Source organism: Rhodococcus sp. NJ-530 (genome assembly GCF_003860625.1).
Classification (GTDB): domain Bacteria; phylum Actinomycetota; class Actinomycetes; order Mycobacteriales; family Mycobacteriaceae; genus Rhodococcus_F; species Rhodococcus_F qingshengii.
In genome coordinates, this window is the sequence record NZ_CP034152.1 from 3,525,343 (window position 1) to 3,640,685 (window position 115,343).

Sequence of the window (115,343 nt, forward strand, 5' to 3'; positions counted from 1 at the left end):
GGACCAACCGAGCAAGTCGTACGGCCCGTCCGGCGAAACGGCCTCCATCTCTTCGACGTAGCGATGGGCTAACTGTTCGATCGACTGATAGTCACCGTCGTCGCTGAGAGCGGGGAGCTGAAGTCCGTACACCGGTCGGTCCTCGGGCAGATACCGCACCAAGCCGGCGTACCCCCAGGACAGGCCGATACCGGGGTGCACACAGAACAGCGGTCGCCCAGTCCCTTTCGTCCGCAGTGGAACAACCACGGCGAGAAGCTCTTCCATACCGGCGTCGGCTGTCGGCATGTCGAGGCGTCGAGCGATTCCAGCGGGTGTCGGGTCGAGGAACATCCACTGAAGCGGGATTCTCCGTTGGAAACGAGAGTGCAGTGCGCTGACGATTCGGGTGGCCACCAGGGAGGACCCGCCCAGGTCGAAGAAGCTGTCGGTAGTGCTCACCCGGCTGACACCCAGAACCTCGACGAACGAGTCGACCACGGCACGCTCGGTGTCGGTGACCGGCTCGCGGAACTCGGCTGCAGCCGAACCGAATTCGGGTTCCGGTAAGGCCTTTCGGTCGAGCTTGCCCACCGGTGTCATCGGAATCCGCTCGAGAAGCACCACTGCCGACGGAACCATGTGCGAGGGTAGTCGGTCGGCTGCGTACGCCCGTATCTCGTCAGTGCCGGTGGCGTCGGCAGCTGACGCACGCACGTACGACACCAGGACCGTTTCACCCGACGGTCCCGTGTGGCCGACAGTCGCGGCGAAGTCCACCGACGGATGGCGTGAGAGAACTGCATCGATTTCCCCGAGTTCGATCCGAAAACCACGGACCTTGACCTGGAAGTCGCTGCGCCCGATGTATTCGAGCGTGTGATGCACTCCATCGCCGGAGCCAACGATTTTGGCACTGTCACCGCCGGATTCACGCCAACGCACGACATCTCCGGTGCGGTACATCCGGCGCCCCGGCGACCCGTACGAGCACGCGACAAATCGTTCCGACGTGAGCGACGCCCGATTATGGTACCCACGTGCCATACCTGGACCGATGATGTACAACTCCCCCGGCACGCCCACCGGGACGGGCTGCAAACGCTCGTCCAGCACCAGGAAGCCGAAGCCCACTGCCGGCGAGCCGATATTCACTCCCGCACCGGGTTTCATCGAATCGCTGACGCTCGCCTGCACGGTGGTTTCAGTCGGGCCGTAGCCGTTGTGCAGCCTCCGACCCGGCGCCCATTGCGCGACGACCTCCGGCGGGCAGGCCTCGCCCACCAGATCGAGAACACGGAGCGCCTCGAAACCGTTGTCACCCAACGCCGCCAGCGCGGTCGGTGTAATGGTGGCATGAGTGACCTGCTCGCGCCGGAAAACATCGGCCAATTCGGCGCCACCGTACACAGCAGGCGGAACGATCACGACTTGCGCCGAGGCGCTGAATGCCATCGTCAACTCGAAGATGGAAGCGTCGAAACTCGGCGATGCCAACTGAGAGACATGAGAGTCGTGAGTGACCTCGAACCTCTCACGAGTTTCGGCCGTGAAGCTCGCCAAACCTCGATGAGTAATGTTCACTCCCTTGGGTTTCCCGGTAGATCCCGAGGTGTAGATCAGGTAGGCCGGATGATCGAGGTTCAGTTCACCGGTTCGATCGTCATCGGTGATCGGTTCCGGCGACAGCGCGGCTACCCGCCGGGCGAAGTGTGGGTCGTCGAGTTCCAGCCAGGGAACAACGTCGGGTAGGTGAGTTCGGCTGGTCTGAACAGTCAAACCGAGCGAGGCTCGGCAATCGGCGAGCATGTATTCGACGCGCTCGCGCGGATAGGCCGGATCGACAGGCACAAAAGCCGCTCCGGCTTTGGTCACCGACCAGATCGCCACCACCGATTCGATCGAGCGAGGCATTCCCAGTGCCACGAAGGTCTCCGGGCCCACACCGCGACCGCACAACTCCCGGGCAACACGATTCGACCACTCGTCCAGGTCGCGATAACTGAGCTGCCGGTTCTCGAGCGACAGGGCCACCGAGTCAGGATCGATCGCCACGGCGTCCGCCAACAACTCAGGCCACAATTTCGGAGGTACTTCGGGGAGCCCATGCGCCGGCGTCAACTCGCGACGTTCGAGATCGCCGAGTAGGTCGATGTCACCGATCGGTACCTGCGGATTCCGGGTCACGGCCTCGAGCACACGAACGAACATGTCGGCAAAACCGCCGACCGTACCGGGGTCGAAGAGATCAGTGGCAAAGTCGACGGCTCCGCTCATCCCTCCCGGTTCACCGCGATCGTCGTACTCCTCGGCCAGAAGGAATTCCAGGTCTACCTTCACTACCTCGAGTTCAGGGTCGATCCCGCGGACTTCCAGTCCCGGTAGCTTCAGAATCGGTCGTTTGTTGTTCTGGAATTCCAGCGACACCGAGGAAATCGGTGCATAAGCGCTCGACCGTTTCGGCCCGACCGCGTCCACTACCCGCTCGAAGGGCACGTCGGAATAAGCGAACGCGGCGAGGTCGACTTCGCGGCAATGCTCAACCAACTCGCGGAACGATCGAGCCGGATCCACCTGTGTGCGCAGTGCGAGCGTGCCGACGAACATGCCGACCAGATCATCGAGGGCACGATCTCCCCGTCCGGCGATCGGCGTGCCGATCACGATGTCGTCGGTGCTGCCCAAACGTGCCAGCAAGAGCGCGAGCGCTGCATGCACAGTCATGAATGCAGTGGACTCGTGCTGCCGCGACACGTTCAGAATACGGCGGTGAAGATCACTGCTGATCGAGAAGTGAATCCGCGAGCCGTGAAAACTCTGTTGCGTCGGCCGGTCTCGATCGAGCGGAAGTTCCAAGAGGTCGGGAGCACCTGACAATGCACGTCGCCAGTAAGCCAACTGCTCACTGATCACCGACCCGGGGTCGTCGACTGAGCCCAGAATCTCCCGTTGCCAGAGCGCGAAGTCGGCGTACTGGACTGGAAGCGGCGTCCACTGGGGATCCCCGCCGTACGCGTGGGCCTCGTATGCAATCATCACGTCTCGGGTCAACGGAGACATCGAGAAGCCGTCAGCCGAGATGTGGTGCACCACTACGGCAAGCACGTGTTCGCGCTCATCGATGGTGAACAACGCTGCCCGCAGGGGAATTCGTGCGGCGACGTCGAAACCGGCCGAGACCATCCGGGCAAGCTCGTCACGGAGATGATGTTCGTCGGTCACCGATGTCTCGGTCAGTTGCGGCAGCTCGGCGCTCTCGGTGGGCAGGATGTGCTGGACCGGTCCGTCACCGTGGACCGGGAACATCGTTCGCAGCGATTCGTGGCGGGCGATGACATCGGACATCGCTGATCTCAAGGCCGGTTTGTCGAGTTCACCGCTCAACCGCACCACGAGCGGAATGTTGTATGCAGGAGAACTGGTGTCGAGTTGATTGACGAACCACATCCGCTGCTGAGCAAACGACAAGGGGATGCTGTCGGGTCGGGGGCGCGGTCCCAGTCGCTCCGACCCTTCGGCAACCGACTGGCCGATCACCGTAGCCAACTCGGCCACCGTCGGCGTCTCGAACAGATCCCGCACGCCTACGGTAGCTCCGAGCACCGCCCGTAGCCTCGCCGCGACCGAAGTGGCGCTCAGAGAATTTCCACCGAGCTCGAAGAAACTGATGTAGGTACCGACTCGTTCGAGGCCGAGCACCTCGCCGAACACGTCCGACACTGCCTGTTCGACCGGGCCGACCGGGGGACGGAAATCCCCTGTGGTCGTCTCGATTTCGGGTCTTGGCAACGCCGAACGGTCGACTTTTCCGACAGCGGTCAACGGAATGTTCTCCAGCACCGTGAGAACGGCAGGCACCATGTGCGAAGGCAAGCGCCGGGCCACGGCGCGACTCAGGATCCTGGTGTCCAGTCGACCCGCCGTGGGCACGACGTACGACACGAGTCGGGTGTCTCCAGTGGGGGCGGAATCGGCAACCGTAACGGCAAAACCGACGTTGGGCTCCGACATGAGCACACTGTCGATCTCACCGAGTTCGACACGGAAGCCTCGAACCTTGACCTGGAAGTCGCTTCGCCCGACGTACTCGACACACATGTCCGCCGTCCATCGCACGATGTCGCCGGTGCGGTACATCCGCGTTCCTGGGTCAGCCGGGTTGGCAACAAAGCGTTCTGCCGTCAACCCCGCCCTTCGGTGATATCCCCGTGCCACGCCTGGTCCGGCCAGGTACAGCTCGCCGGGGACCCCGACGGGAACCGCTTGAAGTCGAGTGTCGAGCACCAGTTCGCTGACGCCCCTGACGGGTCCACCGATGGTGATTGGTTCTCCGGCGGTCATCGGCGGGCTGACGTTGGACATGATCGTTGCTTCGGTCGGTCCGTACGCGTTGTACAGGCGGCGGCCAGGTGCCCAGCGAGCGACGAGGTCGGGCGGGCACGCCTCGCCCCCGAATACGACTTCCGAAAGTTGTTCCAGCCCAGCCGGGTCCACCGATGCCAATGCCGCTGTGGTGACGAACGCGTGCGTGACGGCGTGCTCTGCCAGAAGTTGCGCCAGGTCCTCGCCCCCGTAGATCCCGGGTGGAGCGACAACCATCGTCGCCCCGGCTCCGAAAGCCTGCAGATATTCGAAGAGCGACCCGTCGAAACTCGGAGTGGAGAAGTGCAGCGTGCGTGATTGTGGAGTTGCGCCGTAGCGTTCGAGCTGGTCTCGGGCGAAGTTGTCGAGCCCTCGCTGCGTGACCACGACGCCCTTGGGTACGCCGGTCGACCCCGAGGTGTAGACCACGTAGGCAGCTGAATCCAACCCGATCGGACGGAGTCGGTCGTTGTCGGTCAACGGGCTCCCTGAGAATCCCTCGCACTTCTTAGTGAAATGCGGATCGTCGATAATCAGCCACTCCGCGATATCGGGCAATCGATCTCGGCCCGCGGTGGTGGTCAATCCGAAGCTGACCTTCGAATCGATCAGCATGTGATTGATCCGCTCGTCCGGATAGTCGGGATCGATCGGCACGAACGCAGCGCCTGTCTTGGCGACGGCAAGTATCGACACCACGGACGCGAGAGAACGTGGGACACCGACCGCTACATAGTCCTCGGTTCCCAGGCCGTGCGAGACGAGCATGCGAGCAATGCGATTGGAAAGGATGTCCAGCTCGCCGTAGGTCATGCTGCCGTCCGCCGATTCCACGGCCGGTGCGTTCGGATCACGCTGGGCTGCCTCGTCGAAGATCTCCGGGAAGACGCGCGACGACCCGCCGGCCGTGCCACGGACTGGCACCAATTCAGTATGTTCGGAGGCTGCGAGCACCGACACCACAGCCAAGGGACGATCCGGCTGGGTACACGCTTCGAGTACGCGCCGCAGTCGTCCGGCGATCTCTTCGATGTCGGCGGCACCGAAAACCTCGGGTATGTACTCGAATTTCAGGCGGAGCCTGGTGTCGACCGATGCTACGAGGCTGAGCGGGTAGTGGGCAGCGTCCTTGGCTTCGACATCGGTGATCCGGACCCCCGCAATATCGGTATCGGACGAAAGCCCCTGACGGTCAACGGGATACGATTCGAAGACAGTCAACGTGTCGAATCCGATCTCCGGCCCCGCGCCTACGTGGATCTCGGAAAGCCCGAGACAGTGGTGATCCGACAGCTCTGCTTGCTCGGCCTGGATCCGCGCGAGGAGTGTGCCGATACTTTCACTCGGGCGCAGCGTGATTCGGACCGGAATTGTGTTGATGAACAGCCCGACCATGGTTTCGATCCCGGTCAGCTCGGGAGGTCGACCCGACACCGTCGCTCCGAACACCACATCGTCTCTCCCGGTCAGTGCAGCAAGGACGATCCCCCACGATGCCTGAACAATCGTGTTGATCGTCAGCCCGAGTTCACGCGCCATTCCGCGAAGTGAGGTTGTGAATTCCTCGTCCAGATCGAACACCCACTCGGCCGCCATGGTGGAGAGTCGACGCGATCGAACCGCTGGAGCCAACAGCGTCGGTCCTTCGACTCCGCTCAGCGTCCTCGCCCACACAGCTCGGGAAGCTTGCTGATCGCGGCGGCTCATCCAGGTCAGATAGTCGCGATACGCGCGCGCGTGAGGCAAGGCCGCCACTTGACCGTCGGCGGCATAGAGCGTCGCCAATTCCCGGATCAGCAGGGGCATGGACCAGCCGTCCAGAAGGATGTGATGATTGGTGAGCACGAGCGTGAACTTCTCGGGGGCGAGAGCGATCAGGGTGAATCGGATCAACGGCGCCCGTGCCATGTCGAACGGGCGCGCTCGGTCCTCGGCCAGCGCTCGATCAATTTCCTGATCTGGTGCACCAGTGAGGTCGATTTCCTGCCACGGCGCTGCCACGTTGCTTCGGACCACCTGGACGGCACGGCCGTCGGCGCTGTGAAGGAAGGCGGTACGCAGGTTCTCATGCCGGCCGAGCAGCGCGTCGGCGGCGCGGCGCAGGCGCTCCGAATCGACTGCGCCGGCTAGATCGAGAGCCACTTGTACGAGGTATGCGTCGACCGATCGTTCGGCCAATTCGGCGTGGAACAACAACCCCGCTTGCAGTGGAGAGAGTGGCCAGACATCGCTCAGGTCGGGACACCGACTTTCGAGGTCGTCGATCGCCTCCTGTCTAAGATCGACCAGATCGAAGTCCGAGGGTGTGAATCCGCCGCCGCCCGCCGCGAACTCTCCGAGCCCGGCCAGTGCGTCGAGCCACCACTGCCCCAGTTGCCGAACGTCGTCCGCACCCAGAATGTCCGGTGGGAACGTCCAGCCGGCAACGAGCTGCGGACCGTTCTCGGTATCGCTGTCGACCGTCATCACGTTGACCTCGAGGACGCTGGCGAGTGGAAGATCGACGGCCGCAACCGTCCGCAGGTCCTCGTCACGGATCGGTACCCATCCCACTGTAGCGTCGGCCTCGGATCCACCGACGCGTCCGAGGTAGTTGAAACTGATCTGGGGCTCCGGAAGTTGCGAAAGTGTTGGTGCCGTTTCGCGGTTCAGATAGCGCAGCAACCCGAAGCCGATGCCGCGGTCCGGCACCGCCCGGAGTTGTTCCTTGACGGCCTTGGCAGCGACGCCCGCAGCCGGGCCGCCGGCGAAGGCGTCGCTCGGATCCACTCTGCTCAGATCGATCCGCACCGGGAAGATCGACGTGAACCATCCCACCGTGCGAGCGAGATCTGCCCCGGGAACCACCTGTTCCTCGCGTCCGTGCCCCTCGAGACTGATCAATGTCTCCGGATTGTCGATGCCGCGGTCCATGCGCCAGCGGACCATCGCAAGTGCCAAAGCCGTCAGCAATCCGTCCTCGACGCTCCCGTGAATCGCCTGCGGAACTGTCGTCGACACGGCCTCGGTCAATCCCGTGGGAACTCGTACTTCGATGTCAATGGTGGCCGAGGCGGTGTCCCTCTTCGTCAGGGCGCGCACACCCAGAGTCGGATCCGGGCCCTCGAGCACCTCTCGCCAATAGTCGATTTCAGCGACCCGATCCGGCTCGCGCGCGGCGTCGACGAGGCCATGTGCCCATCGACGCATCGAGGTTCCGACCGGAGCAAGTGACGGGTCGACGCCTGTCTGCACCTGCGCACAGGCAAGTGCAAGATCGGGGATCAGGATTCGCCAGGAAACGCCGTCCGTCACGAGGTGGTGCGCCACGATTAGCAACTGTTTCCGGCTCTGCCGGTCCTTTTGAATCTGTCCGTCGGTGTCGAGCAGGACTGCCTGCACCATCACACCTGCCTCCGGGTCGAGCCGCCCCAGAGCTGCGTCGAGTTCTGTCGAGACCGTCTCCGCGGCAGAACCCCGAGGCTCCCGTGGCGTACGACGGTCTCCGCCCGCACCGTACCTACAGGCGCAACGTCCATCCGCCGAGCGGATTCAGGATGATGCGTCGCCCGGATGCCCGCGCGGAGGATGTCGTGGTGGTCCAGCACAGCCTGCATGGCCAGTGTCAGCGTGACCTCGTCGAGCGTGGCAGGAACCGAGAGCAGAACAGATTGGGAGTACCGGCGAAAATCTCCACCACGGTCAAGCATCCATTCGACGATCGGCGTCAATTCGATCTCACCGACGCCGCCGCCAGGCAATTCGTCGACGACGACACGGTTGCCAGCCGTTCCGGCCGTCTCGGACAGCGCCGCAACAGTTTTGCGTTCGAACACCTCGCGCGGTGTGATCAGAACTCCGGCAGACCTGGCGCGCGTCACCAACTGGATGGACATGATCGAGTCACCGCCTAGAGTGAAGAACGAATCGTCGACCCCCACCTCCTCGAGTCCCAGAACTTCGGCGAACAGACTCGCAAGGATGTTTTCCGTCGCGGACGCGGGGCCACGACTTACGGTTGCCTGTCGCCCGAAGTCAGGTTCAGGCAATGCATTCCGGTCGAGCTTTCCGTTCACCGTCAGCGGCAAACCCTCGAGAACCGTCACGACAGCGGGGACCATGTGGGGCGCCAACCTCTGTGAGACATACTCGAGCAACGCCGCCGGAGAGATAGTGGCACCGGACTCCGGCACCACGTAGCCCACCAACCGGTCTCTGCGGGCTACCACCGCCGACTGAGACACGCCCACTCCGGAGAGCAGTGCAGCCTCCACCTCGCCGAGTTCGATTCGGTACCCCTTCACCTGCACCTGCAGATCGTTTCGTCCGAGGTACTCCAGCTGCCCGCTGTCGTTCCAGCGCCCCAGGTCACCGGATCGATACATACGCGCACCACTGACCGCGAGGTCGGGAATGAACCGCGCGGACGTCAGACCGAACCGGCCGAGGTATCCGCGTGAAACCTGATCACCGGAGACATACAGTTCACCCACCACACCGGGCGGCACCGGGTGCAACCGCTGATCCAACACATACACACGCAATCCGGGTAACGCCCGACCAATCACCGAGGCCGATCGTTGACGCACCAGCACACGATCGAGCGGTAAATGGCTGACGTGCACAGTGGTCTCCGTGATGCCGTACATGTTGACCAGATCTGGTGACGAAGTCCCGCGACGGGCGTACCAGCGCGTCAACTGTCCGAAGTCGAGCGCTTCTCCGCCGAAGATCACGTAGCGCAATGACAGGGCCGCACCCCCGGCAAGCCGGTCGGCTTCCGCCAATTGATAGAAGGCAGTGGGAGTTTGATTGAGCACCGTGACACGTTCGTGCCGTAGCAATTCGAGGAATGCCTCTGGTGAACGGGCCGTGAAGTAGTCGACCAGTACCAGTCGGCCACCGTGTGCGAGTGCGCCCCACATTTCCCAGACCGAGAAGTCGAATGCCTCCGAATGGAACATCGTCCACACATCGCCGCTGCCGAAGCCGAAGAGCGCTCTGGTGTTTGCCAGCAACGTCACTACGCTGCGGTGAGAAACCTGCACCCCCTTCGGGCGCCCGGTGGACCCGAGGTGTAGATCACGTAGGCCACCGATTCGGGTCGGAGCGGTAGCAGCCGATCTCGGTCGGTCACCGCAAGCGGAGAAAACCTGTGCAGCGCATCGAGAATCACCGGGTCGTCTACCGCAATCACTGGAATCTCGCTGTCTGCGATTGCGTCACTGTCTCGTATGTAGTCGCCGTCGGCCCGGGTGGTCAACACACACTTCGGCCGGGCGTCACGCAGCACGAAGTCCACCCGGTTTACCGGAGAAGTCGAGTCCACCGGTACGTATCCGCCACCCGCCTTCACCACCGCCAGCAATGCCACCATCAGGTCGATCGAGCGGGCCATCGCGACTGCCACCAAGGTTTCCGGCCCCACCCCCTGCGCCACCAACAGTCGAGCAAGGCGGTTTGCTCGCTCGTCGAGTTCGCGGTACGTAACCGACAATCCGCCGCAGCGCACCGCCACGGCAGCACCGGACGTCCGCGCCGTGCGATCGAAGAGATCCGACAACGAATCCTCGTCTGTTCCGGCGCCAGAGGGCGTGGGCGCAACCAGCAACCCGCTGAGTTCGCCGGCCAGAATCATGTCGATATCACCGACGACCACCGACTGGTTCTCAGTCACGGCGCCGATCACTCTTTCGAAGCGCGCCGCGATGCGCGCCACCGACATTCGATCGAAAATATCTGTTGCATAACGGAAACCGGCGCTGATACCAGCGGGCTCACCGTGCTCGTCGACGTGCTCCATCACACTCAGTTGCAGATCGAATTTCGCAACCGCGAGATCGACGTCGAGCGAGCGAACCGTCAGTTCCGGCAAGTCGAAGCGCAGTCCCGTATCGGTCTGGAATTCGAGGAGTACCTGAAACAGAGGTGAATGCTCGGTGGAACGGTCGGGCGAGAGGTAATCCACCAACCTCTCGAAGGGGATGTCTGCATGGTCCAGAGCACCGAGATCCGTTGACCGCACCGCGGCCAACACCTCGGCAAAGGTTGCTCCGGATGAGACAGGTGTGCGAAGGACGAGCGTGTTGACGAACATCCCGACCACATCGTCGAACACCGATGCACCGCGACCTGCGACCGGAGTCCCGATCACTACGTCGTCCGCTGTAGTGAGCCGTGCCAGCAATACCGCCAGAGCCGCATGCATCACCATGAACAGAGACGAACCGTTCTGGTGTGCGAGTTCGTTCAAAGCTCGATGGATCTCGGGCGAGAAGTCCATCGAAACCACCGCGCCCTCGGCAGACCGTTTCGAGGTTCGTGGTCTATCGAGAGGGAGCGGCAAGACGTCCGGAATACCCGACAGCTTCGCTGTCCAATAATCGAATTCGGCCGAGGGCGAAGTTTCCGGACCAACGTCTGCGTCGACGATCTCACGCTGCCAGAGGGTGTAGTCGGCGTACTGAATCGGCAGCGGCACCCAGTCCGGGCTCCGACCTTGCGTGCGCGCGGTATATGCACTCATCAGGTCGCGTGCCAGTGGTGCCATCGAGAAGCCGTCTGCGGCGATGTGGTGAACAACGATCACGAGTACATGCTGCTCCGGTCCGGTTCGGAGTAACCTCACGTGCAGCGGGAACTCTTCGGACACATCGAATCCGATGTCGAAGAACGCGTGCAAGTCCGTGAAAAGCCCCTCGCCGGGAATCGGCACGGGGTGGATTCGAGGAGCAGCGACCGCGGGTTCGGCGATCACCTGGTAGGGCCCGTCTGCGGACGCAGGAAAGATCGTTCGAAGGGATTCGTGCCGTTCCACCACATCACCCAGCGCGGCTTGGAGCGCACCCGAATCCAGGAACCCGTCCAGTTGTAGTGCGACGGGGATGTTGTAGAGCGGAGACGACGTGTCGAACTGGTTGACGAACCACATCCGCGATTGCGCGAACGACAGCGGAATACGTTCTGGCCGTGCCCTACTCGTGAGGGGCACACGAGTAGCTTCCTCGAGTCCAGGCTCGCCCGGCGCGGAGTCGATTGGATCTATCGAGGCCGCCAGGTCCGCGACCACGGGGGCGTCGAACAGTGCATTGACCCCCATATTGGTGTGCAATGCGGCGTTGATGCGGGCGATGACTCGAGTGGCGCTGAGGGAATCCCCGCCGAGTTCGAAGAAACTGTCGTCGGCACCCACCTGGTCGAGACCGAGAACGTCGGCAACAGCACGGGCGATTCCGATTTCGGCAGGAGTGGCGGGAGTCCGAAACGCAGCGCTCGCAAAATCAGTGTCCGGGAGGGCTTTACGGTCCAACTTCCCATGAACCGTCACCGGAAACTCCCCCAACACCACCACCACCGACGGCACCATGAACCCCGGAAGAGACCTCCGCACCCCCTCCAACACCACCACCTCATCGACCACCACCCCACCTCACCCACCACAAACCCCACCAAAAAATCCCACCCACACCCGACCGCAACACCACCACCGCACCAGCCACCCCCACCTGAGCAGCCAACACCGCCTCCACCTCACCCAACTCCACCCGCTGCCCCGCACCTTCACCTGAAAATCCGTGCGCCCCACAAACTCCAACACCCCACCACACCCCCACCGCACCACATCACCCGTCCGATACACCCGAGCACCCACCACCCCCGACACCGGATCCGCCACAAACCGACCCACCGTCAAATCCACACGACCCTCATACCCCCGAGCCACCTGCACCCCACCCACATACAACTCCCCCACCACACCCACCGGAACCGGCCGCAACCGCGAATCCAACACCAACACCCGCGTATTCCACACCGGCCGACCAATCGGAACACCCACCCCCACAACACCCTCCACCACATGAAACGTCACATCCACCGACGCCTCCGTCGGCCCGTACAAATTCACCAACTCCGCACCACACACCCCCGCAAACCGCCCCGCCAACACCGACGACAACCCCTCACCCGACACAAACACCCGACGCAAACCCGAACACCCCACCCCCAACTCCCCCACGCTCAACTCCCCCACGAACACCTCCAACATCGACGGCACAAAATGCACCACCGACACCCCCCACCGCTCGATCACACCCACCAAATACACCGGATCACGATGCCCACCCGGATCCGCCACCACCAACCGCGCACCCACCATCAACGGCCAAAACAACTCCCACACCGACACATCGAACGACACCGGCGTCTTCTGCAACACCACATCCCCCACCCCCAACGGAAACTCCCCCTGCATCCACAACAACCGATTCACCACCCCCGCATGCGACACCACCACCCCCTTCGGACGACCCGTCGACCCCGACGTGAACATCACATACACCGCATGCTCAGGCAACAACACCCCCAACCGATCCCCCACCCCACCGGACCACCCGAAAACCCCGAAACATCAACACAACCCACATCAACAAACCCCACCCCCACCGGCAAACACCCACCATCACCAACCCGCGACAACACCACCACCGGATCCACCACCCCCACCACAAACCCCACCCGCTCCACCGGCGCACCCACATCCACCGGAACAAACACCCCACCAGCCCGCACCACCGCAAACACCGCCACCAACAACTCCACCGACCGCGACAACGCCACACACACCCGCGACTCCGGACCCACCCCCAACGAAATCAAAAACCGCGCAAAACGATTCACCCGAACATCGAACTCACCCCACGACAACACCACCCCACCACACACCAACCCCCCACCACCCACACCAGCGAACCGCCCATCCAACACATCCACCAACGTCAAACCCCCCACCACAACCCCCACACCATCCCAACCACCCACCACCAACCCACGCTCACCGGCGACATACACGTCGACCTCACCGACCGGTGTATCCGCGTTCGCTGCGAAGGCGGCAAGAATCCGCGACATTCGCTGTGCAATGGTGTCGACCGCGGCGCGGTCGAATGCCGCCGGCTGGTACCGCAGGCTGACCTGCAGCGTCGGTTCCGCGACCGACAGCACGGTGAGCGGGTAATGCGTGGCGTCGCGGGCATTCACAGCGGTGACGCGCATACCGGCAATGTCGGTGTTCCCGCCCATCCCCGAGGTATCGATCGGATACGACTCGAAGACCGACAGTGTGTCGAACAAATTGCCTGTCCCTACGACAGATTGAATCGCGCCGAGTCCGACATAGTGATGATCGAGCAGAGCTGTCTGCTCGCTTTGCAGTCGAGCGAGCAGCTGCGTACACGTCTCGTCCGGATCCAGTTGCACTCGGACAGGCAACGTGTTGATCAGCAGCCCCATCATGTTTTCCACACCAGACAACTCGGGTGAGCGGCCCGAAACCGTGACGCCGAAGACTACGTCGTCACGGGAAAGCATCCGAGACAGTAGGACACCCCACGCCGCCTGGATCACCGTGTACATCGTGATCCCGCTCCGCTGGACCAGCGCACCGAGTCCGTCGCGCACCGAATCCGGTAGATCGACGGCAACCTCTTCGGGCACCAGCTGCTCCGCGATCGGCGTCGAAGGCGCCAACAACGTCGGCTCGTCGACGCCTTCCAAGGCGTCCTCCCACGCCGCGAGCGAGGTCTCCATATCGCGGTGCATCAACCATTCCAGATAGGTGCGGTACGACGGAGTCTCCGGAAGATCGGCCGGGCCCTCTCGACCGGGAGACCGTCGGCCGCGTATCTAATCAACAGTTCGCGAACCAGCAACGGTATCGACCAACCGTCGAGGACGATGTGATGGTTCGTCACCACCAACACGCACCTCGTCGGCGAGGTTCGCAGCAGCGTCAGCCGAAGCAGTGGCGGCGAAGCGAGGTCGAAGGGTGCACTGCGATCCTCGTCGAGGCGGCGCTCCAAATCTGCGTCGGTTGCCGATCCGCGATCACTCAGGTCGACCTCGGTCCAGGGAATCACTGCATCGTCGACAATCAACTGCACCGGTAGGCCGTTCACGTCGTAGAGAAACGCTGCACACAGATTCGGGTGGTTTGCGAGTAGTCCGGCAGCAGCGCCGCGCAAACGCTCGGAATCAACCGCTCCTTCGAGCTCGACGCACAACTGCGCTGTGTAGACGTCCGTCGACGTGGCCGCCAGTGAGGCATGGAACATCAGCCCGGCCTGAAGGGGCGACACCGACCAGACATCGCGCAATCCGGGGAAATCGTTCTCCCAGCGTTCGATCTGTTGTTGGTCCACCGAGACCAGGGGAATGTCCGACGGCGTCAGACCGCCCGCATCAGGTCGCGACGCGTGCGCGGTGAGTCCGTCGAGCGCACGACGCCACAGTTCCGCGAACTCCGCGACGTCAGACCTGTCGAGCACTCCGCGGGGAAAGGTGAAAGATGCTGTCAGGCAGGGCCCGTCGACATGGTCCTCAACCGCCGCGTTGATGTCGATCACGGACGCCACAGCCATGGACGGGTTCTGGGTTCCGCCGAGCCTTCGATTGCCCTCCACCGGCAGCCAGTCCTGTGTTCCGTCAGAGGAGCTGATCCGGCCCAGATAGTTGAAACTGATCTGAGGAGAACGGAATCGGCCGAGTGGGTCGCTCTCGCCCGACAGGTACCGCAACATCCCGAATCCGATTCCATGATCGGGGATCGCACGCACGTATTCCTTGACGGCTTTGAGAGCCCGTCCGGCGTCGGCGCCACCTGCCAGTGCGTCGTCGACGTCGATTCCGCCGAGGTCCACGCGCACCGGGTAGAGCGTGGTGAACCAACCAACGGTGCGAGCGAGGTCTGCACCAGGAACCGCTCCTTCCTCGCGGCCGTGTCCTTCGAGCGTGACCAGGGCGGCAGCGGTATCCATACCGCGGCGTCGTCGCCACCCGATCGAGGCCAACGCAACAGCGGTGACAAGTCCGTCGTTCACGCCGGCGTGGAATGCCGCAGGAACCGTGGTGAGAAGGTTCCTGGTCGCCGAAGGCGAGATGTCCACTGTAACGGTGTCGACCGTGTCGTCGACGTCGATCGTGGGATCGAGTGGGCGCGAACCGATCAACGGGTCATCGCCGTCCAGGATCGTTCTCCACATGTCCAGTTCGACGCTCCGGTCGCCCACGTGCTCGACAAGCCCATGCGCCCATCGCCGGAACGACGTTCCGATCTGTGGCAGTTCGGGCGTGACACCGGCCTGGAGTTGTGCTGTCACCGACGCCAGGTCGGCGACCAGAATGCGCCACGAGACGCCGTCGACAACCAGGTGATGAATCACCACAAGTAGTCGGCCCCGCCCGGTCGACACGTCAGGTTTGTCGGCCAGGTCGAACCAGATCACGCGCACCATGTCAGCCGTGGCGGGATCCAAGCTGTCGGCCACGGCCTCGAGTTCTCCCGACGCCAAGGCCATGAAACCTTCGTCGTCCACCGAATCGACAGCTACGCGGTGGATCAGTCCTTCGGCCGAGATCGAGCCGGGTGGTAAGACTTCCATGACCCGGTCACTCTCAACCAAGCGAGCTCGAAGCATTCCGTGGCGGTCCAGCAACACCTGGAGACCACGGACAAGGAGGTCCTGGGTGAGATCAGCGGGAGCTGTCAGCAAGAGCGCCTGGGAGAACCGTTTCACTCCGCCGCCACGCAGCCCGCCACTGCTGCGGTCGAGCATCCACTGCGCCACCGGGCTCAATGGAACAGTTCCGACAGCGGATCCCGGTAGCTCCGCGAGTACATCAGGCCTGTCCTGCTCAAGGTGCGCCGACTCGGCAAGCGCGGCGACGGATTTGTGGTCGAAAACATCTCGGGGTGAGATGATCACACCCGCATCGCGAGCGCGGGCCACCAATTGGATGGACATGATGCTGTCGCCACCGAGCTCGAAGAACGAATCATGCACTCCTACCGCGTCGAGACCGAGAACCTGCGCGAACAGAGCGGCAAGAAGATTCTCGGTTTCCGTTCGCGGTGGCCGGTCGGGTGTGGCGGCGGACGAGAAATCGGGTGTGGGAAGCGCTGCGCGGTCGAGTTTTCCGTGAACCGTCAGCGGAACGGCGTCGAGCACCACCACCGCCGCCGGCACCATGTACGACGGCAGGCGCTTGCCTGCATGGGCGAGGACGTCTCGCGGATCGACACTCGCTCCGCGATCGGGAACCACGTAGCCGATCAACCGATCCCTGCCGTCGCCGTTCCAGACGGCCGTCACCGCCTGGGCCACGCGCGGGTGCGTCTGCAGTGCCACCTCGACTTCCCCGAGTTCGATGCGGAACCCACGGACTTTGACTTGGGCATCGGTGCGCCCGAGATACTCCAGCCGTCGGTCGGGCGTCCACCGCACGCGATCGCCCGTGCGATAGATCCGCGTTCCCGGCGCACCGAAGGGATCTGCGACAAACTGCGTGGCGGTCAACGGGTATCGCCGGTGATAGCCGCGAGCGAGAGCCGGCCCGGCAAGATACAACTCCCCCGCGACACCTACCGGTACCGCTCGCAGACGCGAGTCCAGCACTACCTCGCTGAATCCGCGAGTAGGTGTGCCGATAGTGACCGGGTCGTTCGGAGCCAGTGCCGCACTGATGCTCGACACGACAGTTGCCTCGGTAGGACCGTAGGCGTTGAACATCTTTCTGCCCGGCGCCCAGCGGGCCACCAATTCCGGCGGACACGCTTCCCCACCTGTCACGACACAACCGACAGTGGTGAGACCGTCTGGGTCGACGGACGTTAAGGCCGCCGGAGTCACAAAACAATGGGTGACGCGCTCGCGCTCCAGTAACGCCGCCAGTTCCGACCCGCCGTAGACGGTCGGTGGCACGATCACCATCGTGGCTCCAGCACCAACGGCCATCACGAGCTCGAGAACCGACGCGTCGAAACTCGGCGAAGCGAAGTGCAGAGTTCTGGATCGGGTCGTGGCGGCGAAGGTCTCACGCTCCTGGAGCGCGAAGTCGCTCAACCCGCGATGTGTGACCGTCACGCCCTTGGGTGTTCCTGTCGACCCCGACGTGTAGATCAGATAGACCGGATTGTCGATGCGAATCGGTGCCTTCCGATCCGCGTCGGTGACTTTCGATGGCGAGTACGCCCGCAGCCGTTCCTCGAAACCGGCATCGTCGAGGACCAGCCACGGCACGAGGCCGGACAATGCCGCGGTGTGAGCTCGAGACGTTATCCCCCACCCTGCACCGGAGTCGCCCAGCATGTGCTCGATACGAGCAGCAGGATGTCCCGGGTCCACGGGAAGGAATGCCGCACCTGTCTTGGCAATGGACCACACCGCCAGAACGGACTCGATGGAGCGTGGGAGACACAACGCCACCACCGATTCGGGACCCACTCCGGATTCGATCAGCATGCGGGCCAAGCGGTTCGACCGCACGTCGAGTTCGAGATAGGTCACTTCACGTTCCTCGAACACCAGCGCGACGGCGCCGGGATCCTGGGCGGTCGCCATATCTGTTGCTGCAGTCAGCAAATCCGGAAGGGTCTGAACAGCGGCGGAAATCTCACCTCGCACGGGTACCAGTTCGGCTGACTCATAGGCGTCGAGGATCTCGATATCTCCGATCCGTGATTGCGGATACGTGATAACGCGCTCGAGAATCCGTTGCAGGCGGTCGGCGAAGCCCGCTACCGTTTCCTCGTCGAAAATATCTGTGGCATATCCGAATTCGGCGCGAAGACCGTCGTATCCGCCGGCTGCGCCGGCGTTCCGCGTCACCGTCAACTGAAGATCGAAGTTGATGGTGTCGATCTCGACGCCCACGTCGGTCACCTGCAGGTCGGGGAGTTCGAGTGCAGGCCGTTCGATGTCTTGGAACTCCAACATGACTTGAAACAGGGGCGAGTACGCCGTCGAACGTGAAGGATTCACGATCTCGACGACTCTTTCGAACGGCACGTCCGCGTGAATGAAGGCGCTCAGATCTACGTTTCGGACCTGGTCGAGGAAGTCTCCGAAAGTTGCGCCGCGGTCCACTGCAGTGCGCAAGACCAACGTGTTGACGAACATGCCCACCAGGTCGTCGAGTTCGCGCTCCCCACGCCCGGCGATGGGAGTTCCGACGGCTACGTCGTCCTCATCACTGAGCCTCGCCAGCAGCACTGCCAAGGCTGCGTGCACAACCATGAAGACCGTGGCGTTGTGTTTGCGCGACAGGGCAACCACACCGGCATGCACCTTCGGACCGAACTCGAACCTGATCCGTCCGCGTCGAAGCGAACGCACATCACCGCGCGGTCGATCGGTCGGAATGTCGAGAACCTCAGGTGCGCCCGCAAGATTCTCGGCCCAATAGCCGAGCTGTTTCGAGATCAGAGACCGAGAGTCCGATTCCGAGCCCAACCAACCACGTTGCCACAACGCGTAGTCGGCATACTGGATCCCGAGCGGCGCCCACTGCGGTGCCTTACCGTTCACACGGGAGGAGTATGCGCTCATGAGATCTCGGGCCAGCGGTACCGTCGAGAATCCGTCGGCGGCGATGTGGTGAATCACGATCACCAGGACATGCGAGTGGACCTGGTCATCTCGCCGCAACAAGGTGGCGCGCATCGGGACCTGCTGCGTGACGTCGAAACCATCCGAAGCGATCTGCCGGCTACGCTCGCGCAGCTCTTCCTCTCCCTGCACAAGTATCGGTGCAAGATCCGATACCACCTGTGAGGTGGACATGATCACTTGACGCGGGCCGTCGTCAGTGAGAGGAAAAACAGTGCGCAAGGACTCGTGCCGCTCGACGACGTCGACAAATGCAGTCTGAAGCGCACTCACGTTCACTGCACCTTCGAGCCTCAACGCGCACGCGACGTTGTAGGCGGCGGACTCGGGGGCGAACTGATTCGCAAACCACATTCGCTCCTGCGCCGGTGAAAGTGGGATATCCGTCGTCGTACCCCGCGGCGTCAACGCCGGCTTGGCCCCCTCTCCTCCGCGACACTGCGCCAATTCGGCCAGCGCTGCAACGGTAGAAGCATCGAAGACGTCACGAATGTTGATCCGTTCGCCGAGAACAGAATTCACTCGCGCAACCAGCCTGGCCGCACTGAGAGAGCTCCCACCCAGGGCAAAAAAGTCGTCGTTCACGCCCACCGTCGACGTTCCCAGCAGATCATCGAAGATTGCGGCAACCGTCTCCTCGACCGGCGTTCGTGGCGCAACATACTGCAGCGGTTGAGGTTCGAAGGTGACGTCCGGGAGGGCTTTACGGTCCAACTTCCCATGCACCGTCACCGGAAACTCCCCCAACACCACCACCACCGACGGCACCATGAACCCCGGAAGAGACCTCCGCACCCCCTCCAACACCACCACCTCATCGACCACCACCCCCACCTCACCCACCACAAACCCCACCAAAAAATCCCCACCCACACCCGACCGCAACACCACCACCGCACCAGCCACCCCCACCTGAGCAGCCAACACCGCCTCCACCTCACCCAACTCCACCCGCTGCCCCCGCACCTTCACCTGAAAATCCGTGCGCCCCACAAACTCCAACACCCCACCACACCCCCACCGCACCACATCACCCGTCCGATACACCCGAGCACCCACCACCCCCGACACCGGATCCGCCACAAACCGACCCACCGTCAAATCCACACGACCCTCATACCCCCGAGCCACCTGCACCCCACCCACATACAACTCCCCCACCACACCCACCGGAACCGGCCGCAACCGCGAATCCAACACCAACACCCGCGTATTCCACACCGGCCGACCAATCGGAACACCCACCCCCACAACACCCTCCACCACATGAAACGTCACATCCACCGACGCCTCCGTCGGCCCGTACAAATTCACCAACTCCGCACCACACACCCCCGCAAACCGCCCGCCAACACCGACGACAACCCCTCACCCGACACAAACACCCGACGCAAACCCGAACACCCCACCCCCAACTCCCCCACGCTCAACTCCCCCACGAACACCTCCAACATCGACGGCACAAAATGCACCACCGACACCCCCCACCGCTCGATCACACCCACCAAATACACCGGATCACGATGCCCACCCGGATCCGCCACCACCAACCGCGCACCCACCATCAACGGCCAAAACAACTCCCACACCGACACATCGAACGACACCGGCGTCTTCTGCAACACCACATCCCCCACCCCCAACGGAAACTCCCCCTGCATCCACAACAACCGATTCACCACCCCCGCATGCGACACCACCACCCCCTTCGGACGACCCGTCGACCCCGACGTGAACATCACATACACCGCATGCTCAGGCAACAACACCCCCAACCGATCCCCCACCCCCACCGGACCACCCGAAAACCCCGAAACATCAACACAACCCACATCAACAAACCCCACCCCCACCGGCAAACACCCACCATCACCAACCCGCGACAACACCACCACCGGATCCACCACCCCCACCACAAACCCCACCCGCTCCACCGGCGCACCCACATCCACCGGAACAAACACCCCACCAGCCCGCACCACCGCAAACACCGCCACCAACAACTCCACCGACCGCGACAACGCCACACACACCCGCGACTCCGGACCCACCCCCAACGAAATCAACAACCGCGCAAAACGATTCACCCGAACATCGAACTCACCCCACGACAACACCACCCCACCACACACCAACCCCCCACCACCCACACCAGCAAACCGCCCATCCAACACATCCACCAACGTCAACCCCCCCACCACAACCCCCACACCATCCCAACCACCCACCACCAACCCACGCTCGGGCGCGCCCAAAATTTCCGTATCCCCTACTGGCACTGTTGGATCCGACACGACCGACCGGAGGAGGCGGACGAAACGCTCGCCGAACTCGGCGACTGTGGTGCGCTCGAAGATATCGGAGGCATAGGTGAAGGCGGCATCGAAACCCATGGGGACGCCGTCTGGGTCTGTCCAGAAAACGGTGTAATTGATTGGTTTCTAACTACTTTCGTCCGGCAGACAGCCGTCCGTCGAACGTTATCTCGAAGGCATTCAGTGCTGCCTTCCATCGGTTGGACCAGCGCCTGCGGGCGGTGCCTTTGGGATCGAGGCTCATGATGGCCAGATACACGCATTTCAAGGCCGCGGCCTCGGTCGGAAAGTGTCCACGGGCCTTGACAGCCCTGCGGATTCGAGCGTTGACACTCTCGATGGCGTTGGTCGTGTAAATGACCTGCCGGATGGCGTTGTCGAATTGTAGGAACGGCACGAACTCAGCCCAGGCGTTAGTCCAGAGCCTGATGATCGCGGGATAGCGTTTCTCCCATTTGTCACTGAACTCTGCGAATCGGTCGAGCGCGGCCTGCTCCGACGGAGCCGTGTAGACGGGTTTGAGGTCCTTGGCGATCTCGGACCAGTCCTTGCGGGAGGCATAGGCGTAGGTGTTACGGAGAAGATGGACCACACAAGTCTGCACGATGGTCTGTGGCCACACTTGCTCGATCGAGTCGGGTAGATGCTTGAGACCATCGCACACGACGATCAGAACATCTTGCACACCACGGTTTTTCAGCTCGGACAACACCCGAAGCCAGTACTTCGCTCCCTCCCCGTCGCCGTGCTCACCGACCCACAGTCCGAGGATGTCGCGGGTGCCGTCGACAGTCACCCCCATCGCGACGTAGATCGGCCGGTTGGCGACGTTGCCCTCGCGGATCTTGACGTGGATGCAGTCGATGAACAACACCGGGTACACAGGATCCAACGGCCGGTTCTGCCACTCGGCCATGCCTTCCATCACCCGCTCGGTGATCGTCGAGATCGTCTGCTTGGACACATCAGCTCCGTACACCTCGGCCAGGTGTGCAGCGATCTCACCGGTCGTCAAACCCTTGGCCGACAATGAGATCACCATGTCCTCCACGCCTGAGAGCCGACGCTGCCGCTTGGCCACGATCTTCGGCTCGAAGGAGGAATCCCGGTCACGGGGCACCTCGAGTTCGACCGGGCCGGCCTCGGTCAACACGTTCTTGGCTCGTCTGCCGTTGCGGGAGTTGCCGCTGCCCCTCCCTGCCGGGTCGCTCTTGCCGTATCCGAGGTGGTCGTCCATCTCGCCTTCGAGCGCGGACTCCACGACTAGCTTGGTCAGCTTCGACAGCAATCCACCATCTCCGGTCAACTGCAGCCCTTCGGCTCGCGCCTGCTCGACCAGCTCTTTGAGCCGCGCATCGCTGATACCCGGCTGAGCCGAGTTCGTCTCTGTCTCACGTTCAATCACGTCAGTCATAGTGGCGTATCTCCTTTCAGAGTTACACCGTTGTTCTTACAGTCCCCGCCGTCTTTGCCACGCTGCTCGGAGAGCGACAGTTGCAAGTCGAATTTGGCGACACCGACGTCGACTGGAACAACATCGACACCCAGTCCGGGTAGTTCGAGGTGGGGATCTGCGGTGTTCTGGAATTCCAACAGAACCTGGAAGAGCGGTGAGTGAGATGACGAACGCTCCGGCGCAACTGCATCGACGACTCGCTCGAACGGCACCTCGGCTTGTCCGAACGCTGCCAGATCGACTTCGCGAGTTCGTGAAAGGATCTCCTCGAAAGTCGCGGCGGTGTCAACGGTGATTCGCAGGACGACTGTGTTGACGAACATCCCGACCAGATCGTCGAGGACTTGCTCGGCGCGCCCTCCTACCGGAGTCCCGATCGCTATGTCCGGCGAGGCGCTCAGCCGTGCCAACAGAACCGCCAGCACTGCGTGCATCACCATGAACGGTGTCGTGTTGTGATTCCGAGCGAGTTCGAGGAGTTCACTGTGCACGTCTGCGGGCACCGAGAATCGGACCGATTCACCGCGCATGGATCGTTCCGCCGGTCTCGGTCGATCCAGCGGAAGGTCGATCACGTCAGGTAGACCGGCCAGGGTGGACGTCCAGTAGTCCAACTGCTTCGCCTCGAGCGTGTCCGGATCGTCGTCACTGCCGAGCAGTTCGATCTGCCATTGGCTGTAGTCGGCGTACTGCACAGGCAAAGGCGACCAGTCCGGTGCCCGTTTCGCAGCCCGCGCCGCGTAGGCGCGGGTCAGGTCGCGGGCCAGCGGCTCGAGGGATGCTCCGTCCGCCGAAATATGGTGAACCACCAGCGCAAGGACATGATCGTCCGGCGTGACCCGAAAAAGGGAGCCGCGCAGGGGCACGTTCGCGCTCACGTCGAACCCCTCGCGAGCGAGATCGGCGATGCGCCTGTCCAAGGCTTCCTCGTCCACGGATACTTCCCACGCGATCTTCGACGTCACGCGTTCCGAAGGCACTACTATCTGATGTGGGCCGTCGACCGACGCCGGGTAGACGGTACGGAGCGATTCATGCCGATCGACAACATCTCCCACCGCGCGCTGCATCGCAGCGACATCCAAGGCACCTGACAGTCGGACGACCATCGGAATGTTGTAGGCCGGGGACGACGTGTCGAACTGATTGACGAACCACAGGCGTCGTTGTGCCACAGACACCGGAATCTTGTCCCTGTACGAATGTGCCTGCAGGATTGGACGCTTCGAACGCGTGCGATCAACGCGGGATGACGTCGCATCCCGCACGTGACGGGCCAATGATTCGATAGTCGGTGCTTCGAACAAAGTCCGCACCCCGAAATCGATTTCTTCAGCGGCATTTACGCGAGCGATCAGCTTCGTGGCAATCAGTGAGTTCCCGCCCAGATCGAAGAAGTCGTCACCCGCACCCACCGTCTCGACGCCTAGAACATCGGCAAAAATCTCGGCGAGCACTAGTTCCTCAGCGCCCTCGGGCGGTCGAAAGTCGTCCGACCGAGCATCGAGCCGAGGTGCCGGTAACGCAGCGCGATCGACCTTTCCCGCCGGAGTTACCGGCAACTCGTCGAGTAGAACAAATGCCGCAGGAAGCATGTACGACGGAACACGGCTCGCGACGTACCGCGTCAGCTCGGCCGTCGAGAGCGCACTTCCGCCGGCAGGCACGACGTACGTGGTGATCATCGCTGTCCCGGAGGGAGCCGCACGCGCCACGGTGACTGCGGTCTCGACCTGCGGACACGACCGCACGACGCTGTCGATTTCCCCGAGTTCGATACGAAATCCGCGAACTTTCACCTGGAAGTCACTACGACCGACGTACTCGAGTCCACGGCCACGGCGCCACCGCACCAAATCCCCCGTTCGATACATCCGCTGCCCGGGGAGGCCGAAGGGGTCTGCCACGAATCGTTCTGCGGTCAACGCATACTTCCGGTGATATCCACGTGCGAGCGCGTCTCCCGAGATGTACAGTTCGCCCACAACACCGTCGGGGACGGGGTGCAATCGCTGATCGAGCACGATCTCCTCGAAGCCGCGGAGCGGACCGCCCACTGTGATGTTCTCCGACGACACCATCGGCTCGCCGATGTTCGACATGACGGTGGTCTCGGTCGGCCCGTACGCATTGCACAGCCGTCGGCCGGGAGCCCACCGCTGCACGAGATCCGGCGGACAGGCCTCACCACCGACCACCACTTCGCCGAAGTCCGAAAGGCCCTCGGGCGAAACTGTTCCGAGCGCCGCAGTAGTGACAAAACCATGCGTGACACGCTGGGATTCGAGGAAGTGAGACAACTCGTCACCGCCGTAGATCGTGCTCGGCGCAATCACCATGGTCGCTCCGGCACCGAAAGCCAGCAGGTATTCGAAAATCGAGGCGTCGAAACTCGGGGTCGAGAAGTGCAATGTTCGCGCATCCTGGGTCGCACCGAACCGCGAACGCTGTTCGGCAGCAAGCGCTTCCAGTCCACGATGCGAGACCGTCACCCCCTTGGGGAGTCCGGTGGAACCCGAAGTGTAGATCACGTATGCAGGATTGTCGGGCCGGATCGGGTGCACCCGATCGACATCGGAGATGGAGCGCACGGACAACCGTGCAAGTCGGCCACGGAACTCAGCGTCGTCGATTGCTATCCAGGAAATCGAATCCGGCAAACGATGAAGTTCGGAAACGACCGTGAGCCCCAGTACGGCGCCGGAATCGGTCAGCATGAAGCGAACACGTTGACCCGGATAGGTCGGATCCACCGGCACGAATGCCGCGCCGGCTTTGGTCACCGCCAACATCGCGACAACCGATTCGATCGAACGCGTCAAACCCAGCGCCACACTGTTTTCCGGACCGATGCCGCGGTCGATCAAGACTCGGGCCAACTTCGACGAACGCTCGTCGAGTTCTCGATACGTCAACTCGGCATCGAGATACGACAGGGCCACGCCGTCGGGGTGTGTGCGCGCCGCACCGTCGAACAGTTCGGCCAGGGTGCGGTGCGAAGCGCGAGGGTCACTGCGTACAGGCTGCATCGCGGATCGCTCGTCGTCGGACAAGATGTCGATGTCGCCGACCATCATTGTCGGATCTGTGGTGACGGATTCCAGGACGCGCGCGAACCGCAAACCGAGGCCACGTACCGTCTCGGCGTCGAACAGGTCGGTGGCAAACGCGAGCGTCACCGTGATTCCTGACGGCGTACCCACCTCGTCGAAAGTCTCGACTGCAGACACTCCGAGATCGAAGCGGCCGAGGTCGGGAGGGTGCTCGTCAGCGCCGGCGACGGACTCGAACGTCACCTGTATCACCGGCGCATACGCAGGTACATCCTCCACCTCGAGCGACTCCGCCACCTGCTCGAGCCGTATCCCACTGTGCGGCAGCGCATTACTTCGGACCTCGGCGACACTGCCCAAGAGTGCCGTGAACGGCGTCTCCAGATCGATGCGACTCCGGATGGCGACGATGTTCGCGTCGGATCCCGCGGGCGTACCGATCACAACATCCGAAGCACCGGACAACCGGCTCACCAGGAGAGCAAAGCTTGCATGTAAGACCGCACGAGTGTCCGTCCCGAGATCACTCGCCATCGCCGTGATCCGCGCGTGGGTGTCGGCGGCGATCAGGACCTCAACCCGTCCGTTCTCCAGCGATTGCGTTGCAGGCCTGGGTCGATCGAAGGGAAGTTGCAACAGTTCGGGCGCGCCGGTGAGCTCGTGTCTCCAATATTCGAGGTGCCGCACTTCGCGTTGTCGTCGCTCGCCCTCCCGGGCCGTCGGGCTGTGAATGTCTGCGAGTTCGGCACCGGAATCAGACGCGATCAACTCTTCCAGCAAGCCGACAAAATTCCGGTGGTGCTCGCGTAAACCCGCCTCCTCGTATCGGATCGGGTTTGCCCGGAAGTCGACACGCAGCCTGTCGCCGCTCGGATACACGTTGACCAGAAGGTCGTCCACCGGCCCGGAGGTGACGATGTGATACTCCCCAACCACCTCGCCCAACTGCACCTCCTGGCGAAACAGCATGACGTTGACCATGGGCCCGGCATATGAGTCTTCGCCTTCCAGACCGCTCGTCACGCCTGCGTCCCGACGGATGTCGTCGAGGCTGCAGCGCTGGTGCCGCAATGCACCCATGAGCTCATGTTGGACCTGGGCGAACAGTTCACCGACGGTGTCGACCGCTGCGACACGGATGAGCAGTGGCGTGACGTTCACCATCATGCCGCCCGAGTCCCGCAGCACCGCCGTTGTCCGTCCGGACATCGGAACATGAATCTGGACAGTCTCTTTCGCCGTCATCCGCGCGAGGTACAACGCGAGCGCAGCGATGACCGGTGCAGCGTGGTTCTCGGATTCGTAGAGAAGGGCACAACTTCGGTCCGACATCAGTGTGCTTTCGAGTCGGCTCTCGGTTTGCGCGGGCCCAGAAGCCTCCGCCAGGCTGGATCCGGCGAGGGTGGTATTGCGCTCAGCCCAGTACTCCCGGTCGGCGGCGAATCGATCCGACATTCTGTACCGCTCGTCGATGTCGTACAGCGTCCGGAGTGTCGCGGCACGACTCGGCTGCGAGTCCTTTCTCGCCGCCGAGGCCGAGTACCGATGCGCAATGCGGTTCATCATGGTCATGGCACCGAAACCGTCGAGCGCAACATGATGGATGCGGCTGTACCACAGATAGTGCGCGTCGCCCACGCGCAGCACAGCGGTCGCGACGATTCCGTCGACTGCCAGGTCGAGCTGTGTCCGGCAATCTCGGCGCATCCACCCGAGGGCATCCTCGATCGGATCGGGGGACCCCCGGAGGTCGACCAAACCGACCGAGATTTCGGCCTTCTCATCCACGTACTGCATCGGTTGACCGTCGATCTCGATCACTTTGAGCAAAGGAGATTGAAACTCGTATGCCACCGCTCGCGTTTCGCGATCCAGCAGTTCGACGTCGAGTTCGCCGCGCAGCTCCACGTAGTGCGCTATCAGAATCGGGACTTCGGGATCGAATTGCTGAGCGAACCAGGTTGCCCGTTGGGCGGCCGAGAGCGGAAAGAGCGTCTCATCAGAAGGGTCGGTCCGACTTACCTCGAAGGGTTTCACAGCGCCCCGCCCCGCATGATCTCCGCGGCCGCCGAGTGCGTAGCCGCGTCCGAATCAACAGCGCGAAAGCAAGAGGCTGATCGCGCCTCTCAAGCAGTCGTACCCAGAATCGGCAAGCGCATGCACCGCCCCACCAGTCGATGTCACGTACGTATCGCTCCTGTTTCGCGTGCCCGATATGTACTAAAAGTGTGAATGTGTCTCGTCACCTCGGTAATGTCCCACTCCGAGAAGACACATCCCCGAGGGGAGCAGGCGCATGGACATCACCACCATTACCGACGTGATACGCCGACCACCGGATCGCCCAGGGGACGTGTGGCGTCCCGGCGACGCCTGGCTCGCGGGAGGAACGTGGCTGTTCTCAGCGGAACAACCCGACACCCGTCGACTCGTCGACCTCACCGCGCTCGGCTGGACATCACTGGAGGTCGGCGCGACTCATTTCGGCGTCGGGGCCACGTGCACCGTTGCCGAACTGTATGCGTTTGTCCCGCCGGACAATTGGCGTGCGAGCCCACTTATTCGCGTCAGCTGCGAGTACTTCCTCTCGTCCTTCAAGGTGTGGAATTCGGCAACCGTAGGCGGCAACATCTGTATGTCACTTCCGGCCGGACCGATGATCACCCTGGCAGTTGCACTCGAGGCTTCGTTCACACTATGGGCTACCGACGGAACAGTGAGGACCGTCGACGCGTGCGACTTCGTGACCGGTGACCACCAGAATGTCCTGGAGCCGGGCGAAGTCCTTCGGAGCATCGAGTTCCCGGTGCACTCACTCACCAAACGGCATGCCCACCGCCGCTTCAGTCTCACGCACCTCGGCCGTTCGACGATCTTCATGATCGCGACGCAGACTCCTGGCGCCGACGACTTTCACCTCACCATCACCGCCGGCACCACCCATCCGATCCGGCTGACGTTCGACACGATGCCGGACGAGCACTCTCTGCGACGAGCCGTCGACTCCATTTCGGCCGACAGTTGGTTCGACGATCCCAACGGAACCCCCGACCACCGCCTCCACCTCGCCCGCCACTACGCCGACGAGCTCCGAAACGAACTCACGGGGAGCCAGTCATGAGCTACACGGTGAACGACCGGCAGTTCCACGAGGAGCCGTTCCCGGGACAGTGCCTCCGGACGTTTCTTCGGCACCTCGGACACCACGGGGTGAAGAAGGGGTGCGACGGCGGGGACTGCGGGGCGTGCACAGTGTGGCTCGACGGAGCGCCGATACACAGCTGCATCACGCCCGCCTTTCGCGCCGACGGTCGCGCGGTAACCACGATCGAGGGACTCGGCACGCCCGAAGATCTCCATCCGATTCAGCAGCAGTTCCGGGATGCACCCGGCTTTCAGTGTGGGTTCTGCACCGCCGGGATGATCATGACCTCGGCGGCGCTCACCGACGCGCAGAAAGAAGACTTGCCGCGAGCGCTCAAGGGAAACCTGTGCCGCTGCACCGGTTACCGATCCATCGAAGACGCGGTCAACGGTGTCGGTGCTGTCGAAGTTGCCCTCCCGGGACAGGCCGTCGGAACCAGCGTCGGGGCGCCGGCGGCCACCGACGTGGTGACCGGCCGAGCCGAATACACTATGGACACCGCCATCGACGGCATGCTGCACCTGAAAGTGCTGCACTCGCCGCACGCACATGCACGCATCACTTCCATCGACACCACCGAGGCGCTCGCCGTCCCCGGTGTCCATCGCGTCTACACCTGGAAAGACGTGCCGCGCAAGCTCTTCACAACGGCAATTCATACCGACCACCTTGTTGATCCGGACGACACGTACATCCTCGACAACGTCGTGCGGTTCGTGGGTCAGCGTGTAGTGGCCGTCCTCGCCGACTCCGTCGTCGCTGCGGAAGAAGGCCGTCGGAAGGTGAAGGTCGATTACGAGATCCTGCCTTCGGTGTTCGATCCGGAAGAGGCCATGGCCGACGGCGCCCCAGCCCTGCACGGATCCGACGATCCCTTTGTTCGGGATCCCGAGCACAACATCCTGCTCGAACTTCACGGTCATGTGGGCGACGTCGAGGCCGGGTTCGCCGAGGCCGACGTCATCCACGAAGGCACCTACTTCTCGCCGCGGGTTCAGCATGCGCACCTCGAGACGCACGGTTCGATCTCCTGGATGGAAGACGGACGCCTCCACGTTCGCACAAGTTCGCAGTCCCCCTCCATCGCCAAGGTCAAACTCGCCCATCTCTTCGACCTCCGCCCGGATCAGCTACGCGTGTTCTGCAAACGCGTGGGCGGCGGGTTCGGAGGAAAACAGGAAGTGATCAGCGAGGATCTGGTGGCGCTCGCCACCCTCGACACCGGTCGTCCCGTCTGCCTCGAGTTCACCCGAGAAGAAGAGTTCACCACCGCGTCGCCGCGTCATCCGATGAAGCTCACGATCAAGCTCGGTGCCAAGTCGGACGGAACCCTCACAGCCTTTCAGTACCGAAACATCTCGAACACCGGTGCGTACGGAAACCACGGTGGAGAGACACTCTTTGCCGGCGGCGCGGCGGTCTCGCTCTACCGCTGCGCCAACAAGAAGTTCGATGCGTATTCCGTGTACACCAACAATGTTCCGAGCGGCGCTCTACGTGGGTACGGGATGACGCAACCGGCCTTTGCCGTGGAATCGGCCATGACCGAATTGGCCATCGCGCTGAACATGGATCCGCTCGAACTGCGTCGACGCAATATCGTACGACCAGGCGACTCGCTGATCGCACTCGAAGACGGCCCCGACGACGTGATCTTCACCGAAGACGGACTGGGGCAATGCATCGATCTGATCGACACCGCGTTGAAGCGCCAACCGGTTCCCTCACTCGGAGACGATTGGCTGATCGGCACCGGTACCGCCAGTTCACTACATGAGACCGCGCCACCCACCGAGCACATTTCCGAGGCTTGGCTCACCCTCGGCGAAGACTGTGTATACGAACTTGCTATCGGCACAGTCGAATTCGGTGAGGGTACTTCTACCGCCCACGTGCAGATCGCCGCGAATCAGCTGGGCACAACACCGTCACGTGTACGAATCATTCAGTCGGACACCGACCGAGCCGGTTTCGACACAGGCGCTTTCGCCAGCGCCGGCCTGTTTGTCGCTGGGAACGCGGTACTTCGCGCGTCGAATGCGCTCCGCGATCGCCTACTTGCCTTCGCCGCGCACCACACCGGCGTGTCGATTGACCAGTGCTCGATGGACGACGACAAGATCGTCTGCGGTAGTACTCGATTAACACTGCAAGAGATACTCGAGGCCGCACGCCCGCGCGGGATCCGATTCACCGAGGCGCGGAAGGCATACGGATCTCCGCGCAGCGTGGTGTCCAACACTCATGGCTTCCGGATTGCCGTCCATCGCATCACCGGCGAGATCCGCATTCTCTACAGCGTCCAAGCCACCGACGCTGGGGTGATCATCAATCCAGCGCAGGTGCGGGGACAGATCGAAGGTGGCGTCGCCCAGGGCATCGGCTTCGCACTCACCGAGAACTTCCACGTAGACGCAAACGGCGCGATGATGAACCCGAATCTACGTAACTATCGGATCCCGACATATGCAGATATCCCACGCACGGAGGTGATCCTCGTCGAGTCATCAGACTCCGTCGGCCCACTCCGCTCCAAGGGCATGGCGGAGTGCTGCATCAATCCGGTTGCCCCTGCATTGGCGAACGCACTGCAGGATGCAACCGGGTCACGATTCCGGTCACTACCGCTCACCCCGGAACGCATCTACTCAGGCCTGAACCGATGACCGCGAACACGTCGGCGGACAGCGCCGCGACGGTCATCATCGGCCAGCGAGTGCGTGCCGGACTGGAGAAAGAATTCGAGGTCTGGCAGAAAGATCTCAACCGAGCCGCCGCAGATTATGCAGGCTTCCTCGGGGCAGAAATCGCTGCTCCGACGCCCACCCAACCTGATTGGGTGATCGTGTACCGCTTCGACTCCATCGCTCATGTTCAAGCGTGGATCAACAGCGCGACGAGGCAGAACTACCTCGACAGCGGGCGTCAGTACTTCGACGGCCCGGCCACGCAGCAGGTAGTGAGCGGTGGGATCAGGCCTCCGGACCCACTGCTGACCGTCGTAGTGACGCACCGAGTCGGTGACGACAGCATCGACGAGTTCCTTGCCTGGCAGGATCGCCTTCGGGAGGTGGAGAGTGCTTTCGACGGATTCCGCGGCACCGAACTGTTTCGCCCCGTCGACGGTGTGCAGGATGAATGGACCCTGCTGTATCGCTTCGACAATGCTGCCCACCTCGATACGTGGCTGACTTCCCCTGAGCGACAACAACTCCTCGCCGAGGGCCGCAAGTTTCACGACTTCGAACTGCGAACCGTGGACAATTCGTTCGGCAGTTGGTTTGCCTTCGACGAGAACGGAAACGAGGCCCCTCCACCTTCGGAGACAAAAACCTCGATCGCGGTCTGGGTCGGTCTCTACCCGACTGTCGTCTTGCTTACTTTGGCGCTGTCACCGCTGAAGCTGCCACTCTGGCTCGGATTGTTGATCGGCAATCTGCTGTCGAGCTTCATCATGAGTTTCTTCACGATGCCGTACTACGTGAATCGACTCCTGCGCCGTTGGCTGCGTCCGCCTCCGGGGATTCCTGTCGCAAAAACCAACGCACAAGGGGTGGCAATCGTCGCCGCTGTGACCTTGTTCTGGGTTATCGTCTTCTACCTCGTGACTACTCAGTTCTGGTCGCTGCCCTGAACTCTCCGGAACACGAAAAGCCAGCGCATGTAACGGGGCATGATTCTTCCCCGGTGCATACGCTGGCATTTTCAGTTATGTCCGTTCACGCGGCCGTTGGTGGGCTGTTCCCGCCGATCGGCTGCTGGAACGGATCGATCGACATCGGTGGATAGAACACCGATTTGCGATCCGGACCGATCTCCACCCGCCATTCGGTGTGGTGCAGTGTCCGGTGGTGATGGCCGCACAACAAGATCAGGTTGTCGAGATCTGTTGGGCCACCAACATTCCAGTGAACAATATGATGAGCATCGCACCACCCCGATGGTGTCCCGCATCCCGGAAACGCGCACCCGCCATCACGAACCGCCAACGCCCGCCGCTGGGGCACCGTCGCTGTTCGCGCTTCCTTACCGCAGTCGAGCGGAACACCATTCTCGTCCAACAAAATCCGGGTGACCGTGCAGTCGCACGCCAGCATCCGGGCAGTATCGATACTGATCGGACCTACCCAATCCGTCCACGCGAAACCCAGTTCCTGAGTCGACGGCAGTAGATCCTTCAATGCTTTGAGGTCTGTCATGTCTTTTGCGCTGGCGGTGACCGTGATGTGCGGTTTCACCCCGCCCTCGATCGGACCCAGCCCCGCCCGCTCGTACCGCCGCAACAATTCGCAGAACCCATCCGCCCGCCGCAGCGCCGGAGTACGCGTGTCCTTGACGCCGTCCTTCTCCGGCGTCGGCGCAGACAGACTCGACAGCAACGTGATCAGACGTGCCCCGTTCACCGCATCCAGATCACCCTTCACGGTCACCCGCCCGTACAAACCTTTCGAGGCGTAGGACTCGTTACGCTCCGAATCCTCACCCACCGGAACGCCGTCCTCACGCTTGCCGTACTGCTTCTCGATCCGCCGGATCGCCGCCCGCACCGCATCACAATCGGCAATGTTCTGCGACGCCAACCCCAACAGAATCCCGCGAGCCTTGTCCACATCCGCCAGGGTCATGTTCTTCGGTGGATGCTGACAAAACGACGCCACCTGACGGGCTTTCAACGCATCCACGTCACCACGGTGAAACGCATCGCCCACAACAGGCTCGAGCATCAACAACCTCGCCAACCCGACCAACAGACTGCACTCACCGATCTCCAAATTCGTCGAACCATGCAACCACTGCGCGATCGCCCGAAAACCCTTCCCACCGAGAACCTCCCGGGAAAACATCTCCACGATCAACAACACCATCCGCGACTGCAACTCGTGCCGGACACGCACCAGATCCAGAACCTCACCCTTGAGGTCCTCGCCATCCAGCTGCCACGCTCCCCGACTGTCCATACCGAAAGTTTAATCGAACACACTTTCGATAACCAGAGACAAAACGGACAACTTCGAGAACAGGAAGGCTCGAGACACGGTGATATGAAACTACTTTCAGCAACTCTCAAAACCGGATCATCGGCCGCCGAGCGGCAGAACTCCCCCGCCGACGGGATAGGGCGGCAGCGTTCCCACAAGCGTCGGTGTCAATGTGGTCGCAGACGGATCGGCACGACCGAGAGTGAATTTCCGAACTTCGGCACCCGTTCCGTTGCTGCCGCTGACGAGGAGATCCGCGCCGGTAGTCGTGCTCGTCGTGGCCACTCCCACACCCGACTCTGGAGCGGTGAACGGGTCGAAAGCTGCAACCTCCCGAAATGCCACGTCCGTCGAATGGTGATCTGGACTCTCGAGGTACATCTCGGGTGCACCGTCGAGCCTGGATCCACTCGAGAAGACGCGGATTGATCCTTCTCCTCCGAGCATGCCTGCCACTATCGACTTTGCGCCGCCCTCGGCGCCGGCCACCCAACCCGTCGACAGAGACACCCCGTCGCGGTAGCCCTGATCGAATGCCAAGAACTGCGACGTCATTACAGGACCAGCCGTATGACCTGCGTGTTCATCGGAGCCGCCCTGCGCAGCCGCCGTCGGTTCGTACAGGTCGTAGCGGAACGTCTTGATCAACGGCTCCTCGCCCGCACCCGGTGCGGTCACGATGCTCGCTCGACCGGACTGACTGTCAACCATTCCGGTTGCGAACGTGACTCCGCTACTCGATCCCGGGTACGGCGAGAACGAACCGAATTCTGCGGGTGCGGACCTCTTGTCCGCCGGAAGATCGGTGGAGTAAATCTTGACCTGCGACTCCATCCCTGGGCCCGAGGCAACGATGATGTTGTCCGCCAGTGCGTTTCCGTCGATATCGACGCCGCCGATGTTCACTCCGCCACGAAAACCCACATCGAAGGGGGCAAATCTTGCCAACTCGTCGGTGAACGGCACGCCGCCGACTGCGTTGTACGCCACCACTTCCGGAGCCGAGCCTGCTCCTGTTCCAGTGACCAGATCAAGCACCATGTCTCCATTCACGTCCGCCATCGCAACACTCGGCGTGCCTTCGAACGACGGGAAGGGCGTCACAGCAGTGATCAGTTTGTCGCCGTTGGCATCGAATATCTGCACCTTGGCGGGCACGCCGGCCGAACCAGGTATCGCGACGGCATATGTCGATACCTCGGGAATCACGTTGACAGTCGCCATCAAACCGTTGTCCTCGTGATTGAGTCGGTGGCAGTGAATCACAAAGGTTCCGGTGTACTCGGTGAACTTCGTCCGCAACGTCACCGATGCTGGTTCCAGCGCATTCTCGTTCTCGTCCGTCACCGGCGCCGGCACGTTCACGTTGTCGATTCCCCAGGGCTGAACGCCCGTCGTGGTACCTGCGACGGGATCCACAACTTCCGTTACCTGGAAGTCGTTGACGTGAATATGCATCGGGTGTTCGTCGTTGTTGAGGTTCGTGATCTTCCATTCCTCAACGGAATTCAGTCGCGGTTGAATCAGCGGAATGTTGGGGAACGTGTTGTCGGCGAATTCGTAGGTGAAGGCCTTCGGATCGCTGTTGCTGGCCTTCTCGTTTCCGAACCCACCGGACACTGTGAGATTGCGGGTCACGTCGGGCGTCATCGCTGCGGTATCCACGAACGAGGTGTAGGTATCGAGCTTCTGTCCGAACTCGAAGGGAGTCGTCTTTCCTTCACCCTCGTCTGGCGTCGCACGGATCAACTGCTGAGTCGGGAACGTGAAGAATCCGTCCGCGTAACTGATCACCGACGGGTCGACGGTGACGGTTCCGAGTTCGGCGGGCGGATTGTCGGTACCGTTGTTGGTGTAGAGAATGCCTGGATTGCTCACCGGCTTCGCACCTTCGAGCGGAGGCATCTCCAGCACCAGATCGCCGGACTCCGGCATCGTCACTGCGATTGCGTATCGCGAGGCCGGCGGAATCACCAGCCTGGTTCCGTCCCCGTCCACGGGTGGCCTGACCTCGTCGAACGGGTTTCCGTCCTGCCCTACGATGGCGAACTTCGGATGGGCGCCGGTTGCGGTTTCCGTCAACGTGACCGGCATGTAGGCAAAGTCGCTGATGTTGGCAAGCACCCAGATCTCGGTCTGCCCCGGCTTCAGTTTCAGCGACGGCTGGAACTGACCGTTCACGGTGTACTGCACATCGCGTTGGTTGTCCGGCAGTGAAGGATCGGCCGGTACAGTCGTCGATTCACCCACGAAGCTCTGCAGATTGCCTGGAACGAATTGATTCTGTCCACGATGATTGGCCGGGGACAACGGTCCGGTGTACCAGTTGGTGAAATACTGCGCACCCTCGGTGGTGTCCGAGAAATTCACCGGAGCAAGGCTCGGACGGTACGTCCCGTCGGCTAGTTCCGTACCGGCGGATGGCGTCAACGTACTGACGAATTGGGGCCAGTTCGCGTCGTTGAGCTGTCGGCCCTTTCCTTTGCGGTCGAATACGAAGTTGTACTGCAGTGCCATATCGCGAATCGGAACGTCGTTTGCCGTCACGACAGGCAGATTGCCGTCCGGCCGGCCGATTTCCAGTAGCCCGGCCAGGCCCATGTAAGTCTGCTGCGCAGTGAGGGTGTGCCGGTGACTGTGATACCAGTACAGACCGTTCGGCATCGTCCCCGGAATCGCGTAGTCGTACACGTTTCCCTGGCCGGCTGGAATGTTGAGCAACACGTTGTCCGCATTGCCGTCCGGACTCACGTGCACTCCGTGCGTGTGCAGATTCAGCGGAGCCGACGTCAGCGCCGGCGGATAGATCGGCACGTCCCCGCCCGCCGGTGTGAATGCCGGATCGTAGAAGTCCTGGATCGTGAGATCCTGCAAATCGTTGTCGTAATGAATGATCAATCGCTCTCCGGGATTGACGCGGAGAGTCGGCGCCGGATAGACGTCACTCGCCGAGGTCGATCCGTCCGACGCCGTACCGCGGATGACCTCGTACCCGAAGAGCAGAAAATTCGACACGGGCGCCGAAGCGGTATCGAGCGGAATCACTCCCTGATGAGCGGACAAGCGCACCTCGAGAACACCATCTCGGCTACTCAGTTTCACCGGCTCCCGATAGTCGACGGCGGTTCCGCCAGAGCCGTAATTGCCGCCCACCTCGGGCGCCGATTCACCGGAGGTACACGCGGCCAACGCCATCGTCATGGACACCACTACTGCTGCGGCTAACGACTTTCCTCGCAGTGCGATCACTGGTTTCCCCGTTCCATGGTGGCGTGAGGTACGTCCGATCAGCGCTCACCAGCCTATCGAGAAAACATCGGCTGAACAGGATATTCACGACAAATCGCCCACCTAAGGCCTGCGTGAGTGCTGCACCTTGCAAGCAGTCTCAGCAAACCGATCAGAAATCGAGAAGCACAGCCACGGGACCCGCAATTACGTTGAAACACATGAACACACCACAGAAGTCCACTTCCGACCACAAATCGCCAATCCACACATCAGCAGGGAGCGCCCAGATGACCACCGCGAAATCCGTGATACTCGACGTTCCCGACCTCGCGGCAGCCGAAGCCTTCTACAACGCTCTCGGCGTCGGAGATCGAATCCAGCTACGCGAATCGAACGAACCGACAACAGGGTTTCGTGGGTACACCCTTTCGCTCGTCGTCTCCCAACCGAACATCGTCGACGCCTTCGTCGGCGCAGCACTCGCAGCCGGTGCCACCGCCTTGAAGCCTGTGAAGAAATCCCTCTGGGGATACGGCGGAGTCGTCCAGGCTCCAGACGGTTCGATCTGGAAGATCGCCACGTCGTCGAAGAAGAACGACGGGCCGGCCACCCGCACGATCGACAGCCTCGTGCTGCTGCTCGGCGCCGAAGACGTCAAGGCCAGCAAGCAGTTCTACCTCGACCGCGGACTCGAGGTGTCCAAGAGCTTCGGTCGCAAGTACGTCGAATTCACCAGTGCAGCAAACAATGTGACACTCGCACTGTATGGTCGCCGCGCTTTGGCAAAGGATGCCGGGGTTGCTCCGGAAGGCACCGGATCACACCATCTGACCGTTGCCGGCGCGTCTGAAACCTTCACAGACCCAGACGGTTTCGCCTGGGAAGCCGCCTGCGCTTGACATCAAGCACAGATCACCGGGAAGGCGGCCGGTATCAGACTTCGGAGTTGGCCGCGTCATGCGCCGGGTACGCATGCACCAAGGCAGTAGCGAGTTTGGGCACCGCGTGAGTGAGCGAATGCTCGGCGCTGTGTGCAATCGCATGAGCTTCGGCAAGTGTTGCCCGGGGATCGATGTCGAGTTCTGCATCGGCATGCAGTCGGTGTCCGATCCACCGCATCTTCAGATCACGAACACTGAGGACTCCAGGTTCGTGCATCAATGCATGCTCTGCGTCGTCCACCAACTCAGGTTCGACGCCGTCCATCAACCTCCGGAAGACGTCTCGCGCTGCAGTCCTGAGCACCGCCACGATGGCAACGGTGATGACAAGGCCGATGATCGGATCTGCCAACGGGAAACCCAGCGCAACTCCCCCCGCCCCCAGAAGGACTGCGAGCGAAGTGAATCCGTCGGTCCGAGCATGCAATCCATCGGCCACCAGGGCCGCTGAACCGATTTGCCCGCCGACCCTGATCCGATACAACGCCACCAATTCGTTTCCGATGAAACCGATCAAACCTGCCGCCGCTACCCAACCGAGGTGCTCGATCTCGACCGGGTTGATCAATCGCCTCACCGCCTCGACACCGGCGATCACTGCCGACAGTGCGATCATGGCGAGCACGAACAGTCCGGCCAAATCCTCCGCACGCCCGAAACCATAGGTATAGCGCCTGGTCGCAGCGCGCCGACCGAGCGCGAAGGCAATCCAGAGTGGGACTGCCGTGAGCGCGTCGGAGAAGTTGTGAATGGTGTCCGCCAGCAGCGCCACCGAACCCGAGATCGCCACGATCGCAACCTGAGCAACTGCGGTGACTCCGAGCGCGACAAGACTGATCTTGACCGCCCGGATGCCGATTGCGCTCGATTCCAATGCGTCGTCGACACTGTCGGCAGCGTCGTGACTGTGCGGCGAGAACACTTCGCGGACTGCCGATCGAAATCCCTTCGGCCCGTGGCCATGGGGGTGGCCGTGGCCGTGGGACGTCTTGGGTTCGTGCGTCACGACGCACCTTCTTCTTGATCGGTCCGATCGACGTTCGCCGAGCGCTCCGGGTGTATCTCCCGAAGCTCACCTTCACTACGGTGATGCCCCGGCAATCCGGGTCCGGCATGCTCCGCATTGAAGACCGCGTCCGTAACCAGTTGGCGCACATGGTCGTTCTCCAGGCGATAGAACACCGTCGTACCATCGCGGCGGGTTCGTACCAACCTTGCCATGCGCAATTTCGCCAGGTGCTGCGACACCGAGGGCGCCGGCTTGCCGACGCGTTCCGCCAGTTCGTTCACCGAGCACTCGCGGTCGACCAATGCCCACAAGACCTGCACACGGGTTGCGTCGGCCAGCATGCGGAACACCTCGACGACGAGGTCGACTTGATCATCGGGAAGCTTGCGGCGACAAACACCACTATCTGCGTTCATACGTAGATAGTAGATCATGCTGGACGCCGAAGATGACCTCTCGTCGATTCACCAGTTGTGCAAAGCTTGGCGGCAGAGCCCTTCGCCACTCGCAGACCGGGAGACAACGATGAGTACCGACGACTGGAACGCAGGAATCATTGCGGAATTTCGGGAGAACGAGGGCAAGGTAGGTGGCCCCTTCGAAGGTGCGCCCATGGTGTTGGTCCACCACACAGGACGCAAATCCGGACGCGATTTCGTGAGTCCCATGATGTATCTGGCAGACGAGCAGGATCCGAAGACCATCTACGTTTTTGCATCCAAGGCCGGTGCCCCGACCAATCCCGACTGGTACTACAACCTCGTTGCCACCGACCAGGCAGAGGTCGAGATCGGCACCGAAACATACCCGGTCTCCGTCAGCGAAGTAACCGGCGAGAAGCGTGACCGCATCTACGACGAGCAGGCCAGTCGATACCCGGGATTTGCCGAATACGCGGAGAAGACCGCTGGGATCCGCACAATCCCGGTGGTAGCCCTGACTCGCGCGTAAATCCTGGTAGCACCTCCCAGTCGTTTCCATTCGGAAACGGCTGGGATCGTTTGTACGGAATCAGGTCGCTGAAGAGGCTTTGACCTCACCCTTCGCATGCCGTCCGAGCAGCACGTATCCGACCCAGGATCCGACAACCACTGTCGCCGCGAGCGCCTGTACAAGGCCTTCGATACTCGCCGGATAGAACACGCCGGTGATGTAGTGCGAGATGAATCCGGTGGACGGCAACTCCGCGATCCCGGCCATCCGGCGGGCCCAGTTCTCGAGATTGGTCAGCGGGCAGTCATATCCGACCGCTATCGAACCGGCTCCCCAGACGACTGCAAGTAGGTGGAAACCGATGGTACGACGCCACTTCCACGCCACGAACCCACCCAGCACCACATAGAGGACAAACCCGAAGTGAACGAACACCGTTACTACTTCGATGAGCCGATACACCATCGTCGTCTCCGCTCGTGGCGCGGAAGTCCCGCAACAACCAGACTAATCCGATGTTAGTCCTCGTAGAGGTGATCTACCCGGTGTATGCAGCGGTCGTGCGAGCAGCGGCGGCTGCAGCCGCATCTGGGTCATCGCCCGATGCGATCGCAGCTTCGGCCCACAGTTCACTGCTTCCCGCGATGAATGCCTTGGCCTCGTCGCTCGCCGACCACTCGGGTGTCTCGAGTGGCGTCGCGATCCCCAGTTCCACGTGTCGAGCCAACCCGAGCAGTCCCATGTCCCACCCGACGCCGACGGCACCTGGACCGTACTCGGCCCACCGATCCGGCTCCACGTCCGCGGCATGTTCGAAATCGAACAGCGTTGCACCACTGCCCTTTTCGGCGAGATTTACAGTCACATAGCTCACATCGCCGCCATATTCCCAGGTGATGCGAAGAGTTCGAGGAGCTTCGCACGCCAAAATCTCGCCGCCGGCGTTGCCCTCGAGCTGATAGTGGCCGCCGATCATGGCTTCTCCCGCGACCGGCATGAACCATTGGCGAATGCGGTCGAACTCGGTGATCGCCGCCCAGACCGTGCCTATTGGTGCCGCGAGAGTCCGCGACATGCGCAGCATGCGCGTTTTCCCCTCGTCTCCGCCGAACGGGCCCAGTTCTCGCGCCACCAACTGCAACGAATCAACTGCTGTGTCGACCATGAGACTCCTCGGTTCGAGCGAAACTTTCAGCTCAGGCGCTGCTGTAGATGTACCGCTACCTCTTCTCCAGCGGCGCTCTTGCCGATCGCCTTGCACAGCGCCACGCGCAGCGGAAGCCAGTGAGGTCCGTCGCCGGAGGGCATCAGCGTCGCCTCGAAGGGATGCTCACCATCGAGGGTCCCGACCACCTTCACAGCGCGTCTGGTTCCCAGAAGTTCCGCCGAGCCGGGCACGGTCAAGAACGTTGCGAACGCACCGTCTTTCTCGATGGGAGCGGTGAACGAGTAATCGAGCGGTTGTGGAGTCTTGTCAGTGGCCATCTCGCGTCACTGCTCAGCAGCGAGCAGGACGTCGGTGTCGAAACACGTGTGAGTGCCGGTGTGGCACGCGGCGCCCTCCTGATCGACGATCAGCAAGACGGAATCGCCGTCACAGTCGAGGCGCACCTCGTGCACGTACTGGGTGTGCCCGGAGGTCTCTCCCTTGACCCAGTACTGCTGCCGCGAGCGCGAATAGTACGTCCCCTTACGGGTTTCCAGTGTTCGCGCGAGCGCTTCGTCGTCCATCCACGCGACCATCAGCACATCACCGGTCGACTTCTCCTGCGCAACCGCGCTGAACAGTCCGGCGTCGTTTCGCTTCAGCTTCGCCGCGATTGCGGGATCAAGGCTCATATGACGTTTATACCTTCCACCTGTGACTTCCGTGGAATTCCCCTGCTTGTTCGCCGTAGAATGGAAGTTCCTTCGCTGTCACCGTGGAAGAAGATCCGACATGAACCATCAACGTCATGACGGCCCACACCCGGAGTACACCTGCCATATCGTGAACCCGAGTACCGATCGCGTCCGAACCCGCCACGTCGTTCTCGGCATCGGCCCAGGTGCTACCAGCAAGAATGTACTCAGCTACGCACTGACGCTTGCCGCCAAGGAGGATTCAGCACTCCACGTCGTTCACTGCATCACGTCCGAGGACCTACCTGTCGAAACCGACTCACCAGAATTCGAAACGCGTCTGCACGACGAGATGGCGTCCCAACGTGAGCAGACAACCTCGACACTTGCCTCGCACACGGACACCTGGACCTACGACTGCACCTACGGCGACCCGGCCGGTGTCATCCTCGCGACCGCGGACAAGTACGACGCCTTCACCATCGTGATCGGCTCACCGCGAAAAGGCGCTGCCTCTGCGGTGAGCCGACTGATACACAGCTCGGTCTCTTCCCGACTGAACCGGCAGAACCGCTATCCCGTGATATCGGTTCCGACCGGAGTCAGCTCGGCAAGATAGCCGAACGCGGGACAAGCCCGCCTAGACGATCGAATAGTCCTCGAGCGGAAAGCGTTTCGCTTCGACGAACGCATTCCGTGTCGACGTGGGCCGCAGAATCGCAGCCTCGCCGTGCTGATTGAAGTAATAGCTTCGTGCAGTCTGGCAACTACCGCCGTAGAAGACAGAGTCCGCCAGGTTCTCGGTCATCCGGTCGAGAAACTCGGCGTTGGCAGTTTCGGTGACCTCGAATGTTTCGGCGCCGCGCCGTTTCACCTCGCCGAACAGTCGATCCATGTGCTGCATCTGGGATTCGATCGTCGTGAAGTAGGACAACCCGCTGTACGAGTACGGACTGGCGAGCGTGAGGAAATTGGGGAAATACGGAACCGCGACCCCTTCGTAGGCCTGGAAACGGTTGTCGCGCCACCACTTACCGAGGTTTCGTCCCTCGCGACCGATAACCTCGATGGCTGGAAAATTCACATCCCAGAGGTTGAATCCCGTTGCCAGCACCAAGGTGTCGATCTCGGTCTTGCGACCGTCGGCGGTGACGATTCCGTCGGCAGCGATGTGGTCGATCGGCGTCGTTTCGAGATGCACGTTGTCCTTGGTGAACGTACGGAAGTAGCTGTTGGAAAATGTGGGACGCTTGCACCCGAAGTCGTAGTCCGGTGTGAGTTGTTTGCGAAGGCTGGCGTCGCTGACCTGGGACCGCAGAAACGCACGTGATGCGGCCGCCGCACCCTTGTTCAACAGTTTGACCTGCTTGTAGTGCAGGACCGCGCTGACCATGATTATTTCTAGGATCGACGAACTGACAGCGCGCGCGATTCGCTGGGTGAGCGGAATACGCGAGAACAGCTTCTGCACTGCATTCGGAATGGGGACGTCGATCTTGGGAACCACCCAGATCGGCGTGCGCTGGTAGACGGTCAACTCTGCGGCCTGCCGCGCCACCTCGGGGATCAACTGCACAGCGGTGGCGCCGGTTCCGATGATTGCGGTCTTGGTGCCGGACAGATCGTAGGAATCGTCCCAGGCCGTGGTGTGGATGATCTTGCCGGCAAAGTCGTCGATACCGGAGATGTCGGGCCGATGCGGTTGCGAGAGGAAACCCGTCGCAGTCAGGAGGTACTTGGCAGTGATATCCGGCGCGGCTTCGACGGATACGACCCAGTGCGAGGAATCCTCGTCCCAGCGGGCTCCGTTGACCACGGCACCGAACGTCATGTGCTTCCGCAGATCGTACTTGTCCGCGACGTGATCGGCGTACTTCTTCAGTTCCGCGCCCGGTGCGAAAAGCCTGGACCAGTTCGGATTGGGCTCGAACGAATACGAGTAGGTGACCGACGCGATGTCGACAGCCAGACCGGGATAGCGGTTGACGTGCCAGGTTCCACCCAGATCGTCCTCGCGCTCGAGGATCGCCAGGTTGTTCAGGCCCAGCCGCTTGAGTTGAATGGCCGCACCCATTCCGCCGAAGCCCGCCCCCACTACTACTGCGTCGTACTGCACTGCCATCGGAGAATCCCTCTCGTGAACTGCACATCAGAAAAACTGCACATCAGAAACTGACACGTCATTCCGTTATTGAGAACGGTATCATTCCTGATGTGACGAAGGCCATGACCAGAGCGGAACGAAAAAAGGCGGAATTGCGCCGCGAGATCATCGACGCATCATTCGAGTGCTTCGCCCAGCGCGGCTATCACGCAACCGGAATTGCCGACATCGCAACAACTCTCGGAATCGGCCATGGACCTTCTACCGGTACTTCGAGAACAAGCGCGACATCATCGATCACGTCATCGACGACCTCGTCGCAAAGATCATCAGCGCACTGGCCACCGAGAATGCTCCCGACGCCGCCAGCACACTGGACGAGTACCGCGCCCAGGTGGGACGGATCGCCGAGGCGCTCCCCCGCATCTTCTTCGACGACCCCCGCATCCCGCGGGTTCTGCTGTTCGAGACGACGGGCGTCGACGCCGATCTGACGGGCCGGATGCTCGATCTACTCGACCAGTCGGCATCGTTGACCGCGGCGTACCTGCACCACGGAGTCGAATGCGGCTATCTACGCGCCGACCTCGATGTCGACAACACTGCCCACGCCGTCAACGGCATGATGCTGGCAAGTGCGATTCAAGGATTGCGAGCCGGTTCGTCCGTCGACTGCACGGCGTTGAACCAAGCCATCAGCCGCCTCATGTTCGACGGAATCCGCGCCGAGAACGCCTAGCGAACGACGATCCCCTCGGCACGCATCGCATCCTTGACCTCCGGGATGCTCAGATCGCCGAAGTGGAAGACACTTGCTGCGAGAACTGCGTCTGCGCCCGCTTCGACAGCCGGGGCGAAGTGCTCGACCAGGCCGGCACCGCCACTGGCGATCACCGGTACGTGGACCGCTGCACGGACAGCGCGGATCATCAGAAGGTCGAAGCCGGCCTTGGTGCCGTCGGCATCCATCGAGTTGAGCAGGATCTCCCCCACTCCCAACTCTGCACCACGCTCGGCCCACTCGACAGCGTCGATCCCGGTGCCGCGCTTGCCCCCGTGCGTGGTGACCTCCCACCCCGACGGTGTGTCCGGCTGCCCTTGGGGAACGGTGCGGGCATCGACCGAGAGGACGATGCACTGCGAGCCGAATCGCTCACTCAGTTCCTTCAGCAGTTCCGGGCGCGCAATCGCCGCGGTGTTGACGCTGACCTTGTCGGCACCGGCACGCAGCAGACGATCGACATCCGCGACCGTGCGCACTCCACCGCCAACGGTCAGAGGAATGAAAACCTGCTCGGCAGTGCGACTTACGACGTCGAGCATCGTGCCGCGATCCGACGTGGAGGCGGTCACGTCCAGGAAGGTCAGTTCGTCGGCGCCCTGAGCGTCGTACGCTGCCGCGAGTTCCACCGGATCTCCGGCGTCGCGAAGATTCTCGAAATTGACACCCTTGACCACTCGCCCGGCGTCGACGTCGAGGCACGGAATCACACGAACTGCGAGGGTCATGACTGTGGTCCTCCTGAGGACGAAGCGCGCGGATCACCGAGCGCGTTGAGGATATCGAGAATCTCACCGTGGATGCCCGGAGCGGCAGCGAGCACCGACTCCGATTCTACGGTCCACGGGCGGCCGGCCAGGTCGGTGACCACCCCGCCCGCACCGCGAACGAGCGCGACCCCGGCCGCGTTGTCCCACGCGTTGCGGCCGTAGACGATCGCACCGCCCAGGATGCCGGCCGCGGTGAAGGCCAGATCGACTCCGGTTGAACCGTGAATCCGGATCCGCGAGGACACCTTGCTGATCTCGGCGAGGAGGTCGAGACGGAAACTGCCGGGGATCCGCCCTCGACTGTTGACGTTGAGCGCACCCAAGCCGACGATCGACGACGCCAGATCGGTTGGCTCCAGCGGCGGTACGGCGATTCCATTGACCAACAACGGACCGCCGGCGCGAGTCGCGTACGTGTGACCGATCAATGGAAGCCAGGTCAATCCGAGCACCGGGACACCGTCGTCGAGAAGCGCCAACAACGTTCCGGCAGTGGGCAATCCGGCCGAGTAGTTGAAAGTACCGTCAACGGGGTCGAGAACCCAGACGAGCCCGGAACCGACGTCGGGACCGCCGAATTCCTCGCCGTGCACCTCGATGCCGGTCTGCTCGAACAACTCCGCGGTCAACCGCTTCTCGAGCGCAAGATCGACCTCGGTGGCAAAATCACCCCAGCCCTTGCGGACCGCACTCGGGGCGCCGACACCGGAGACGAACTGATCGTGGACGCCGTCGAGAAGCCGACCCGCAATCGCGAGAAGTTCGTCGAGGTCACGCGTCGGAGTCATCTGGAAAATCTATCCGGAAACTGCTGCCAGTGCTTCGGGGAGAGTGAAGCGACCGGCATACAATGCCTTGCCCACGATCGCGCCCTCGACACCCTGATCAACCAGGCTGGAAATGGCGAGTAGATCCTCGATGGTCGACACACCACCGGAGGCGACGACGTGCGCGTCGGTGACCGCGCACACCTGGCTGAGAAGTTCGAGATTGGGACCGGTGAGTGTGCCGTCCTTGGAGACGTCGGTGACGACGTAACGAGTGCAGCCGTCACGGTCCAGACGCGCGAGGGTCTCCCACAGATCGCCGCCGTCGGTGACCCAGCCGCGACCACGGGTGCGGTACTGACCGTCGACGAGACGAACATCGAGGCCGACAGCGATCTTGTCGCCGTACTTGGCCAATGCACGCGCACACCACTCGGGATCTTCGATAGCGGCAGTACCGAGATTCACGCGAGCACAGCCGGTGGCCAGTGCGGCTTCCAGGGAAGCGTCGTCGCGGATCCCACCGGACAGTTCCACCTTGACCGTCAGGTCGCCGATGACGCCGGCCAACAGTTCACTGTTGGACCCACGCCCGAAAGCAGCGTCGAGGTCGACAAGATGCACCCATTCGGCACCGTCGTTCTGCCACGCAAGAGCAGCGTCGCGGGGCGACCCGTAACCGGTCTCACTTCCCGCCTCTCCTTGCACGAGGCGAACAGCTTCACCGTTGACGACATCTACAGCAGGCAAAAGGACCAGGCTCACGTGCGGTAACCCTAGTAGGTCAGGACCTCGAACCGTCTTCCGGGTCACCGAACGCTTTTCGGGTCATCCGCTTGGATACGACGCCCATTGCCGCAATCGCAGCGACGACCCCCACGAGACCGATCACGAGGCCGACGCCCGGCGATGGTTTGAGAACAACGATGACGACGGTTGCGACCGCCAGCGCAGCCACAGCGGCGCCGAGCGAGAACAACGCCAGACGGGCGAGGGAGAAATCGTCACCGCGGTTCGGTCCGGATCCCCCGGTCACAAACTCTGCACCCAGTTGCTCAGCAACTCGGCGCCTGCGTCACCGGATTTCTCGGGGTGGAACTGCGTTGCCGACAACGCACCGTTCTCGACGGCAGCGAGGAACTTTCCGCCGTGATCGGCCCATGTCAGCTTCGGGGGTGCAATGTGCTCGGACGGCGCGAGCTCCCAACTCTGCACACCGTAGGAGTGGACGAAGTAGAAGCGGGTATCGGCGTCTATGCCCTTGAACAGGGTGCTGGACTCCGGCGCCTCCACGGTGTTCCAGCCCATGTGCGGCAGGACCTCTGCTTGGAGCCTCTCGACGGTGCCGGGCCATTCGCCACAGCCCTCCGCCTCGACACCGAATTCGACTCCCCGGTCGAACAAAATCTGCATGCCGACGCAGATGCCCAGCACCGGTCGGCCACCGGCCAGGCGTCTGCCGATGATTCGGTCACCCTGCACTGCACGCAGACCTTCCATGCAGGCCGCGAACGCGCCGACGCCGGGCACCACGAGACCGTCGGCCGCCAGTGCAACCTTCATGTCGTTGGTCACCTCCACCTGCGCCCCGGTGCGCGCCAGTGCGCGAGTAGCCGAATGCAGGTTGCCGGAGCCGTAATCGAGTACAGCAATCGTGGAAGCGCTCATGCCCCAACTCTATCGGGCAACCCTGCTGCCGATCACTTTGCCGCCTGCGGCCAGTGCCGGGAGCAGAGCGACAACGACCGCAGAGACCGCGAAGACCCACGCATAGCCGGCAGTCGTGGCCACGAATCCCAACGCCAGTGCACCGATTCCGGTGCCGGCGTCGTAGCCGATGTTCCAGATCGCGCTGGCGGATCCGAGTTGCCTCGGGCCGGCAGCCTGAAACGCCATGACCAAGGATTCGTTCTGCACCGCCCCGAACCCGAGCCCGAAAAGGACCGCCGCGCAGAACAAGACCGGCGTCGACCCGCCGTCGACGTTGATCGCGAACAGCACCAATCCGATGGTCGACGACGCCAATGCCGGCGCGAGTGTCCGACCACTGCCGAGACGATCGGCGATCAGTCCCGCCGAGTACCGGCCGACCAACATCGACCCACTGGCGGTCGCCAACACAACTCCAGCAACGGCCGCACGCTCCGAGATTGCGATCGGCAGTAGAGACGACAATCCGCCGAACGAGGCGGACACACACGCCAGAGCGAGCACCGGAACCAAGACGGCGAACACACTCAGTCGAACGGATTCCCCGGTCGGCTGGGCGAAGATCTTCGGCAACCCGGCAATGGCCACCAGCGCGAGCGCCGGGATCAGCGCACCGAGAACGAACACCGGTATTGCCGACCACCGTTCCATGATCGCAAGCCCCAGCGGAAGCCCCGCCATTTGTGACGCTGCGATCGCGATTCCCTGGGCACCGGTGGCACGGCCCAGAATTCGTTTGGGCGCCAACTCGGCCACGAGCGCGCTGCCGGCGACCGTCAGCATGCCGAAACCGATTCCTCGCACCGCGGAAACCGCCAGGACGGGGCCGGCGTCGGCCGAGATCAACAGCACCAACGACGGTGGACCGAGGAGCAGACACCCGACCGCCAGCACGCGCCGGTAGCCCTGCGTCCGCAACAACCGAGGCACGAGCAGTTGCGTCAAGACCGTGGCCGCCATGAAGACACCGGTCACCGATCCGGCAAGCGCATCCGATCCGCCGGACTGCGCAACCAGCAACGGCACCACCGGCAACAGCAACGACCAGCCACCGAAAGCTGCTGCCGCCATGATCAGGACACCGATCATGCCCGGAGTGCGAAGCAACCCCGGCGATGGAGCAGGATCTTGCGTCTCAGACACAGTCACTTTTCGCGTCTCAGACGCAGTCACTTTTCGCGTCACAGACGCAGTGCGCCCGCTACCGCCGCCAGAACCGCCAACGCCAGAAGGATTCCCGACGCAAGCTTGTTGACCTTGAACATCGAGTAGGCGCCGCCCACGGCAATACCCGCGCCGATGAACAGCAGATAGGTGAAGAGGACGCTCACAGTGTGCCCTTCGTCGACGGCACGCCACTCACGCGCGGATCCGGCTCGACCGCCTCACGCAGAGCGCGCGCAACGGCCTTGTACTCGGCTTCGGTGATGTGATGCTGATCGCGGCCGTACAGAACCCGAACGTGCAGTGCGATACGTGCATTCAATGCGATCGACTCGAACACGTGGCGGTTGATCACCGCGTGATACGGAACGCCCGGGTACCCGCCGATGACGGAATGCACCATGTAGTCGGGCTCCCCGGTCTGCACGCAGTAAGGGCGACCGGAGACGTCGACCGACGCGTGCGCCAGCGTTTCGTCCATCGGGATGAAAGCGTCGCCGAAACGACGGATGCCCTTCTTGTCGCCGAGAGCCTGGCCGAGCGCCTGGCCGAAAACGATCGCGGTGTCCTCGACGGTGTGGTGAGCGTCGATCTCGACGTCGCCCTTCGCCTTGACGTCGAGATCGAAGCTGGCGTGAGTACCCAACGCGTTGAGCATGTGGTCGAAGAACGGAACGCCGGTGGAGACGTCGACGATGCCGGTCCCGTCCAGATTCAGTTCGACGACGATGCTTGATTCCCGAGTTGTTCGTTCGATCCGCGCGATGCGATCGCTCATGCCGTCTCTCCTGAATTCGTGTCGACCAGCTGGGTGCCTGCGATTTCGTCACTGGCCTTGATGAACGCGTCGTTCTCGGCTTCGAGTCCCACGGTGGCCCGCAGGTATCCGGGGATGCCGATGTCGCGGATGAGAACCCCGCGGTCGAGGTATTCCTTCCACGCCTGTGCACTGTCGGTGAACTGTCCGAACAAGATGAAGTTCGCGTCACTGGGAATCACTCGGAAACCGGTGTCCGCCAGCGCCTTCGACACGCGATCGCGCTCGGCGGACAAGGCGTGCACACTGCCGAGGGTCTCGTCGGCGTGACGCAGGGCGGCACGTGCCGCCGCCTGCGTGACCACCGAGAGGTGATAAGGCAAGCGCACCAATAACAGTGCGTCGATGAACGCGGGAGCGGCGGCGAGGTAGCCGAGTCGGCCACCGGCAAACGCGAAAGCCTTGCTCATGGTGCGGGTCACAACCAGCTTGGCCGGGAACTCGTCGATCAGCGTCATCGCGCTCGGGGCAGCGGAGAACTCCGCGTACGCCTCGTCCACGATCACGATGCCCGGCGCCACATCGAGGATGCGTCGCAGTTCTGCAATGCCGACGCTGTGTCCGGTCGGGTTGTTGGGGCTGGTCACGAACACGACGTCGGGTCGACGTTCCGCGATCACGGTGACGGCAGCATCCACGTCGAGTGCGAAGTCGTCCCGACGGAAGACCTCGACCCACTCGGTATCGGTACCGTCGGCGATGATCGGGTGCATCGAGTACGAAGGCACAAAACCCATCGCGCTACGTCCCGGACCTGCGAACGCCTGAAGAAGTTGCTGCAGAATCTCGTTCGATCCGTTTGCCGCCCACAGATTGTCGACGGTGACCGGTACACCTGTCTGCTTCGCCAGGTACGCCGCCAGATCCGTCCGCAACGCCACAGCGTCACGGTCGGGGTAGCGGTGCAGTTCCTTCGCGGCTTCGCGCACGGATTCGGCCACATCGTCGATGAGCGCCTGGGTCGGCGGATGCGGGTTCTCGTTCGTGTTGAGCTGAACCGGAACCGTCAACTGCGGTGCGCCGTACGCCGACTTTCCACGCAGGTTCTCGCGAATCGGAAGGGCGTCGACCGAAATCGACTCTCCAGGAGCACTACTCATCGCAGAGCCTCGAATCGCAGACGCACAGCCTCGCCGTGAGCCGGCAGATCCTCCGCATTGGCGAGCGTGATGACGTGTCCGGCAACGTCTTTCAGTGCAGACTCGGAGTAGTCGATCACGTGGATTCCACGAAGGAACGTCTGCACACTCAGACCGGAGGAGTGGCGTGCACACCCGGCCGTCGGCAGAACGTGGTTGGAGCCGGCGCAGTAGTCGCCGAGACTGACCGGCGCCCACGGGCCGACGAACACGGCACCAGCGCTGGTGACCTGAGCTGCCACCCCGGTTGCATCCTCGGTCTGGATCTCGAGGTGCTCTGCCGCATACGCATTGACGACGCGCAGACCAGCGGAAACATCAGAAACGAGCACCGTGCCCGACTGGCTACCGGTCAGTGCCGTGGTGACGCGCTCGCGATGCTTGGTGATCTCGAGCTGCGCAGCCAGAGCCTTGTCGACCGCGTCGGCCAAGTCGACGCTGGTCGTGACAAGAACGCTGGCGGCCATCACGTCGTGCTCGGCCTGGCTGATGAGATCGGCGGCAACGTGGACCGGGTCAGCGGTGTGGTCGGCGAGGATCGCGATCTCGGTGGGACCGGCTTCCGCGTCGATGCCGACCAGTCCGCGGCACAGACGCTTGGCGGCAGTGACGTAGATGTTGCCGGGACCGGTGATGAGGTCGACCGGAACAAGCTCGGTTCCATCGGTGTCGGTTCCGCCGTAGGTAAGGAGGGCGACGCCCTGCCCGCCGCCGACGGCCCACACCTCGTCGACGCCGAGCATGGCTGCTGCGGCAAGGATGGTCGGGTGCGGCAATCCGCCGAAGTCGGCTTGGGGCGGCGAGGCGACAACAAGTGATCCGACGCCGGCCGTCTGAGCCGGCACGACGTTCATGACAACGCTGGACGGGTACACGGCATTGCCGCCGGGCACGTACAGCCCGACGCGCTCGACCGGAACCCAACGCTCGGTGACCGTGCCACCCGGAACGACCTCGGTGACGGTGTCCTTGCGACGCTGATCGGCGTGCACCTTGCGGGTGCGCTCGATCGCAACCTCGAGGGCTTCCTTGACTGCGGGGTCGAGTTCACGAAGTGCGCGCTCGAGCTCGGCCGCGGGTACACGAACCGAAGCCGGACGAACGCCGTCGAACTTCTCGCCGAATTCGAGGGCGGCTTCTGCCCCGCGATCACGGACGGCTTCGACCATCGGGCGAACCTGATGCAGTACCGCGTCCACATCCACTCCACCTCGGGGAAGCGCGGCGCGAAGTTCGGCCGTGGATGGGGTACGACCACGCAGGTCGGTGCGGGCAAGCATGAGAGTTCCTCTCGTACGCAAACGGGGTGCCTGTGCAAGCGGCAGCAAACCGGTCCGGCATCACAGGCCCTGAACAGCGCGCCTGAAACACAGAACTTATGTCAATTATCCAGGATAGGCGCACCCCGTTTTTCACCGGTCCACCTGCAACGCTCACTGCAGGTCCGGCGCCCGCCGCCGGGCGAGTTCGATCAGCTCGTCCCTTCGAGGTGTTGCCACCGAGATTTCACGGCCGTCATGCAGACGAAAGCGGACGCCGTCGCCGGGAGATGCGAGAATTACCCGCATACCTGGGCCGGTCATTCGATAACCGATTCCGGAGCCCATCCCGATATGTACTGCAGTGGCAGACACAACTTCGTCCCACCGAAATACCTGACGCAGCCCGGAGACAGCGCGATCGACACTCGTTCGACGTCTGTGGTGATGATCACGCGCACCTTCCACATGTACGCGGCCAACCCGAAGGACAGGACCGCGGACAACACGGCGCCGACGTAGCCCGCCGAGTCGCGATCCACGATTGCCGCGAACCCGCAGACAATTACCAGGACAATTCCGAGGACGACGCACAATGCGACCGCCGACCGCCGCAGTAGTGGGCTCAGGGGAATGGACTCGTGAAATTCGCGCACAGCACCCCCGCCTCGATCGCCGACAACCCCACCCCGAGGAATGACACCGGGAACACGACCATCCCATTACTCGCGCTTTTATAACAAACACGTCACGCACAGCTAGGGTCCAAAGTCGTGACAGACAGTGACGTGGCCACGACCGCACCTCCGGCCTTGCCGACCCCTCAGCGATCCAGCGGACCGAACCGAGCACGGATCGTTGCGATTGTCGCATCGATCCTCGGCATAGTTTTGTGCGGATCAGTGCCGTTCCTGCCGATCGAGCAGGACACCGCCGCCGTCAACTGGCCGCAGGCCGGGTCGACGACAAGCGTCGAGGCGCCATTGGTCTCGTACACACCGTTGCGCATGGAGGCATCGATTCCGTGCGCGTCGATCAGTGAGTTGGCTGCCACCGGCGGAACGCTCGTCTCGACTGCTCCCCCGGGTGCCGCCGATGCGCGCCGCTACGGATTTGTTGCCACTGTCTCCCCCGAATCCTCCGACGCTCCCGCTCGGGTCGACGTTGTCCTACGCGATCGAGTGTTGCTCTCGACACCCGTCGCTGATCTGCCGAGTGGATGCGCACTCAGGCTCGCCGCCGAGCCGACCCGAACCACCTTCAGTGCCACCGGTTCCGAACCGCGCGTCATCGAGGGCGACAGCCGGCCACAGGTAGTCGGCGTCTTCAGCGACCTCGATTCGGCGGCAGCCGGTTTGAACGTCTCGATCGAGGCGGACTCTCGCTTCACGTCGAGCCCGTCGGTGATCAAGACTCTCGCCATGATTCTCGGGGCACTCACGGCTCTCGTGTCCCTCTTCGCGCTGCACCGCCTCGACAACCGCGACGGCCGGGGCACACGCAAATTTCTGCCCGCCCGATGGTGGAAGTTCACCGTCCTCGACGGGGTCGTCGTCGGAACTCTGGTGCTGTGGCACTTCATCGGCGCTACCACCACCGACGACGGCTACCAGTTCACGATGGCAAGAGCCTCCGAGCAATCGGGCTACATGTCCAACTACTTCCGGTGGTTCGCGGTCCCCGAAACCCCGTTCGGAACGCCGTATTACAACATCCTCGGACTCCTGGCCCACGTCAGCACCGCAAGCCCCTGGGTCCGTCTGCCTGCTCTGTTGGCAGGCATCATCACCTGGCTCGTCATCAGCCGGGAGGTTGCGCCTCGGCTGGGCGCCTCCATTCGCGGAAATCGACTCGCCCTCTGGACCGGCGCGCTTGTCTTCCTCGCTTTCTGGCTTCCGTTCAACAACGGACTGCGCCCCGAACCGATCGTTGCCCTCGGCGTGCTGCTGACCTGGTGCTCGATCGAACGCGCCGTCGCGACGAGACGACTTCTGCCGGTCGCAGTCGCGATCCTGATCGCCGGATTCACCTTGACTGCCGGCCCTTCCGGCCTCATCTGCTTTGCCGCACTCATCGCCGGAATACGCCCGATCATGCGCATCATCATCGAACGTGCGCGCACCACCGGTTACGTCGCGGCTGTCGGGCCACTGCTAGCTGCCGGACTCTCGATTCTCATCCCCGCGTTCGGCGATCAAAGTCTGGCCGCCGTCATCGAGATGCAACGCGTGCACTCGATCTCACCGAATCAGCCCTGGTTCGACGAGTACCTCCGCTATCAGTACCTCTTCAACATCTCCGTCGACGGTTCCCTGACTCGCAGATTCGGTGTGTTCGTCATGGTTCTGTGCCTTGGCGTCTGCACCGCGATGATGCTGCGCAAGGGGGGCCGGATTCCCGGTTTGGCCGCCGGCCCGTCACGCCGCGTCGTGGGGCTGACGATCGGCGCACTGCCACTGCTGATGTTCTCGCCGACCAAGTGGACGCACCACTTCGGAATCTTTGCCGGACTCACCGCCGTTCTGGCGATGATGACGGCCGTCGCCGTGGGAACAAAACTCCTGCGCTCGCCGCGCAATCGGGCCCTCTTCGCGGCGGCCGTCCTGTTCCTCCTCGCGGTGGCATTCACCGGCAGCAACAGCTACTACTACGTGTCCAGCTACAGCGTTCCGTGGTGGGACAAGCCTGTGTCCATCAGCGGACTCGGCGCGAGCACCGTCCTCCTCGGGCTGACGGTGCTGATGCTCGGCGTCGCCGCGTGGTACTTCTTCCGTGAGCCGTACACCGCCGGGAAGGAACCGTCCGCGAAGCACGCTCGACTGCTTGCCATCTCGCCACTGACGATTGCCGCAGGTGCCATGGTCCTCTTCGAGGTGCTGTCCATGGCCAAGGGCGCGGTCACCCAGTACCCGGCCTATTCGGTGGGCCGTGCAAACGTCGACGCCGTTCTCGGCCAACACTGCGGACTCGCCAACGACGTTCTGCTCGAGACCGATCCGAACGCCTCGATGCTGACGCCCCTCTCGGGCAGCGTCGCCACAGGACTGTCCGCCGGTGGGGCTACGGGATTCGATCCGAACGGCGTCGCCTCCGACCTTCGAGCAGACAAGGAAGCCACGGCTACCGGCGGCGCGAACACCGTCGACACCTCCGAGGACACCGCCGGCAACTCGGCCGGAACCGGCGGTGGCGCCGGACAGACCGGAGTCAACGGCAGTTCGGTCGCGTTGCCGTTCGGTCTCGACCCGGCGACAACACCCGTCATGGGTAGTTACGGTCAGCCCTCCCCCGGCACTCTGACCAGTGACTGGTACCAACTCCCCGACGTGGGCGAGAACGCCACACGTGGCGACATCATCTCGATTGCCGCGGCTGGTCGTGTTCGGTCCGTCGACAAGGACGGAATCGTCACCTACGGCCAGAACGTCGAGGTCGAGTACGGCACAGCGCGTGGCGTCGACGATGCCGAAACAGACGCTGTCGAAACACTCGGAAAGATCGCGCCCCTCGACATCGGCCCGGCGCCGTCATGGCGGAACCTGCGTGTGCCGTTGGATCAGATTCCCGTCGAAGCCAACAGCATTCGACTGGTCGTCAGCGACTACGACAGCAAGCCCGACCAATGGGTGGCCGTCACCCCGCCGCGGGTTCCGAAGACCCAGAAGCTCAACGACGTCGTCGGTTCACAGGCGCCCGTCATGCTGGATTGGGCTGTCGGACTGGCATTCCCGTGCCAACGCCCCTTCGATCATCGGGTCGGTATCGCCGAGGTCCCCGAGTATCGGATCCTTCCCGACCATTCCGGCGCGCTCGTGACCAGTGCCTGGCAGGACCACTACGGTGGTGGACCGTTGGGGTGGATCGATCTGCTCCTGACCGCGCAGACCATTCCGTCGTATCTCGACAACGACTGGGCTCGCGACTGGGGTTCGATCGAGAAGTACACACCGATCGATCCGAGTGCAGTACCTGCCCAGGTCGACGAAACGACCGTTCAGCGCTCCGGGACGTGGAACCCGGGATCGATGACCATGGTTTTCTGAGCGGAATTTCTGAGCGGCTGGGTCACTGAGTGACACGGTCCAGCCGCGGGCGGATCGGACGAAACGCCTGCGACTGGACACTTGTATGACTTAGTCTCCCAGGCATGGGAGCCCTGTCACGGTCTATCGCGCCTGCGCTGATGGCACTGACGTGCCTGTTCGGGGTGCTGGCCCTTCCCGCTCACGCCTCGGCTGAGGTACCGGATGACTTCCTCTGGGGCGTTGCCACCTCCGGGTTCCAATCGGAAGGTTCGTCGCCGGACAGCAACTGGTCTCGATACTCCGATTCCGGACGAACCCACGACAAGATCGGTGACTCGGTCGACTTCCGTCATCGCTACGCCGAGGACATCGACCGGGCGGCCGATCTGGGATCGAAGGTTTTCCGATTCGGCGTCGAGTGGGCGCGAGTTCAGCCCGCCGCCGGGAGCTGGAACGAGACCGAATTCGCCTACTACGACGACGTGGTAGCTCACATCCGCGCGCAGGGCATGACTCCGATGATCACACTCGACCACTGGGTGTATCCGGGATGGGTTGTCGATCAAGGCGGCTGGACAAATCCGAAGACGGAAGCCGATTGGCTGGTCAACGCAGAGAAGGTAGTCGAGCGGTACTCCGGAATCGGGGCGCTCTGGATCACGATCAACGAGCCGACTGTGTACGTTCAGCGCGAATTGACCTACGGCGGAATCGCACTCACCCAGGCGCCGTCGATGTTCGACTCATTGGTCCGAGTCCACCGGGCGATCTACGACCGCATCCATGTTCTCGATCCCGGTGCCCGCGTAAGCAGTAATTTCTCCTTCATTCCCGGCGTGTCCGAGGCGATCGATTCGGTATTCACGGATCGAGTGCGCGACAAGCTCGACTTTCTCGGCATCGACTACTACTACGGTGTGGCCCTGAACAATCCGACTGCCGCGTACGCCGCACTCGACGAGTTCTACAACGTCACGCCGCAGCCCGAAGGCCTGTACGACGCATTGATGCGGTACTCGGGCAAGTACTCGGAACTCCCCCTCTACATCGTCGAGAACGGCATGCCCACCGACAACGGAGCGCCGCGCGCCGACGGATACACACGCGCGAATCACTTACGCGATCATATCTATTGGATGGAACGCGCCCGAGAAGACGGTGCCGACGTGATCGGCTACAACTACTGGTCCATCACCGACAACTACGAATGGGGTTCGTACCGACCTCGATTCGGCCTCTACACGGTCGATGTTCTCGGCGATCCCACTGCGGCGCGAATCCCGACCGACGGCGTCGACGCCTACCGCCGGATCATTCACGAGAACGGCGTCGGGGCCGACTACGTGCCCGTCATGGCCCCGGCTTTCTGCTCGCTCGTCGATCCTCCCCGCAGCTGTACGGCTACTCGATGACGGCCGTTTTCCGAAATTCCTCCACTCCTCGTCGTTAGGATGTCCCATGCGAACACTGCGAAATATCGCCGGAACTGCCGCTGCCACGGCTGCCCTGATCCTGGTTGCCGGAGGCGCTGCGACAGCAGCCCCCAACCCGGCCGATTCACCCCGCGAGGCGCAGGCGCGTGCCTACATCGACGCCCTCGTCTCCCATGACGTTTCCGATGTCCATTTCGCCCCGGATGCGACGCGCGTCGAAGCCGGACTCAAGACGGGTTTCTCCGGACCACAGATGTCCGCCGACCTCGAAAACGGTATTCAATACCGCGTTATCCAGGGCGTCCGAGACCTCGAGATGTCGGAAGCCGGGGACATCGTCTCGACCACCTACCTGCTGGACGCGGGAATCGGCGGCACTCGCCTCATGACCGTGGAGATTCGTGAAACCTTCGAAGTCCATGACGGTCTCATCCACGACGTCGTCGCCGACATCATCCCTGTGTCTGTGTCGTGACGCGCGCCCGATAGCTACTGGGCGGTGCACCCGAGACTCGGGTGCACATCGCCGCGAATGCAGCCGGCGTCGAGTATCCGAGTTCAGACGCAACGGCCGTCACACTGGCCCCGGCAGAAAGTTTCGGAAGCGCGTGAAGAATGCAGGCACGCTGCATCCACGACGACGCGCTCATCCCCGTTTCCGAGATCAGCAAGCGGTGCAGTGTTCGTTCACTGACGTGGAGTCGGTCAGCCCACCGCGTGGGCGAGTCATGGATCGACGGGGCTGCGAGATACTGCGCGCACAACGCCCGCAATCCCGGGTGCCGAGGCAGCGGGAGTTCCACAGGTAGGGGCGCAAGATCGCGAAGTTCGTGCAGGATCAGCTGAAATACCGCGGCGCTGCGTCCGTGTGCGGGGAAGTCGTCCTCCACATTCAGCTCGACATCCACGTCGACTGCAGCGACAAGTAACTCACGCAGGAGCGACGATACTGCGACGACTCGGCACCTGACCGGGAACCACGGCGCTGCGGACGGTTCGATGTAGAGGCTTCGCGTGCTGACGCCGTCCATTGTCACGGCATGAGCGACACCGGCTGGAATCATGACCGCATTGGACGGCAGAACCGTCCACTCACCGTCTTCGGTTTCGACGTTCATCGCACCGTTCACAGCGAAGAGAAACTGGGCTCGTCGATGTTCGTGGGCGGCCAGCACGTGACCGGGTGGGTAGTCGGTTCCGAGTGCGAGAACACCGCGGGGTGAGTGATCGACGTCGTTGATCGAGATGTTGCGCACCGGAGGAACCTACCGAGTCCGTGTCTGATTGACAATGGAACCTGGCGAACCTTCGAATGTGCGCCAGCGGAGAAATCGCTACCGTTCATCAAGTGTTTCACTACGCCCTCATCCTTCTCGCTTTCGGCGCCTTGACCGGAGTCACCACCGTTCTGTTCGGATTCGGTGGCGGGTTCGTCACTGTCCCAGTCGTTTACGCTGCATCGACGCTGAGGCCGGACGTCATCGATCCGATGCATGTCGCCGTAGCATCCTCGGCGGCCGTGATGGTGGTCAATTCACTCGGTGCCACAGTCGCATTCAGGAAGTCAGGACGGCTTCGGACGGAGTACATCAGACCTCTGATCGGCCCCGTCGCACTCGGAGCCGGGCTCGGAGCGGTTGCGGCGGGCCACGTAGACGACGGCGTCGTCCGGATTCTGTTTGTGCTCTACCTGCTGGTGACAATCCTGGACAGTCTTCTGCGACAAGGGTTTCTGACACCATCTGAACCTCGCGAACATCTTGACCGTCACGGCGTCCGCGCTGTCGGGATAGGCATCGGTGCCGTCGCAAGTTTCCTCGGAGTCGGCGGGAGCGTCATGACGGTTCCGATGATGCGACGCGGCGGAGTTCCGATGGCCGACGCCGCCGCGAGCGCCAACCCGTTGAGCTTGCCTGTCGCCGTCGTCGCGACTGCGGTGTATGCGGTCTCATCAGGGCACAGTTCAGCCTGGGATCTGTCGGCGGGCAGAGTCGGCGCTGTCGACCTTCTGGCCGTCTGTGCACTACTCGCCGGTTCCCTACCGGCGATCGCGCTGAGCCGACGAATCGTCGGTGCCATACCGGACCGAGTCCATGCCGCCGCCTACATCGCTCTACTCGGCGTCGTCACGGCAGTGATGGTGATTGCTTAGCGAACGGCGTATCGCAGATAGATGACGCCGCCGTCGAAGGTTTTCTCCTCGAGCAGCTGCAGATCAAGCCGGCTTTCCGGGAGAGCTCGCAATCCGCCACCGATATTGACCGGACACAGGAACAGTCTGACTTCATCGACCAAACCCGCCGCGAAAGCACTAACCGCAACCGTCGGTCCACCGATCGAGATATCTTGTACCGCTTCACTCTCGAGCAAACGGATGGAGTCTTCATCGAAGCTCGGGACAATCCTGGTACGTGCGGTCGACACCTCGTTCAGCGTCGTGGAGTACACGATCTTGTCGATTCCACGCCAGATCTGAGCGAACTCGGCGGTCGCCGCCTCGATACCGGCAAACTCGTCCGGAGCCGAAGGTCCTCCTGCCACCGAAGAACGCTCGAGATCCTCGGATGCCATTGTTTCCCAGGGAATCATCGTCTCGTACATCCGGCGCCCGAGCAGGTACGTGCCGACTCCCCTCTCTAGCTCGTTGACGAACGCATGGACCTGTGCGTCGGGAACCGCCCAGTCGAAGTTTCCTTGCTCATCAGCCACATACCCGTCGATCGAGCAGATCGCCGAGTAGATCAGGCTCACCATCGGTCCACGTGCAGCACGTTGTCGACCGGTTCACGGGCGGCGGGTTTGAACGTCTCGCCGGTGAAGTACGCCGTCGGGATGAGCGCAGCCTCATGGAAGCCGGCCGGAATGCCCAGCAGCTCCGCAACTTCCGCTTCACGCTGCAAATGCAATGTCGTCCACGCCGTACCGAGCCCACGTGCCCGCGCGGCCAGCGCGTAACTCCACACAGCCGGGAGTAGCGAACCCCACAGGCCGGCTTGGTTCCCCTCCGGCAGCGTCTTGCCCGCCTTGATACACGGAATGAGAAGGACCGGCACCTCACCCATGTGCTCACCGAGCCACGCGACGCTGGTGCCCACGCGTTGTTGAATCGGCGCGCGATCGGGATCATCGGCGAAGAGTTTTGCCGCCGAACCGTGAGAGGCAAGGTACTCGTCGGTGACTTCCTTGTAGATCTGCCCGACTGCTGCACGCAGTGCCGGATCGGTCACCACCATCCACTGCCAGCCCTGGCGATTCGAACCGGAGGGCGCTTGCAGGGCGATCTGGAGGCATTCCTTCACCAGGTCCAACGGCACGGGACGGGTCAGATCCAGACGCTTTCGAACGGTCCGCGTTGTGGTCAGCAATTCGTCGGGTGTCAGGTCGAGTACGGGATACGACGTCATCTCCCGATCATTGCACTGTCGCGAGCAGTGAGCAGGACTGTCCGTCTACACTTTTCTGATCCCGTGCGTGCTCGTTGTCGGGAGTATTTCCCGATCAAAGGACTTTCGACATGAGTTGGCACGTCTGGTTGGCGTTCTTCGGAGCAAGTTGGGTGATCAGCCTGTCGCCGGGGGCCGGCGCCATTGCGTCGATGTCGTCGGGACTTGCCTACGGCTTGCGACGCGGATACTGGAACATCTTCGGGCTGCAGTTGGGATTGTTGCTGCAGATCGGAATTGTCGCGGCGGGGGTCGGTGCAATTCTCGCCAGTTCGACCGTGGCCTTTTCCTTGATCAAGTGGTTCGGTGTCGCATACCTGGTCTACCTGGGGATCAGGCAGTGGCGATCGGCGCCCACCGAGGTGGAGACCGACGAGGCAGCCGCGAGCAGCTCCGGTCCGATGATGATGCTTCGCGGATTTCTCGTGAACGCGAGCAATCCGAAGGCCGTCGTTTTCATGCTCGCAGTGCTCCCGCAGTTCCTGGACCCGTCGGCGCCGCTGCTGCCGCAGTATCTGATCATCGCCGCCACGATGTGCGCAGTCGACGTGATCGTGATGACCGGATACACCGGCCTGGCCGCCCGGGTGCTCACCTTGATGCGCTCCCCAAACAGCAGCGAACCACCAATCGAGTGTTCGCCGGTCTGTTCTTCGGAGCCGCCGGCTTCCTCTCGAGCATCGGGCGTGCAGCGGCTTGATCGGTCACACGGCTCGAGAGATCACAGGCCCGCAATCAAGTTGACGACGGACGCCACGATCACCGAACCGAACAGGTACGACAGCAATGCGTGGCCGAGTGCCATCGCGCGCATGTCCGACGACTTCAAGTTGGTGTCGGAAATCGCGAAGCTCATCCCGACCGTGTACGCCACGTAGGCGAAATCGCTGTACCTCGGCGGTTCTTCCTGATTGAAATCGATTCCGCCGTCGGGGCCGGAGTAGTACAGCCGTGCATATCCGAGGGCGAAGAGCGTGTGGACCGCCAGCCACGAGATCACGACGCTGCCGACTGCAACCGATGCCGCCACTACTTGGTAGTGATGTCCGTCGGGTGCCGCCAGGAGCAGGAACGCGATACCGACCAGGCTCGCGACGGCGGCACCGAGAATCAGCAGGTGCGCGACGTTTCGGGCCGGCTCTTCGCGCGTTGCGTGGCTTGCGGTGAGCGTCGCGTCGAAGGGCCAGACCAGAATCCACGTCCACACCGTGAACACCATCGCCGCCACATCCCAGCCGATCAGAAACGCGAATCGGGGATAGCCGACCAACGCCGTGACGACACCGGCGGCCACACCGAGCAGCAGACCCGTCGACACTCTCAGGGCCGGCCCGGCACCCAGGGCGCTCCGTGGAACCGGGTTGATCGGAAGGTCGTGCGGTCGATCGTTCACGGGCTCAGTCAACCACTGTTAGAAGTGAGACGGTGGTTACGTGACACGGCGACTCAGGCGTTGCACGCACCGACTATCGGCTTGCCGTTGAATCTGTCCAGCACGTACTGCAATCCGACGCCGAAATCCGCTACGGCCGGCGCGAGGTGGTTGTTGCCGCTCCCCGGATTCACCGCAGGCAGGGTGTCGGTGAACAACGTCGCCTCGGCCCCGCGCGCGCACCAGTCCTGAACCAGGCGCCGGGTTTGCTCGTACGGGATGAAATCGTCGTTGAGCGCTCCGTTGACCAGAATCGGCGAGGCCGGGGTTCGCCACCCGATGCGTTGTTCCTCGATCACCTGTTGGATCTCCGGTACCGATTCCACCACGTCGGCGAGTGGTCGTCCGTCTGTGGTCCACGACGCCGTCGACTGCTTCCCGTACTTGGTTCGGGAATCGATGAGGCATTGCCCGGCGACGTCGGCGAGCACGGACCGGCCGTAGTCGTTGAGTCGAGATTCGATTGGCTCTCGGGCGGCAGGATAGCGGTCGAGGACGCCGTTGATCGTGTAACCGATCGCGGCCATCAGGCCGGTACCGTCGATATGACGCAGAACGCTTGCCAGGTCTGCCGGGGGCGCGCTCGCGTAACTCCCGACCAGATTCAACTCAGGCGCGTATTCGGGTGCCAGTTCGGTTGCAGCGGCAGTGGCGCCGCCGCCCTGCGAATGACCCCACAGCGCTATCGGATCGTCCTCTCCTGCCTGCGCGAGGGCTCGGGCAGCGCGTACACCGTCCAACATCGCATGGGCTTCCTCGGCGCGATTGACGTAGGTATGGACGCCGGGTGTTCCGAGTCCGATGTAGTCGGTGACGAATACACGAACGCCCTGGGCGAGGAAAGCGAAAGCAAAAGCTGACTCGTAGTTGACACCGACACTGTCCACACCGGCACCGTAGTTCGACGGATTCCCGGGTTCCGCCAGGCGGAGCTGACCGGCAGTGGGAAACATCCTCGACGGCGCGCACTGATCACCTTGGCCCTGCGTACCCGGACCGATCACCACCGTCGGGCGGGGGCCCGCTCCTGACCACGGGGCAGCCGGCTCCAGGTACGAGCCCGACACAGCAACCTTGGATCCGTGGGTGTCGGTACTCGAATACAGGATCCGGGTCCCCACACCAGGCACTCCGCCGACGGCACCGGCCAGAGCCAGCGGTTCCGTCCGAATCACCGAACCCGGATCACCGACGTCGCCCGGAATCGCATCGTAGAAATCGTTCACAGGTTCGGCGTTCGACATCGGTGTGAACAGCAGCGAGGTCGGCAACAGCGCCGATACCGCAACGGCCGAAACCTTCAGTGCCGCGAGGACAACCTTCCGGGTGCTCATGGAAATCCAACGTATAGGCCTCAGTCGACGCGCGGACCGGTTTCGATCTGCGGGACTTCAATCGATCGATACCAACTGTCACGCGAGCGGGCCATGCCGCTGGCCCCCCGATCCCCTGGTTTCACGGCCAGAACCTGATGAATCGTAAGCCTGTGCGGCTCCTCGAAACCCAGGGCACTGGCAGCGAGATACAGCAACCAGGTACGCACCCGGGGAGCACCGACCTGTAAGACCGATGCGTCCCAGTTCTCGCGGAGGTTCTGCACCCATGCGCGCAGTGTCAGTGCGTAATGCTCGCGCAACGCTTCGCTGTCACGCGTCTCGAAACCCGAAAGTTCCAGCGCATCAATGGTTTTACTCAACGGAAGGATCTCACCGTCCGGGAAGATGTACCTGTCGATGAAGCTGGGACCGTCATCGACGTTGTCCGACAACGACTTCACCGCGGCGATGGCATGATTGAGCAGACGACCCCGCGGCACGAGCAGGTCGTAGAGTTTTGCCGTGTACACCGGCAAATTGACCAGGCCCACGTGCTCGGACATGCCGATGCTCGAAATCGCGTCGTAAGGGCCGTCGTCGACGTCGCGGTAGTCCTGCACCCGAATCTCGATGCGATCGGTCAAACCCGCGTCGGCAACTCGCCCCTTGGCGTATTCGACCTGCTCGTTGCTCAGCGAGACTCCGACGACGTCGACGCCGTAGTTCTGGGCGGCGTGTAATGCCATCGATCCCCAACCGCAGCCGACGTCGAGCAGTCGCATTCCCGGCTTCAGATCGAGCTTGCGGCAAATCAAGTCCAGCTTCGCGTACTGAGCAGCTTCGAGGGATTCGACACCTTCCGGCCAGTATCCGCACGAATAAACCATGCTCGGCCCGAGGAACAGTTCGTAGAAGCGATTCCCGACGTCGTAGTGATGGGAGACAGTCGCCGAATCGCGTGATCTACTGTGCCGCTTGCCTCGCTTACTACGCATCTCGATCGCCGGGGGTGACGGTGGTGGACCCACCGCCCCCAAGCCGGCGAAAGTACCGGCGGCGCGAACAATCGAGCGCAGCGGCAACGTCGACAAACGATTCTCACCGAGCCGCGTGACCAGTTCCGGGACGTCGAGGAGCGCGAAGATGTCGCCGTCTACGTCCAGATCGCCGGAAACGTACGCCCTCGCCAGCCCTAATTCGTTGGGAGAGTAGAGGACCCGCCGTAGGGCACGCCGATTCCGGAAGTGAACCTGCGCAGCGGCGTCCGGTGGCCCTGCCTCCGAACCGTCCCAACATCGCACGCGAACCGGAAGCGGAACCCCGATCACTTCCTCGAACACCGTCAAAATCTTGGCCGCGGCACCAGTCACTGATCAACCCTCCGACAAAAGATGGTTAGCCGATGACAGAAAACTTACGCCCGATTCGCGAATCTTTCGCGCCATTTGTCCGAGTTTTGAGCAGTGTTCATCGCGGTTTCGGTATTCATCGCCGAGTTCAGGGTTCCACCATTCCGGCGAGGAATTCCACCAGCAGTCTCTTCGTGACCTCACGTGGCAGCGATTCCACTGCCGCGAGGACGGCCGCCATGTCCAAGGGAGAATCGGAAGAGCCCCGAGGATCCAGCCCCGCCGACGTCAACGCTGCCGCGACGGCGTCACTGGGCAACGCAAGAACATCGGCGACGGTGACATCGCCACGTTCGAATGCTCCGGCCAACTCTGCCAGGGCCGGCGGCGCCTCGGCTGCCGCCGAGCCGCGAACGTCGTCGGCACCGAGGACGAGTGCGCTGGTCAACTCGCCGAGCACAGATTCCGTCACCGGGGTGACGGTGAGGTGGGTTGTTCGAGGCAACGTCGTCCCGTCAGGTTGCGTCGACGCCGGCTGCCCTTGAAGGACGAAGCCGCGAGCACCGACAGCGCTCACCCAGCGATGCGGATCCACTCGCCGTTCGAGCGGCACGGAATCGTCGGTAGCGACCGCGAACAGTGGTCCCACCGGCGAGCCCACGACGCGAAGACCCTCGATTGCCTCGACCGTGCCGATCAGTGCACGAGTGGCCCGCTGCGCCCGGGACACCAATTCGGCGTACCCGGATTGCCCGAGGACTTGCGAAATCGCCCAAGCACCGGCAAGAGCAGCAACGGATTTGGAACCGAGAAGCGTGGGATTGACCACCGGGTACCCCGGCCAGTCCGTGAGTCCGAAATACTGCTTGCGATGCAGATCTCGCCCTCGGTGCAGCAGGACCGAAACGCCTTTGGGCGAGTATCCGTACTTGTGGAAGTCGACGGACATGCTGGTGACCCCGGGCACCCGGAAATCCCAGGGTGGCAGATCACCCCACCACGGCAACGCAAGCCCACCGATGCAGGCGTCGACATGCAGTGGAATCGAATGTGCACGAGCAACTTCCGCGACATCGGCGATCGGGTCGAGCGCCGCGAACGGGTAGCTGGGCGCGGAGACGACGATCAAGACCGTGTCTTTCCGAACTGCCGTCGCAATATCTTGTGCGCCGACGCGCCCCGACGTGGGATCTACTGGTACCAGGATCAGTTCCAGTCCGAGCAGGTGAGCTGCCTTGTGGAAAGCGGCATGCGCGGTGGTCGGAAGAACCAGCGAACCCTCACCCGGCGGGAGCCCACGGAAGTCGCGAGCTGCCTTGACGGCCAACACACAACTCTCCGTTCCGCCGCTGGTGACATTGCCGACGACTACGCCTCCGGCGTCTGTATCTGCGGCTGGGTCTGAAGCTCCATGGAGGAACTCGCGTGCGAACGCAACCAACTCACGCTCCATCACCGCGGTGGACGGGAACACCGTCGGGTCGAGACCGTTGACCGGCTGAACCAATCGAGCTGCGTCCGCTGCCAACTCGTCGAGCGCTGCGAGGCCGCTGTCGTACACGTACGACAGAACCCGGCCTCCGTGCGTCGGAGCGTCCTGCTCGCGAAGCGAACGCAACCGACTCAAGATGTCGGCCGCCCTCTTCTCGAGGTTTGCGCTCTCGACGATCTTGCCCTGAAGTTCCTCGGCCCGAGTGGAACTCATCGTTCACCTTTCGTTCTCGTGAGTGGATTCTTGTTCGGTGCGGTAATTCCGCAATACGACCAGGCTGATCGCAACCAGGATCGCCGGCACGACCGAGAAGCCGAGGGCAATTCCGGTCAGCGCCGATTCCGTTTGCACGACAGTCTCGCCCGCAGTTTTCGAGACGAAGCCGGTCACCGCGAGTACACCCAAGAACACCGCGGGTCCCAGGGCAAGGCCTGCGGTTTCCGCGGCGGTCCAGATACCACTGAGCGAACCACCGCGTTGGCGCCCACCGATTCGCGCGTCGTCCTCGATGACGTCCGGAAGCATCGCCAGCGGGAACACCTGCATGCCGGCGTAGCCGACGCCGGCAAGCGCGACGGCACCGTAGATCCACGAACCCGCGTCGACAGCCGCAAGCGTCAACAACGCCGTGGCGACGACGAACAGAACCGAAGACACCACGTAACCGCGAAGCTTTCCGTACCGATGCGAGAACCGGTACCACAGCGGCATGACGACGAGAGCTGGTCCGACGAGTGCAACGAACAGACCGGTGAGCGCACCTTCGTTGCCCATCACATAGGTCGCCAGATATTGCGCACCCGCCAACATCACGGCGGTGGCAAGAGCTTGGAGCACGAAGACGCTGACCAGCAATCGGAACGCGCGGGTACGTCGTATCGCGTCGAACCCGTCCCGGTACTGCGAGAGCAACGAGCCGACCGGCGCGTCCGCGTGAGTCACCGTGTGGCGCGCGGCTCCGCGAACTGCCCAGATCATTGCCCCGCACATCAGCGCCGACACCCCGATCGCCATGACCAGATAACCGCGTGCTCCGCCTCCGGCAGCATCGCGGAGCTCGGGTCCGCCGGCGCCGATGACCAGAATTGTCAGGGCCAACACCGCAATTCGAACCGATACCAACCGAGTGCGCTCGTGGTAATCGCCGGTCAACTCGGTCGGCAACGCGATATATGGAACCTGAAAGAGGCTGTAGGCACTCGCCGCGAGCAGGAAGAAGACGAGCACCCACATCGCCCCGACTCCTGGGCCGGCCGACACCGGGGCCGAGAACGTGAGAATGAAGAGCAACGGCAGTCCCAGAGCGCCTGCGAGCATGAGTGGCACTCGCGTACCGGTTCGATGAGAGCTTCGGTCGCTGATCGACCCGATCAGCGGATCGATCAGGACGTCGGCGATTTTCGGGACAATGACCACAAGCGACGCGAGCGCCGCGGCAACGCCGAGCGTGTCGGTCAGGTAGTACGCCAGTACCAGACCTGGCAGAACACCGAATCCACCCGTACCGACACTTCCCGCTGCGTATCCGGCCACCACACCACGCGAAAGCCTGTCGGGCGATCTACCTTCACGAAGACGTACCGGTTTGTCTGTAGTCACCGTCCACACACTAATGTCACGACTTCGTACCGCGAGGGCAAAAGAATCCCGATGACCAGAAGTCGCTCACTCGGACGGGCCTGGCATGCCAGACTGTGACCCGATTCGCACACGAAACGAAGGTCTGAAGACGATGGTTGACCCACTGCGAGAGATCTGGCCTCCGTACGGAGTCACGATCACGTGTGGGCCCATCACCTTGCTCCCTGTGCGCGACGATCATTTCCCCGAACTCACTGCGCTGGTCCGAGCCGGCATTCACCCTGCCGAACAGATGCCGTTTCTCGTCCCCTGGACGGTGGGCACTCCCGACGAAGTGTCGCGAAGATTCATCCAATACCACTGGTCGGTCCGCGGAGCGATGACCATGACCGACTGGAAATTCGAAACAGCCATTGTCGTCGACGGAGAAATCGTCGGCTGCCAGGCGTTCGCCGCGACGGACTTTCCTACCAGTCGTACCGGTGAAACCGGCTCGTGGATCGGACGCGGGTTCCAAGGCCGGGGTGTCGGCACTCTCGCCCGACAGGCAATCTGCGCATTCGCATTCGACTCTTTGGGTGCACGAAGCGTGGTGTCATCGGCATTCACGGACAACCCCGCCTCGATCACGGTGTCCACCAAAGTCGGGTACCGCGCAGACGGCACAGTAGAGGAGTTGGCTGCCGACGGTCGCATGACCGTGCGTCGTCTCTTCACCCTCAGCCGCGAAGATTTTGTCGCACCGCCGTATCCCGTCGAAGTGACCGGCGTGCGCGCGTTCAAGACGATGCTCGGCATCGACTGAGCGAGCTACCCGTGCACCGTGAGAACCGAGAGAGCAGCGACAACCGGAAGACCAGTGACAACCGAAAGACCAGCGACAACCGGTAGAACAGACACATGGAACCCTCCGACATGATGGCCGCAGTCACCTCGTCCATGCGCGACCGTACCGGGCGCACCCTCGAAGAATGGGTTGAGGCCGTACGGACGTCCGGGGTCGACCCGCTCGATCAGAACGAAGTGCGCAAGTGGCTGAAAGCAGAGCACGGTGTGCCGCAGAATTCGCAGTGGGCAATTGCATTCGAGACTGCCGAACAGTCCGGATGGGTGGAGCCGACCGTCGAGCAATACATCGACCAGCAGTACAGCGGCCCGAAGGCGGCACTGCGGCCGATCTTCGATGCAGCCCGACGTCTGATCGAAGAACTCGGAGCCGATGTTCGGGTCGAAGGCCGCGGAACCTACACACCCTTCGTTCGCGCTCGCCAATTCGCCGCCATCGCAGCGGCCACCAAGGCCCGAGTCGACCTCGGACTACGTTTTGTCGAGGCCCCCGAATCCGAACTTCTTGTGCCGGCCAAAGCTCCCGGGCAGTCGACCCACAAGATCGGGCTCAGCAGCACCGCAGACGTGAACGACGAAGTCGGATCGCTGACAGCGATCGCGTATCAACAGAACGGCCGGTAGGTCACCCACTCACCGCCACGCAAACGCACCTGCAGGCTGCACGAAAGTCCCTGTCCTCCTTGTCGGAGAACAGGGACTTTCTTCACCGCGGGGGAAGGTCGCTGCGACGTGTCAGCTCAGGCCGAAGAGCGCGCCGATGATGGTCCGAGCAGCCTCGAAGAGCGCGTCGACGGACGGAACACCGATTTCAGAGCTGATGGAAAAAAGGGAACCCAACATACGATCCTCCGGAGATAGTTTCTGAATGGCTTACTGCCACAAGGGAAATGCTACAGATTCTACTTGCGGAACTGAAGCAAGGGGACCACGGGAGTGACAATTCCGGACCAAAGTCCCGGCCCGTTAGATCTACTGCACCCCAGTATGATTGCGATCCTTCGAATCCGAATCGACACCTTCGAGATAGCCGACGAGAACTTGGGCGACCTCCGCCAACACCTCAGTGCTCGACATTTCCGAGTGGGAGCAGTCGACCAGGTACGCCCGCAACGGCCCCACCAGTTCGGACCACCTTTCGACCAGGTGACGATGTTCAGGCAGATCATGCTGCGCCACAAACAGTTCCACTGACCCGAAATAGTGCCGCGGCGTGTGGTCCCGAACGATTCGCGACAGTTTTTCCACCCGACCCACTACGGATTCGAGTACCGTATCGGAAAGGAAATCCATACCGGTCTGCCTTCGGATCTCTGCCGCAACGTCTGTGAAAGTCAGTGCTGCAGTTTCAGTTTCAACCTCGGATAGCCCGATCTGCGCGAACAGTTCGGAAGGTTTCGGAGCCGCTTGTACCGATGGCATCATCTCCGGTAACAGCGCGTCGAGCATGACAACCGAACCGACCAGATCGCCGGCCTCTTCGAGCTGGCTCGCCATCTCGAGCGCGATCGTTCCGCCGGCAGACCAACCCAGTAGATGGTATTCACCCGACGGCTGCACCGTCCGTACGGCATCGACGTACCCCGACGCCAACTCCGCCACCGTGCCTGGCAATTCACCTGCTCCCGTTGCCTGGATGCCGTACACCCGTCGACCCCGCAGCTGACCGACGAGTCCGGCGTAGCACCAGGCGATTCCGCTGACCGGATGCACACAGAACAACGGCGGCCGTTGGTCATCGGGGTCGCCGCCGAGCATGACGACCGTGTCCAGCGGATCCGAACGAAGCGAATCACCCTCGAAGACATCGGCATGAACGAGATCCATCCGAGAGGCAAGCTCCGCCACAGTTCGGTCGGTGAAAATCCATTGAACCGGGAATTCCCTGTTCAGGCTCTCACGCAAGCGCGTAGCCACTCGAACTGCACCCATCGATGTCCCGCCGAGCTCGAAGAAGTCGTCGTAGCGGCCGACCGATTTCGCGCCGGTCACGCCCTCGAATGCCTGTGCCACGTGACGTTCGGTATCCGAGATGGGTCGATCCGCACTCGACCCTGGCTGCGGTGAAGGAGCAGGAAGTGCCGCTGCGTCTATCTTCCCCGAAGCGAGCAACGGTACCTCGCCCACTATCGTCACCGACGAAGGCAGCAGGTGCTTCGGCAGCAGGCCGGAGACGAACCCGCGAAGCTCCGATTCCGTCGCCGAACCGTTTTCCGCCAACGTCACATACGAACGGAGTTCAGCGGATCCGTGCCCGTCGTCACAGACAACGGTTACCGAGAAGGCCACTGCTCCATGGCTTGACAGAGCCGCGTCGACCTCCGCCGGTTCCACGCGGACACCCCGCACCTTCACCTGCGCGTCGTTGCGACCCAGGTACTCGAGCGCTCGGTCGTGACGCCTACGACGCACGAGGTCACCCGTGCGATACATCCGGGTCCCCACCGCATGAGGATTGGCAACAAAGCGCTCGGACGTCAGAGCCGGGGAAGCGACGTACCCCCGTGCCACATTCTCACCGGCGAGGAACAGTTCTCCCGCAACGCCATCCGGAACCGGTCGGAGCCTCTGATCGAGAACAAATGCCGTCGAACCAGGGACTGGAGTGCCGACAGTGACGTCCGCGTCAGTGATCCGTGCGGAAATCGATGCCGCGATCGTTGATTCGGTCGGTCCGTATCCGTTGACGATGCGATGTCGGGGTGACCACGCCGACGCAAGGCGCGCAGAGAGCGGCTCCCCCATCGATTCGACGATCAACGGTTGCACTGCATCCGGATCGACTGTCGCCAGGACCGTCGGCGTCACGATCAGATGTGTTACGTCGGCGGCTATCAGCAGATTCGTGAGTTCTTCTCCCCCGTAGACGAAGTCGGGAGTCAGAATCAGCGTTCCACACCCTGCAGCCGCGAGAAGGATCTCGATCACCGACGCGTCGAAGGTCGACGACGCCAATTGCAGGACTCGGGGCCACGCTCGAGCTCGGCGATCTCGGCGTGTGCGGTGCAGACGTTCATGATTCCGCGGTGTGAAACCTCCACGCCCTTGGGTCTTCCCGTGGAACCCGACGTGTAGATGACGTAGGCGAGGTTGTCGGGGTGAGCCGGCGTTGCCGATACCTCGGCAGCGCCACCAGCAGTGCGGGATTCGTCCATCGCCACCCACTCGACGCACTCGGGCAAACTCTCGGATGCACCTCCCGCTGTCAAACCGACAACCGAACCGCATTCCTCGACCATCGTCTGCCGGCGCGCTGTCGGCAGCGCCGGATCGAGCGACAGCCACGCTGCGCCTGCACGCGCTACTGCCCACAACGCAACGATCCACAGATGCCCGCGCCCGAGCGCAACGGCCACCACGTCGTCGGGTCCGATTCCTCGGACCACCAACTCGCGTGTCCAGTGCGACGACTCCTCGTGCAGGTCGCGGTAAGTCCAGCGTCTGCCGTTCTCTTCCAGCGCGACGCCGTCGGGCGCCTGACGCAGAGCGCGTTCGAAAATGTCGGCAATCGTCAGAGGTTCGACGTGGCGAGGATTCGCAGCAGTCAGCGCCGAGCGTTCGAGTCCGGACAGCAGTTCGATCTCCCCGATCACAATCTCGGGTTCCGCGGTCACTGATTCGGCGATACGTCTCACCCGCTGCATGAACAGTTCCGCGGTCGACTCGCGGAACTTCTCCGTCGCATACAGCAATCGAATAGTCAGACTGTCACCGGTGTCGACCAGGTCCCACGTCAAGTCGTAACCGGTCGACGCCCCTGCGTTGTCGATGTCGAAGACGGTAATGCCGTCGATCTGCGGCAACTCCAGCGCTCGCCGGTACGCCAGCATGACCGTGAACAGCGGATGCTCGTTCATCCTGCGCGGCGGATCGACCTTCGCAACGACGTCGTCGAACGAGACGTCCGCGTTCGCCATTGCTTCCAGATCGGCACGGCGAACCTCGTCCAGAACAGCAGCGAAGCGATCGGTGGAGTTGATCCTCGTGCGCAATGCGACAGTACCCACCATCATTCCGGCGACGCTCAGCAGCGCCGGATCGTTCCGCAGACTCACAGCTGCTCCCACCACGACGTCGTCCGTGACGCACTCGCGAGCGAGCAGCACGGCAATCACGCTGTGGACGACCATGAATACCGTGACGCCATGCGAACGAGCCAACGCCGACAACGCGTCGTAGGTGGCGCCGTCGAGGACTTCCGTCACCATCTCCTCGGATCGTGAAGACACGGGACTCCGGGGGTTGTCGACGGGTAGAGCCAACACATCCTCGACGCCACAAAGTGCGTCTGACCAGTAGTCGAGTTGCCGGTGGGCCATGCTGAGAGAATCCTCGGGGTCACCCAAGCTCTCTCTCGCCCAGAAACTGTAGTCGCCGTAGCTGATCTCCCCCGACGAGCGATCCCAGGGAAGACCTGCCGACCTGGCCTCGAAGGCTGCCACGAAATCGGTCAGGATCGGGCCCATCGACGCTCCGTCGATCGCGATGTGGTGAACAACGATGACCAGGACCGTCAGTCCTGCAGAGTCGACTCCTGCCTTTTCGGCGAACACACGCACACGGAACGGAACATCTCGTTCGAGATCGAACGGCACAGTCGCGAATGCCGAAGCGCTCGCACGGATATCGCCGACGTGTACCGCAGTGAGATCGAATGCAACAGAGTCCATTTCAAGTTGTTGCGGACCGAATTCACCCGGAACACAGACAGTTCGCAATACGGCATGGTGATCGACGACGTCGCCGAGCGCGCTGCTCAAGACCGAACGATCGACGTCGTCTGCCAGGACCGCTGCAAACGTCAGGTTGTACGCAGTCGATTCCGGCTGAAGCTGATTGATCAGCCAGAGTCGTTGTTGCGAGGGCGCCAGCGGGGCCGGCTTGCCGGGATCACGTCGAGTCAGTTCGCGGCGTTTGCCATCGGACGCGCTCGCCGACAGCCACTGAGACATCGCTCGCGGCGACGGATTGTCGAAGACGGCGCGAACAGGCACATCTCGCGCGAAGATCGAGGCGAGTCGACCTGCCACCGCTGCCGCGGCCAACGAATCACCACCTGATTCGAACAGGTTGTGCAGAGCGCCGAAACTTCCGGACACGTGTTCCGACATGACAGCGGTGACGAGTTCCTCCGAAACCGTCACTGCTGCATCGGGCGCCTGGCTCTCGAACACATGGCGCCGCAACGCATCTGCGTCCAGTTTTCCGTTCGTCGTGAGCGGGATCGACTCCAATACGACCACGCGGCCGGGCATCAGATACGCAGGCAACATCGCGGCCAACTCGATTGTCAGCTGATCCGCCTCCACACCATCGCCGACCGCGCACGCAACCGCAATGTCGTCGACGAGGACAACCGCCGCAGCCTCGACGCCCGTGCACCGACGCAGAGCTGATTCGATTTCGGCGGGCTCGACGCGGATTCCTCGCACGCTCATCTGACGGTCGGAGCGTCCGACGAATCCGAGCCTGTCATCCGTGCGGCGATGAACCAGATCACCGGTCCGATAACGGCGGTGCCCACCGGGTGCTGCGATGAACGACGTGGCGGTGCCGGCAGGATCTCCGGCATAGCCCATCGCAAGCCCGGGCCCGCTGACGTACAACTCACCGATCCCGGCCCACGGCACCGGACGCAGTCGCGTATCGAGCACCTCTGCACCGATTCCGGCGAGCGGGACTCCGATGGTGACCCGATGATCCACTTCGGCGACAGTGGTGACCACCGTGCATTCCGTCGGTCCGTACGCATTGAGCATTCGCGCGCGGCGACTCCACGCACGCGCGGTGGAAGGTGAGAGCACATCGCCACCGACTGCCACCACCTCGAGCGAATCGAACCGCTCCGGAGCCATCGTGTCGAGTACGGCTGGAGTGGACAACATGTGAGTGACGCCGCGTTCTGCGACGAATTCTTCGAGTGCCCTTCCGCCGAAAGCCTCCCGAGGAGCGACCGCCAAGGTAGCCCCGGCGCCGATCGCCAACATCATCTCGAGGATTGCTGCATCGAACGTCGGTTTGTAACCGTGCAGCACAACCGAGTCCGAAGTCACGCCGTACTTGCGGACAGCATCGTCGGTCAGCAGGCCCAGTCCTCGGTGTGTGACTGCAACGCCTTTCGGTTCACCGGTCGACCCGGACGTGTGAACAACGTACGCGACTGAATCCGGATACTGCCGACCGGGAACAGGGCTGCGATCGGAGAGGACGGTGCGCAGCTGCTTCAGACGTGCCGGCGGCAGGTCGGGGTCGATCGGTACGAATGCCGCGCCCGTCTTCGAGATCGCCAACATTCGGACCAGGTACGCGATAGTCCGTACCGCCGGAATCTCGTACACGGCACCCGGTCCTGCTCCCCGGGCCACCAGTTCCCAGGCTTGGGCATCCGAGGCAGAGTCGAGTTCGGCATACGTCACCGTGCGGTGTCCGTCGTCGAGAGCAATGTTGTTCGGGAATCGCGCCGCGGTGGCGGCGAAGATCTCGGTCAGCGTGCGGGACGAATCGACCTCGGCAGCAGTCCAACTGGGCGCCGCGCCCACCACGAGATCCGAAACGAGTACTGGTACATCCTCGGCAATCGAGGTGAGCACTCTCGACAGCTGTCGGGTAACCGCGTCGGCGCTCGAAGGATCGAATGCGCTCGCGGCATAGATGAGCGCTCCGGTCAATGAACCGTCGTCAGCGGGTGCGAGCGAGACATGCATGGGGAACTTCGTTGTCGCGGTCTCGATTTCGCGAGCCTCGATCGTGAGGCCGGAAACCTCCACGGCAGGGATCGCGAAGTTCTGCAGACCCAGCGCAATCTGGGGAGTTCGTCCACCGAGCAGCTCACCAACCAACTCGGCAGGAACAGAGCTGTTTTCGAACGCTGCCACATCAGCATCGAAAGCTGCACCCAACAGAAGATCGATCGGCACGTCCCCGTCGATCCGAAGGCGAAGAGGCACCGTATCCACGAACATGCCGACCACGCCGTCGAGCTGAGGCGCCCGCCGTCCGTCGACAGCTGTCGCGATCACGACATCGGGATTTCCACTCAGCTTGGCAAGCACCACCGACAACGCCGCATGAACCACCGTGAACAGCGAGACCTTCAATCGGTCGGCTCGCGCCTGCAGTGCCGAGGTGATGACGGCTGGTATCACGAAGTTCACTCGCTGCGCTAAGGTATCCGGCCCGCCATCGGAGTGATCCACCGTCAGCGGAGACACAGATGTCACACCGTCCAGCGTTCGGCGCCAGAACTGCTCGACGACAGGGGAAACGTCACGTGCTGCCTCCCACGCGGCAAAATCCCCGTACTGGATCGGCAACGGAGACCATTGCGAATCCAGTCCAGCTCGTCGCTTGCCGTACGCGGTCAGCAGGTCGCCGACCACCGTTCGCATCGACACCCCGTCGACTGCGATGTGATGAAAGCTCACTGCCAGAACGTGCCTGACCGGTGACACCTGGAGCAGCATCCAGCGCACCGGCAGGTCTGCCGCTACATCGAAACCGCGCGAGCCGAACTCTCGCAGCAGCACCTCGACCTCGATGTCGGCGACCAACCGCGTTTCCATTGTCACGGAGGTCGGAGGATCCACGACCTGAACCGGTGGAGTGCCCGGATACCGGGTTCTGAGGACATCATGACGACCGACAAGATCCGTTGCTGCCTGACGCAGCGCGGCCGCGTCGAGTTCACCGTCGATCTCGATGCAGATCGGCAGGTTGTACGCGCCGCTCGCCGTGTTCCGCTGATTCAGTACCCACATCGCACGCTGGTTTCGTGACAGGGGTGCGGGCGTGGGGTCGCGGCGCGGTTCCAGTCGGACAAGATCGTTCACCGAGTCGTTCTGCTCGAGCGAATCGAGCCGGGCTGCCAACGCCGCAACTGTTGGATGCTCGAATACGGTCCTGAGCGGAACAACCAGCCCCAGAGTACTACTCAAGAGCGAGGTAACCTCCGCGGCCGACAGCGAGTTGCCCCCGAGCGAGAAGAAGTCTGCGTCGCGGTCGTCCTCATTCCCACCGAGGACGGAACCAAAAGCTCCGGCTACAAGACGTTCGGTGGCGGTGGCCGGCCCCTCTGCACGGGAAGCATCCAGTGTCGGCGACGGGAGACGGGCGAAGTCGACCTTGCCGTTCCGCATCGGAAGCTCGCCCTCGATGTCGACGATGACATGCGGAACCATGTACGTCGGAAGGACTTCTGCGACGGCAGCGCGAAGTTGACCAGTGTCAACTCTTTCGGCACCTGAACTTCTCACGTAGGCGACCAACAGAGGACTTCCACCTTCGGCCGACCGAACCCCGACGACACAGAAGTCGACGTTCGCGACAGACTGAATGACTGCCTCGATCTCACCCGGTTCGATCCGGACACCGTTGACCTTCACCTGCACGTCGGTTCGCCCGAGATAATGCAGGCGATACGTATTTCCCTCGGATTTGGGGCTTTCCGGCTTCCACATCACCAGATCGCCCGTCCGGTACATCCGGGCGCCTGAACCGGTTGCCACGAATCGTTCCGCAGTTCGGGCCGGTTGGCCGGCGTAACCGCGAGCGAGCATTCGACCTGAGAGATACAGTTCGCCGGCGACTCCCGGCGGCACCGGTTCGAGTCGATCATCGAGTACGACGGCGTCGACCCCGGCCAGTGGATACCCGATCGATCCGTCGTGAGTGTCAGCCGACAGTTGTTCGATCGACAGTGGTTCGGTAGCAAGCGAATACATCGTCGACTCGGCAGGTCCGTATCCGTTGATGACTCGGCGTCCGGCTTGCCAGCGCTTCGCCAACGCGCCGCCGAGTCGCTCGCCCCCGAACATCACCGTGGAAAGGTCCGGCAGCGAAGGATCGCCGATCGAGGCGACGACAGTAGGTGTGGCGCACAGATGAGTAATTCGCTCGCGCCTCAGTGCTGATGCGAGTCCCGAGCCGAACAGTTCTTCGTTCTTCGCCAGAACGAGCGTGGCCCCGGACGCACTCGCGATGAGCACCTCGAGCAACGTCATGTCGAATCCTGGCGCTCCGCGATGGAATACGCGAGAACCTGGCCCAGCCGAGAATCGACCGGGCAGGTCTTCGGCGATCACACCGAGCCCGCCGTTGGTCACGACCACAGCCTTGGGGGTTCCGGTCGTTCCTGACGTGAAAACTACGTAGGCCGCCAGGTTCTCGGAATATTCGCGCACCGAGTCGGTGACTTTCTCACCACCAGCATCTTCACCACCAGCGTTGCGGCCGCCGATTGCTCCGGTGCCCAGTGTTTCGAGGACATCGCGTACTCGCGCCTGCGGCTGTTCCGGGTCCGTCAATGCCGGAGCTGCACCGACCTTCGCGATTGCCCACAGTTGCACGATCGACGCAATCGACCGATCTGCAGTCCAAGCAGCGACCTGGTCGACTCCAACTCCCCGGGAGCGCAACTCGTCGGCTGCGACATCCGACTGGGCATCGAGTTCCCGGTACGTCAGTGTGTTGCCCTCACCCTCGACCGCCACAGCGTCCGGGGCGGATTCGACGCCGAAGCGCAGCATGGAGGCAAGTGTCGTACCGGAAAGTCGAGATCGATCAGGCCGGTCGACCGCGCCGTGTGCGGGGACGAGAAGAGCTCGTTCCGCACTGTCCAACAGGTCGATTTGCCCTACGGCGACATTCGGGTCGACAGACACTTGATTCAGGAAGCGCTCGAACCGGCCCGCAAAGCTCGATACCGTCAGATCATCGAATAGATCAGCGTTGTAGACGAATTCGAGACCGAGTTCGCCCCCGACCCCCTCGTCCGTGACGTTGACCTGCAGATCGAAATTTGCGTGCCTGACTTCAGGAGCAATCTGTGTGATGTCCAGCCCTGGTATCGACCACGCGGCGGTCTCAGCAGTTCGGAACGAGAGCGCCACCTGGAACAACGGATGTCGCGAACGCGATCGCGGTGGGTCGATCAGATCGACCAGCGATTCGAAGGGCATCTCTGCGTGCGCGAACGCCGCTACGTCACGCTGACGAACCTGCTCGACCAACCGGCCGAACGAGTTCGACGGATCGACTTCGGTTCGAAGAACAATCGTGCCGGCAAACATGCCGACCAGCTCGTCGAGTTCAGGTGTGACGCGTCCGGACACAACAGTGCCGACAGCTACGTCATTGCTACCGTTGTACCTCGCCAACAGCGCCGCGAGAGCGGCGTGTACAACCATGAACATGGTCGCGTTGTTCGATCGCGCGAGTGTCTGAAGGCCCGTTCGTACCGAACCTGAGATCTCCACCCGATAGCTCGACGCACGGGCGAACGTCGAACGTGGACGATCGAGGGGAAGCGTCACCTGCTCGGGAAGTCCTTCGAGAGCCTGCATCCAGTAGCTGCGTACCGTCTCGGGAATCCCCGATTCCCTTTGCCATGCACTGTAATCGGAGTATTCGAGCGCGAGCGGCGACCACTGCGGAGCGTGCTGCGCCGAGCGGGCGATGTACGCCGCAGTGAAGTCGCGGACCAACAATTCGAGTGATCGAGCGTCGGCGGCAATGTGATGGACGACGACAGCCAGGATGTGCTCGACAGGTGAAACCTGGAGAAGTGCCGCACGTACGGGCGGATCAACGGTGACATCGAAGCCCGAACCCACCAGTTCTGCTACACAATTCTCGGCGTCGCCGCCGTCGAGTGCCTCGAGCTGAAAGGCCGGAAGCGCATCCTCGGCGTCGAGCACCGTCTGAACCGGGCCGCCGCCGACAACCGGGTACACGGTCCGCAGAGTGCGATGGCGATTGATCACGTCACGAATTGCCAGTTCGGCCGCAACCACGTCCAGCTCGCCTGCCAAGCGCAGCACGATCGGGATGTTGTATCCGGCGGAGTCTGTATCCAACTGATTCAGAATCCACATTCGATGCTGGGAAGCTGACAGGTGCACTTTCGTGTTGTCCGAACGAGGCCCCAAGGACACGTCAGACGCGTGCTCCGCGCCGGTTCGCCCTACACCTATCCGCGCAGCAGCGATGTCTGCGAGCTGATCGACGGATGGGTGCTCGAACACATCGCGGACGTCGAGGTTGCAGCCCAGGGCGGAGTTCAGACGCGACGAAAGACGAGTGGCGATCAAGGAATTGGCGCCTTGATCGAAGAGGTTCCGGACCGGATCGACATGCGGAACTTCCATCAAATCGCTCAAAATAGCTGCGACTGTCTGCTCGAAGAAGTCTCGCGACTGCCGAGTCGGCTGCGTGAGAGACACCGGGGTCGGCAACGATGCTCGGTCGATTTTGCCGTTGATCGTGACCGGTAATGACGCGAGCGCCATCAAAGCCGACGGAACCATGTGCGCGGGCAGCAACGAACGAGCAGTCCGCAAGACGCCGTCGAGGTCGTGTCCGCTCCCCGGGGTGATGTAACCGACCAAAGTCGGCCCGCTGTCGAGTTCTCTCACCACTACCGCGGCCTGCTCCACCGACGTGTGAGCCAACAGCGCGGATTCGACCTCGCCCGGCTCGATGCGGTAACCGCGCAGTGCCATCTGACCGTCGGCGCGGCGAACATATTCGAGTCGGCCGGCTCGCCAACGGACCAGATCGCCGCTGCGGTACATCCGTGATCCATCGAATCCGGGTTCAGGCACGAATCGCGAAGACGTCATCGCGGGTCGACCCAAGTAGCCTTCGGCCACCTGCGGACCCGCAACATACAGTTCGCCGACAGATCCCGGAGGGACGGGCTTCAACGACGCGTCCAGTACGTAGCTGCGCAACCCTGGTAGTGGGGACCCGATCGGCGAGACAGTCTCGTCACCGGGGACAAGATCGAAACTGGTGACATGGACTGTGGTTTCGGTGATTCCGAACATGTTGACGCCCCGCACGTCCGGGTGCCGATCGAACCAAGCCTCCACGCGCCCGGCGTCGAGGCGATCACCGCCGAAAACAATCGTCCGGAGCGGAAGCAGCATTTCCTGCGTGACTTCCGCCAACGCATAGAAGGCGGCCGGGGTCTGATTGAGAACGGTCACTCGTTCCCGCACAATCAGATCCGCGAATCTTTCGGGTGAGCGCGCGACATCACCGTCCACGATCACGAGGGATCCGCCAGTGGTCAACGAACCCCACATCTCCCAGACCGAGAAGTCGAATGCGTACGAATGAAACATCGTCCACACATCTTCGGCGTTGAAGTCGAAGATCTCTCGGGTCGAGGCGAGCAGCGCCAACACGTTGTCCTGAGACACCACTACGCCTTTGGGAGCTCCAGTTGATCCTGAAGTGTAGATCACGTAGGCGGCGGACTCCGACTGTGCAACGGGCCAGTCGGCCGTAGCGTCAGTCGTCTCGTCCACGAAGATGACAAGTTGCTCGTACCCAACGAACCGCCCAGCAGATTCGTCCGTCGACAGAATCGCTTTCGGGCCTGCATCGGCAAGTACGTAGTGGATACGAGCGTCGGGATACTGCAAGTCGATCGGTACGTACGTCGCGCCCGCGCGAATGACAGCGATGATGGCTACGACGAGGTCGACCGATCGAGGCAGGGCGACCGCCACGCGATCACCGACTCGAATTCCTCGATCGATCAAGACAGCGGCAAGGCCCTCCGAACGAACTCGCACCTCTTCATAGGTGACGCGAGTATCGCCACTCGACACCGCGATTGCATTCGGATGCCGGGCTGCGACGGCCCCGAAGAGGTCAGGCAGCGACTGCGCGACAATCGAAGGCGCCGGCACCCGAGTCGACAATTCTTCGCGTTCCGCAACACTGAGAACATCGATGTCACGCAGCATGATTGACGAGTTCTCGGTAATCGAGCCACACACTCGACGAAGCCGCTCGACCCAGCTCTGCACGGTGCCTGCATCGAACAAATCGTCGGCATATCGGAAAGTGCCGCGAATACCGCTCGCGTCGCCGTCAATCGTACGATCCTCGCGCACCGTCACTTCGAGGTCGAAGCGAGGGTGCACGGGGGGTAGCGGAGTGCCGTGCACCGTCAGAGTTCCCATCGCGATCTCGGAGTCGGGCGCTACCGGATCGACAGCGAGAACAACTCGGAGGAAAGAATTCTTCTCGCCTACGGCCCCACCGACCGCACGGTCGACCACCCAGTCGAACGGGACGTCGGCATTGGACAGGGCCGCCACATCAACCTCGCGCACCCGAGTCAAGAACTCACCGAAAGTGTCTCCGCCGCGAAGGAGCGTTCGCAGCGCGACGGTCCCGACGAACATACCGACGACACCGTCGAACGAAGGATGCGTTCGTCCGGAGGTCGGGGTCCCGATGACCACATCGGACGCACCGGTGATCTTGCTCAGTGCGATCGCAAGGCAAGCGTGCAACACCATGAAGGTTGTGCAGTCGTGCGCGCGAGCGATCTCGTTCAGCGCCGCATGGATAGGTGAGGGCAACTCGAACGTCACGTCCCGAGCCGACGACGGTTGGTCCGGCCGGCGGGATCTGTCCACGGGAAGCGCCAGAGTCGGATCAACACCGGCGAGTGTGTCGGACCAGAATTCCAGCTGGCGTCCTGCCAAGCTCTGTGGATCCGCGGGATCACCGAGAATGGTTCTGTGCCAAGCGGAATAGTCGCGGTAGTCGAGAGCGGGCGAAGGCCAGATCGGCGACCGTCCGTCGGCGCGAGCGTCGTACGCCGCGATGAGGTCCGAGACGATCGTCGCGAACGAAAGGCCGTCCAGGGCGATGTGATGGGCAACCACGGTCATGCGGTGGTCGGCATCGCTGCCGGAGGCGAGGATCAAGCGAAGAGGCGTATCGGTCGCCAGGTCGAAACCCGCCGCAACCAAATCCGCTGACGCAGCCTCGTAATCCTCGGACGCAACCTCGATCAGAGTCACCGGAGTCGCGGTCGCAACCTGGATCGGCCACGCGTCGTGATTCTGGTCGAACGAGAAAACAGTACGCAAGACGAGATGGCGATCGGTCAGGTCACCTACCGCCACCCTCATCGCCTCGATATCCAGAGCACCACTGAACGCGACCTCGAACGCAATGTTGTACGCCGACGACTGGGGATCCAGACGGTTGAGTAACCACAGGCGTTGTTGCGCCGGTGCGATTTCCACGACGAGGTCGTCCGAAATGCGTTGGGGTTCCACCATCCACTCCGCCCGCCCCGCACGGATCACCCGGGCCAGGCGCGCCGGCGTCGGGGCACCGAACACGTCCCTGACACCAACCCGTCTTCCGAGGGCGGAACTCACTCGCGCGGCGACATACACGGCGTCGAGTGAACTACCGCCCCAGGCGAACAAGTCGGAGTGCGGTCCGAGAACTCCGACGCCGAGGACCTCGGCCATCACCGAGGCAATCAATTCCTCGTCGTACCCGATCGGGTGGTTGACCGCCGCGCGCTGCTCGGCCGGCGCGGACGACGCCGTTTCGGGGAGCGCTGAACGGTCAGTCTTTCCATGGCTCGTGACGGGCAATGCTGCCAAAATAGTCACCGAACTCGGCAACATGGAACGAGGAAGTCGGGAAGCCAGATGATCGAGCACCATCGTCTGGCTCAACGGATGAGCTGCACCTTCGGCCACGGTCACATACGCCGCAAGCGACCCTGATCGCTCGACCACCGCTGCTTGCGCAACGCCGGGAGTCGACAGGAGCACAGCCTCGATCTCGCCCAGTTCTACGCGTACTCCACGGATCTTCACTTGTTGGTCAGAGCGGCCCAAGAACTCGAGTTGACCGGCAGCGTTCCATCGCACCATGTCCCCGGTGCGGTACATACGCTCACCAGCGCCGGCAGCACCGAAGGGCGCAGCGACAAAACGCTCCGCGGTGAGCGTCGGAGAAAGGTACCCTCGCGCCAGTCCGTGTCCCATCACGTACAGCTCCCCCGCGGCGCCGACCGGAGTGGGCAGCAACGACGAATCCAACACCACAGCGGAAACGCCGTCGATCGGGCGCCCGATCGGAGTATCACCACCAGGCTCGAGCGGCTCGCTCATGAATGCCGCGACGGTCGCTTCACTGGGGCCGTACGAATTCACGATGTCGACATGACTCGACCACACATCCACGAGCGCCACCGGCGGTCGCTCGCCACCGACGTTCAACACTCGAAGATCCGGCAGTTTCCGAGGATCCATCGTCAGCGGAACCGATGGCGTCGAGTTCAGGTGCGTGACACCTTCGAGCCGCAAATAGTCTTCGAGGTCCACTCCGCCGATCAATCCGGGAGGAACGATCACTGCGGTCGCGCCGCAGCCGTGCGCAAGCAGAATCTCGAGGATCGCCACGTCGAACGATGTGTTTGCAAGGAGCGCGACGCGGGAGGAACTATCGATGTTCAGACGCCGTGCGTGAGAACGCAGCAACGGCACAATGCCTCGGTGCGTGACCGCGACACCCTTCGGTCGCCCGGTAGAACCAGAGGTGTAGACCACGTAGGCGGTGTCGTCCAGAGACAGGTCGGCGATAGATGAACCCGCCCCCACGCGTCGATCCACCGGCCCTTCGACGGTCTCGTCGCCACTGGGATCAACGACGCACACCCAAGCCGGCACGTCCACGAGTTCGCCACCGACCACAACCGACACGTCGGCGTCGTCGAGAATGAAAGCGACACGCTCGGAGGGTGTTTGAGGATCCACGTAAAGAAGGACAGCACCAGCCCGCACTACCGCGTGGAATGCAACTACGGAATCGGTCGAGCGCTCGGTGAGGATCCCGACGACGTCGCCTCGTCCGACTCCGTTCTCCACGAGCAAGGCGCAGAGTGATTCCGCGCGAGCGCCGAGCTGGTCGTAAGTGACGTCCACACCTTGCTCGCGGATCGCGACAGCACTCCCCTGCCCTGCGCCGCCTCTGAAGACCGAATCGAGCGTCGCGAATCCGTCCGTCCGCGGACCCAGCGCGGGGACCAGATCCTTCACTTCATCCGTCGAGAGGATGCGGAGGTCACCGAGCGCACGGGTAGCCGAGTCGAGGAACCCTTCGAGTAGCCGAACGAACTGACGATGATGCATCGCCAGGTCACGTTCGCCGTAGAGGTGCGGATTGGCTTCGAAGGACAGGCGAACGTTCTCCCCCGCGATCGACGGATAGATGCTGAAGAACAGGTCTTCGGTGGGTCCGGATGTGAGGACGTGAAATTCGCCGACGACGTCACCGAGCCGAATCGCTTCGTGAAACATCATGACGTTCACGGCCGGGCCCGCCGCCTCACGGGATCCGCCCTGCCCCTCCTGGAAGCCCATGTCCTCGTAGCGGAATCGCTGGTGGCGTAGTGCACCGGTCATCTGAACCGAGATCTGACGCACCAGTTCTCGTGGCGACAGATCCCGTTCGAGTTGCGCACGAACAGGCACGATGTTGGACAGCATCCCACCTGAACGTCTCGACGTCGCCGTGGTGCGGCCGGACACCGGCAAGCTGAGGACTACGTCATCGGAATCAGTCATGCGACCGAGATAGGACGCGAATGCACCGACGAGGACCGCCACCTCGGACGTAGTCCACTCGGTCGCGACATCCGAAAGCTGTTTTGCAAGAGTTGGATTCAGTGTCCGAACCATCATGCGCTGCGGCATGGACGTCAGCCCGGCGCCGTCGGCGAGGCGAACCGGGCGGGGCAGGCCTTCGGACATCTCCGTCCAGTACTGCTCGTCCGATCGATACCGCGACGAGGATCGGTAGTCGACGTCGAGGTCATGCAGTGCACGTACCCCGAAACCACCGAAAGGAGTCAGCGTCTTGCCATGAACCAGATGCGAATAGCGCTCGGCCACCCGAGCGGTGAGTGTCATCGCCGCATGTCCGTCGAGCACGAGGTGATGGGCGTGCGAGTACCAGTAGTAGTGCTCATCTGCCAGGTGAAGCAAGGTTGCCGAGATCAGGCGGTCAGACATCACGTCAAGTGGCCGTGAGTATTCCGCTGTCATCCACTCGTTCGCGCGCTGAACCGGGTCGCGGTCGCTGCGTAAGTCGAGGTATGCGAGATCGTCGACGATCGAATGATCGACGACCTGTGCCGGCTCGGCATCGGTAGCGACGAGGCGAACGAACGGCGACTCCAATTCATGACATGCCGTGTTCGTTGCCTCGATCAGCGCGTCGACGTCAACCGGTCCGCGTAGTTCCACGTACTGAGCCACCACGAACGGAGTTGACGGACTCAATTGCTGCGCGAACCACAGCGCGAGCTGAGCCCGAGACAACGGAAAAGCACTCAACCCGTCACCTCACATTTCACCAGCCTTGTTTTTCACGAACGTTCGGTGGCTGATCACGTGAATCCATGGGAGCGAACACCACGAACGGCCGAACCGAACCCTACTGTCTCGTCTAAGTTTTCACCACTGGGCCAACACTGCTAGACATGTCGACGCAGCTTTCACGCACTCAAACGTCAGGAGCTTCAGCGGATGAACAACGACACGGTGGGACCAAAGTCCGACGACGATTCCGGGGCTGAACCGAGCGGCTCCAACACCATCCCACCGAGGGGCCCGGAGCGCGAAACCAAGGGGGCGGCCGCTTTTCTCCGAAGCCGTAGAACGGCAGTCGCGATCACCGCAACGACGCTGGTAGTGGGCGGTTTCGTGGCATGGCTCGGGTACACGGCATACGAAGCGAAAGACAACCTGGAGGCGGCTCGCGACCACGCACAGTCGGCGAAGAGCGCTCTCATGGCCGGAGATACGGGAGTCGCAGAGTCTGCCGCGGCGGAAGCCGATCGCGAAGCATCGGCCGCATACGACAACACCCATTCACTCCCCTGGAACATCACCGCCACAATTCCCGTCATCGGGTCGCCGTTCGAGTCGACGCGCCAGATGACCGAGGTCGTTCAGGGGCTTACGCGTGACGTTCTCGGCCCTGCCGTAACTACCGGAACTTCACTCGCACCAACGGAATTGGTGCAGCCCGGTGGGCGCTTGGCACTCGCACCGTTACGCGAAGCGGAACCGAAACTGGCCGAAACAGCTATCGCCGCGGAATTGCTGTCGTCGCAGGCACAGGAAGTTCCCGAATCGAAGTACCTGGGCCGAGTTAACGATGCCAGAGCAGAATTACAGTCGCAGACAAGCGAACTGGCTACCCTCCTGACGAACACCGCCACCGCGGCGCGCATCGCACCGGCGATGCTCGGCACCGACGGACCGCGCAACTACTTCATCGGTTTCCAGACCAATGCGGAAGCGCGAGGAACCGGCGGCCTGTTGGGTGGATACGGCATCGTCCGAGTCGACAACGGCGCCGCTCGGGTGGACACACTCTCCCCCAACTCCGAACTAACACTGGACAATCAACCGATAGACCTTGGTCCTGACTTCAACCAGCTGTACGGAAACAGTCGCCCGACCACCGATTCTCGCAACAGCAACCTCAGCTCGCACTTTCCCTACGCAGCGCAGATCTGGCAGTCCCTGTGGTCACAGGAGTCCGGGGGTGAGATGGTCGACGGTGCGATAGCGACCGATCCGATCGCCCTGAGTTACATCCTCGAAGCGGTAGGACCGATCAAGATGCCCGACGGAGAGTCGGTCACCGCCGACAACGTCGTGGAACTGACCGAGTCGACTGCGTACGCTCGCTTCCCTTCCGACAACAAGGCACGAAAGCAGTATCTGCAGACAATCGCAGCTCGTGTCGTGGCGAAGATGACCGGGAACATCAAGTCGCCGAGCGCACTGCTGGAAGCTCTGGGCAAGGGCGTCAGCGAGGGCAGAATCGCCGTGTGGAGCTCTCACCCCGACGAACAATCGGTTCTTGCCGACACCGTCCTCGGGCACACCATTCCCGATGATGCCGCTCCGTACGCCGGTGTGGTGATCAACAACCAAGCCGGCAACAAGCTCGACTACTACCTCACACGAGAAATCGACTACACAGCCGAGACGTGCACCGGCGACACCCGAAAGACAACGGTCACCGTTCGACTGACCAACAACGCGCCCGACGCCGACCTGACCGAATATGTCAGCGGGATCGTCGACAACCCCGGACGACTGCCCAATGGCACCAATGTGGCTGCAGTCACTCTGCTTGCGACAGCCGGCGCCAAACTCGATGCCGTCTCCGTGGGTGGACAGATTTCGTTTGCCGTCAACGGAACCGAACAGGGTCACCCGGCCTACATGACCAGGGCCGTCATTCCGCGAGGCCAGACGGTTGAGCTGAAGTTCGATCTGACCGAGCCCACAGCCGAGGGCGAAGCTCGCGTACCGGTCCAGCCGCTGGTCGACGACCCGAAGATTACCGTCGACGTGCCTACCTGCTGAGCTTGACCGGCAAACGTCGACGAGGCCCCTGGCATGTCGCCGTTTGTCGGGCTCGTGAACTTTCAGCAGATTTGAAACTTTGGCGAAGGCTAGCCTATGCTTCCTGACGCGCCTGGAACCGGCCGTCGGCTGCGATCCGTCGGAGTCTCACTCCTCGGCGCATCGACAACGGAAGGTTCCCCATGCGATACGCCCGTGTGCGCTCACTTCGCCGAACTGTGGCGCTGAGTGGATTGGTCATTGCTGCCCTGGTAATCGGCGGATGCAGTAACAACGACACCGCAACCGAATCGAGCAGCAGCGACTTCGAAACCGTCACCATCGAAAGTGCGCTCGGAAACGCCGTCATCACCGAAAAGCCCGAGCGAATCGTGACTCTTGGCATGGGGTCGGCGGAGACCGTAATCGCGCTCGGCACGATCCCGGTCGGCGTCGAAAAGTACGCATGGGGCAGCGACGACACCGGGTATCTGCCGTGGGTGCACGAAGCGGTCACGAAGCAAGGTGGCGAACTGCCAGAGCAGTTCACCGGCGGAACCGATCTCAACATCGAAGCGATCATCGCTCTCGAACCCGACCTGATCCTCGCCCCCTGGTCCGGCATCACTCAGCAGCAGTTCGACTCACTCAACGCGTTCGCGCCGACCGTCGCCTACGCCGAGAGCCCCTGGACCATCACGTGGGAAGACCAGATCAGCGTCATCGGCAAAGCCATGGGCGAATCCGAGAAGGCGACAGCCGAAATCGACAAGATCAAGTCGCAGTTCGCGGAATCGACTGCAGCACATCCGAACTACGCCGACGTCAGCTTCTCTTTCATCTACAACACGGGCCCAGGAACCCTCGGCGTCTTTTTCGCCGAAGAGCAGCGTGTGGCCATGGTCCGCGCACTTGGCCTGCAGGTGGATCCCGTCGTCTACACCTTGACGGAATCTGAAGGAACAGACTCCGCCGTCATCGGCCTCGAGAACGCAAACCTCCTCGACAAGTCCGACCTGCTCTTCACCTTCTACTCGGACCCGGCCAACCGGGCCGAGATCGAAGCGCAGCCCGCTTACCAGGCAATCCCCGCTGTGGCTCGGGGAACTGTCATCGCTCCGACCGAACAGCCCTTCGTCACCGGTTCCTCGATGATCAACCCTCTGACCGTGCCCTGGTCGCTCGAGCGCTACGTGCCGATGATCGACGAGGCAATCGCGAAGCTGAACAAGTGATGTAGATCAGCATCGTGCGATCGAGAAACCCGCGTCCTATTCGGACGCGGGTTTCTTGCCGTCGCGTTCAGCTTTGAATCGCATCCACTCACTGCTCAGCATGCGATTGTCGATGATCCACCCCATGTAATCGCGCATGTTGAGCACACGAATGTACGCGGGACCGTTGGGATTTGCGTACTGCAGGGCCTCGGTCGCAAGCTTGCGTTGATTCTCGAGATACACGTGCTCTGTTTCGAGGAATCCGCCCCACACGTCGGAATCCATGACGTAGTAGTGAGTCCGATCCCGAGGCTTGCGCGTGAGCTTGACGAACCCCCGGTCGATCAACCGACGAATGTAGGTGGACACCGATCCGCGACTTGCTCCGAGTGCCTGCGCCAACTCTTCGGCGCTGACCCCTGGCGACTCGCTGATCAACAGATAGCCCGCAATACGTCCTTCGATGCGGGCCCCACCGCCGGACTGCCAGTACACGGAGAACTGATCGATGAACCAGGTGGAGAAATCGTCACCGCGAGCAGGGCTGGCATCGCCCATTCGTTGAGCCTCCGACGTCTCTGGGTACGAACAATTCGCCACTATTGTGCCAGCACCACCGTCACCGAGCCGAAATCACCAGCCCTGGAGTGGTTGCGATGAACTCGAGCTGTTCGATTGTCAAAGGCGACGCCGATGTGGAGCCAGCCGATGTCACGAACTGGGTCACCACTACTGTTTCGCCGGAGGGGTGAACAACCCGGACCGTGTCATCGCCCGAGCCATCGGGATCGACCAGGCGAGTCACGGTGGTGGAGCCTGGCAACGTCAGTGTGTCACCCGGTTCCGGCACAGCGGTACCAACTGATATTTCGACATCGCTGCTGCCGTCCGCTGTCGAGGCGACGATCCGCTCGCACACTCCTCCCTGTCCGTAATCATCTGGAACCAACGAACCGAGCGGGCGCTCCAAAGTGACGCCTGCCGCGCCGAGATCCTTCCAACGTGCATCGAGCAACTGATTCAGTCGGTCGATATCCATGCGCGACGCAGGTGGACCGGCATTCACAGAATCGGTGTAGCAGGATGCCATCGGCGGCGGCGTCGAGTCTGGAACCGGCGCAGTCACCGCAAGCCCCGGCGCGGTCGCTAACGCGATCAGTTCGTCCATCGTCAAGAGCGGGGAAGCATCCGACGAAGTTCCGGTCGACGTGTCGACGCTGGCAACAACCCGGGATCCATCACCGAGATACGCGACGACTCCGCGCTCGCCCCCGACTTCCGAACCGTCTTTGTCTTCGAAATCGGCTCTGTCCTCGAAATCGGCGATGTCGAGCACTGTTCCGTTTTCGAGATGCTCCCGCCGATCCACCAGACCCTCCAAGCACGGCGGCACCGGCTGATCCCATGCACGCACCTGAACCGAGATATCCGCAGTCCGCCCGACGCGAGTCAAGGTTCCCTTCGCCGACGTAGAACCGCTGAACTCGATCGGGTCGACCCCGTCAGGAAACGAAGCCCCCCGGTAATTCTGGATCGGCGCAAACTCGAGCGATTGCGACGGACTCGCAAATACAACCTCCACATCGGAAGGCAACGATTCGAGTAGTGCATCGCTCATGGCGGTGGCCTTCGGACCCGAGAACCACGGATAGTCCGGGTCGCCATAACCGGGCTCACCGGCAAAACCGTAGTTGAATCGCACCGGCGGACCCGGCGATTCCACAGACTCGCATCCGGGAATCGACGCGCCCGTGTCCTCGTTCGTCACCGCCGCGACAACAGTTCCCAAGGCGACGATCGAGACGATCACCAACCCGTCGCGCCAGGTCCATTGCTCGCGGCGACGGTTCGACTCGTGTGCGGTGCGCCCAGACATTTCTCGATCATTGCCTACGGCAACAACTACGTCACTATCCGACATACCCAGTGAGGTCGTAAACCGTGGAATTTCCCACGGTCGTCGATGCGAAATTGGCTTCGACCCATTCCTGGATGGCACTCGACGTGCTGTCCCCGCTTTGGCCCTCTCGCTGGCTTCCGCCCTGGCCACCGGCAATGTAGTAGTGAATTTTTCCGTCTGCCACGTACTGGATGAATTGATCCAATGTCGGTGCGGGATCGGAACTCCAACCGCCGATCGCCATCACCGCGGTATTGCTGGCCAACTCGTAGGTTGCTGCGCTTTGCGAGCCGTTGGTCGCGGCCGACCACGTGGTGCCCGCATTGACCAGCATTGCCGTCAACTCGGAAGTACTTTCGCTGCCGCTACTCAGTTCTTGCCCGTTCGACGCCGGATTTACAGTCGCGTCAGAAGAATTCGGCGGAGCGTCACCGTTTTGCAGCTCTGGGCCCCCACCCATACCTCCTCCCCCGCCCATTCCGGAGGCGGACACGGCGCCGGTTGGTCCGGCCGTCGGGATGGATCCGCCGTGCGCTGTTGCGGCAGTGGCAATCGCGTAAGACGCAGAACCGGTTATCCCTGCCAACGATCCAAGAATCAATCCAGCGACAGCGAGCTTGCGGAATCGATCCTTGGCTCCCACGAGAACCAGGATCGCGCCGACGACACTGCCCGCCAACAGAATCCACTTCAGCATCGGCAGCCAGTCGGCATTGCGGTGCAACAACACCCAACTCCAGATTCCTGCGGCCAGCATCGTCGCAGCCAAGCCGCAACGTCCGATCCAACGGGCACGGACCAACCACAGAGCGTATCCACCGGTCCCGATCATCCCCGCGACGGCGGGCGCCAGCGCAACTGTGTAATAGGGGTGGATCGTGCCGGACATGTAGCTGAAGATCAGGCCGGTAACGAGAAACCAGCCACCCCAAAGGATCAACGACGCACGGACAAGATCTGTGCGCGGTGCGCGCCCACAGGCGAGTAAGCCGAACACCAACGCAATCAAAGCCGCAGGAATAAGCCAGGAAATCTGGATACCCATCTCGCTGCCGAACAGCCGTTCGAGTCCGGCACTTCCCCCGAAGCTCGAACCTGCACTGCCACCGGCCATTCCGCCACCGCCACCGGTGCTCCCGAAAAGTCGACCCAATCCGTTGTATCCCAGTACCAAGTCCATGACGCTGTTGTTGGTCGATCCGCCGATGTACGGGCGAGAATCAGCGGGCCACAGCCACACTGCCAACACCCACCACCCAGCCGATATGACAACGGACGCAGCACCGATCACCAGGTGGACCAGGCGAGTCCGCAAGCGCACCTGTCCGGCGATCAAATACGCGGCACCGAATACAGGCAACACCATCAGCCCTTGCAGCATCTTGGTGAGAAAGGCAAACCCCAGCGCTACTCCTGCGAGCGCCACCCACATCGCTGCTCGACGACCGATCGCCGTGCCCATAGCCCGAATCACGAAGTAGCCGGCAAGAGTCATGAGCAGAACCAACAGTGCATCAGGATTGTCGAACTTGAACATCAGGGCGGCAGCGGGCGTAGCTGCCAAAACAGCTCCCGCCCCCAAACCCGCAGCGGGCGACGCCACTCGTTTGACGGCCGCATACACGAGCGCTACTGATCCGACGCCCATCAACGCCTGCGGAACTAGAAGACTGGCACTCGAGAATCCGAAGATTCGTCCGGACACACCCATGACCCACAATGAAGCGGGCGGTTTGTCGACAGTGATGAAATTCGAGGTATCGAGGGAACCGAAGAACCACGCTTTCCAATTCTGGGAGCCGGCCTGCGCCGCCGCAGCGTAGAAGGTGTTGGCGTAGCCACTCGCGGTCAGATTCCACAAATACAGGACTGCCGTTGCTGCCAACAGGATCGTCAGCGCCAATCCTGTACTGCGCGTGCGGAACCACGACGGCGAGGGCTCCGCGCGATGGGCAGTTGGTGCCGGCCGCTGACGCGGGGCCGGATGCAGAACGGCGGTCATCAGGAAGTCCCTTCACGAGTTACTGTCCTGCCAACGATCGCGTCTCCAACCCTGGCGGCACTGGGAGCCGGCTGGAAAGTTGCTGTGAATGGCTCAGGTCAGGGAGCGCTCGAACAGCACGACGCTGAACCAACCGGTGTCGGCATCGTCTCCGAAGTCACGACGCCCTACCTCGGCGAAACCCGCGTCTCGGTAATAGCGGCGCAACCGCACGTTGGTTTCTACACAATCGAGCCGCAGGTACTGCGCGTTCTCCTGCGCGGACCGTCGATGGGCCCAGACGAGTAAGCGTTCGCCCAACGAGGTGCCCGAGAATTCTCGATCGATAACCAATCCGTGCACGTAGCCGGCAGGATCGTTCGAATTGGGCCAGACCACGGGGTCTGACCAGATCAACCGCAGGGCACCGACAATCCTCGACTGTTCCCGGTCTCGCGCAACAAAGAACTCCCCTCTCGAAATCTGCTCCCCGACCTGCTCGACAGACACTTCACGCGGGCGCCACTGGATGATTCCGCGTTCTGCCAACCAGTCTTCTGCCGCGTGCCGCAGCGCCAGAATCTCCGGCCCATCGGTCTCGACCGCTTGCACAACGTCGACAACCATATGACCTCCCCCATATCTGCAGCCGTTCACAACAACACGGCCTCCAGGCCCCAACCCGGGTGTATCTCCGAGTTGAAGCCTATCGGCGTGAAGTTGTGCGCCTGAACGGGTGTCACCACTCAGTCAGGTTTTGAATGTGGTGTTGGCCGGCCGTGGGTGCTGCTGCGGGTCGATCGAGGGCGGCGGGATGAACCAGGGCTTGTTGTCGACACCGATCCGAATTTCCCATTTGCCGACGAACCCGGATTTCCGGTGCATCAGCCGGTGGTGTGAACGGCACAGCAGGACCAGGTTGTTCATCTCTGTCGGCCCACCGTTCGCCCAGTGCCGGATATGGTGCGCATCGGTCCAGGCGGGTACGCACGTGCAGCCGGGGAACGCGCAGCCCTTGTCTCGGGCGATCAACGCCACTCGTTGTTCGGCGGTGACCAACCTCTTTCCTGGTTGCGCATCCAAGGGCGCGCCGTGACTGTCGAGCAGGACGGTGGACAGGAAGCAGTCACAGCCGAGGAGTCTGGTCTGCGACACCGACAGCGGTCCGAGCCAGGGCATGTGCCCGACATCAAGATCCGACACAGCCATTCCACCACCATCGGGCGAGGGTGTGGCGGCGCAGTCCCGATGCTCGGCCAGATCACGGGCGTTGATGTGCACGTTCACGTGCGGGCGTTGACCACCGTCTGTGCCTGTTTTGGCGCAGTCGAGATAGCGGCGGATCAGTTCGGTGAACCCGTCCGCGGTCCGCTTCGCCGCCGACCGAGCATCGGGAGTCCCGTCCGGTGCCGGGGTCGGCATCGTCAGATTCGACAGGGCCGAGAGCAGCATTTCGCCGGTGAGGGCGTCGAAATCACCACGCACCACCACCCGGCCGTTCAAGGTCGAGGCGATCCGCAACTCATTGAGATCGACATCCTCGGCGGGCGGGATCTCATCCGATTCGAACAACCGCTCCAAGGTCGCGATTACGTTCCGCACCTTCGTGGTCGTCGCCTCCACCCCCGATGCCGCAGCCAACAACAAATCGATGCACTTCGGTAGCGCCTCCTCCGGCATCCCCTTCGGCGGTGACTCACAGAACGCCACGATCAACACGGCATGATCGAAGGAGCAGTCCCCGCCATCGAACCGAGCCGCCACCGCCGGAAACGGCCGCAAAGCCGCACCCAACGCGGCGATCTTCTTCCCGTCCCGAACCTGCAGCATCGTGTTCGCCGCCAACCACGCACCCACACCGCGGCTGGCAATCACCTGATCATCGGAACGCAACGAAAGTTCGTCGACCACCGCCACACGAACGGCTTCGAGGCGCAGAATCTCCGCACTCGCCGACACCGCAGCAGCGCGCAACTCAGCAGCAGTCAACCGCCACAACCGTCCGCGTAACCCCACCGCAGAACCAGACACCACATCCGACAACAAGACAGTCATTGAATCCCCCGATCCCCTCCTCAAATCATACTCGAACACCCGTTCGAGTCAAGAGTGGTAGACCTCGAGCGCCCGCGCTACCGATTCGTCACCCGCAGGTAGCAACGGCAGTCGCACATGGGGAGTCGGAATCTGTCCCAACGCATGCAATACGCCCTTGATCACAGTCGGGTTCGGTTCGGAGAACAGAGCTCCGGACAGCTTCGACAAACTCCGCCCGAGGTCACGCGCGCCGTCCACATCGCCACTTTCCCAAGCTTTTACCAAGCGGACGAACTCAGCGGTCGACACATGAGCGGACGCCAAGATGCCACCGGCCGCACCCAAGGCCAGAAGAGGCGCGAGAAATAGATCATCCCCCGCCAGTACGGCGAAGTCGCCCGGAAGATCCGCGAAGAGTTCGACGGCAGCTGCGTCGATACCGCCCGCGGCATACTTCACACCAACAACCCCGGGCAAAGTACCCACCTCCTGCAAAGTGCCGCTGTCCAGATCGCACGCAGTTCGGTACGGCACGTGATAGACGATCAGCGGCACTGGGCTCGACGACTGCAGATGCGCGAAATGCGCCACCACACCGGCTTTCGACGGCCTCGTGAAGGAGGGAACCGGCACCAACGCCGCCGAGACCTCAGGCCACCGAGCCAGCCTCCCGAGCGCCTGCGCACTGGCCGCCGTGTCGTTACTGCCCGCGCCGACGATCAATGTCGCACCTCTCGCACGGCACACATTCGCACAGATATCCAGAACGGTCACTCTCTCCTGCTCGGTGAGTGTTGCGGCTTCCGCTGTAGTCGCCAGCGCAACGAGTCCGACCGCACCCTCGGAGAGGACCTGGTGCGCAAGCTGTTCGAGTGCATCGGTTGCAATACGACCGTCGCTCTCGAAGGGCGTGATCAGTGGAACATGGATTCCGGCCAGGTCAACTCGAGTCACATTCATAGAACTCAGCCTCACCGAACAAACCTTGTAGGTCTAGTTCGCATTTCCATCGTCGAGCGTAAGCTGAGCTGATGCTCGATGTTCGCCGACTGAAGCTCTTGCGCGAACTAGCGCTGCGCGGAACCATCGTTGCCGTTGCCGAGGCGCTGTCGTTCAGTCCCTCCGCGGTGTCGCAGCAGTTGGCCGTCCTCGAACGTGAAGCCGGCGTGCCGCTGCTGGAACGAACAGGCCGTCGCGTCCGACTCACACCCGCCGGTGAGAACCTCGCACGTCATGCCGAAGCCATCCTGCAACGCCTGGAGCAGGCGTCAGGTGAATTGGTCGACGCACGTCGTGGACTGGCGGGGCCGCTGCGCATCGGAACGTTCCCGACCGCGGCACGGGCGATCCTCCCGGCGGCATTGATCGCCCTGTCTCGCGAGCATCCCGGGTTGGAACCGATGGTTTCGGAGATCGACCCGGCGGACGTCGCCGACGACCTACGAGCTGGGACTCTGGACTTGGCGTTGATTCACGACTACGACTTCGTCCCTCGCCCCACCGAACCGGGCCTGACGACATTGCCGCTGTGCAGCGAAGCCGTGTACCTCGCATCGAGTGACATCGAGTCAGATCCCCACGACGCTGTCGCATCGCTGACCGACTGCGTAGAACGTCCCTGGATTACCGCAATTCCCGGAACTGCTTGTCATGCAATGACTATTCGCGCATGCCAGGCAGCTGGATTCACCCCGAAAGTGCGACACCACATCGACGAGTTCGCCACCGTTCTCGCCCTCGTCGCTGCGGGACAGGGTGTTTCGCTGGTTCCTGAACTCGGAGCAATCCATCCGCCGCTAGGTGTGCGCCTGACGCCGATGCCAATTCGACGAAGGACGAAGATTGCACACCGAGCGGGCTCCGACGCTCACCCGGCGGTCGCAACCGTGACAAACGCGCTTCGCTCGGCCGTCCCACAACTGCTGGACGCCGAGCAATAGCGGCATCTACATGTCGAGCCCGAGGTCGAGGACCGTCACCGAGTGTGTCAGGGCACCGACAGCGAGGTAGTCGACGCCGGTTCGGGCGTACTCTGCGGCAACGTCGATGGTGAGACCACCGGATGACTCGAGTTTGGTTTCTGGAGCAACAACGTCTCGGCGCTGGACCGCGATCTGCGTCTGCCACAGCGGGAAGTTGTCCAGCAGAACAAGTTCCACGTTCTCCGCCAGCACCTGATCGAGCTGAGTGAGGTTGTCGACCTCAACTTCGCACTCGATGTCCGGGGCGAGCTCACGGACCGCACGAAGTGCTGCGACCACCGAACCGGCAGCAGCAACATGGTTGTCCTTGATCAACGCCGCGTCACCCAATCCCATACGGTGGTTGACGCCTCCGCCCACGTGGACTGCATATTTCTGCAGAGAACGCAGTCCGGGCAGTGTCTTTCGGCTGTCCCGCACTTTGGCATGAGTGCCGGCGATGGCGTCGACCCACTGTGATGTCGCCGTGGCGATTCCCGAGAGATGGCAGACGAGGTTGAGCATCGTGCGCTCTGCCGTGAGAAGTCCGCGGGTGGGTGCGACAACGGTGAGCACCGATTGACCTGGCGCAACCCGAGTTCCGTCGGCCACCCGATCAACGACCTCGTAGTTACCCGCGCCGATCACCTCGTCGAGAACAAGCAGTCCGACATCGATGCCGGCGACAGTACCCGAGGAGCGTGAGACGACCGACGCCTTCGCGACCGCATCGGCGGGAACCGTTGCGGTAGAAGTGATGTCGGGGCCATAGCGCAGATCCTCGTCCAGAGCGAGCCTGACCAATGTGAGCAGCTCGTCACGGTCGAGCGGCGCGGGCAGGATCTTCTGCTCGGTCATCAATGAACTCCTGTCAACAACATGTCGGGTATTTCCAGCGCTCCATCGGCACCCATCTTGATCCGAGTGCTGCGACGCTGATTCGGATCTGTTTCAGGATAGTCGGTGCGGGTATGGCAGCCACGGCTCTCGGTTCGCGCCACGGCCACGTCGACCAATGCAGTCGCGGTCAACGTGAGCGCCGCGTCTTCGAGGTCCGGAGCAGCCACCGCCACTGTCTGTTCGGCGTCGGCAAGCGCGGCTCGCGCAATCTGGAGACCGCCTCCGTCGCGAACCACCGACGCGTGTGCCGTCATGACGGACTGCACGGTCTCTCGCGGCAGGATCGGCATCGGCTTGCGCACCACGTTGACCACTTCGGCATGAACCTCGCGACGCTCGGCAGCTGCGATTCCTGCACGCTCCCCGACTACCAAACCCTCGAGAAGGCTGTTGGACGCAAGACGATTCGCGCCGTGCAATCCCGTGCGAGCCACTTCGCCTGCTGCGTAGAGACCAGGCACTCCCGTTCGTCCATGGACGTCGGTGGCGACTCCGCCGCACGAATAGTGCGCGGCCGGGGCGACCGGAATTAATTGGGTGCGTGGATCGATGCCCGCTTCGAGGCAGGACGCCGTGATGGTCGGGAATCTCGAATCGAAACCGTCGAGCTTGCGAGCGTCGAGATAGACGTGATCAGTGCCGAGATCGCGTAGGCGTGCTGCGATTGCCCTCGAGACCACGTCACGCGGGGCGAGATCACCCAGCGGATGAACACCTGCGGTGACCGAATCACCGTTGGTGTCGACAAGAATCGCGCCCTCGCCGCGGACCGCCTCACTGATCAGGGGTCGGCGGCCTACCCCGCCCGGAGTGAAGAGCACCGTCGGATGGAACTGAACGAACTCCAGGTCCGCAATCGCCGCACCGGCTTCGAGTGCCAACGCGATTCCGTCGGCAGTCGCTCCGGGCGGATTTGTGCTGCAGGCATACAGCTGACCGAGTCCGCCGGTAGCGAGCAGCACCGCGGGCGCATGGATCACTCCGAGGCCTTCCGGCGAGGAGACGATGAGTCCGCACACCCCACGCCGGTTGGTCACCACCTGGACTGCCACTGCACCGAACAGAACGGGGAGCCCGGCAGCATTGAGAGCCCGCTGCACTTCCGCGCCAGTGGCGTCGCCGCCGGCATGGATGATCCGACGCGTGCTGTGCCCACCCTCGCGGGTGCGCGACACCTCGCCGTCTCGCCCGCGATCGAAGACCGCTCCCAACGCGGCCAGCGCAGCAACAGCGTCGTGACCAGCTTCGACGATGGAATAGACGGCTTCCTCGTCGCACAAACCGACGCCGGCCTCACACGTATCCGAAACGTGCGACTCGACGGAATCGGTATTCAGATCGTCGACGACCGCGATGCCGCCCTGCGCGTACTGAGTCGCGGTGTCCGTCGGACCGCCCTTGCTGACCGTGAGTACTTTCAATCCCCGCAGAGAAGCGGTGCGCGCAGCGGTGAGGCCCGCGACACCGCCTCCCACGACGACCAGGTCGGCATGAGCCTCCCAGGCGAAACGCCCGGCAGGGCTGGTCACTCGCCGCCGCCCGGATTACCGATCTCGATCATGCGCTGCACCGACTTCTGTGCACGCTTGGCCATCTCGAGATCGACGTGGACCTCGTCCTTGCCCTCGAGAAGGCAGCGAAGCAACGCGGCAGGCGTGATCATCTTCATGTACGGGCACGACGCGCGGTCGTTGACGGCCTGGAAATCGACGTCGGGCGCTGCCTTGCGCAACTGGTGCAGCATCCCGATCTCGGTCGCGACCAGAACCTGCTTGCTCTTGGTGACGCGGGCAGCGTCGAGCATTCCGCCGGTGGAGAGAATCTTGACCTTGTCCGCGGGGACCGCGCCTTCACCGGCTAGGTACAGAGCCGAAGTAGCGCAACCACATTCAGGGTGCACGAACAGCTCGGCGTCCGGGTGCGACTTGGACTTGGCCGTCAGCTCGTCACCGTTGATGCCGGCGTGCACGTGGCACTCACCAGCCCAGATCTGCATGTTGGTACGGCCCGTCACGCGCTTGACGTGAGCTCCCAGGAACTGGTCCGGCAGGAACAGAACCTCGCGGTCGGGATCGATCGAGTTGACCACGTCGACGGCATTGGACGAGGTGCAGCAGATGTCGGTGAGACCCTTCACCTCTGCGGTTGTGTTCACGTACGACACCACCAGCGCGTTCGGGTTGTCGGCCTTCCACTCACGAAGCTGCTCGGCATTGATCGAGTCGGCCAGAGAGCAGCCGGCTCGCTCGTCCGGGATCAGCACGGTCTTGGACGGCGACAGGATCTTCGCGGTCTCGGCCATGAAGTGCACACCGCAGAAGACAATCGTGTCCTCGGGCGCCTCGGCAGCGATTCGCGACAGCGCCAGGGAGTCACCGACATGATCGGCGACGTCCTGAATCGCAGGCAGCTGGTAGTTGTGCGCAAGAATCGTCGCGCCGCGTTCGCGAGCCAGACGTTTGATCTCAGCGGCCCACTCGGGGGTCGCTTCGACTCCGTTGTATCCGCCGGGGCCGTCGTGAATCTGCGAGGCCGATCCCTCCCATAACGTCGTGGTCGTCATGGCGTTCTCCTTCACCGTGAACCCGGGCTCGTCACCCAGTTCAAATCCGGACGGGCTGGCCCGGATTTCCGTATTCGAGGTTTTCGACTTAGGATCGAAAACGTGCCCAATAGTAACACCACCCACGAAGTGCTTGCAGCGGTGTTCCAAGTTCGCACCTTCCCCGCAAGCATCGCCGCAGGTGACGGCGATCACTGCCCGCAAGGACGTGAAGAGTTGGCCGTACTGCTGTGGCAGCGTGCACTCAACCCACAGAAGGGCACGTGGTCCCTGCCCGGGGGCACTCTGCGCGACGACGAGGACCTGACGACCTCCGCTCGACGACTCCTCGCCGAGAAGGTCGACCTAAGAAAGGTCGCCCACCTCGAACAGCTCTCCGTCTTCAGTGATCCACAGCGCGTGCCGGGTCCGCGCCGCATCGCGTCGACCTTCCTCGGACTCGTTCCCCTCAGCGCCGACCCACAACTGCCACCGGACACGGCCTGGCACCCCGTTTCGAAGTTGCCGGAGATGTCGTTCGACCACGGAACCGTCGTACGGCACGCGCGCAATCGACTTGCCGCGAAACTCTCGTACACCAACATCGCATTCGGGCTGGCCCCGGAAGAGTTCGCGATGTCGACACTGCGCGAAATCTACTGCGCTGCCCTCGGTTACCAGGTCGATGCCACCAACTTGCAACGCGTGCTGGGGCGTCGAGGCGTTCTGACTCCCACAGGCAACACCGCACCGTCCGGCAAGTCGGGTGGACGTCCACCCGCCCTGTACCGTTTCACCGACTCCACCTTGCGGGTCACCGACGAATTCGCCGCACTACGGCCGCCAAGCTGACACCGATCGCACTGTCAGGCAACAGCTTCGAGACTTCCGCGCTGCAACCACACCGAGGTCACGGCGCCGGCCGGATCGATGACCCGGTTGATTACACCGAACCGAGTAGTCACCCGATCGAGAATCCGATCGGCCTGCCAACGATCCGTCGGATCGGCGACAATCGCAAAGAAGCGATGGGCAGGTTTTCCCGCCATGACGCGAACCAATTCGGTGACCGTCCGCGCCGTGACTGCCACGCTCCAACCAGCGTCGAGAAACTCGGCGGCCGTGCGCGCACCGTGCTCGAATCCGATGTCCGTGACAAGTACAACTCCCCTGTTGGGGGCGATCTCTGAATCACTCATTGCCGAACCTCCACTCGGAATCAAACTTCTTGACTCCTATGTAAGTCCGCAATCTTGTGCTTCCCTTGTGCTGGTTCTGTGAGAACTCTGGGGAATTGCGCGCCCCACCTCAGACAGCCCTGGAAAGGCCCGCCCAGAAGACCGTCGAGGCCGCGTTCACCACCTCGCCCACCGGCACGTCGCCCAACATTCCGCCCGCAGCAAGCGTCGCGACGCCGTGGAACGTCGCAAAGGCAACCAGCGCAATACTTTCCGGATCACCGGCGGCAATGTCACCTGCGGCCTGAGCTTCCGAAACGAGCCGGACGGTCAGGTCCATCGTCGCGTGCCCCGCGTTGACGACAGTTTCGGCGGCGCCCGGCGCATGCTTGTTGCTGTACATCAGAGAGAGCAGGCCCGGATGCTCCAGCGCAAAATCCACGTAGGCATTGGCGAGCGAGGAGAACCGGGCCCTCGCGGTCGGTGGAGCATCCGCGACTGCCCGCTCGAGCGCACCGGTCATCCGATGGAATCCACTTTCGGCCAAGGCATCGAGCAAAGCCTGGCGATCACGAAAGTGCTTGCCCGGAGCCGCGTGGCTCACGCCCGCCTCACGCGCGAGTTGCCTCAGCGACAACTTGTCGACGCCATCTCGTTCGAGTGTTGCTTCGGCCGACGCCAGGAGTTCCTGTCGCAGGCTGCCGTGATGATACGGCTGTTCGTGGGCGGGCATGGTGGCACCATATCAAAATGTTGTCATTGACAACTATGGTGTCAGTGCCTACATTTGGGATCACCCGAACCGAAGGAGCCACCATGGCCATCGACGTAGCCGGAACCACCGTCCTCATCACCGGAGCCAGCGCTGGGCTCGGAGTGGAATTCGCTCATCGCTTTGCCGCTCGCGGCGCAAACCTGGTTCTGGTCGCCAGGCGGGCCGACCGCCTCGAGGCACTCGCCACCGAACTCCGTGGCGCCCACGGCATCATCGTGACAGTCCTGCCCGCCGACCTGGCCGCACCCGGCGTCGGTGCATCGCTGCACCAGGAGCTGACAAACCGTGGCATCACCGTCGACTCGCTGATCAACAACGCCGGATTCGGAACACATGGGGCATTCGTGGACGAAGATCTCGAGCGCGTCACGTCCGAAATTCAACTCAACATCGCCACGCTGGTCGAGCTGACACACACATTCCTGCCCGACCTTCTCACCGGCCGCGGAGCACTGGTCAACATCGCCAGCACAGCGTCGTTCCAGCCGACACCGGGCATGGCCGTCTACGGCGCGTCCAAGGCGTTCGTACTCAACTTCACCGAAGCACTCTGGGCCGAAGCTCGCGGCAGCGGATTGACTGTATTGGCGGTGTGCCCCGGTCCGACGCGCACCGAGTTCTTCGACGTAGTCGGCTCCGAAGACGCGGCGGTCGGGCGAATGCAGACGGCAACTCAGGTGGTGGACACCGCTTTCCGAGCACTGGATCGACGCTACGCGCCGCCGACCGTCGTATCGGGACTGCCGAACTGGGTGTCCTCGATCAGCACTCGCTTCGCAACCCGCCGGTTGGGCGCGCTGATTTCCGGGCGACTGTTGGGTGACGTGCGAATGAAAGCCGAAACCAAGCGCTCGTCGACCTCTGCGGCGTAGCGACGCAACAGTTACGGAAGTTTCGGCTGGCTTTCGACTTCGGCCTGTTCGGTGTCGGTGGCCGGATCCCCAGATTCCGGATCCCCGGATTCCGGGTGGTCCCCCACCCCGAGGTCGTCGTACGGATTGAGCACTGCAAGAACCAATGTCACGACGCACGCCGCGAGCGGCTGAAACAGAAGCACGAGCAAAGTTCCGACGTTCGGGGCCCGCGCGATGATCTCCCCGACCGCCGGATTGTCGGCCGTGGGGAAACGCAGTTTTGTCACGCCCGAACCCACGAGTGCCATCAGTCCGGTACCTGCCACTGAACCGACTATCAACCCGCCCAGGGCATAAGGACCTCGACTCAGGCGTGCCAACCAGGCCGCCACCGCCGACAGCACACCGACGATCAGTGCCAGCCAGATGAACACGGCGCTCGCGTCGAACTGATGAAGGCTCTCACCCGTCAACGCGACGCCGCGCCCCTCGGACACCACCAACAGGTGCTCGGCCGGAGCCAAGAACGCCCACAGCACACCGACGAGCACGCTCACGCCCGCAATGGTTGCGGCGATCACGATCGCGGTGCGCAGACGAATCTGCCGAAGAGAGATCACACAGAGTGACGCTACCTGCGGGCGACGTCGATCGAGTCGACGACACCGTGTCGGGAGCATTTCGCCCACCATCCGTCAGGGCTGACCTGAACGATCATGCGGCGCCCGCACTGCTCGCAGAAGCGAGGAGGCTCGAGCCCCATCGACGCCGCAGTCGGCGTCGGATCGTCGACGCCGTCGACGATCCGACGCCCGGTGAACGGGTTGTACCGCTCCTCGGTCACCGGAGTGCTCACAGAGTGTCGTTCAGTGCTTTGATCGGCATCTGCAGATCCACCAACAAATCCAGATCCTTCTCGGCGGGACGTCCGAGGGTCGTCAGATAGTTGCCGACGATCACGGCGTTGATTCCGCCGAGGATGCCCTGCTTGGCACCCAGGTCGCCGAGAGTGATCTCGCGTCCACCCGCGAAGCGCAGGATCGTGCGAGGCAGCGCGAGACGGAATGCCGCCACGGACTTGAGCGCCTCGCTGGCGGGCAGCACGTCCAGATCACCGAACGGGGTACCCGGACGCGGGTTGAGGAAGTTGAGCGGGACCTCGTCCGGCTCCAGTTCAGCCAGGTTGGCCGCGAATTCTGCGCGCTGCTCCAGGGATTCGCCCATGCCGAGGATTCCGCCGCAGCACACTTCCATGCCTGCTTCACGAACCATCCGAAGCGTGTTCCACCGCTCTTCCCACGAGTGCGTGGTCACGACGTTCGGGAAATGCGACTTCGAAGTTTCCAAGTTGTGGTTGTACCGGTGCACACCCATGGCGGCCAGTTGGTCGACCTGCTCCTGGGTGAGCATGCCGAGCGAGCAGGCGATCTGGATGTCGACCTCGTTGCGGATCGCCTCGATGCCTGCGGCAACCTGAGCGAGCAACCGGGCGTCGGGTCCGCGGACGGCGGCCACGATGCAGAACTCGGTAGCGCCCGACTTCGCAGTCTGCTTGGCAGCTTCCACCAAGCTCGGGATGTCCAACCACGCCGCGCGAACCGGCGACTGGAAGAGTCCGGACTGCGAGCAGAAATGGCAGTCCTCAGGGCAGCCGCCCGTCTTCAGACTGATGATGCCCTCGACCTCGACCTCCGGTCCACACCACTTCATACGCACATCGTGGGCGAGAGCCAGCAGGTCTTCGAGCCTGTCGTCGTCGAGTCGGAGTACGTCGAGCACCTGGCTTTCGGTCAGGCCAACTCCTCTTTCGAGAACTTGCTCGCGCGCCTGGTCGAGGATGTCGACCGTCGCAGGGGCCGTGCTAATCGGGGGCGGGGTCACAGACGTCTCCTTCGAAACCAGCAGAATTGAACACCGTACAAGTTGAACGGTGTTCACGTTAGAGACGTGGTGGAATACTGTCAAAGGCGGGTCCGATCGACATTCGATCGAAAGCGCTCCACAGCGGGACGAAACGAGGGGAACAACAAGTGCAGTTGCGACGCGGCGACGTGCTGGACGGCGCCATGGCGATACTCGACGAGTTCGGACTTGCCGACCTCACGATGCGCAGGCTCGCAACCTCACTAGGTGTCCAACCCGGCGCCCTGTACTGGCACTTCCCGAACAAACAGACCTTGCTGGGCGCGGTTGTCGACAAGATCCTCGAAGACCTCGACGCCCCCGTCGACGCAGACACGTGGCGAGAAGCGTATTCCGAACTGGCACACAGACTTCGGTCTGCCCTACTGGCGCACCGCGACGGCGCCGAGTTGGTCAGCGCCACCTTCGCCTCGCGGATGACAAGCAGCAAGGTGCGCGAGCATTTCGTACATGCCGGGCAAGAATCCGGTCTCTCACGCGAGCACGCCCAACTCGCGGCGTATGCCCTGCTGTATTACGTACTCGGCCATACCGTGGACGAGCAGTCCCGAGCGCAGATGGAAGAGATGGGGGCACTCACCCGGGCTCCCATCTCCCCCGACTCCCCCGAGGTCATCGGCGGCGGTTCCGACGAGGACCTCCTCGACGGCGATCCGACAGTGCGCTTCCAGTTCGGCCTGGACCTGTTCATCGACGGCATTCGCACTCGCCTGAATTCGATCCCCGATTCAACGCCCATCGAATCGGCTCTACGACACTCCTGACAGTCGGAGTACTGCAGTAGTGCCGGCCGCGACAATCACCACGACCACCAACGGCGCCTTGAACCAGGCGCAGATGCCTCCGGCCACCACGCCGAGCATCCGCGCCGGCCCCGCAACGTCATGCCCGGTGAAGACCGTCGATGTCACAACCACTGCGAGCAGCAGCACCACGACAGCACGATCGAGGGTTTTCTCGGCGAAGCCGGAGAGCTTCACCCGAGCGCGGAGCAGAACGCCACTTGCCCGCAAAGCGTAAGAACCGCAAGCGAACACGACGATACCGATCCAGACCGACGCGGTATTCATCGAACCTTCTCCCGGAACGGTATCGTCACCGCGATACTCAGCAGCGCAACGAGCGGAGCGGTACCGGGCGGCAGGAACGGCGACGTGGCCACCGCGACTGCTGCACCGATCAGGGCGGCAAGCAGCGTCACCTTCTCCTTCAGCGCAGGAAAGACAAGGGCCAGAATGACAACCGGAAACGCGGCATCCAATCCCAACGCGCCGGGGTCTCGGACGACTCTGCCGAGCAGCCCGCCCAGGAGAGCTCCGATCGGCCACGACACCGCGATCCCGATTCCACAGAACCAAAAAGCCGCACGCTTGCGCTCCACCGATTCCTGCGCCATGGCAACCGCGACGCTTTCGTCGTTGACCAGGTGCGCGCCGACCAACTTGCGCCAGCCCGAGCCCCTGCGCCAGCCTGAATCTTTGTAGCGATCCCTGCCGAGGAATGATCCTGCCGACATCCCATAGGCGAAGTTACGGGAGTTGATCAACAAGCCCGCCACAACAGCAGCGGTGGCACTGCCTCCGGCTGCGATGATTCCGATGAACAAGAACTCCGAAGACGCTCCCAGAACGAGTACAGCCAACGCCAAAAGCTGCCACAACGAGAATCCAGCCGATCCTGCCGTCACACCGTAGGACACACCGACGATGGCCACGGAGAGACAGATCAGCACGCTCACCCGAACCGTGTCTCGATCAACTGTTCGCCATAAAGAACGCATGTATTCTATGTTGAACGAAGTGACACCGTTCGTCAAGTAGAACGATCGATCGGAGAATCGAACGATGCCCAGTAATGAAACGGATACAGCGCAGACTCCTCAGAAACTGGTCGCCGTCGCACTCAAACGCGAACGTGCCCGAGCAGGCTTGAGCCTTTCGGAGGTCGCCCGGCGCGCCGATATCGCCAAGTCCACACTCTCCCAACTCGAATCCGGACTCGGAAATCCGAGCCTCGAAACACTGTGGGCACTCGGAAACGCATTGGGCGTGCCGTTCTCACAACTCGTCGACTCTCAGGCACAGACCGTTCAGTTGATTCGAGCCGGAGAAGGTCCCGCGATTGCGTCGGCAAACGCGTCGTACATCGCGACACTCTTGGCGCCGAGCCCACCGAACGCACGACGCGATCTGTATCGGATAGTCGCCGAACCGGGCGAGCCGCGTATTTCGACTCCGCATGCACGCGGCACCACCGAACACGTCGTGATCGGCACCGGACGGGCGCAGGTCGGGCCCACTGCAAATCCGATCGAACTCGGACCGGGCGACTATCTTGCTTATCCCGGCGACGAGGAGCACATCTTTCGGGCGCTCGAGCCCGGGACGACAGCGATCTTGGTGTCGGAACACACCTGAGCCGCGATGAGTTTCGCCGCTGCGGGAAGTCTGTATCTGGGAGGTGATGTGGCCAGAGCCTCGATTGCCGACGACAGTAACGACCGACAGCAGGAGGACCCATGTCCGGATCCAGCATCAGCAGCATTTTGCTCTCGAGCACCGACCCCGAACGCTTGCGCGACTGGTACGCCGAGGCGTTCGCCCCGAAGGTCGACCGGACTCCCGGCGAACCCGGCTACGACGTGCTCGACTTCAACGGTTTCTACGTGATGCTCGACAGACGCGACGACGTCGGCGAGACCAACCCCCAGCCGGGTCGCATGTTCCTCAACGTCGAAACCGACGACGCCCGGTCGATCGCACAGCGCATCGATGCGCTCGGCGGAAAATGGCACGCTCCACTCGAAGACCGCGGGGGCAGTTTGTTCGCCACTGCGATCGACCCCGACGGAAACTACGTTCAGATCATCGAGTTCAGCGAGGAAGCCAGGGCCGAGATGGAATCCGGAATGACGGATTCCCAAACCACCTAGTCCGGCAACCGCTGGGAACGGAGATAGTCATGCTTACAGACACGAAAGCATTCAGCGGATTTTCGGTGACAGACATCGACTCTGCAAAGAAGTTCTACGGCGAAGCACTCGGGTTGAAGGTAACCGACGGAGACATGGGACTGATTCGCCTACATCTTGCCGGCGGAACCGAGATCCTCGTTTATCCGAAGCCGAATCACGAAGCGGCGACCTACACGATTCTCAACTTCGTCGTCGACGACATCGACACAACCGTCGACCAACTGACCGCACGTGGCGTGGAGTTTCTCAAATACGACGGATTCCCCCAGGATGCGCGAGGCATCATGCGTGGCAACGGCCCCGACATCGCGTGGTTCACCGATCCCGCCGGCAATGTTCTGTCGGTGATCAAGGAGTCCTGACGCGCTTAACCGCTGAACAGCTGCGACTGCCGCTGTTCAGCGGTGTCGGTGTTGGAGCGTTCTGCTGCCGCAGTTTCACGCTCGGCAGCCAGTTGCTCGGCGCTTTTTGCGTCGACAACGGGCTCCGACGCGCTGAGGTCGGAAAACAAGCCACTGCTCGATTCGTTCACATGCCACCCTTTTGCCTGGTCATCGTTGCCGCGCGCAGATAAACCTGCGTTAGAGATCGGTCGATGGCTACTCAATTACTGCCGCCCGTACGGCGCCGACAAGACGCCGATGACTCAGCAGTTCTTCACCCAGTGTTGCACGCCTGTGTTTTCCACGAGAAATTCGGTCCAGACGGGTTGTCATCGCCCGCACGGCGGAGCAATGTGAAAGATGAGCGCGGAGCAGGTCGGCAGCACTTTCGTCGGACACCTGGCCCCTCAATTCACCGCACAATTTTTGGAGGAATCATGTTGGGAATTGCTTTGGGCCTCGGCAGCGCCGCTGTCGGAATCGGCCTCGGACTGCTCGGCGCAGGAGCGGGAATTCTGCTGAGCGACAAGACCGTCAAAACCGCACGACGTGAACTCACCGCCTGACGAGGGCGAGCGCACTGAATTTTTGGGCACTCGGGTCGGTATTCGGGTGAACGCCGCGATGCGACACCCCGCGCAGTGGGTGTTCGCACGGGCCGCGCATCGACGTGGCGTGCATACCGGCGTAGATGTTCCGACGAGCGCGCAGGACGTGCTCGACCGGTTGACGGCACTCCGAATAAGTACGTGGAGTTACGGATTCGACCACAAGTCGGTCCGTCACCTGGGTCCGATGGCGCAAGACTTTGCGGCGATTTTCGGCTTGGGATCCAACGCCCGCCGGATCTCCGCCGTCGACGCGAACGGCGTCTGCATGGCGAGCATCCAAGCGTTGAACCGCAAGATCAGTGCCCTCGAGACAGAAGTCAGCGCGCTCGAGAAGGACGTGAACAGACTGAGACGGGAAACGGGAGACACGAGCACGACTCGGAATGCATTGGAAACAAACAACAATCACATATCCACACCGCTCGACGAATTCGGTGGATCCACCGGTCTGTAGTTTGTTCGGTGTGACCGCCCCTGATTCAGACTCCGACTCAGCGCCCAACGTGATTGCCGCGCTGTTCGACGTGACGTCCGATTCAGTCGGCGACGAACATGTCGAACAGGTACTTGCCGAATTCGGCTTTGGCGCAACGGAGGTCGCGGAGACCGCGGCCCTCATCCGGGCCAGTCGGTCGGAATTTCGGCGACTTCGCCGTCGCGAGAACGAATTGGCGGTTCTCTATTCGAGTGCACGTGAGCTCGCGCAGGTTCGCGACGTGGACACACTGCTGCAGAGGCTGGTCAACCGCGCACACGACATCATGGGCACCGACGTCACGTACCTGTCCGAGTTCGACGTGATCACTCGTGACCTGAATGTTCGAAAGACGGCCGGCGCGGTCTCGCCGGAACTCCAGCATCTGCAAGTTCCTGCCGGCGCGGGACTGGTCAGCGCGATTGCCGAATCTCGAGCAGCCCAATGGGTTCAGAACTACAGCGACTACACGCAGTCGCGCCATGACGAAGTGGTCGATGCCGCGATCGTCGCCGAGGGTCTGGTGGCGATTCTCGGCGTGCCGATGCTCTCCGACGGCCAGATCCTCGGAGTCCTGTTTGCCGCCGACCGCCGGGAACGACGATTTACCGCAGATCAGATCGCCCTGCTCTCTGCGCTGGCTGATCACGCCTCGGTAGTCCTGCAAACCGCACGGGCGCTGGACCGCGCCGAGGAATCCGCCGCCGAGACCGGGCGAGCACTCGACGAGCTGCGCGAGCACGTGTCCGCGCGGGACAAATCGAACATCGTCCACCAGGATCTGATCCACGCCGTTCTCCGCGGCGGTGGCTACGCCCAGGTTGCACGAACCCTCAGCAGCGCACTCGAACGCAGCACCGTCGTCGTCGACAATGAGCTACGCCCTCTCGTCACATCGTCGGGTGAGCAGATCACGACGGTGCCGTTGTCGCTACCTCGCGCCGTGTCCGATGCCATCGACCAGAGTCGCCGCAGTGGCCGATGCACGTTTGTCGCCGATAACAGCGAGACCGTGATCCAACTCGTCAGCGCCGTCACCGCCGGAGAATCGTTCCTCGGGGCCATCTTGCTGAATCGTTCGGACGCGCCGATCGGCCCCGTCGAACTCCGGACCGTGGAACGGGCAGCTCAGGTCACTGCCATCCTCGTGTTGCAACACTCGGCGGCGGCAGCAGCGGACCGGCGTGCACGTGACGAACTGGTCGCCGACTTGCTGAGCACTGCGCCCGAGCGCAGGCGCGATCTCGAACGTAGGACCCGAAACCTCGGCATCTCCCTCGGCGAACTGGACACCGTCCTCGTGGTGTCGGTCGCTCCGGAACTCCGCACCGCCGCGCTCCGCGCAATCGGGCAGTCTCTGCCGGTAGCGGGGTTGGCGGCGCAGCATGCCGGATTGATCGCGGTGGTCTCGCGCTCGGGAAACCCGGCAGCCGCGGCGACGGTCATTCACCGTCAGATCACCGGTTCGGTAGGACCGCACGCAGTAGTCATTGCGCCGGCGACGGCGGAACGCCCCGAAGAGCTCCCGGCGCGCTTCACCTCGGCGCTGCGCACGGCCCGCCTACTCACGGCATTGGGCAAGACCGACGGCGCGGTCACGACGGCGTCATATCTGCCGTACACCGTTCTGTTCGGCGAAAATCCGGAATCACTTCATCAGTTCATCGACGAAGTAATCGGCCCGGTACTCGCGTACGACCGCGACAAGGACACCGATCTCACCGCGACCCTTCGTGCCCTGGTACGCAACGACGGGAGCCCGACCAAGGCTGCCCGCGCACTCAACTATCACCCCAACACCGTCGTTCAGCGTCTCGACCGCATCCGTACGCTCCTCGGTCAATCGTGGCGGGAAGACGAGAACTTTTTCCGGGTGTCCATGGCGACGAGGCTCGACGAACTTCGGGACGTGGGAACCGAAGAGGCCGGAAGCGGCATCAACGACAGCGCCGATGGTGCATGACACTACAATTTCGACCGATCGATGTGTTGTGAGCACGTGGCCTGGCAAGCATCGACCTCCCTACTGTGAAGCGGAGCACAGAAACACTTCAGGAGGACGACCCCACGTGTCTATGAACAACCGGTCCATCAACAGCCGCATCGCCGATTTCCGGTCCTACGACGTCGCCGCACGACGCGCCGAGATCGTCCGCCAGACCGACCTGACCGAGGCAGACATCGCGGTCTACGACGCAGCCGACGGCCTCACCATCGACCAGGCCGATCGCATGGTCGAGAACGTCCTCGGCGTCATCGGCATCCCGGTCGGCGTGGCCACCAACTTCACGATCAACGGCACGGACTACCTGATCCCGCTCGCCACCGAGGAGCCGTCGGTGGTCGCCGCCGCAAGCAACGCTGCTCGCATCGCACGCGGACTCGGCGGCTTTCACGTCTCGAGTACCCCGCCGATCATGCAGGCCCAGATACAACTCGTCGACGTCGTGGATCCGGCAGCCGCCCGTATCCGACTCCTCGAGGCACGTGAAGAAATCATTGCACTCGCCAACGAACAGGACCCGAAACTGGTCAGCGTCGGCGGTGGCGTGAAGGACGTTTCGGTACGCATCGTTTCTTCGGACAAGGCCACCTACGTCGTCCTTCACCTTCACGTCGACGTACGAGATGCCATGGGCGCCAACGCCGTCAACACGATGGCAGAGGCAATCGCGGATCGAGTAGCCGAGATCGGCGGCGGGCACGTCGTTCTTCGCATTCTCACCAACAAGGCAGATCTGCGGCTGACGCGCGTTCGTGCCGTGTTCGACGCCGAATTGATCGGCGGTGCAGAGGTAGTGGACAACCTGATCCATGCCGCACGCTTGGCGGAGCTGGATCCCTACCGCGCCGCGACACACAACAAGGGCATCATGAACGGCATCAGCGCCGTGGTGTTGGCAACCGGAAACGACACGCGCGCAGTCGAAGCCGGGTGCCATTCCCATGCAGTCAACGCCGACGGGATCTACTCGTCGCTCTCGCATTTCGAGAAGAATGCCGACGGCAACATCGTCGGCACCCTCGAGCTACCCATGCCGGTCGGCCTCGTCGGCGGCGCCACCAAGGTGCACCCGGTAGCGCAGGCCGCAATCAAGATGCTCGGCGTCGAGAGCGCCGAAGAACTCGCCGGCATCATTCTGGCAGTCGGCCTGGCGCAGAACCTGGCTGCTGTCCGCGTTCTGGCCAGTGAGGGTGTCCAGCGCGGACACATGGGGCTGCACGCCCGCAACATCGCTGCCACCGCCGGAGCGCAGAAGAGCGAGATCGACGCCGTGGTTGCACGCCTGATCGCGGACAAGAGCATTCGCGTCGAGCATGCCGAGAAGGTTCTCGCCGAGATCCGCGGCGGAAACTGACGACAATGACCGAAACAGTTGCAGGATCACCGGTGTGGAAGCCGGCGCCTCATCGAGTGCCGGCGCCGGGGCTGCCGACCTCGGTCCGGATCTACGAAGTCGGGCCACGCGACGGACTTCAAGCGGAAACAGCGGTGATCCCGACCGAGACGAAAGCCCAGTTCATCGAACGCCTGGTCGCGGCCGGCTCCCGCACTGTCGAATTGACGAGTTTCGTCTCACCTCGATGGATCCCGCAACTTGCGGACGCGGAAGAATTGATGGGTCGGCTGCACCTGCCGGACTCGGTACGTACGGTCGTTCTTGTCCCGAACCGCAAGGGTCTCGAGCGGGCCGTCGCCGCCGGAGCAAGCGAGGTTGCAGTATTCGTCAGCGCCACAAAGGAATTCGCGAAACGCAACCTCAATTCCACGGTGGACGGCGCGATCGCCGCGGCTGCCGAGGTCACTACGGCCGCCCGAGCCCTGGGACTTCCCGTCCGCGGCTACATCTCCATGTGCTTCGGCGACCCCTGGGAAGGCTCCGTGCCCGTCGAGCGTGTCGCCGACATCGCAAAGACCCTGATCGACAGCGGTGTCACGTCACTCTCACTCGGCGACACCATCGGCGTCGGCACACCTGGCCATGTGCTCGCTTTGCTCGGCGCCCTCCGAGAACGTGGCATCCCCACATCGCAGATCGCCATGCACTTTCACGACACCTACGGCCAGGCGCTGTCGAACGTCTATGCGTCGTTGACCGCTGGGGTATCCGAATTCGACAGTTCCGCAGGTGGTCTCGGACGGTGCCCATATGCCAAGGGCGCGACCGGAAATCTCGCGACCGAGGATCTGGTGTGGATGCTCCACGGCCTCGGGATCGACACCGGCATCGACCTGGATTCGCTCACCGATACAAGCATCTGGATGGCCGAACAGATCGGGCACTCGAGCCCGTCCCGAGTTGTCACCGCCCTCCGCGCAGCACGCACCTGACACCCGCAACGCAAGCCCCTCATCTCGCAAGCCCCTCCCTGTACGACCCCGCCATGCATGACACTGGAGAAGACTGATGTCACCACCGCAGCCGGCAACGACGCCGACCACCACAACCGAGCCGACCGAGCAGCAGACATACCTCGAGGTCTGGGGTGACACCGTCAACGGTCGACACCTCGCGATCTCCGTTGCAGTCGGCAGTGTCGTCGGCGCCTCGGCCCTTCTCGCGGCCCAGGCATTGTTCGAACGGGTCGTCAGCGAACCGTCGTTGGCCCAGGCGTACAGCCTGCTGGTCGGCATCGCGGCCTGCCTGCTCGCCGGCGTGGTCTGCGGAATCTTCATCAAGCCGAAGCGGATAGTCGCCTTGGCCGCCGCCGACGCGGAGTCGATCGACGGTGTCATCACGACGATGAGTGAACAGCGCCAGGGTCTGGGCACTCTCGCCGACATTCCGGAGCAGAGCCGACAGGAACTTCGCGAGCTGGGTCTGTACGACCACTTCGCCGCTGCCGAGGCCGAGCACGCACGGGTCTCGAACACACCGAAGGACGGTGGGCGCGCATGAGTTCGGTTCTGACCAACGAAATTCTGATTGCCGTTCTCTTCGGCATCATCGGTGCGGTCGCGTTCACGTTCATCGGATTGATCTCCGGCACGGACGAGACCGCCACGATCGCACCGCTGACTCTGCTCGTGATTCTGCTCGGCGCTCCCCCGGCGGCGGTCTTCACGTTCTTCCTCTCCGGTGCGATCGCCAAACACATGACGCACGCGGTGCCGACGATGCTGCTGGGCATTCCCGGCGACACGATGGCGATTCCACTCTTGCCGGAAGCGCAGATGATGCGCTCACTCGGCATCCCGCACATCGCACTCCGCAAGGCGATCTCGGGAGCAGTGATCTCGGCGTTCGTCGCTGTGCCGGTTGCCGTTTTGTTCGCGACCATCCTCGCGCCGTTCGCGGACACCGTTCAGTCGATAGCACCGTGGCTGTTCCTGGT

87 protein-coding genes and 1 pseudogene (2 of these 88 only partly in view) are annotated in these 115,343 nt (G+C 62.5%); 31 read left to right on the plus strand and 57 right to left on the minus strand.

Features of this window, described 5'->3' with window-relative positions:
* The 9 genes in view from EHW12_RS35265 to EHW12_RS16505 are tightly spaced (at most 52 nt apart) and all read right to left on the minus strand, a layout consistent with a single transcriptional unit that may run on beyond the window.
* Positions 1–7,725, minus strand: partial view of a non-ribosomal peptide synthetase gene (locus tag EHW12_RS35265; protein WP_241198980.1) — the 5' portion only. The gene continues 537 nt to the left of window position 1, outside the view; only the first 7,725 of its 8,262 coding nucleotides appear in the window; it begins with the start codon at positions 7,723–7,725; its stop codon lies off the left edge, out of view.
* Positions 7,725–9,344 (minus strand): non-ribosomal peptide synthetase, encoded by a 1,620-nt coding sequence (locus EHW12_RS35270; RefSeq protein ID WP_241198981.1) that lies wholly within the window; start codon positions 9,342–9,344, stop codon positions 7,725–7,727. The genes EHW12_RS35265 and EHW12_RS35270 overlap by 1 nt, the downstream gene beginning before the upstream one ends.
* Positions 9,344–11,740: a condensation domain-containing protein gene (locus EHW12_RS35275; RefSeq protein WP_241198982.1), complete on the minus strand. Its 2,397-nt coding sequence runs from the start codon at positions 11,738–11,740 to the stop codon at positions 9,344–9,346. Before EHW12_RS35275 ends, EHW12_RS35270 begins: the two co-directional genes overlap by 1 nt.
* A 9-nt stretch (positions 11,741–11,749) precedes the next feature.
* The gene (locus EHW12_RS35280; protein ID WP_241198983.1) at positions 11,750–12,652 is read right to left on the minus strand and encodes an AMP-binding protein; all 903 of its coding nucleotides are present in this window, start codon (positions 12,650–12,652) and stop codon (positions 11,750–11,752) included.
* Positions 12,652–13,920, minus strand: coding sequence for a condensation domain-containing protein (locus tag EHW12_RS35870; RefSeq protein WP_164490580.1), 1,269 nt, complete (start codon positions 13,918–13,920; stop codon positions 12,652–12,654). The genes EHW12_RS35280 and EHW12_RS35870 overlap by 1 nt, the downstream gene beginning before the upstream one ends.
* Complete coding sequence (locus EHW12_RS16490) at positions 13,920–20,048, minus strand: non-ribosomal peptide synthetase (protein ID WP_164490581.1); 6,129 nt, start codon at positions 20,046–20,048, stop codon at positions 13,920–13,922. Before EHW12_RS16490 ends, EHW12_RS35870 begins: the two co-directional genes overlap by 1 nt.
* A gap of 26 nt (positions 20,049–20,074) precedes the next feature.
* Positions 20,075–21,157, minus strand: coding sequence for an AMP-binding protein (locus EHW12_RS16495; RefSeq protein WP_125051185.1), 1,083 nt, complete (start codon positions 21,155–21,157; stop codon positions 20,075–20,077).
* Between the two features lie 52 nt (positions 21,158–21,209).
* On the minus strand, positions 21,210–22,493 hold the full coding sequence (locus EHW12_RS16500; protein WP_075832375.1) for an IS256 family transposase: 1,284 nt from the start codon (positions 22,491–22,493) through the stop codon (positions 21,210–21,212).
* Positions 22,490–27,625, minus strand: a complete 5,136-nt coding sequence (locus tag EHW12_RS16505) for a non-ribosomal peptide synthetase (protein WP_241198984.1) — start codon at positions 27,623–27,625, stop codon at positions 22,490–22,492. Before EHW12_RS16505 ends, EHW12_RS16500 begins: the two co-directional genes overlap by 4 nt.
* Before the next feature lie 259 nt (positions 27,626–27,884).
* On the opposite strand from EHW12_RS16505, the gene EHW12_RS16510 reads away from it, so the two are divergent.
* The 3 genes from EHW12_RS16510 to EHW12_RS16520 are packed head-to-tail and all read left to right on the plus strand — an operon-like array spanning position 27,885 to position 32,367.
* Positions 27,885–28,709, plus strand: coding sequence for an FAD binding domain-containing protein (locus tag EHW12_RS16510; protein ID WP_065456557.1), 825 nt, complete (start codon positions 27,885–27,887; stop codon positions 28,707–28,709).
* On the plus strand, positions 28,706–31,399 hold the full coding sequence (locus EHW12_RS16515) for a molybdopterin cofactor-binding domain-containing protein (protein WP_125051187.1): 2,694 nt from the start codon (positions 28,706–28,708) through the stop codon (positions 31,397–31,399). Before EHW12_RS16510 ends, EHW12_RS16515 begins: the two co-directional genes overlap by 4 nt.
* Positions 31,396–32,367: an antibiotic biosynthesis monooxygenase gene (locus EHW12_RS16520; protein WP_065456559.1), complete on the plus strand. Its 972-nt coding sequence runs from the start codon at positions 31,396–31,398 to the stop codon at positions 32,365–32,367. Before EHW12_RS16515 ends, EHW12_RS16520 begins: the two co-directional genes overlap by 4 nt.
* A gap of 85 nt (positions 32,368–32,452) precedes the next feature.
* Here the strand turns inward: EHW12_RS16520 and EHW12_RS16525 are convergent, their stop codons facing one another.
* Both EHW12_RS16525 and EHW12_RS16530 read right to left on the minus strand, forming a co-directional pair.
* Entirely contained in the window at positions 32,453–33,691 is a 1,239-nt protein-coding gene (locus EHW12_RS16525; protein ID WP_125051189.1) for an HNH endonuclease signature motif containing protein, read from the minus strand.
* A gap of 117 nt (positions 33,692–33,808) precedes the next feature.
* Positions 33,809–36,913, minus strand: coding sequence for a multicopper oxidase domain-containing protein (locus tag EHW12_RS16530; RefSeq protein WP_164490620.1), 3,105 nt, complete (start codon positions 36,911–36,913; stop codon positions 33,809–33,811).
* Between the two features lie 317 nt (positions 36,914–37,230).
* On the opposite strand from EHW12_RS16530, the gene EHW12_RS16535 reads away from it, so the two are divergent.
* On the plus strand, positions 37,231–37,842 hold the full coding sequence (locus EHW12_RS16535) for a glyoxalase (RefSeq protein WP_125051193.1): 612 nt from the start codon (positions 37,231–37,233) through the stop codon (positions 37,840–37,842).
* A gap of 34 nt (positions 37,843–37,876) precedes the next feature.
* Here EHW12_RS16535 and EHW12_RS16540 read toward each other — a convergent pair whose 3' ends face one another.
* Together EHW12_RS16540 and EHW12_RS16545 are read right to left on the minus strand one after the other, a co-directional pair.
* Positions 37,877–38,890, minus strand: coding sequence for a cation diffusion facilitator family transporter (locus EHW12_RS16540; RefSeq protein WP_125051195.1), 1,014 nt, complete (start codon positions 38,888–38,890; stop codon positions 37,877–37,879).
* On the minus strand, positions 38,887–39,309 hold the full coding sequence (locus EHW12_RS16545) for a metalloregulator ArsR/SmtB family transcription factor (RefSeq protein ID WP_003942406.1): 423 nt from the start codon (positions 39,307–39,309) through the stop codon (positions 38,887–38,889). Before EHW12_RS16545 ends, EHW12_RS16540 begins: the two co-directional genes overlap by 4 nt.
* A gap of 109 nt (positions 39,310–39,418) precedes the next feature.
* Here EHW12_RS16545 and EHW12_RS16550 point away from each other — a divergent pair, with 109 nt between their 5' ends.
* Positions 39,419–39,844: a nitroreductase/quinone reductase family protein gene (locus tag EHW12_RS16550; RefSeq protein ID WP_029255500.1), complete on the plus strand. Its 426-nt coding sequence runs from the start codon at positions 39,419–39,421 to the stop codon at positions 39,842–39,844.
* Positions 39,845–39,904: 60 nt separating this feature from the next.
* Here the strand turns inward: EHW12_RS16550 and EHW12_RS16555 are convergent, their stop codons facing one another.
* The 4 genes from EHW12_RS16555 to hisI form a co-directional block, all read right to left on the minus strand.
* Positions 39,905–40,291, minus strand: a complete 387-nt coding sequence (locus EHW12_RS16555) for a DUF2784 domain-containing protein (protein WP_003942402.1) — start codon at positions 40,289–40,291, stop codon at positions 39,905–39,907.
* A 73-nt stretch (positions 40,292–40,364) separates the two neighbouring features.
* Positions 40,365–40,991, minus strand: a complete 627-nt coding sequence (locus EHW12_RS16560; RefSeq protein ID WP_125051197.1) for an SRPBCC family protein — start codon at positions 40,989–40,991, stop codon at positions 40,365–40,367.
* A 26-nt stretch (positions 40,992–41,017) separates the two neighbouring features.
* Positions 41,018–41,311 (minus strand): DUF1905 domain-containing protein, encoded by a 294-nt coding sequence (locus tag EHW12_RS16565; protein WP_042952044.1) that lies wholly within the window; start codon positions 41,309–41,311, stop codon positions 41,018–41,020.
* A gap of 6 nt (positions 41,312–41,317) precedes the next feature.
* On the minus strand, positions 41,318–41,665 hold the full coding sequence (gene hisI, locus EHW12_RS16570) for a phosphoribosyl-AMP cyclohydrolase (protein ID WP_003942390.1): 348 nt from the start codon (positions 41,663–41,665) through the stop codon (positions 41,318–41,320).
* Positions 41,666–41,765: 100 nt separating this feature from the next.
* Between hisI and EHW12_RS16575 the strand changes: the two genes are divergently transcribed.
* The gene (locus EHW12_RS16575; RefSeq protein WP_054825211.1) at positions 41,766–42,287 is read left to right on the plus strand and encodes a universal stress protein; all 522 of its coding nucleotides are present in this window, start codon (positions 41,766–41,768) and stop codon (positions 42,285–42,287) included.
* Between the two features lie 21 nt (positions 42,288–42,308).
* On the opposite strand, the gene EHW12_RS16580 is transcribed toward EHW12_RS16575, so the two are convergent.
* Entirely contained in the window at positions 42,309–43,790 is a 1,482-nt protein-coding gene (locus tag EHW12_RS16580; protein ID WP_125051200.1) for an NAD(P)/FAD-dependent oxidoreductase, read from the minus strand.
* 104 nt (positions 43,791–43,894) lie between these two features.
* Here EHW12_RS16580 and EHW12_RS35300 point away from each other — a divergent pair, with 104 nt between their 5' ends.
* Both EHW12_RS35300 and EHW12_RS35305 read left to right on the plus strand, forming a co-directional pair.
* Positions 43,895–44,266: a helix-turn-helix domain-containing protein gene (locus EHW12_RS35300; protein ID WP_241199177.1), complete on the plus strand. Its 372-nt coding sequence runs from the start codon at positions 43,895–43,897 to the stop codon at positions 44,264–44,266.
* An 8-nt stretch (positions 44,267–44,274) separates the two neighbouring features.
* Positions 44,275–44,511 carry a hypothetical protein gene (locus EHW12_RS35305; protein ID WP_241198985.1) on the plus strand — a complete coding sequence of 79 codons (237 nt, stop codon included), beginning with the start codon at positions 44,275–44,277 and terminating at the stop codon, positions 44,509–44,511.
* Here the strand turns inward: EHW12_RS35305 and hisF are convergent.
* From hisF to EHW12_RS35315, 12 genes are all read right to left on the minus strand, one after another.
* Positions 44,508–45,281 carry an imidazole glycerol phosphate synthase subunit HisF gene (hisF, locus tag EHW12_RS16590; protein WP_003942380.1) on the minus strand — a complete coding sequence of 258 codons (774 nt, stop codon included), beginning with the start codon at positions 45,279–45,281 and terminating at the stop codon, positions 44,508–44,510. The two genes, EHW12_RS35305 and hisF, sit on opposite strands and share 4 nt — an antisense overlap.
* Positions 45,278–46,111 (minus strand): inositol monophosphatase family protein, encoded by an 834-nt coding sequence (locus EHW12_RS16595; RefSeq protein ID WP_003942414.1) that lies wholly within the window; start codon positions 46,109–46,111, stop codon positions 45,278–45,280. The genes hisF and EHW12_RS16595 overlap by 4 nt, the downstream gene beginning before the upstream one ends.
* Before the next feature lie 9 nt (positions 46,112–46,120).
* On the minus strand, positions 46,121–46,855 hold the full coding sequence (gene priA, locus EHW12_RS16600) for a bifunctional 1-(5-phosphoribosyl)-5-((5-phosphoribosylamino)methylideneamino)imidazole-4-carboxamide isomerase/phosphoribosylanthranilate isomerase PriA (RefSeq protein WP_003942371.1): 735 nt from the start codon (positions 46,853–46,855) through the stop codon (positions 46,121–46,123).
* Positions 46,856–46,874: 19 nt separating this feature from the next.
* Positions 46,875–47,126 carry a hypothetical protein gene (locus tag EHW12_RS16605; RefSeq protein WP_042449550.1) on the minus strand — a complete coding sequence of 84 codons (252 nt, stop codon included), beginning with the start codon at positions 47,124–47,126 and terminating at the stop codon, positions 46,875–46,877.
* Positions 47,123–47,758: an imidazole glycerol phosphate synthase subunit HisH gene (gene hisH / locus EHW12_RS16610; RefSeq protein ID WP_003942389.1), complete on the minus strand. Its 636-nt coding sequence runs from the start codon at positions 47,756–47,758 to the stop codon at positions 47,123–47,125. The genes EHW12_RS16605 and hisH overlap by 4 nt, the downstream gene beginning before the upstream one ends.
* Positions 47,759–47,767: 9 nt before the next feature.
* Positions 47,768–48,889 carry an MFS transporter gene (locus tag EHW12_RS16615; protein ID WP_125052614.1) on the minus strand — a complete coding sequence of 374 codons (1,122 nt, stop codon included), beginning with the start codon at positions 48,887–48,889 and terminating at the stop codon, positions 47,768–47,770.
* Positions 48,890–48,981: 92 nt separating this feature from the next.
* Entirely contained in the window at positions 48,982–49,131 is a 150-nt protein-coding gene (locus tag EHW12_RS34630) for a hypothetical protein (protein WP_007732248.1), read from the minus strand.
* Entirely contained in the window at positions 49,128–49,742 is a 615-nt protein-coding gene (hisB, locus tag EHW12_RS16620; protein ID WP_125051202.1) for an imidazoleglycerol-phosphate dehydratase HisB, read from the minus strand. The genes EHW12_RS34630 and hisB overlap by 4 nt, the downstream gene beginning before the upstream one ends.
* A complete protein-coding gene (locus tag EHW12_RS16625; protein WP_042449556.1) occupies positions 49,739–50,881 on the minus strand; it encodes a histidinol-phosphate transaminase in 1,143 nt (380 codons plus the stop codon). Before EHW12_RS16625 ends, hisB begins: the two co-directional genes overlap by 4 nt.
* Complete coding sequence (gene hisD, locus EHW12_RS16630; protein ID WP_007732254.1) at positions 50,878–52,200, minus strand: histidinol dehydrogenase; 1,323 nt, start codon at positions 52,198–52,200, stop codon at positions 50,878–50,880. The genes EHW12_RS16625 and hisD overlap by 4 nt, the downstream gene beginning before the upstream one ends.
* Before the next feature lie 153 nt (positions 52,201–52,353).
* A complete protein-coding gene (locus EHW12_RS35310) occupies positions 52,354–52,503 on the minus strand; it encodes a hypothetical protein (RefSeq protein WP_241198986.1) in 150 nt (49 codons plus the stop codon).
* Positions 52,500–52,835 carry a hypothetical protein gene (locus tag EHW12_RS35315; RefSeq protein ID WP_241198987.1) on the minus strand — a complete coding sequence of 112 codons (336 nt, stop codon included), beginning with the start codon at positions 52,833–52,835 and terminating at the stop codon, positions 52,500–52,502. The genes EHW12_RS35310 and EHW12_RS35315 overlap by 4 nt, the downstream gene beginning before the upstream one ends.
* Before the next feature lie 132 nt (positions 52,836–52,967).
* Between EHW12_RS35315 and EHW12_RS16640 the strand changes: the two genes are divergently transcribed.
* From EHW12_RS16640 to EHW12_RS16650, 3 genes are all read left to right on the plus strand, one after another.
* A complete protein-coding gene (locus EHW12_RS16640; RefSeq protein ID WP_125052616.1) occupies positions 52,968–56,222 on the plus strand; it encodes an arabinosyltransferase domain-containing protein in 3,255 nt (1,084 codons plus the stop codon).
* Between the two features lie 140 nt (positions 56,223–56,362).
* Positions 56,363–57,616: a family 1 glycosylhydrolase gene (locus EHW12_RS16645; RefSeq protein ID WP_080961256.1), complete on the plus strand. Its 1,254-nt coding sequence runs from the start codon at positions 56,363–56,365 to the stop codon at positions 57,614–57,616.
* 46 nt (positions 57,617–57,662) lie between these two features.
* Complete coding sequence (locus tag EHW12_RS16650) at positions 57,663–58,112, plus strand: hypothetical protein (RefSeq protein WP_125051204.1); 450 nt, start codon at positions 57,663–57,665, stop codon at positions 58,110–58,112.
* Here EHW12_RS16650 and EHW12_RS16655 read toward each other — a convergent pair.
* Positions 58,090–58,893 carry a helix-turn-helix transcriptional regulator gene (locus EHW12_RS16655; protein ID WP_064075678.1) on the minus strand — a complete coding sequence of 268 codons (804 nt, stop codon included), beginning with the start codon at positions 58,891–58,893 and terminating at the stop codon, positions 58,090–58,092. The genes EHW12_RS16650 and EHW12_RS16655 overlap by 23 nt on opposite strands.
* Positions 58,894–58,985: 92 nt before the next feature.
* Here EHW12_RS16655 and EHW12_RS16660 point away from each other — a divergent pair, with 92 nt between their 5' ends.
* Positions 58,986–59,789, plus strand: a complete 804-nt coding sequence (locus EHW12_RS16660) for a sulfite exporter TauE/SafE family protein (protein ID WP_238704793.1) — start codon at positions 58,986–58,988, stop codon at positions 59,787–59,789.
* On the opposite strand, the gene EHW12_RS16665 is transcribed toward EHW12_RS16660, so the two are convergent.
* Positions 59,786–60,391, minus strand: a complete 606-nt coding sequence (locus EHW12_RS16665; protein ID WP_070161666.1) for a dihydrofolate reductase family protein — start codon at positions 60,389–60,391, stop codon at positions 59,786–59,788. The genes EHW12_RS16660 and EHW12_RS16665 overlap by 4 nt on opposite strands.
* On the minus strand, positions 60,385–61,041 hold the full coding sequence (locus tag EHW12_RS16670) for a nitroreductase family protein (protein ID WP_125051206.1): 657 nt from the start codon (positions 61,039–61,041) through the stop codon (positions 60,385–60,387). The genes EHW12_RS16665 and EHW12_RS16670 overlap by 7 nt, the downstream gene beginning before the upstream one ends.
* A 110-nt stretch (positions 61,042–61,151) precedes the next feature.
* Between EHW12_RS16670 and EHW12_RS16675 the strand changes: the two are divergent.
* A pseudogene (locus EHW12_RS16675) lies at positions 61,152–61,780 on the plus strand (LysE family transporter).
* A gap of 21 nt (positions 61,781–61,801) precedes the next feature.
* On the opposite strand, the gene EHW12_RS16680 reads toward EHW12_RS16675, so the two are convergent.
* From EHW12_RS16680 to EHW12_RS16700, 5 genes are all read right to left on the minus strand, one after another.
* On the minus strand, positions 61,802–62,473 hold the full coding sequence (locus EHW12_RS16680) for a DUF1345 domain-containing protein (RefSeq protein WP_030537075.1): 672 nt from the start codon (positions 62,471–62,473) through the stop codon (positions 61,802–61,804).
* A gap of 53 nt (positions 62,474–62,526) precedes the next feature.
* Positions 62,527–63,846, minus strand: coding sequence for a lipase family protein (locus EHW12_RS16685; RefSeq protein ID WP_125051208.1), 1,320 nt, complete (start codon positions 63,844–63,846; stop codon positions 62,527–62,529).
* Between the two features lie 20 nt (positions 63,847–63,866).
* Positions 63,867–65,198 carry a cyclopropane-fatty-acyl-phospholipid synthase family protein gene (locus EHW12_RS16690; protein ID WP_007732273.1) on the minus strand — a complete coding sequence of 444 codons (1,332 nt, stop codon included), beginning with the start codon at positions 65,196–65,198 and terminating at the stop codon, positions 63,867–63,869.
* 127 nt (positions 65,199–65,325) lie between these two features.
* Complete coding sequence (locus tag EHW12_RS16695; protein WP_176742016.1) at positions 65,326–66,882, minus strand: aminotransferase class V-fold PLP-dependent enzyme; 1,557 nt, start codon at positions 66,880–66,882, stop codon at positions 65,326–65,328.
* Positions 66,883–66,885: 3 nt separating this feature from the next.
* Positions 66,886–68,277 (minus strand): MFS transporter, encoded by a 1,392-nt coding sequence (locus EHW12_RS16700; RefSeq protein ID WP_206434746.1) that lies wholly within the window; start codon positions 68,275–68,277, stop codon positions 66,886–66,888.
* A 124-nt stretch (positions 68,278–68,401) separates the two neighbouring features.
* Here EHW12_RS16700 and EHW12_RS16705 point away from each other — a divergent pair, with 124 nt between their 5' ends.
* Positions 68,402–69,055 carry a GNAT family protein gene (locus EHW12_RS16705; protein ID WP_180279627.1) on the plus strand — a complete coding sequence of 218 codons (654 nt, stop codon included), beginning with the start codon at positions 68,402–68,404 and terminating at the stop codon, positions 69,053–69,055.
* A gap of 95 nt (positions 69,056–69,150) precedes the next feature.
* Complete coding sequence (locus EHW12_RS16710; protein ID WP_058039487.1) at positions 69,151–69,720, plus strand: DUF5655 domain-containing protein; 570 nt, start codon at positions 69,151–69,153, stop codon at positions 69,718–69,720.
* A 348-nt stretch (positions 69,721–70,068) separates the two neighbouring features.
* On the opposite strand, the gene EHW12_RS35875 is transcribed toward EHW12_RS16710, so the two are convergent.
* Both EHW12_RS35875 and EHW12_RS16715 read right to left on the minus strand, forming a co-directional pair.
* Positions 70,069–72,051 (minus strand): alpha/beta fold hydrolase, encoded by a 1,983-nt coding sequence (locus EHW12_RS35875; protein WP_277426199.1) that lies wholly within the window; start codon positions 72,049–72,051, stop codon positions 70,069–70,071.
* Positions 72,021–86,264, minus strand: coding sequence for a non-ribosomal peptide synthetase (locus tag EHW12_RS16715; RefSeq protein WP_277426200.1), 14,244 nt, complete (start codon positions 86,262–86,264; stop codon positions 72,021–72,023). The genes EHW12_RS35875 and EHW12_RS16715 overlap by 31 nt, the downstream gene beginning before the upstream one ends.
* 192 nt (positions 86,265–86,456) lie before the next feature.
* Here EHW12_RS16715 and EHW12_RS16720 point away from each other — a divergent pair, with 192 nt between their 5' ends.
* A complete protein-coding gene (locus EHW12_RS16720) occupies positions 86,457–88,316 on the plus strand; it encodes a DUF4012 domain-containing protein (protein WP_125051209.1) in 1,860 nt (619 codons plus the stop codon).
* Between the two features lie 182 nt (positions 88,317–88,498).
* Entirely contained in the window at positions 88,499–89,530 is a 1,032-nt protein-coding gene (locus EHW12_RS16725; RefSeq protein WP_042449574.1) for an iron-siderophore ABC transporter substrate-binding protein, read from the plus strand.
* A gap of 36 nt (positions 89,531–89,566) precedes the next feature.
* On the opposite strand, the gene EHW12_RS16730 is transcribed toward EHW12_RS16725, so the two are convergent.
* From EHW12_RS16730 to EHW12_RS16755, 6 genes are all read right to left on the minus strand, one after another.
* A complete protein-coding gene (locus EHW12_RS16730; RefSeq protein ID WP_003942377.1) occupies positions 89,567–90,070 on the minus strand; it encodes a MarR family transcriptional regulator in 504 nt (167 codons plus the stop codon).
* A 61-nt stretch (positions 90,071–90,131) separates the two neighbouring features.
* On the minus strand, positions 90,132–91,388 hold the full coding sequence (locus tag EHW12_RS16735; protein WP_099698142.1) for a hypothetical protein: 1,257 nt from the start codon (positions 91,386–91,388) through the stop codon (positions 90,132–90,134).
* Between the two features lie 34 nt (positions 91,389–91,422).
* On the minus strand, positions 91,423–93,414 hold the full coding sequence (locus EHW12_RS16740) for a glycosyltransferase family 39 protein (protein WP_125051211.1): 1,992 nt from the start codon (positions 93,412–93,414) through the stop codon (positions 91,423–91,425).
* A 93-nt stretch (positions 93,415–93,507) separates the two neighbouring features.
* On the minus strand, positions 93,508–94,020 hold the full coding sequence (locus tag EHW12_RS16745) for a GNAT family N-acetyltransferase (protein ID WP_042449578.1): 513 nt from the start codon (positions 94,018–94,020) through the stop codon (positions 93,508–93,510).
* Between the two features lie 123 nt (positions 94,021–94,143).
* On the minus strand, positions 94,144–95,448 hold the full coding sequence (locus tag EHW12_RS16750; RefSeq protein WP_125051213.1) for an HNH endonuclease signature motif containing protein: 1,305 nt from the start codon (positions 95,446–95,448) through the stop codon (positions 94,144–94,146).
* A 48-nt stretch (positions 95,449–95,496) separates the two neighbouring features.
* Positions 95,497–96,390: a dihydrodipicolinate synthase family protein gene (locus tag EHW12_RS16755; RefSeq protein WP_125051215.1), complete on the minus strand. Its 894-nt coding sequence runs from the start codon at positions 96,388–96,390 to the stop codon at positions 95,497–95,499.
* A gap of 71 nt (positions 96,391–96,461) precedes the next feature.
* Here EHW12_RS16755 and EHW12_RS16760 point away from each other — a divergent pair, with 71 nt between their 5' ends.
* A complete protein-coding gene (locus tag EHW12_RS16760; RefSeq protein WP_030537090.1) occupies positions 96,462–97,370 on the plus strand; it encodes a LysR substrate-binding domain-containing protein in 909 nt (302 codons plus the stop codon).
* Positions 97,371–97,376: 6 nt separating this feature from the next.
* Here the strand turns inward: EHW12_RS16760 and nadC are convergent, their stop codons facing one another.
* Genes nadC through nadA form a run of 3 tightly spaced genes read right to left on the minus strand, consistent with a single transcriptional unit; the run spans position 97,377 to position 100,854 of the window.
* On the minus strand, positions 97,377–98,249 hold the full coding sequence (nadC, locus tag EHW12_RS16765; RefSeq protein ID WP_125051216.1) for a carboxylating nicotinate-nucleotide diphosphorylase: 873 nt from the start codon (positions 98,247–98,249) through the stop codon (positions 97,377–97,379).
* Positions 98,249–99,820 carry an L-aspartate oxidase gene (locus EHW12_RS16770; protein ID WP_125051218.1) on the minus strand — a complete coding sequence of 524 codons (1,572 nt, stop codon included), beginning with the start codon at positions 99,818–99,820 and terminating at the stop codon, positions 98,249–98,251. The genes nadC and EHW12_RS16770 overlap by 1 nt, the downstream gene beginning before the upstream one ends.
* A complete protein-coding gene (nadA, locus tag EHW12_RS16775) occupies positions 99,817–100,854 on the minus strand; it encodes a quinolinate synthase NadA (protein WP_003941702.1) in 1,038 nt (345 codons plus the stop codon). Before nadA ends, EHW12_RS16770 begins: the two co-directional genes overlap by 4 nt.
* A 102-nt stretch (positions 100,855–100,956) precedes the next feature.
* Between nadA and EHW12_RS16780 the strand changes: the two genes are divergently transcribed.
* Positions 100,957–101,685, plus strand: a complete 729-nt coding sequence (locus EHW12_RS16780; protein WP_007733069.1) for an NUDIX domain-containing protein — start codon at positions 100,957–100,959, stop codon at positions 101,683–101,685.
* Positions 101,686–101,699: 14 nt separating this feature from the next.
* Here the strand turns inward: EHW12_RS16780 and EHW12_RS16785 are convergent, their stop codons facing one another.
* Positions 101,700–102,032 (minus strand): hypothetical protein, encoded by a 333-nt coding sequence (locus EHW12_RS16785; RefSeq protein ID WP_064689179.1) that lies wholly within the window; start codon positions 102,030–102,032, stop codon positions 101,700–101,702.
* Positions 102,033–102,141: 109 nt separating this feature from the next.
* A complete protein-coding gene (locus tag EHW12_RS16790; protein WP_007733070.1) occupies positions 102,142–102,744 on the minus strand; it encodes a TetR/AcrR family transcriptional regulator in 603 nt (200 codons plus the stop codon).
* Positions 102,745–102,827: 83 nt separating this feature from the next.
* Between EHW12_RS16790 and EHW12_RS16795 the strand changes: the two genes are divergently transcribed.
* Positions 102,828–103,658: an SDR family oxidoreductase gene (locus EHW12_RS16795; RefSeq protein WP_007733078.1), complete on the plus strand. Its 831-nt coding sequence runs from the start codon at positions 102,828–102,830 to the stop codon at positions 103,656–103,658.
* Between the two features lie 11 nt (positions 103,659–103,669).
* Here the strand turns inward: EHW12_RS16795 and EHW12_RS16800 are convergent, their stop codons facing one another.
* Genes EHW12_RS16800 through bioB form a run of 3 tightly spaced genes read right to left on the minus strand, consistent with a single transcriptional unit; the run spans position 103,670 to position 105,506 of the window.
* Complete coding sequence (locus EHW12_RS16800; RefSeq protein WP_007733080.1) at positions 103,670–104,260, minus strand: DUF2567 domain-containing protein; 591 nt, start codon at positions 104,258–104,260, stop codon at positions 103,670–103,672.
* Positions 104,261–104,271: 11 nt separating this feature from the next.
* A complete protein-coding gene (locus EHW12_RS16805) occupies positions 104,272–104,496 on the minus strand; it encodes a hypothetical protein (RefSeq protein WP_003941741.1) in 225 nt (74 codons plus the stop codon).
* Positions 104,493–105,506: a biotin synthase BioB gene (gene bioB / locus EHW12_RS16810; protein WP_024487821.1), complete on the minus strand. Its 1,014-nt coding sequence runs from the start codon at positions 105,504–105,506 to the stop codon at positions 104,493–104,495. Before bioB ends, EHW12_RS16805 begins: the two co-directional genes overlap by 4 nt.
* A gap of 164 nt (positions 105,507–105,670) precedes the next feature.
* Between bioB and EHW12_RS16815 the strand changes: the two genes are divergently transcribed.
* A complete protein-coding gene (locus EHW12_RS16815; protein WP_125051220.1) occupies positions 105,671–106,327 on the plus strand; it encodes a TetR/AcrR family transcriptional regulator C-terminal domain-containing protein in 657 nt (218 codons plus the stop codon).
* Here EHW12_RS16815 and EHW12_RS16820 read toward each other — a convergent pair.
* Both EHW12_RS16820 and EHW12_RS16825 read right to left on the minus strand, forming a co-directional pair.
* Positions 106,313–106,633 (minus strand): AzlD domain-containing protein, encoded by a 321-nt coding sequence (locus EHW12_RS16820; protein WP_007733089.1) that lies wholly within the window; start codon positions 106,631–106,633, stop codon positions 106,313–106,315. The genes EHW12_RS16815 and EHW12_RS16820 overlap by 15 nt on opposite strands.
* On the minus strand, positions 106,630–107,343 hold the full coding sequence (locus tag EHW12_RS16825; protein WP_206434747.1) for an AzlC family ABC transporter permease: 714 nt from the start codon (positions 107,341–107,343) through the stop codon (positions 106,630–106,632). The genes EHW12_RS16820 and EHW12_RS16825 overlap by 4 nt, the downstream gene beginning before the upstream one ends.
* Before the next feature lie 64 nt (positions 107,344–107,407).
* Here EHW12_RS16825 and EHW12_RS16830 point away from each other — a divergent pair, with 64 nt between their 5' ends.
* From EHW12_RS16830 to EHW12_RS16840, 3 genes are all read left to right on the plus strand, one after another.
* Entirely contained in the window at positions 107,408–107,980 is a 573-nt protein-coding gene (locus EHW12_RS16830; protein WP_125051223.1) for an XRE family transcriptional regulator, read from the plus strand.
* A 101-nt stretch (positions 107,981–108,081) separates the two neighbouring features.
* A complete protein-coding gene (locus EHW12_RS16835; protein ID WP_030537099.1) occupies positions 108,082–108,495 on the plus strand; it encodes a VOC family protein in 414 nt (137 codons plus the stop codon).
* 29 nt (positions 108,496–108,524) lie between these two features.
* Positions 108,525–108,899, plus strand: a complete 375-nt coding sequence (locus tag EHW12_RS16840; RefSeq protein ID WP_125051225.1) for a VOC family protein — start codon at positions 108,525–108,527, stop codon at positions 108,897–108,899.
* Between the two features lie 5 nt (positions 108,900–108,904).
* On the opposite strand, the gene EHW12_RS34635 is transcribed toward EHW12_RS16840, so the two are convergent.
* Positions 108,905–109,069, minus strand: coding sequence for a hypothetical protein (locus tag EHW12_RS34635; protein WP_003941708.1), 165 nt, complete (start codon positions 109,067–109,069; stop codon positions 108,905–108,907).
* 288 nt (positions 109,070–109,357) lie between these two features.
* On the opposite strand from EHW12_RS34635, the gene EHW12_RS35880 reads away from it, so the two are divergent.
* From EHW12_RS35880 to EHW12_RS16870, 7 genes are all read left to right on the plus strand, one after another.
* Positions 109,358–109,486: a hypothetical protein gene (locus EHW12_RS35880; protein WP_003941742.1), complete on the plus strand. Its 129-nt coding sequence runs from the start codon at positions 109,358–109,360 to the stop codon at positions 109,484–109,486.
* Complete coding sequence (locus EHW12_RS16845) at positions 109,470–109,985, plus strand: tail fiber domain-containing protein (protein WP_030537101.1); 516 nt, start codon at positions 109,470–109,472, stop codon at positions 109,983–109,985. Before EHW12_RS35880 ends, EHW12_RS16845 begins: the two co-directional genes overlap by 17 nt.
* Positions 109,986–109,995: 10 nt before the next feature.
* On the plus strand, positions 109,996–111,969 hold the full coding sequence (locus EHW12_RS16850; RefSeq protein WP_064444273.1) for a helix-turn-helix domain-containing protein: 1,974 nt from the start codon (positions 109,996–109,998) through the stop codon (positions 111,967–111,969).
* A gap of 112 nt (positions 111,970–112,081) precedes the next feature.
* Positions 112,082–113,365 (plus strand): hydroxymethylglutaryl-CoA reductase, degradative, encoded by a 1,284-nt coding sequence (locus tag EHW12_RS16855; protein ID WP_064444162.1) that lies wholly within the window; start codon positions 112,082–112,084, stop codon positions 113,363–113,365.
* 5 nt (positions 113,366–113,370) lie between these two features.
* Complete coding sequence (locus EHW12_RS16860) at positions 113,371–114,339, plus strand: hydroxymethylglutaryl-CoA lyase (protein ID WP_081557965.1); 969 nt, start codon at positions 113,371–113,373, stop codon at positions 114,337–114,339.
* Between the two features lie 76 nt (positions 114,340–114,415).
* Positions 114,416–114,907 (plus strand): hypothetical protein, encoded by a 492-nt coding sequence (locus EHW12_RS16865; protein WP_003941716.1) that lies wholly within the window; start codon positions 114,416–114,418, stop codon positions 114,905–114,907.
* A protein-coding gene (locus EHW12_RS16870; protein ID WP_003941745.1) for a tripartite tricarboxylate transporter permease crosses the window boundary here: on the plus strand, positions 114,904–115,343 show its beginning. 943 nt of this gene lie beyond the right edge of the window; 440 of the gene's 1,383 nt are visible here — the first part of the coding sequence; the start codon lies at positions 114,904–114,906; its stop codon lies beyond the right edge, outside the window. Before EHW12_RS16865 ends, EHW12_RS16870 begins: the two co-directional genes overlap by 4 nt.

What these genes read in the sequence shown, in the direction of transcription:
- EHW12_RS16525 (WP_125051189.1), bottom strand. Translation starts at nt 33,691, where the DNA reads ATGGACAGTCGGGGAGCGTGGCAGCTGGATGGCGAGGACCTCAAGGGT.
- EHW12_RS35880 (WP_003941742.1), top strand. Translation starts at nt 109,358, where the DNA reads ATGTTGGGAATTGCTTTGGGCCTCGGCAGCGCCGCTGTCGGAATCGGC.
- EHW12_RS16565 (WP_042952044.1), bottom strand. Translation starts at nt 41,311, where the DNA reads ATGGCCACTGACAAGACTCCACAACCGCTCGATTACTCGTTCACCGCT.
- EHW12_RS16860 (WP_081557965.1), top strand. Translation starts at nt 113,371, where the DNA reads ATGACCGAAACAGTTGCAGGATCACCGGTGTGGAAGCCGGCGCCTCAT.
- EHW12_RS35870 (WP_164490580.1), bottom strand. Translation starts at nt 13,920, where the DNA reads ATGCACCGCGATATGGAGACCTCGCTCGCGGCGTGGGAGGACGCCTTG.
- EHW12_RS16755 (WP_125051215.1), bottom strand. Translation starts at nt 96,390, where the DNA reads ATGAATGTGACTCGAGTTGACCTGGCCGGAATCCATGTTCCACTGATC.
- EHW12_RS16785 (WP_064689179.1), bottom strand. Translation starts at nt 102,032, where the DNA reads ATGAGTGATTCAGAGATCGCCCCCAACAGGGGAGTTGTACTTGTCACG.
- EHW12_RS16830 (WP_125051223.1), top strand. Translation starts at nt 107,408, where the DNA reads ATGCCCAGTAATGAAACGGATACAGCGCAGACTCCTCAGAAACTGGTC.
- EHW12_RS16530 (WP_164490620.1), bottom strand. Translation starts at nt 36,913, where the DNA reads ATGACGATGGCGTTGGCCGCGTGTACCTCCGGTGAATCGGCGCCCGAG.
- EHW12_RS16730 (WP_003942377.1), bottom strand. Translation starts at nt 90,070, where the DNA reads ATGGGCGATGCCAGCCCTGCTCGCGGTGACGATTTCTCCACCTGGTTC.
- EHW12_RS16750 (WP_125051213.1), bottom strand. Translation starts at nt 95,448, where the DNA reads ATGACTGTCTTGTTGTCGGATGTGGTGTCTGGTTCTGCGGTGGGGTTA.
- EHW12_RS16710 (WP_058039487.1), top strand. Translation starts at nt 69,151, where the DNA reads ATGGAACCCTCCGACATGATGGCCGCAGTCACCTCGTCCATGCGCGAC.
- EHW12_RS16500 (WP_075832375.1), bottom strand. Translation starts at nt 22,493, where the DNA reads ATGACTGACGTGATTGAACGTGAGACAGAGACGAACTCGGCTCAGCCG.
- EHW12_RS35300 (WP_241199177.1), top strand. Translation starts at nt 43,895, where the DNA reads ATGACCAGAGCGGAACGAAAAAAGGCGGAATTGCGCCGCGAGATCATC.
- EHW12_RS16840 (WP_125051225.1), top strand. Translation starts at nt 108,525, where the DNA reads ATGCTTACAGACACGAAAGCATTCAGCGGATTTTCGGTGACAGACATC.
- hisD (WP_007732254.1), bottom strand. Translation starts at nt 52,200, where the DNA reads ATGCTTGCCCGCACCGACCTGCGTGGTCGTACCCCATCCACGGCCGAA.
- hisI (WP_003942390.1), bottom strand. Translation starts at nt 41,665, where the DNA reads ATGAGCCTTGATCCCGCAATCGCGGCGAAGCTGAAGCGAAACGACGCC.
- EHW12_RS16695 (WP_176742016.1), bottom strand. Translation starts at nt 66,882, where the DNA reads ATGAGTTCCACTCGGGCCGAGGAACTTCAGGGCAAGATCGTCGAGAGC.
- EHW12_RS16685 (WP_125051208.1), bottom strand. Translation starts at nt 63,846, where the DNA reads ATGAGCACCCGGAAGGTTGTCCTCGCGGCACTGAAGGTTTCGGCCGTT.
- EHW12_RS16670 (WP_125051206.1), bottom strand. Translation starts at nt 61,041, where the DNA reads ATGACGTCGTATCCCGTACTCGACCTGACACCCGACGAATTGCTGACC.
- EHW12_RS16865 (WP_003941716.1), top strand. Translation starts at nt 114,416, where the DNA reads ATGTCACCACCGCAGCCGGCAACGACGCCGACCACCACAACCGAGCCG.
- EHW12_RS35310 (WP_241198986.1), bottom strand. Translation starts at nt 52,503, where the DNA reads ATGACCGGCCCAGGTATGCGGGTAATTCTCGCATCTCCCGGCGACGGC.
- EHW12_RS16595 (WP_003942414.1), bottom strand. Translation starts at nt 46,111, where the DNA reads ATGACTCCGACGCGTGACCTCGACGAACTTCTCGCGATTGCGGGTCGG.
- EHW12_RS16725 (WP_042449574.1), top strand. Translation starts at nt 88,499, where the DNA reads ATGCGATACGCCCGTGTGCGCTCACTTCGCCGAACTGTGGCGCTGAGT.
- EHW12_RS16510 (WP_065456557.1), top strand. Translation starts at nt 27,885, where the DNA reads ATGGACATCACCACCATTACCGACGTGATACGCCGACCACCGGATCGC.
- EHW12_RS16745 (WP_042449578.1), bottom strand. Translation starts at nt 94,020, where the DNA reads ATGGTTGTCGACGTTGTGCAAGCGGTCGAGACCGATGGGCCGGAGATT.
- EHW12_RS16515 (WP_125051187.1), top strand. Translation starts at nt 28,706, where the DNA reads ATGAGCTACACGGTGAACGACCGGCAGTTCCACGAGGAGCCGTTCCCG.
- hisH (WP_003942389.1), bottom strand. Translation starts at nt 47,758, where the DNA reads ATGAGCGCTTCCACGATTGCTGTACTCGATTACGGCTCCGGCAACCTG.
- hisF (WP_003942380.1), bottom strand. Translation starts at nt 45,281, where the DNA reads ATGACCCTCGCAGTTCGTGTGATTCCGTGCCTCGACGTCGACGCCGGG.
- EHW12_RS16555 (WP_003942402.1), bottom strand. Translation starts at nt 40,291, where the DNA reads ATGGTGTATCGGCTCATCGAAGTAGTAACGGTGTTCGTTCACTTCGGG.
- EHW12_RS16720 (WP_125051209.1), top strand. Translation starts at nt 86,457, where the DNA reads ATGAACAACGACACGGTGGGACCAAAGTCCGACGACGATTCCGGGGCT.
- EHW12_RS16705 (WP_180279627.1), top strand. Translation starts at nt 68,402, where the DNA reads ATGGTTGACCCACTGCGAGAGATCTGGCCTCCGTACGGAGTCACGATC.
- EHW12_RS16560 (WP_125051197.1), bottom strand. Translation starts at nt 40,991, where the DNA reads ATGGTCGACACAGCAGTTGATTCGTTGCAGTTGGTGGCGCGAGAACTG.
- EHW12_RS16665 (WP_070161666.1), bottom strand. Translation starts at nt 60,391, where the DNA reads ATGGTGAGCCTGATCTACTCGGCGATCTGCTCGATCGACGGGTATGTG.
- EHW12_RS16835 (WP_030537099.1), top strand. Translation starts at nt 108,082, where the DNA reads ATGTCCGGATCCAGCATCAGCAGCATTTTGCTCTCGAGCACCGACCCC.
- EHW12_RS35305 (WP_241198985.1), top strand. Translation starts at nt 44,275, where the DNA reads ATGCTCGATCTACTCGACCAGTCGGCATCGTTGACCGCGGCGTACCTG.
- EHW12_RS16795 (WP_007733078.1), top strand. Translation starts at nt 102,828, where the DNA reads ATGGCCATCGACGTAGCCGGAACCACCGTCCTCATCACCGGAGCCAGC.
- EHW12_RS16535 (WP_125051193.1), top strand. Translation starts at nt 37,231, where the DNA reads ATGACCACCGCGAAATCCGTGATACTCGACGTTCCCGACCTCGCGGCA.
- nadA (WP_003941702.1), bottom strand. Translation starts at nt 100,854, where the DNA reads ATGACGACCACGACGTTATGGGAGGGATCGGCCTCGCAGATTCACGAC.
- EHW12_RS16625 (WP_042449556.1), bottom strand. Translation starts at nt 50,881, where the DNA reads ATGAGTAGTGCTCCTGGAGAGTCGATTTCGGTCGACGCCCTTCCGATT.
- EHW12_RS16645 (WP_080961256.1), top strand. Translation starts at nt 56,363, where the DNA reads ATGGCACTGACGTGCCTGTTCGGGGTGCTGGCCCTTCCCGCTCACGCC.
- EHW12_RS35280 (WP_241198983.1), bottom strand. Translation starts at nt 12,652, where the DNA reads ATGTTCACGTCGGGGTCGACGGGTCGTCCGAAGGGGGTGGTGGTGTCG.
- EHW12_RS16790 (WP_007733070.1), bottom strand. Translation starts at nt 102,744, where the DNA reads ATGCCCGCCCACGAACAGCCGTATCATCACGGCAGCCTGCGACAGGAA.
- EHW12_RS16550 (WP_029255500.1), top strand. Translation starts at nt 39,419, where the DNA reads ATGAGTACCGACGACTGGAACGCAGGAATCATTGCGGAATTTCGGGAG.
- EHW12_RS16820 (WP_007733089.1), bottom strand. Translation starts at nt 106,633, where the DNA reads ATGAATACCGCGTCGGTCTGGATCGGTATCGTCGTGTTCGCTTGCGGT.
- EHW12_RS16740 (WP_125051211.1), bottom strand. Translation starts at nt 93,414, where the DNA reads ATGACCGCCGTTCTGCATCCGGCCCCGCGTCAGCGGCCGGCACCAACT.
- nadC (WP_125051216.1), bottom strand. Translation starts at nt 98,249, where the DNA reads ATGACCGAGCAGAAGATCCTGCCCGCGCCGCTCGACCGTGACGAGCTG.
- EHW12_RS16615 (WP_125052614.1), bottom strand. Translation starts at nt 48,889, where the DNA reads ATGATCGGTGTCCTGATCATGGCGGCAGCAGCTTTCGGTGGCTGGTCG.
- hisB (WP_125051202.1), bottom strand. Translation starts at nt 49,742, where the DNA reads ATGAGCGATCGCATCGCGCGGATCGAACGAACAACTCGGGAATCAAGC.
- EHW12_RS16520 (WP_065456559.1), top strand. Translation starts at nt 31,396, where the DNA reads ATGACCGCGAACACGTCGGCGGACAGCGCCGCGACGGTCATCATCGGC.
- EHW12_RS16495 (WP_125051185.1), bottom strand. Translation starts at nt 21,157, where the DNA reads ATGGGTTTCGATGCCGCCTTCACCTATGCCTCCGATATCTTCGAGCGC.
- EHW12_RS16650 (WP_125051204.1), top strand. Translation starts at nt 57,663, where the DNA reads ATGCGAACACTGCGAAATATCGCCGGAACTGCCGCTGCCACGGCTGCC.
- EHW12_RS16855 (WP_064444162.1), top strand. Translation starts at nt 112,082, where the DNA reads ATGAACAACCGGTCCATCAACAGCCGCATCGCCGATTTCCGGTCCTAC.
- EHW12_RS16760 (WP_030537090.1), top strand. Translation starts at nt 96,462, where the DNA reads ATGCTCGATGTTCGCCGACTGAAGCTCTTGCGCGAACTAGCGCTGCGC.
- EHW12_RS16545 (WP_003942406.1), bottom strand. Translation starts at nt 39,309, where the DNA reads ATGAACGCAGATAGTGGTGTTTGTCGCCGCAAGCTTCCCGATGATCAA.
- EHW12_RS16825 (WP_206434747.1), bottom strand. Translation starts at nt 107,343, where the DNA reads ATGCGTTCTTTATGGCGAACAGTTGATCGAGACACGGTTCGGGTGAGC.
- EHW12_RS16735 (WP_099698142.1), bottom strand. Translation starts at nt 91,388, where the DNA reads ATGTCTGGGCGCACCGCACACGAGTCGAACCGTCGCCGCGAGCAATGG.
- EHW12_RS16580 (WP_125051200.1), bottom strand. Translation starts at nt 43,790, where the DNA reads ATGGCAGTGCAGTACGACGCAGTAGTAGTGGGGGCGGGCTTCGGCGGA.
- EHW12_RS16575 (WP_054825211.1), top strand. Translation starts at nt 41,766, where the DNA reads ATGAACCATCAACGTCATGACGGCCCACACCCGGAGTACACCTGCCAT.